The 115,343-nt window shown below is 59.1% G+C and carries 108 protein-coding genes (2 of these 108 cut by a window edge); 43 read left to right on the top strand and 65 right to left on the bottom strand.

Going from position 1 to position 115,343, the window contains the following annotated elements:
• Positions 1-826, top strand: partial view of a glutathione-dependent disulfide-bond oxidoreductase gene (yghU, locus tag Z947_RS0105380; protein WP_025043296.1) — the 3' portion only. It extends 47 nt beyond the left edge of the window; the window shows 826 of its 873 coding nt (coding positions 48-873); the start codon falls outside the window, past its left edge; it ends in the stop codon at positions 824-826.
• A 30-nt stretch (positions 827-856) separates the two neighbouring features.
• On the opposite strand, the gene Z947_RS0105375 is transcribed toward yghU, so the two are convergent.
• From Z947_RS0105375 to Z947_RS0105340, 8 genes are all read right to left on the bottom strand, one after another.
• The gene (locus Z947_RS0105375) at positions 857-2,521 is read right to left on the bottom strand and encodes an ABC transporter permease (protein ID WP_025043295.1); all 1,665 of its coding nucleotides are present in this window, start codon (positions 2,519-2,521) and stop codon (positions 857-859) included.
• A gap of 43 nt (positions 2,522-2,564) precedes the next feature.
• A complete protein-coding gene (locus Z947_RS0105370; protein ID WP_025043294.1) occupies positions 2,565-3,740 on the bottom strand; it encodes a phenylacetate--CoA ligase family protein in 1,176 nt (391 codons plus the stop codon).
• 82 nt (positions 3,741-3,822) lie between these two features.
• Entirely contained in the window at positions 3,823-4,659 is an 837-nt protein-coding gene (locus Z947_RS0105365) for an ABC transporter ATP-binding protein (RefSeq protein WP_025043293.1), read from the bottom strand.
• 71 nt (positions 4,660-4,730) lie between these two features.
• Positions 4,731-6,014: an ABC transporter substrate-binding protein gene (locus Z947_RS0105360; protein ID WP_025043292.1), complete on the bottom strand. Its 1,284-nt coding sequence runs from the start codon at positions 6,012-6,014 to the stop codon at positions 4,731-4,733.
• 97 nt (positions 6,015-6,111) lie between these two features.
• Positions 6,112-7,224: a branched-chain amino acid ABC transporter permease gene (locus Z947_RS0105355; RefSeq protein WP_025043291.1), complete on the bottom strand. Its 1,113-nt coding sequence runs from the start codon at positions 7,222-7,224 to the stop codon at positions 6,112-6,114.
• 75 nt (positions 7,225-7,299) lie between these two features.
• The gene (locus Z947_RS0105350) at positions 7,300-8,307 is read right to left on the bottom strand and encodes a branched-chain amino acid ABC transporter permease (RefSeq protein WP_025043290.1); all 1,008 of its coding nucleotides are present in this window, start codon (positions 8,305-8,307) and stop codon (positions 7,300-7,302) included.
• A 90-nt stretch (positions 8,308-8,397) separates the two neighbouring features.
• Positions 8,398-9,216, bottom strand: coding sequence for an ABC transporter ATP-binding protein (locus Z947_RS0105345; RefSeq protein ID WP_025043289.1), 819 nt, complete (start codon positions 9,214-9,216; stop codon positions 8,398-8,400).
• 67 nt (positions 9,217-9,283) lie between these two features.
• Complete coding sequence (locus Z947_RS0105340; RefSeq protein ID WP_025043288.1) at positions 9,284-11,254, bottom strand: AMP-binding protein; 1,971 nt, start codon at positions 11,252-11,254, stop codon at positions 9,284-9,286.
• A 206-nt stretch (positions 11,255-11,460) separates the two neighbouring features.
• Between Z947_RS0105340 and Z947_RS0105335 the strand changes: the two genes are divergently transcribed.
• Together Z947_RS0105335 and Z947_RS0105330 are read left to right on the top strand one after the other, a co-directional pair.
• Complete coding sequence (locus Z947_RS0105335) at positions 11,461-13,368, top strand: PAS-domain containing protein (RefSeq protein ID WP_025043287.1); 1,908 nt, start codon at positions 11,461-11,463, stop codon at positions 13,366-13,368.
• Positions 13,365-14,066, top strand: a complete 702-nt coding sequence (locus Z947_RS0105330) for a response regulator transcription factor (protein ID WP_025043286.1) — start codon at positions 13,365-13,367, stop codon at positions 14,064-14,066. The genes Z947_RS0105335 and Z947_RS0105330 overlap by 4 nt, the downstream gene beginning before the upstream one ends.
• A 147-nt stretch (positions 14,067-14,213) precedes the next feature.
• Here the strand turns inward: Z947_RS0105330 and fdhF are convergent, their stop codons facing one another.
• Complete coding sequence (gene fdhF / locus Z947_RS0105325) at positions 14,214-16,982, bottom strand: formate dehydrogenase subunit alpha (protein ID WP_025043285.1); 2,769 nt, start codon at positions 16,980-16,982, stop codon at positions 14,214-14,216.
• A 198-nt stretch (positions 16,983-17,180) separates the two neighbouring features.
• Here fdhF and Z947_RS0105320 point away from each other — a divergent pair, with 198 nt between their 5' ends.
• The 3 genes from Z947_RS0105320 to Z947_RS0105310 are packed head-to-tail and all read left to right on the top strand — an operon-like array spanning position 17,181 to position 19,559.
• The gene (locus Z947_RS0105320) at positions 17,181-17,834 is read left to right on the top strand and encodes a histidine phosphatase family protein (protein ID WP_025043284.1); all 654 of its coding nucleotides are present in this window, start codon (positions 17,181-17,183) and stop codon (positions 17,832-17,834) included.
• A 52-nt stretch (positions 17,835-17,886) separates the two neighbouring features.
• Positions 17,887-18,507 carry a glutathione S-transferase family protein gene (locus Z947_RS0105315; RefSeq protein WP_081781117.1) on the top strand — a complete coding sequence of 207 codons (621 nt, stop codon included), beginning with the start codon at positions 17,887-17,889 and terminating at the stop codon, positions 18,505-18,507.
• The gene (locus Z947_RS0105310) at positions 18,504-19,559 is read left to right on the top strand and encodes a saccharopine dehydrogenase (RefSeq protein WP_025043282.1); all 1,056 of its coding nucleotides are present in this window, start codon (positions 18,504-18,506) and stop codon (positions 19,557-19,559) included. Before Z947_RS0105315 ends, Z947_RS0105310 begins: the two co-directional genes overlap by 4 nt.
• Here Z947_RS0105310 and Z947_RS0105305 read toward each other — a convergent pair.
• From Z947_RS0105305 to Z947_RS0105245, 13 genes are all read right to left on the bottom strand, one after another.
• Positions 19,552-20,283: an SDR family NAD(P)-dependent oxidoreductase gene (locus Z947_RS0105305; RefSeq protein ID WP_025043281.1), complete on the bottom strand. Its 732-nt coding sequence runs from the start codon at positions 20,281-20,283 to the stop codon at positions 19,552-19,554. The genes Z947_RS0105310 and Z947_RS0105305 overlap by 8 nt on opposite strands.
• Before the next feature lie 31 nt (positions 20,284-20,314).
• On the bottom strand, positions 20,315-21,553 hold the full coding sequence (locus tag Z947_RS0105300; protein ID WP_025043280.1) for an MFS transporter: 1,239 nt from the start codon (positions 21,551-21,553) through the stop codon (positions 20,315-20,317).
• Positions 21,550-22,308: a DUF1365 domain-containing protein gene (locus Z947_RS0105295; protein ID WP_025043279.1), complete on the bottom strand. Its 759-nt coding sequence runs from the start codon at positions 22,306-22,308 to the stop codon at positions 21,550-21,552. The genes Z947_RS0105300 and Z947_RS0105295 overlap by 4 nt, the downstream gene beginning before the upstream one ends.
• Entirely contained in the window at positions 22,305-23,621 is a 1,317-nt protein-coding gene (locus tag Z947_RS0105290) for an NAD(P)/FAD-dependent oxidoreductase (protein ID WP_025043278.1), read from the bottom strand. Before Z947_RS0105290 ends, Z947_RS0105295 begins: the two co-directional genes overlap by 4 nt.
• 173 nt (positions 23,622-23,794) lie before the next feature.
• Positions 23,795-25,036 (bottom strand): DNA recombination protein RmuC, encoded by a 1,242-nt coding sequence (locus Z947_RS0105285; RefSeq protein WP_025043277.1) that lies wholly within the window; start codon positions 25,034-25,036, stop codon positions 23,795-23,797.
• The gene (gene mutL / locus Z947_RS0105280; RefSeq protein WP_025043276.1) at positions 25,033-26,868 is read right to left on the bottom strand and encodes a DNA mismatch repair endonuclease MutL; all 1,836 of its coding nucleotides are present in this window, start codon (positions 26,866-26,868) and stop codon (positions 25,033-25,035) included. The genes Z947_RS0105285 and mutL overlap by 4 nt, the downstream gene beginning before the upstream one ends.
• Before the next feature lie 97 nt (positions 26,869-26,965).
• Complete coding sequence (locus Z947_RS0105275; protein ID WP_025043275.1) at positions 26,966-28,189, bottom strand: urate hydroxylase PuuD; 1,224 nt, start codon at positions 28,187-28,189, stop codon at positions 26,966-26,968.
• Positions 28,190-28,297: 108 nt separating this feature from the next.
• Entirely contained in the window at positions 28,298-29,617 is a 1,320-nt protein-coding gene (locus tag Z947_RS0105270) for a uracil-xanthine permease family protein (RefSeq protein ID WP_025043274.1), read from the bottom strand.
• 48 nt (positions 29,618-29,665) lie between these two features.
• On the bottom strand, positions 29,666-30,154 hold the full coding sequence (locus Z947_RS0105265) for an ureidoglycolate lyase (protein ID WP_025043273.1): 489 nt from the start codon (positions 30,152-30,154) through the stop codon (positions 29,666-29,668).
• The gene (locus Z947_RS0105260; protein WP_025043272.1) at positions 30,151-30,960 is read right to left on the bottom strand and encodes a bifunctional allantoicase/(S)-ureidoglycine aminohydrolase; all 810 of its coding nucleotides are present in this window, start codon (positions 30,958-30,960) and stop codon (positions 30,151-30,153) included. The genes Z947_RS0105265 and Z947_RS0105260 overlap by 4 nt, the downstream gene beginning before the upstream one ends.
• Complete coding sequence (gene puuE / locus Z947_RS0105255; protein ID WP_025043271.1) at positions 30,957-32,372, bottom strand: allantoinase PuuE; 1,416 nt, start codon at positions 32,370-32,372, stop codon at positions 30,957-30,959. Before puuE ends, Z947_RS0105260 begins: the two co-directional genes overlap by 4 nt.
• A 138-nt stretch (positions 32,373-32,510) precedes the next feature.
• Positions 32,511-33,383: a LysM peptidoglycan-binding domain-containing protein gene (locus Z947_RS0105250; RefSeq protein WP_025043270.1), complete on the bottom strand. Its 873-nt coding sequence runs from the start codon at positions 33,381-33,383 to the stop codon at positions 32,511-32,513.
• A 1-nt stretch (position 33,384) separates the two neighbouring features.
• On the bottom strand, positions 33,385-34,005 hold the full coding sequence (locus Z947_RS0105245) for a rhodanese-like domain-containing protein (protein ID WP_037938714.1): 621 nt from the start codon (positions 34,003-34,005) through the stop codon (positions 33,385-33,387).
• Positions 34,006-34,251: 246 nt separating this feature from the next.
• On the opposite strand from Z947_RS0105245, the gene uraH reads away from it, so the two are divergent.
• From uraH to Z947_RS0105225, 3 genes are all read left to right on the top strand, one after another.
• A complete protein-coding gene (gene uraH, locus Z947_RS0105235) occupies positions 34,252-34,611 on the top strand; it encodes a hydroxyisourate hydrolase (RefSeq protein WP_025043268.1) in 360 nt (119 codons plus the stop codon).
• A gap of 92 nt (positions 34,612-34,703) precedes the next feature.
• Entirely contained in the window at positions 34,704-35,711 is a 1,008-nt protein-coding gene (gene deoC, locus Z947_RS0105230) for a deoxyribose-phosphate aldolase (protein WP_025043267.1), read from the top strand.
• A gap of 10 nt (positions 35,712-35,721) precedes the next feature.
• Positions 35,722-38,064 (top strand): aldehyde dehydrogenase family protein, encoded by a 2,343-nt coding sequence (locus Z947_RS0105225; protein WP_025043266.1) that lies wholly within the window; start codon positions 35,722-35,724, stop codon positions 38,062-38,064.
• Between the two features lie 158 nt (positions 38,065-38,222).
• Here Z947_RS0105225 and Z947_RS0105220 read toward each other — a convergent pair whose 3' ends face one another.
• From Z947_RS0105220 to Z947_RS0105195, 6 genes are all read right to left on the bottom strand, one after another.
• Positions 38,223-39,539, bottom strand: coding sequence for a M16 family metallopeptidase (locus Z947_RS0105220; RefSeq protein ID WP_025043265.1), 1,317 nt, complete (start codon positions 39,537-39,539; stop codon positions 38,223-38,225).
• Entirely contained in the window at positions 39,536-40,879 is a 1,344-nt protein-coding gene (locus tag Z947_RS0105215; RefSeq protein ID WP_025043264.1) for a M16 family metallopeptidase, read from the bottom strand. Before Z947_RS0105215 ends, Z947_RS0105220 begins: the two co-directional genes overlap by 4 nt.
• 116 nt (positions 40,880-40,995) lie before the next feature.
• The gene (locus tag Z947_RS0105210; RefSeq protein WP_025043263.1) at positions 40,996-41,499 is read right to left on the bottom strand and encodes a DUF3035 domain-containing protein; all 504 of its coding nucleotides are present in this window, start codon (positions 41,497-41,499) and stop codon (positions 40,996-40,998) included.
• A 51-nt stretch (positions 41,500-41,550) separates the two neighbouring features.
• A complete protein-coding gene (gene lspA / locus Z947_RS0105205; protein WP_025043262.1) occupies positions 41,551-42,060 on the bottom strand; it encodes a signal peptidase II in 510 nt (169 codons plus the stop codon).
• A gap of 11 nt (positions 42,061-42,071) precedes the next feature.
• On the bottom strand, positions 42,072-43,658 hold the full coding sequence (gene purH, locus Z947_RS0105200; protein WP_025043261.1) for a bifunctional phosphoribosylaminoimidazolecarboxamide formyltransferase/IMP cyclohydrolase: 1,587 nt from the start codon (positions 43,656-43,658) through the stop codon (positions 42,072-42,074).
• Between the two features lie 15 nt (positions 43,659-43,673).
• Positions 43,674-45,422, bottom strand: coding sequence for a heparinase II/III family protein (locus Z947_RS0105195; RefSeq protein WP_025043260.1), 1,749 nt, complete (start codon positions 45,420-45,422; stop codon positions 43,674-43,676).
• Between the two features lie 174 nt (positions 45,423-45,596).
• Between Z947_RS0105195 and Z947_RS0105190 the strand changes: the two genes are divergently transcribed.
• Positions 45,597-46,340: a phosphate/phosphite/phosphonate ABC transporter substrate-binding protein gene (locus Z947_RS0105190; RefSeq protein ID WP_025043259.1), complete on the top strand. Its 744-nt coding sequence runs from the start codon at positions 45,597-45,599 to the stop codon at positions 46,338-46,340.
• Here the strand turns inward: Z947_RS0105190 and Z947_RS0105185 are convergent.
• The gene (locus tag Z947_RS0105185) at positions 46,337-47,617 is read right to left on the bottom strand and encodes an RsmB/NOP family class I SAM-dependent RNA methyltransferase (RefSeq protein WP_025043258.1); all 1,281 of its coding nucleotides are present in this window, start codon (positions 47,615-47,617) and stop codon (positions 46,337-46,339) included. The genes Z947_RS0105190 and Z947_RS0105185 overlap by 4 nt on opposite strands.
• A gap of 129 nt (positions 47,618-47,746) precedes the next feature.
• Between Z947_RS0105185 and Z947_RS0105180 the strand changes: the two genes are divergently transcribed.
• On the top strand, positions 47,747-48,040 hold the full coding sequence (locus Z947_RS0105180; protein WP_025043257.1) for a DUF1674 domain-containing protein: 294 nt from the start codon (positions 47,747-47,749) through the stop codon (positions 48,038-48,040).
• Positions 48,041-48,070: 30 nt separating this feature from the next.
• Here the strand turns inward: Z947_RS0105180 and Z947_RS0105175 are convergent, their stop codons facing one another.
• Together Z947_RS0105175 and dapB are read right to left on the bottom strand one after the other, a co-directional pair.
• On the bottom strand, positions 48,071-48,427 hold the full coding sequence (locus tag Z947_RS0105175; protein ID WP_025043256.1) for a hypothetical protein: 357 nt from the start codon (positions 48,425-48,427) through the stop codon (positions 48,071-48,073).
• A 73-nt stretch (positions 48,428-48,500) separates the two neighbouring features.
• Complete coding sequence (dapB, locus tag Z947_RS0105170; protein WP_025043255.1) at positions 48,501-49,316, bottom strand: 4-hydroxy-tetrahydrodipicolinate reductase; 816 nt, start codon at positions 49,314-49,316, stop codon at positions 48,501-48,503.
• Positions 49,317-49,404: 88 nt separating this feature from the next.
• On the opposite strand from dapB, the gene rbfA reads away from it, so the two are divergent.
• From rbfA to rpsO, 6 genes are all read left to right on the top strand, one after another.
• Entirely contained in the window at positions 49,405-49,833 is a 429-nt protein-coding gene (gene rbfA / locus Z947_RS0105165) for a 30S ribosome-binding factor RbfA (RefSeq protein WP_025043254.1), read from the top strand.
• Entirely contained in the window at positions 49,830-50,570 is a 741-nt protein-coding gene (locus Z947_RS0105160) for a phosphodiester glycosidase family protein (RefSeq protein ID WP_025043253.1), read from the top strand. The genes rbfA and Z947_RS0105160 overlap by 4 nt, the downstream gene beginning before the upstream one ends.
• A gap of 67 nt (positions 50,571-50,637) precedes the next feature.
• Positions 50,638-51,543, top strand: a complete 906-nt coding sequence (gene truB, locus Z947_RS0105155) for a tRNA pseudouridine(55) synthase TruB (protein ID WP_025043252.1) — start codon at positions 50,638-50,640, stop codon at positions 51,541-51,543.
• Positions 51,544-51,547: 4 nt separating this feature from the next.
• Complete coding sequence (locus tag Z947_RS0105150) at positions 51,548-52,063, top strand: DUF1643 domain-containing protein (RefSeq protein ID WP_025043251.1); 516 nt, start codon at positions 51,548-51,550, stop codon at positions 52,061-52,063.
• Between the two features lie 113 nt (positions 52,064-52,176).
• Positions 52,177-53,133 (top strand): calcium-binding protein, encoded by a 957-nt coding sequence (locus Z947_RS0105145; RefSeq protein WP_025043250.1) that lies wholly within the window; start codon positions 52,177-52,179, stop codon positions 53,131-53,133.
• Between the two features lie 158 nt (positions 53,134-53,291).
• On the top strand, positions 53,292-53,561 hold the full coding sequence (gene rpsO / locus Z947_RS0105140; RefSeq protein WP_025043249.1) for a 30S ribosomal protein S15: 270 nt from the start codon (positions 53,292-53,294) through the stop codon (positions 53,559-53,561).
• Positions 53,562-53,624: 63 nt separating this feature from the next.
• Here rpsO and Z947_RS0105135 read toward each other — a convergent pair whose 3' ends face one another.
• Positions 53,625-55,019 (bottom strand): amidase family protein, encoded by a 1,395-nt coding sequence (locus Z947_RS0105135; protein ID WP_025043248.1) that lies wholly within the window; start codon positions 55,017-55,019, stop codon positions 53,625-53,627.
• A 100-nt stretch (positions 55,020-55,119) separates the two neighbouring features.
• Between Z947_RS0105135 and Z947_RS0105130 the strand changes: the two genes are divergently transcribed.
• Positions 55,120-56,235 (top strand): serine/threonine protein kinase, encoded by a 1,116-nt coding sequence (locus Z947_RS0105130; RefSeq protein ID WP_025043247.1) that lies wholly within the window; start codon positions 55,120-55,122, stop codon positions 56,233-56,235.
• Between the two features lie 69 nt (positions 56,236-56,304).
• Here Z947_RS0105130 and Z947_RS0105125 read toward each other — a convergent pair whose 3' ends face one another.
• Complete coding sequence (locus tag Z947_RS0105125; RefSeq protein ID WP_025043246.1) at positions 56,305-56,520, bottom strand: hypothetical protein; 216 nt, start codon at positions 56,518-56,520, stop codon at positions 56,305-56,307.
• 478 nt (positions 56,521-56,998) lie between these two features.
• On the opposite strand from Z947_RS0105125, the gene pnp reads away from it, so the two are divergent.
• The 3 genes from pnp (at position 56,999) to Z947_RS0105110 (ending at position 60,742) form a co-directional block, all read left to right on the top strand.
• Positions 56,999-59,131 (top strand): polyribonucleotide nucleotidyltransferase, encoded by a 2,133-nt coding sequence (pnp, locus tag Z947_RS0105120; protein ID WP_025043245.1) that lies wholly within the window; start codon positions 56,999-57,001, stop codon positions 59,129-59,131.
• A 171-nt stretch (positions 59,132-59,302) separates the two neighbouring features.
• On the top strand, positions 59,303-59,866 hold the full coding sequence (locus Z947_RS0105115; protein WP_037938712.1) for a L,D-transpeptidase: 564 nt from the start codon (positions 59,303-59,305) through the stop codon (positions 59,864-59,866).
• Between the two features lie 168 nt (positions 59,867-60,034).
• Positions 60,035-60,742, top strand: a complete 708-nt coding sequence (locus tag Z947_RS0105110) for a glycosyltransferase family 25 protein (protein ID WP_025043243.1) — start codon at positions 60,035-60,037, stop codon at positions 60,740-60,742.
• Here Z947_RS0105110 and Z947_RS0105105 read toward each other — a convergent pair.
• Positions 60,739-61,392 carry a peroxiredoxin gene (locus tag Z947_RS0105105; RefSeq protein ID WP_025043242.1) on the bottom strand — a complete coding sequence of 218 codons (654 nt, stop codon included), beginning with the start codon at positions 61,390-61,392 and terminating at the stop codon, positions 60,739-60,741. The genes Z947_RS0105110 and Z947_RS0105105 overlap by 4 nt on opposite strands.
• A gap of 149 nt (positions 61,393-61,541) precedes the next feature.
• Here Z947_RS0105105 and Z947_RS0105100 point away from each other — a divergent pair, with 149 nt between their 5' ends.
• Positions 61,542-62,969 (top strand): aldehyde dehydrogenase family protein, encoded by a 1,428-nt coding sequence (locus Z947_RS0105100; RefSeq protein WP_025043241.1) that lies wholly within the window; start codon positions 61,542-61,544, stop codon positions 62,967-62,969.
• Positions 62,970-63,065: 96 nt separating this feature from the next.
• On the opposite strand, the gene Z947_RS0105095 is transcribed toward Z947_RS0105100, so the two are convergent.
• From Z947_RS0105095 to Z947_RS0105055, 9 genes are all read right to left on the bottom strand, one after another.
• On the bottom strand, positions 63,066-63,713 hold the full coding sequence (locus Z947_RS0105095; RefSeq protein WP_025043240.1) for an RluA family pseudouridine synthase: 648 nt from the start codon (positions 63,711-63,713) through the stop codon (positions 63,066-63,068).
• A 30-nt stretch (positions 63,714-63,743) separates the two neighbouring features.
• Positions 63,744-64,670: an EamA family transporter RarD gene (rarD, locus tag Z947_RS0105090; RefSeq protein ID WP_037938711.1), complete on the bottom strand. Its 927-nt coding sequence runs from the start codon at positions 64,668-64,670 to the stop codon at positions 63,744-63,746.
• Between the two features lie 68 nt (positions 64,671-64,738).
• Complete coding sequence (locus tag Z947_RS0105085; protein WP_025043238.1) at positions 64,739-67,183, bottom strand: GcvT family protein; 2,445 nt, start codon at positions 67,181-67,183, stop codon at positions 64,739-64,741.
• Between the two features lie 88 nt (positions 67,184-67,271).
• Entirely contained in the window at positions 67,272-68,153 is an 882-nt protein-coding gene (locus Z947_RS0105080) for a homocysteine S-methyltransferase family protein (protein ID WP_025043237.1), read from the bottom strand.
• Positions 68,150-70,597, bottom strand: a complete 2,448-nt coding sequence (locus Z947_RS0105075; protein ID WP_025043236.1) for a GcvT family protein — start codon at positions 70,595-70,597, stop codon at positions 68,150-68,152. Before Z947_RS0105075 ends, Z947_RS0105080 begins: the two co-directional genes overlap by 4 nt.
• A gap of 13 nt (positions 70,598-70,610) precedes the next feature.
• The gene (locus tag Z947_RS0105070; protein WP_025043235.1) at positions 70,611-70,994 is read right to left on the bottom strand and encodes a GFA family protein; all 384 of its coding nucleotides are present in this window, start codon (positions 70,992-70,994) and stop codon (positions 70,611-70,613) included.
• Positions 70,995-71,027: 33 nt separating this feature from the next.
• Entirely contained in the window at positions 71,028-71,600 is a 573-nt protein-coding gene (locus Z947_RS0105065) for a helix-turn-helix domain-containing protein (RefSeq protein ID WP_025043234.1), read from the bottom strand.
• Between the two features lie 80 nt (positions 71,601-71,680).
• Positions 71,681-72,139 (bottom strand): GAF domain-containing protein, encoded by a 459-nt coding sequence (locus tag Z947_RS0105060; protein WP_025043233.1) that lies wholly within the window; start codon positions 72,137-72,139, stop codon positions 71,681-71,683.
• A 53-nt stretch (positions 72,140-72,192) separates the two neighbouring features.
• Positions 72,193-73,365, bottom strand: coding sequence for a thiolase family protein (locus tag Z947_RS0105055; RefSeq protein WP_025043232.1), 1,173 nt, complete (start codon positions 73,363-73,365; stop codon positions 72,193-72,195).
• An 88-nt stretch (positions 73,366-73,453) separates the two neighbouring features.
• Between Z947_RS0105055 and Z947_RS0105050 the strand changes: the two genes are divergently transcribed.
• Positions 73,454-73,792 (top strand): STAS domain-containing protein, encoded by a 339-nt coding sequence (locus Z947_RS0105050; protein ID WP_025043231.1) that lies wholly within the window; start codon positions 73,454-73,456, stop codon positions 73,790-73,792.
• The gene (locus Z947_RS0105045) at positions 73,776-74,267 is read left to right on the top strand and encodes an ATP-binding protein (RefSeq protein WP_025043230.1); all 492 of its coding nucleotides are present in this window, start codon (positions 73,776-73,778) and stop codon (positions 74,265-74,267) included. Before Z947_RS0105050 ends, Z947_RS0105045 begins: the two co-directional genes overlap by 17 nt.
• A 301-nt stretch (positions 74,268-74,568) precedes the next feature.
• Here Z947_RS0105045 and hspQ read toward each other — a convergent pair whose 3' ends face one another.
• A complete protein-coding gene (gene hspQ / locus Z947_RS0105040; RefSeq protein ID WP_025043229.1) occupies positions 74,569-74,895 on the bottom strand; it encodes a heat shock protein HspQ in 327 nt (108 codons plus the stop codon).
• An 84-nt stretch (positions 74,896-74,979) separates the two neighbouring features.
• Here hspQ and Z947_RS0105035 point away from each other — a divergent pair, with 84 nt between their 5' ends.
• Both Z947_RS0105035 and Z947_RS0105030 read left to right on the top strand, forming a co-directional pair.
• Positions 74,980-75,861 (top strand): AEC family transporter, encoded by an 882-nt coding sequence (locus tag Z947_RS0105035; RefSeq protein WP_025043228.1) that lies wholly within the window; start codon positions 74,980-74,982, stop codon positions 75,859-75,861.
• A gap of 74 nt (positions 75,862-75,935) precedes the next feature.
• Complete coding sequence (locus tag Z947_RS0105030; protein WP_025043227.1) at positions 75,936-76,520, top strand: transglycosylase SLT domain-containing protein; 585 nt, start codon at positions 75,936-75,938, stop codon at positions 76,518-76,520.
• Here the strand turns inward: Z947_RS0105030 and Z947_RS0105025 are convergent.
• The 5 genes from Z947_RS0105025 to Z947_RS0105005 all read right to left on the bottom strand — a co-directional run bounded on the left by Z947_RS0105025 (position 76,517) and on the right by Z947_RS0105005 (position 83,735).
• A complete protein-coding gene (locus tag Z947_RS0105025) occupies positions 76,517-77,122 on the bottom strand; it encodes a LolA family protein (RefSeq protein WP_025043226.1) in 606 nt (201 codons plus the stop codon). The genes Z947_RS0105030 and Z947_RS0105025 overlap by 4 nt on opposite strands.
• A 105-nt stretch (positions 77,123-77,227) precedes the next feature.
• A complete protein-coding gene (locus Z947_RS0105020) occupies positions 77,228-77,848 on the bottom strand; it encodes a hypothetical protein (RefSeq protein ID WP_025043225.1) in 621 nt (206 codons plus the stop codon).
• 311 nt (positions 77,849-78,159) lie between these two features.
• Positions 78,160-81,087 (bottom strand): DNA translocase FtsK, encoded by a 2,928-nt coding sequence (locus tag Z947_RS0105015; protein WP_025043224.1) that lies wholly within the window; start codon positions 81,085-81,087, stop codon positions 78,160-78,162.
• A gap of 16 nt (positions 81,088-81,103) precedes the next feature.
• Complete coding sequence (locus Z947_RS0105010) at positions 81,104-82,288, bottom strand: aminotransferase class I/II-fold pyridoxal phosphate-dependent enzyme (RefSeq protein ID WP_025043223.1); 1,185 nt, start codon at positions 82,286-82,288, stop codon at positions 81,104-81,106.
• 118 nt (positions 82,289-82,406) lie between these two features.
• Positions 82,407-83,735, bottom strand: coding sequence for an amidase (locus tag Z947_RS0105005; protein WP_025043222.1), 1,329 nt, complete (start codon positions 83,733-83,735; stop codon positions 82,407-82,409).
• 89 nt (positions 83,736-83,824) lie between these two features.
• Between Z947_RS0105005 and Z947_RS0105000 the strand changes: the two genes are divergently transcribed.
• Positions 83,825-85,051, top strand: coding sequence for an FAD-dependent oxidoreductase (locus Z947_RS0105000; protein WP_025043221.1), 1,227 nt, complete (start codon positions 83,825-83,827; stop codon positions 85,049-85,051).
• Here Z947_RS0105000 and Z947_RS0104995 read toward each other — a convergent pair.
• From Z947_RS0104995 to Z947_RS0104975, 5 genes are all read right to left on the bottom strand, one after another.
• On the bottom strand, positions 85,048-85,233 hold the full coding sequence (locus Z947_RS0104995) for a Trm112 family protein (protein ID WP_025043220.1): 186 nt from the start codon (positions 85,231-85,233) through the stop codon (positions 85,048-85,050). The two genes, Z947_RS0105000 and Z947_RS0104995, sit on opposite strands and share 4 nt — an antisense overlap.
• Positions 85,230-85,874, bottom strand: coding sequence for an LON peptidase substrate-binding domain-containing protein (locus Z947_RS0104990; protein ID WP_025043219.1), 645 nt, complete (start codon positions 85,872-85,874; stop codon positions 85,230-85,232). Before Z947_RS0104990 ends, Z947_RS0104995 begins: the two co-directional genes overlap by 4 nt.
• Positions 85,875-85,901: 27 nt before the next feature.
• Positions 85,902-86,813 carry a thioredoxin family protein gene (locus Z947_RS0104985; protein ID WP_025043218.1) on the bottom strand — a complete coding sequence of 304 codons (912 nt, stop codon included), beginning with the start codon at positions 86,811-86,813 and terminating at the stop codon, positions 85,902-85,904.
• 66 nt (positions 86,814-86,879) lie between these two features.
• The gene (locus Z947_RS0104980; RefSeq protein ID WP_025043217.1) at positions 86,880-87,668 is read right to left on the bottom strand and encodes an exodeoxyribonuclease III; all 789 of its coding nucleotides are present in this window, start codon (positions 87,666-87,668) and stop codon (positions 86,880-86,882) included.
• Positions 87,669-87,939: 271 nt separating this feature from the next.
• Entirely contained in the window at positions 87,940-88,626 is a 687-nt protein-coding gene (locus Z947_RS0104975) for a response regulator transcription factor (RefSeq protein ID WP_025043216.1), read from the bottom strand.
• 167 nt (positions 88,627-88,793) lie between these two features.
• Between Z947_RS0104975 and ribA the strand changes: the two genes are divergently transcribed.
• Together ribA and Z947_RS0104965 are read left to right on the top strand one after the other, a co-directional pair.
• Positions 88,794-89,882 (top strand): GTP cyclohydrolase II, encoded by a 1,089-nt coding sequence (ribA, locus tag Z947_RS0104970; protein WP_025043215.1) that lies wholly within the window; start codon positions 88,794-88,796, stop codon positions 89,880-89,882.
• A gap of 5 nt (positions 89,883-89,887) precedes the next feature.
• Entirely contained in the window at positions 89,888-90,385 is a 498-nt protein-coding gene (locus tag Z947_RS0104965; RefSeq protein ID WP_025043214.1) for a L,D-transpeptidase family protein, read from the top strand.
• An 8-nt stretch (positions 90,386-90,393) separates the two neighbouring features.
• Here the strand turns inward: Z947_RS0104965 and Z947_RS0104960 are convergent, their stop codons facing one another.
• The gene (locus Z947_RS0104960) at positions 90,394-91,047 is read right to left on the bottom strand and encodes a YggS family pyridoxal phosphate-dependent enzyme (RefSeq protein ID WP_025043213.1); all 654 of its coding nucleotides are present in this window, start codon (positions 91,045-91,047) and stop codon (positions 90,394-90,396) included.
• A 102-nt stretch (positions 91,048-91,149) separates the two neighbouring features.
• A complete protein-coding gene (locus Z947_RS0104955; RefSeq protein WP_025043212.1) occupies positions 91,150-92,037 on the bottom strand; it encodes a porin in 888 nt (295 codons plus the stop codon).
• Between the two features lie 289 nt (positions 92,038-92,326).
• On the opposite strand from Z947_RS0104955, the gene Z947_RS0104945 reads away from it, so the two are divergent.
• The 5 genes from Z947_RS0104945 to Z947_RS0104925 all read left to right on the top strand — a co-directional run bounded on the left by Z947_RS0104945 (position 92,327) and on the right by Z947_RS0104925 (position 97,566).
• Positions 92,327-92,827, top strand: a complete 501-nt coding sequence (locus Z947_RS0104945) for a DUF3576 domain-containing protein (RefSeq protein WP_025043210.1) — start codon at positions 92,327-92,329, stop codon at positions 92,825-92,827.
• A 102-nt stretch (positions 92,828-92,929) separates the two neighbouring features.
• Positions 92,930-95,491 carry a leucine--tRNA ligase gene (gene leuS / locus Z947_RS0104940; RefSeq protein ID WP_025043209.1) on the top strand — a complete coding sequence of 854 codons (2,562 nt, stop codon included), beginning with the start codon at positions 92,930-92,932 and terminating at the stop codon, positions 95,489-95,491.
• Positions 95,478-95,960: an LPS assembly lipoprotein LptE gene (gene lptE / locus Z947_RS0104935; RefSeq protein ID WP_025043208.1), complete on the top strand. Its 483-nt coding sequence runs from the start codon at positions 95,478-95,480 to the stop codon at positions 95,958-95,960. Before leuS ends, lptE begins: the two co-directional genes overlap by 14 nt.
• A complete protein-coding gene (gene holA, locus Z947_RS0104930) occupies positions 95,957-96,961 on the top strand; it encodes a DNA polymerase III subunit delta (RefSeq protein WP_025043207.1) in 1,005 nt (334 codons plus the stop codon). Before lptE ends, holA begins: the two co-directional genes overlap by 4 nt.
• 11 nt (positions 96,962-96,972) lie before the next feature.
• Positions 96,973-97,566 carry a glutathione S-transferase family protein gene (locus Z947_RS0104925; protein ID WP_025043206.1) on the top strand — a complete coding sequence of 198 codons (594 nt, stop codon included), beginning with the start codon at positions 96,973-96,975 and terminating at the stop codon, positions 97,564-97,566.
• Positions 97,567-97,576: 10 nt separating this feature from the next.
• On the opposite strand, the gene Z947_RS0104920 is transcribed toward Z947_RS0104925, so the two are convergent.
• The 4 genes from Z947_RS0104920 to Z947_RS0104900 form a co-directional block, all read right to left on the bottom strand.
• Complete coding sequence (locus Z947_RS0104920; protein WP_025043205.1) at positions 97,577-98,761, bottom strand: TIGR03862 family flavoprotein; 1,185 nt, start codon at positions 98,759-98,761, stop codon at positions 97,577-97,579.
• A complete protein-coding gene (locus tag Z947_RS0104915; protein WP_025043204.1) occupies positions 98,758-100,089 on the bottom strand; it encodes a mechanosensitive ion channel family protein in 1,332 nt (443 codons plus the stop codon). The genes Z947_RS0104920 and Z947_RS0104915 overlap by 4 nt, the downstream gene beginning before the upstream one ends.
• 260 nt (positions 100,090-100,349) lie before the next feature.
• Positions 100,350-100,961, bottom strand: a complete 612-nt coding sequence (locus Z947_RS0104905) for an enoyl-CoA hydratase/isomerase family protein (RefSeq protein WP_025043203.1) — start codon at positions 100,959-100,961, stop codon at positions 100,350-100,352.
• Entirely contained in the window at positions 100,958-101,707 is a 750-nt protein-coding gene (locus Z947_RS0104900) for an SDR family oxidoreductase (RefSeq protein WP_025043202.1), read from the bottom strand. Before Z947_RS0104900 ends, Z947_RS0104905 begins: the two co-directional genes overlap by 4 nt.
• A gap of 158 nt (positions 101,708-101,865) precedes the next feature.
• Between Z947_RS0104900 and Z947_RS0104895 the strand changes: the two genes are divergently transcribed.
• The 6 genes from Z947_RS0104895 (at position 101,866) to lpxK (ending at position 108,177) form a co-directional block, all read left to right on the top strand.
• Positions 101,866-103,398, top strand: coding sequence for a hypothetical protein (locus Z947_RS0104895; RefSeq protein ID WP_025043201.1), 1,533 nt, complete (start codon positions 101,866-101,868; stop codon positions 103,396-103,398).
• A gap of 134 nt (positions 103,399-103,532) precedes the next feature.
• On the top strand, positions 103,533-104,879 hold the full coding sequence (locus Z947_RS0104890) for a TldD/PmbA family protein (protein WP_025043200.1): 1,347 nt from the start codon (positions 103,533-103,535) through the stop codon (positions 104,877-104,879).
• Positions 104,866-105,642: a 3'(2'),5'-bisphosphate nucleotidase CysQ gene (locus tag Z947_RS0104885; RefSeq protein WP_025043199.1), complete on the top strand. Its 777-nt coding sequence runs from the start codon at positions 104,866-104,868 to the stop codon at positions 105,640-105,642. The genes Z947_RS0104890 and Z947_RS0104885 overlap by 14 nt, the downstream gene beginning before the upstream one ends.
• A 57-nt stretch (positions 105,643-105,699) precedes the next feature.
• Positions 105,700-105,942 (top strand): DUF4170 domain-containing protein, encoded by a 243-nt coding sequence (locus Z947_RS0104880; protein ID WP_025043198.1) that lies wholly within the window; start codon positions 105,700-105,702, stop codon positions 105,940-105,942.
• A gap of 7 nt (positions 105,943-105,949) precedes the next feature.
• Positions 105,950-107,188: a 3-deoxy-D-manno-octulosonic acid transferase gene (locus tag Z947_RS0104875; RefSeq protein ID WP_025043197.1), complete on the top strand. Its 1,239-nt coding sequence runs from the start codon at positions 105,950-105,952 to the stop codon at positions 107,186-107,188.
• The gene (gene lpxK, locus Z947_RS0104870) at positions 107,185-108,177 is read left to right on the top strand and encodes a tetraacyldisaccharide 4'-kinase (protein WP_037938708.1); all 993 of its coding nucleotides are present in this window, start codon (positions 107,185-107,187) and stop codon (positions 108,175-108,177) included. Before Z947_RS0104875 ends, lpxK begins: the two co-directional genes overlap by 4 nt.
• A 33-nt stretch (positions 108,178-108,210) precedes the next feature.
• Here lpxK and Z947_RS0104865 read toward each other — a convergent pair whose 3' ends face one another.
• From Z947_RS0104865 to Z947_RS0104855, 3 genes are read right to left on the bottom strand one after another with little or no spacing between them, the layout of a single operon-like run.
• A complete protein-coding gene (locus Z947_RS0104865) occupies positions 108,211-109,326 on the bottom strand; it encodes a CaiB/BaiF CoA transferase family protein (RefSeq protein ID WP_025043195.1) in 1,116 nt (371 codons plus the stop codon).
• Between the two features lie 8 nt (positions 109,327-109,334).
• The gene (locus tag Z947_RS0104860) at positions 109,335-110,015 is read right to left on the bottom strand and encodes a DsbA family protein (protein ID WP_025043194.1); all 681 of its coding nucleotides are present in this window, start codon (positions 110,013-110,015) and stop codon (positions 109,335-109,337) included.
• A 33-nt stretch (positions 110,016-110,048) separates the two neighbouring features.
• Positions 110,049-110,555, bottom strand: coding sequence for a DUF721 domain-containing protein (locus tag Z947_RS0104855; RefSeq protein WP_025043193.1), 507 nt, complete (start codon positions 110,553-110,555; stop codon positions 110,049-110,051).
• A 94-nt stretch (positions 110,556-110,649) separates the two neighbouring features.
• Between Z947_RS0104855 and mutY the strand changes: the two genes are divergently transcribed.
• From mutY to Z947_RS0104840, 3 genes are all read left to right on the top strand, one after another.
• Entirely contained in the window at positions 110,650-111,699 is a 1,050-nt protein-coding gene (mutY, locus tag Z947_RS0104850) for an A/G-specific adenine glycosylase (RefSeq protein WP_156026623.1), read from the top strand.
• A 76-nt stretch (positions 111,700-111,775) separates the two neighbouring features.
• Entirely contained in the window at positions 111,776-112,927 is a 1,152-nt protein-coding gene (locus Z947_RS0104845; RefSeq protein WP_025043191.1) for an alkane 1-monooxygenase, read from the top strand.
• Positions 112,928-112,990: 63 nt separating this feature from the next.
• Positions 112,991-113,413, top strand: coding sequence for a response regulator (locus Z947_RS0104840; protein WP_025043190.1), 423 nt, complete (start codon positions 112,991-112,993; stop codon positions 113,411-113,413).
• Between the two features lie 266 nt (positions 113,414-113,679).
• Here the strand turns inward: Z947_RS0104840 and Z947_RS0104835 are convergent, their stop codons facing one another.
• Together Z947_RS0104835 and Z947_RS0104830 are read right to left on the bottom strand one after the other, a co-directional pair.
• Positions 113,680-114,780, bottom strand: a complete 1,101-nt coding sequence (locus tag Z947_RS0104835) for a site-specific DNA-methyltransferase (protein WP_025043189.1) — start codon at positions 114,778-114,780, stop codon at positions 113,680-113,682.
• Between the two features lie 117 nt (positions 114,781-114,897).
• Positions 114,898-115,343, bottom strand: the 3' portion of a protein-coding gene (locus Z947_RS0104830; RefSeq protein ID WP_025043188.1) for a ribonuclease HII. It continues 160 nt past the right edge of the window; the window shows 446 of its 606 coding nt (coding positions 161-606); the start codon falls outside the window, past its right edge; it ends in the stop codon at positions 114,898-114,900.

Below are 115,343 nucleotides of genomic sequence, written 5' to 3'. Positions count from 1 at the left end.
CGGTGGCCGCTTTGCTTCCATCAACCGCCCCGTCGCTGGTCCTACATCCGAAAAAGACCTGCCCGTGGGCAAGCACCCGCTGCAACTCTACTCCCTCGCCACACCCAATGGCGTCAAAGTCACGGTCCTGCTCGAAGAGCTGCTGGCCGCCGGTCACACGGGCGCGGAGTATGACGCATGGATCATCAACATCATGGAAGGAGATCAATTCACCTCCGGTTTTGTTGGCGCGAATCCGAACTCCAAAATCCCTGCCATGATGGATCATTCCGGCGACAAACCGCAGCGCATCTTCGAATCTGCCTCCATCATGCTGCATCTGGCGGAAAAGTTCGGCGCCTTCATCCCGACCGATCCGGCACAGCGCACCGAAATGATGAGCTGGCTGTTCTGGCAAATGGGCAGCGCCCCTTATCTTGGTGGCGGTTTTGGCCACTTCTATGCTTACGCGCCGCATAAAGACGAATACGCCATCAACCGTTTCACCATGGAAACCAAACGCCAGCTTGACGTGCTGGACCGTCATCTGGCCGACAACGACTACTTCGCCGGTGATTATTCCATCGCGGATATGGCGATCTGGGCGTGGTACGGCCAGCTGGTTCTGGGCCGCCTTTATGACGCGGCTGAATTCCTTGACGTGACATCCTACAAGAACGTGATGCGTTGGGCCAAGGCGATTGATGCGCGCCCCGCCGTTACACGCGGCCGCATGGTCAACCGCGCCTTTGGTGATGATCTGTCGATGCAATTGCACGAACGCCACGATGCGTCGGATTTCGAGACCAAGACACAAGACAAGATCGAAGCTGCCAAAGACAGCTGAACCAGACGCCCCGGCATCCGTGTCGGGGCGTTACTTCCCGCGCCCGACCTGACGACAGATCAGAATCACCGGCAACAATCCCATCGCGACGATTACCAGGGACGGCACCGCCGCCCCGTCCAACCGCTCGTCGCTTGCCAGCCGATATGCTTGCACCGCCAATGTGTCAAAATTGAACGGCCGCATGATCAACGTCGCTGGCAGTTCCTTCATCACATCGACGAAAACGATCAGCAGCGCCGTCAGCAAAGACGGGGCCAAAATCGGCAGGTGCACACGGCGCAATGTGCCCACCGGTGTCTGCCCCAAGGACCGTGCAGCCGCGTCCATATTGGCATGCACCATCGCCTGCCCGCCCTCATACGCACCAAGCGCTGCCGCCAGAAACCGCACCATATAGGCCGCAATCAACAGCCAGATCGAACCGGTCACCAACAACCCTGTCGAAATATCAAAGGTACTGCGCATCCAGGCATCCAGCGCGTTGTCGAACATCGCGAAAGGTACCATCAGCCCGACGGCGATCACCCCGCCCGGCACCGCATATCCCAGCCGCGCGATATAACCGGTGCTGCGCGACACGCGACCGGGCCGCAGCCGCTGGAAAAAACCGACAGCAACCGCCGCACTTACCGTGACCACCGCCGCAATCCCCGCCAGTGTCAGCGAATTGCGAATGAACCCCAAATATCGCGGACTCAGCAGGTTCTGCTCTGACCCCAGCCCCATGCTGAACAGCACAAATACCGGCAATACCGCGCCGAACAACACCGGCACACCGCACAGCACCTGCGCAAAAATCGCGTTCCAGCCGGTCAGTTCAATCGGCGCCATCTGTTGCGCCTGCCGTGCGGGATCGTGGTATTTCGCACGCCCCCGTTGCATCCGCTCCAACATGGCGAGCAACAGCGCGAAACTCAGCAGACACAGTGCCAGCTGCGCCGCCCCCGTCCGGTCAAACAGGGAAAACCACGCGGTGTAGATCCCCGTGGCAAAGGTCTGCACGCCGAAATACGCCACCGTGCCGAAATCGGCGATGGTCTCCATCACCGCCAGCAACACGCCTGCGGCAATCGCCGGACGCGCCAGCGGCAGGCTGACCTTGAAAAATGCCGCCCAGGGGCTTTTACCCAAGGCGCGCGCAGCCAGAAACGTCGTGCCGCTTTGCTGCAAAAACGCCGCGCGGGCCAGCAGATAGACATAGGGGTACAGCACCAGCGTCAACATCAACGCCGCCCCGCCCAGCGACCGGATATCAGGGAACCAATAATCGCGCGGCCCCCAACCCATCACATCGCGCAGGGTGGTCTGCACGATGCCGGGATGGTCCAGCACATTTGTATAGGCATAGGCCAGCACATAGGCCGGAAAGGCCAGCGGCAGCACCAGCGCAACTTCCAGCAGCCGCGCCCCTGTAAACCGCGTCATCGTGACCAGCCACGCCGCCCCGACACCAATGCAAAACGTGCCCAGCGACACCAGCAAAACCAGCGCCAGCGTGGTACGGGTATACTCGCCCAACACCGTATCCACCAGATGGCGCACCGTATCGGTGCCCCCGCCAAAGGCCGCCAGCCCCACCGCAATCATCGGCAGCGCACAGACCGCAGCCGCAAAAATGGCGATCACCGACAGCCCGCGCAGCCCGTCGCGGGGTTTCGTAGGGCGCAATGCTGGCTCGGTGGTAGAGGTCATGCCTCTATTTCGATGATTTCAGTCAGGATTACCAGAGGGCGCGCTAGTCGTAGCTGCGCTGATCTTCGATCACCAACCCGTCCTTGGGCAAACTACCGGGTTCGACAATCACGATCTGCCCCTTCAGCTTCAGCAACTGCGCCACGGAATGCCCGTAAACTTCGGCATCGCCGCCGGCACTTTCGATATGCACGGTCATCACATCCTGTTCGCTGGCGCGGCTGGCCACAACGCGTGCCTTGGTAATTTCATCATGATGCGCGACCAATGCGGCCACCTGTTCGGGGCGCACAAACATGCCCTTGATCTTGGTGGTCTGATCCGCGCGGCCCATCCAGCCCTTGATGCGCCGGTTGGTACGCCCGCAGGGCGATGCGCCCGCCATGATCGCCGACAAATCCCCCGTCGCGAACCGGATCAACGGATAATCCGCATTCAACGTGGTGACGACAACCTCGCCCACCTCGCCTTCTGCCACCGGATTGCCCGTACCGGGGGTTACGATCTCTACGATCACACCCTCGTCCAGAATCATCCCCTCCATCGCAGCGCTCTCATACGCGATGTTGCCCACATCCGCCGTGGCATAACACTGCAAACAGGAAATCCCGCGATCGGTATAGTACTGGCGCAAAGACGGGAACAGCGCACCGCCGCCGACCGCCGCCTTGGTGATGCCCAGGCTCACGCCCATTTCGTCGGCTTTCTCAAGAATGATTTTCAGGTAATCGGGCGTACCTGCATAAGCCGTTGTGCCAATATCGCGTGCCGCTGTCACTTGCAGTTCGGTCTGGCCCACACCGGCGGGTAACACCTTGGCCCCGACCGCGCGCGCACCACTTTCAAACATATGGCCCGCAGGCGTCAGGTGATAGCCGAAACAGTTCTGCACAATATCATGCGCGTCCAGTCCTGCCGCATGCAGGAACCGCCCCATGCGAAACCAGTCGTGGCTGCTGCCGCCGGGTTCATAAATCGGCCCCGGTGATTGAAACACATGTGTGATGTTGCTCACGTTGATCCCGCCAAACGGCGGCTGCTCTTTTTGCAGCTTCGTCAGGTCGGATTTGCGCATCACCGGCAGCTGCGCCAGCCCTGCCAGATCGGCCACTGGGGCGTGGCCCACACGGGCCAGTTGCGCGTTCAACGCCTCCAGCTGGGCAGCCTCACGTGCATCCGCGCTGCGGGTCTCTAGGTCGTCAAAATAGGTCTCGGCCATGGCAAGTCTCTTCTCAGGTAAACGCAATCCGTTGGGGGGCCGTTGGATAGGCCGTAGGGCGGGGTTCACCCCGCCAGCCCGCTCAGGACAGCCAGCGCTTGCGCCGACGATAGGACCGCACATCGCGGAAGGATTTGCGCCCCTCATCCGACATGCCCAGATAGAATTCCTTAACATCCTGATTTTCACGCAGATCGGCGGCAGGGCCGTCCATCACGACGCGCCCGGATTCCAGAATGTAGCCGTAATGCGCAAAGCGCAGGGCCACATTGGTGTTCTGTTCCGCCAGCAAAAAGGTCACGCCTTCCTTTTCGTTGATCTCTTTCACGATGTTGAAAATCTGTTCGACCAATTGCGGGGCCAGACCCATGCTTGGTTCATCCAACAGGATCGTTTCGGGTTTGGACATCAACGCACGCCCCACGGCACACATCTGCTGTTCGCCGCCCGATGTATAACCGGCCTGTGATTTGCGCCGCTCGCGCAGGCGCGGGAAATAGTTGTAAACCATCTCGAGGTCGGCCGCGATTGCGCCCTTGCCGTCAGCGCGGGTATAGGCACCGGTCATCAGGTTTTCCTCGACCGTCAGGTGTTCAAAGCAATGACGCCCTTCCATCACCTGAACAACGCCTTGCTTCACCGTTTCGGCAGGATCCGCATGCGCAATGTCCAGTCCGCGATACTTGATCGACCCTTTGGTCACTTCACCGCGTTCGCTGGCCAACAGCCCCGAAATCGCCTTTAGCGTCGTGGTCTTGCCCGCGCCATTCCCGCCCAAAAGGGCCGTGATGCCCCCTTTGGGTACGTTCAGGCTGACGCCTTTCAACACAAGGATCACGTGGTTGTAGATCACTTCGATATTGTTGACCTCCAACACGTTATCGACCTGTGTCTCGGCGGCTTTTACGTCATCCAGCATCGGGCAAACCTTTGTTTGAAATTCTTGGTAGGCTCGGGCGCGACCAATGCCGCGCCCGAGCAAAAGCGCGCTTAGTTACAGCTGCTTTCGATGTTGTTTTCTGCCGCATATGCCGCAGAATCCTCAGCGATCAGCGGGCCGACCACATCTGCATCTGTTTCGGCAAAGTTGGAGATCAGCGACCATGTCTTGGACGATGCATCCCACTGCGTCACACCCACAAGGCCGTCACCGCCGTGGTTCGCACAGGACACGTCAAAGCTTGGACCAAAGTTCGGCAAGCCCAGTTCGGCCATCTTCGCTTCGGTGATCGACAGGGCTTCCATCCCGTCACGCATCTGCGCGGCGTTGATGTCTGCGACACCGTGGATTTCCTGCGCCGTTTTCACAGCTTCCGCTGCCAGCATCGCAGCATAGAGACCACGGTTATACAAAACCGTACCGATCTGATCGCCCGCACCGGCGGCATTGCCTGCGTCCACAACGTGCTTCTGGATGTCGTCAAACACGGGGAAATCAGACCCAACACCGTGGAACGTCAGCGCCTTGTACCCGTTCGCTGCGTCACCCGCTGCAAGAACATCGTTTTCAGAACCGGACCACCAGATGCCGATGAAGTTTTCCATCGGGAACCGAATGTTCGCCGCTTCCTGAACCGCAACCTGGTTCATCACGCCCCAGCCGTACATGATCACGTAATCAGGCTTGTCCCGACGGATTTGCAGCCACTGGGATTTCTGCTCCTGACCGGGGTGGTCGACCGGCACTTCCTTGAACTCGAAACCGTGCTTGGCGGACAGTTCCTGAAGCGTGCGGATCGGCTCCTTGCCGTAGGCAGAGTTGTGATAGACCAGCGCAACCTTCTTGCCCTTCAGGTCACCACCGTTTTCGCCCAGCAGATAGTTGATCGCGCCTGACGCACCGTCCCAATAGTTCGCAGGATAGTTGAACGTGTGGCTGAACGTGTCGCCGTTCTTGGCTGATGTCCGGCCATAACCCATCGTGTGCATCGGGATGCCATCAGCGGTGGTTTTGGGGATCAGCTGGTACGTGATACCGGTGGACAGCGGTTGATAGACAAGGCTGCCTTCGCCCTTGGTGGACTCGTAACACTCAACACCCTTCTCGGTGTTATAGCCGGTCTCGCATTCGATAACCTTGGTCATCACACCGCCAATGCCGCCATCACGGGCGTTCAGCATGGTGAAATAATCCGCATAGCCATCCGCAAACGGGATACCGCCCGCCGCATAAGGGCCTGTGCGATAGCTGAGTGACGGGAATACAAGATCCGCCATAACGGGGCTTGCTGCCATCATCGTCGCGACGGCCATTGTACCTAGTTTATATTTCATCGGTGTTTCCTCCCAGAATGTTATCCGATTTCCGTAGGGCGGGGTTCGCCCCGCCTTCACAACAGGATTTTCCCTGCCTTCTTTCATGTGCCTCACCCTAGTGCGGGAAAGGCCACAATCTCAATTTCTCTTTCGCCACACGCCACAGCTGCGCAATCCCGTGCGGTTCTGCGATCAGGAAGACAATGATCAACCCGCCCACAACAACCAGCTGCAAATGCGCCACGATATCTGTGGGCCAACCGAACCAGTCCACGCCAACAACCTTCAGCGCGACCGGCAACAGCACCAGAAACGCCGCCCCCGCGAAGGAGCCAAAGATGCTGCCAAGGCCGCCGATGATGATCATGAACAGAACAAGGAACGACTTGGTGATGCTAAACGCCTCACCCACTTCGACCGCACCCAGATAGACGGCAAAGAACAACGCGCCCGAAATCCCGATAAAGAAACTCGACACAGCAAAGGCCGTCAGTTTCGCTTTCAGCGGGTTCACCCCGATGATCTCGGCGGCGATGTCCATGTCACGGATCGCCATCCATTTACGCCCTGCTGCGCCGCGCGTCATGTTGCGGGCAATTACCGCGCTGACAATCGTGAAGAACAGACAGAACATATAAGTCGCCCAGGCCGGTGTGCTGGGTCCGGTGATCAACACCCCGAACAAATCGCGTTCCGGTGCCGAAATCTGACCCGAGGCGGAATAGTTGTAAAACCACGCCACGCGGTTGAACAACCACACCAGAAAGAACTGCGCCGCCAGTGTCGCCACCGCCAGATAGAACCCCTTGATCCGCAAGGACGGCAGACCGAACAACACCCCCACAAGCGCGGTCATCACCCCGCCCATGATCACAGAGAAAAAGATATTGAACTCCGGCAGCCGGAACAGCAATTCGCCGCCCCACCAGATGTCCACGCCGGTCATGAACTTGTAACAGCTATACGCCCCCACCGCCATAAACCCGCCTGTGCCAAGGCTAACCTGCCCGCAATAGCCCACCAGAATATTCAACCCCAAGGCCGCAATCGCGTAGATCAGGAAGGGCAACAACAGCGAGTTGGCCCAGTAGTCGTTGATCACGAACGGTACGATCACAATCGCGATGAACAACACCACGTAATAGCGATACCGGTCGAATTTGATCGGAAAGGTCTGTTGGTCGTCAGCATAGGTCGTGCTGAAATCGCCTGCTTCACGGTAGAACATCAGTTGCGCGCCCCTGCTTCATCTTGCCAAATTAACTCCGGTGTCTGGGGCTGGCCCCAGTCCGGCATCACGAAATCAAACACGCTCAATGATCTTCTCCCCGAACAAGCCCTGCGGACGGAACACCAAGAACAAAAGCGCCAGCATATAGGCAAACCAGTTCTCTGTCGCACCACCAAGGAACGGCGCACCGATCAGGAATTCAAACAGCTTCTCACCCACACCGATGATCAACCCGCCGACAATCGCACCGGGGATGGAGGTAAAGCCCCCCAGCATCAGCACCGGCAGCGCTTTCAGGGCGATCAGCGACAGCGAGAACTGCACACCCGATTTCGCGCCCCACATGATCCCTGCAACCAGCGCGACAAACCCCGCCAGCGACCAGACCAAGATCCAGATAAAGTTCAACGACACACCAACCGACAGCGCCGCCTGATGGTCATCCGCCACAGCCCGCATCGCGCGGCCCTGCTTGGTGTATTGCGCGAATATGATCAGTCCCGCCACCAGCACCGCCGCAACAATCGTCGCTACGATATCAAGGTTGTCGATGAAAAAGCCGTAGCCCAGCGCCTCATAGGTCGTGCCCTCAAGCCACATGTTCATACCCTGCGGCAAACAGGCCCCCTCGGCGGCACAGACGTTCAGCGCCTTCAGTTCAGACCCCCACATCAGATCCGCCACCCCTTCAAGGAAATAGGCCAGACCGATGGTCGCCATGAACAGGATGATCGGCTCCTGCCCGACCAGATGTTTGAACACGAACCGTTGCACCGCCCAGGCCAGCGCAATCATAACACCAACCGTCAGCGCAATCGCGAGGAAGGAATGCACATGCCAGCCAAAGTGGTGCACATCAGTCCCGAAAATCGCGTTGATCAGATGCGCAAACGGCACCTGGCCGTTCTGGATGCCCACCAGCGTCATCGCCGCAAAAAGCGCCATCACGCCCTGCGCATAGTTAAAAATGCCGGAGGCTTTGTAAATCAGCACAAAGCCGAGAGCCACAAGCGCATAAAGCACCCCGGCCATCAGCCCGTTGGCAAAAACCTCGATCGTAAAGGCGAGTTGTTCGTTCATTGGAATGCTCTCCGATATGCTGCGCTGCGGCGGTGCACAGGGGGTGCACAGGGGGTGCACGTCCGGTGCACGGCGGACTCCGGTCCAAAATCAGTCATGCGCAACCCCCAGATAGGCATCGATCACATCCTGATTTCCGCGCACCTCATCCGGTGTGCCGTCGCCGATCTTTTTGCCGTAATCCATCACAACCACACGGTCGGACAGGTCCATGACCACGCCCATATCATGTTCGATCAGCGCGATCGTCGTGCCGAATTCGTCGTTCACATCCAGAATAAAGCGGCTCATGTCCTCTTTTTCCTCGACGTTCATCCCCGCCATCGGTTCATCCAGCAACAGGATCGACGGCTCAGCCGCCAGTGCCCGCGCAAGTTCAACGCGCTTTTTCAAACCATAAGGCAAACGCGCCACCGGCGTCTTGCGAATGGCTTGAATTTCAAGAAAATCGATAATCTTTTCAGCGACTTCACGGTTCTCGACCTCTTCGGCCTCCGCCTTGCCCTTCCACAAAGACTGGGCAAACAAACCCGCCTTCATCTGGGTCAAACGGCCCGTCATCACGTTGTCCAGAACGCTCATCCCCTCGAAAAGGGCGATGTTCTGGAACGTGCGGGCGATCCCCTGTTGGGCCACCTCGAACGGCTTCATCGCGGGCCGGCGCGCGCCCTTGTACCAGACCTCGCCCTCCTGCGGGACATAGAACCCCGAGATGACGTTCAACATCGACGACTTACCCGCGCCGTTCGGCCCGATGATCGCGCGGATTTCGCCCTCACGAATATCAAAAGAGATATCCTTGATCGCCTCAACCCCCCCGAATCTCAGGGTAATATTCTTCATCTCCATCACAACAGGCCCAATGGTGCGCCCGTCCGCGGTGACATAGCTGTCAGCAGTATCTTTCACGCCGCCCCATCCTTCATCTTGCAAACTAAACTCAAGACCACCGCCGCAACCGGCACTACACCTGCACTCATTGCGCGGCCATCCGCTGCGCAACCGGCATCACCTTGGCGTCGCGCACTTCCAGCGTTGCCTTGATGCTGCCCTTGCGCCCGTCTTCATAGGTCACTTCCGTCTCGGTACTGATCGACTTCGATCCATCGTACAGCGCGGTAATGATATCATCATATTTCTCTTCAATAATCCGGCGGCGGACCTTGCGGGTGCGGGTCAGCTCCCCGTCATCCGCATCCAGTTCCTTGTGCAGGACCACAAACCGGTGGATCTGGCAGCCCGACAGCATCTCGTCTTGCGCGACGCTGGCGTTCACCTCTTCCACATGGCTCTGGATCGTATCCATCACCTGCGGATGGCGCGCCAGTTCCTGATAGGACGCATAACCGATGTTGTTGCGCTCCGCCCAGTTTCCGACCGCTGTTAAGTCGATGTTAATAAATGCTGTGCACTCATCCTTCCCATTGCCGAAAACCACAGCCTCCAGAATGTTCGGGAAGAATTTCAGCTTGTTTTCAACATACTTAGGCGCAAACAGCGATCCATCTGCCATTTGTCCCACGTCCTTTGCACGGTCGATAATGCGCAAATGGCCAGAGCTTTCTTCGATGAAACCCGCGTCCCCCGTGGCAACCCAGCCCTCGGCATCCTTGGTGTCTGCCGTGCTTTCGGGGTTCTTGTAGTACTCCACAAAGACGCCGGGCGAGCGATAGAAAACCTCGCCATTCTCGGCAATCTTCAGCTCCACACCGGGGCAGGTCACGCCAACCGTATCGCTGCGCACCTCCCCATCGGGTTGCGCCGTGATGAAAACGGTCGCTTCGGTCTGGCCATAAAGCTGCTTGAGGTTGATCCCGAGCGAGCGGTAAAAATCAAAAATCTCAGGCCCGATCGCCTCACCGGCGGTGTAGCCCACGCGCACTCGGCTAAAGCCCAATGTGTTCTTGAGCGGCCCATAGATGAACGCCTCGCCCAGCTTGTATTTGAACCGGTCCCACTGGCTGACGCTCTTGCCATCCAGAATATCCGGCCCGACCTTGCGGGCGTGGGCCATGAAGGTGTCGAACAGCCATTTTTTCATACGGCTGGCGTCTTCCATGCGGATCATCACATTGGTCAACTGCGTTTCGAACACGCGGGGTGGGGCGAAATAATAGGTCGGCCCGATTTCACGCAGATCCACATGCATGGTGTCCGCGGATTCAGGGCAATTCGTGCAGAACCCTGTCCACAGCGCCTGACCTACGGAAAAGATAAAATCGCCGACCCAAGCCATTGGCAGATATGCCAGAATTTCGTCGGTTTGACGCAGGTCATCAAACTCCGACGACGACTTGGCCGTTTCGATAATATTGCGGTTGGACAGCACTACACCCTTGGGCTTGCCGGTCGTACCGGAGGTATAAAGCATCACGCCGGTGCTATCATAATCCAGCTTCGCCTGACGCGCCTCCAGCTCCTTGATGTGCTTGTCACGCAGTTGCCGGCCGATTTCCTGCACATTGGAATACTGCTTCATCGCGCCGTGGTCGTATTTGCGCAAGCCCCGCGGATCGAGGTAAATCATCTGCTCGAACTCGGGCAGCTCTTCTTGCACTTCCAGAATTTTATCGACCTGTTCCTGATCCCCGACGATGGCAAAACGCGCCCCGCAGTGGTTCATCACATAAGCCATCTCTTCGGAGTTGGCGTCCTGATACAAGGGCACAGGCACCGCACCACACATCTCCGCCGCCATCATCGCCCAGTACAGATAGGGCCGGTTGCGCCCGATGATCGCAACAAAGTCGCCTTCGTTGATGCCCATCTCCATCAGGCCAAGCGCCAGCGCCTCGACCTCATCGCGGGTCTGGCTCCAGGTCCAGCTCTGCCAGATGCCGTATTCTTTCTCGCGATACGCCGGTGCGTTCGCAAATTGCGTTGCATTACGATGCAGTAGCGCCGGAACGGACCCAAGTCCGTCGGCGCGCGTCAGTGGCGTGGCCAAAGTTATTTCCTCCCTAACCTGCCGTTTTTGGCAGGGTCGATCGCTTTTTGCGATTCTCACACCCAACAGGATGATGGCTTCACCCTGAAGGTCAACTTTTTCCTGAATTTTTCGCAATCCTATCGAATTGTAACAGGGTGCCAAACACCGCCCGTTTCTCTTTGCACGCCCCCCCGAGGGTGCTAGCGATAAAGGCGGAGGACAGGATGCAGATTAGCGACGAACAAGCCAAAGCGATGACCAGCGCCGGGTTGAACCTGATCGCGCAGGCGCTGACAATCTATGATTCCGATCTGAAACTTGTCGTCTCGAACGCACCCTTCCAGCAGATGTTCAACCTGCCAGACCGGCTTGTCACCCCCGGTGCCCCGTTCGAAGACACCATCCACCATCTTGCCACACGCGGCGAATATGGACCGGTGGAAGATGTCGACAGTTTTGTCACCGAACGCACCGATCAGGCCCGCGCCTTCATCCCCCATTACATGGAACGCACCCGTGCCAACGGGCGCACGATCAGCGTCGAAGGGTCGCCATTGCCTCAGGGCGGTTGGGTCAGTGTCTATACCGATATCACCGCCACGAAACGGCAGGAAGAATTGCTCAGCGCCCGCTCCGACGCTCTGTCGGATCAGGTGCTGGCCCACACCGAACAGCTTGCCGCGACCAACCGTGAACTGGCCGCGATGATCACTACGCTGGAAGAAACACAACGCCAGCTTACCGCATCAGAGGCGCGTACCCGTCTGACCACCCAGATGATGCCGGCCCATATTGCGCATGTAGATGCACGCGGACACTACACGTTCTCCAACAACAGACTCTCCAGCGTCTTTGCCGGCCGCCCAAGTGATATCGTCGGATTGCACATCAGCGCGGCCCTCGGGGCCTCGGCCTATGACCGGATCAAACCGGCGCTCAGCGATGCCTTCGGGGGCATTTCGACCCTCAAAGAATTCACCGATGACACCTCGGCCCGCCGCATCCGCGTGGCCTTTACCCCTGATACGCTGGGCGGTGCCTATATTCTGTCGATGGATGTGACCGAGGAAACCCAAACCCGCGAGGCCCTGCAACAAACCCGCAAACGCGAGCTGGCCGCACAGATAATTTCCGGCCTCGCGCATGATTTCTCGAACCTGCTGACGATCATTCTGGGGATGCAATCGCGCATCTTGCGCCTGCCCGATGTGCCGCCACAGGCGCTGGAACTGGTCAACGGCACCCTTGCAGCGGCGCGGCGCGGCGGGACCCTGCTCAGTTCCATCGGCGATGTCACCGGCCCGCGGGCCCAGCGCCCCACAGCCACCGATCCGGCGGGCGTGCTTAGCGATCTTGCAACACTGGCACAACCGGCCCTGCCCGACGGCATGACCCTGACAATCAAAAACAACGCCCCCGATCAGGCTGTCCTGCTGGACAAGGGGCATGTGACCGACAGCCTGCTGAACCTGATCCTGAACGCCCGTGATGCCTGTGGCGCGACCGGCCAAATCACCGTCACCCAACAGGTCGTCAACGAAACATGGATTGAATGGACCGTGCAGGATACCGGCCCCGGCTTTTCGCCAAACGCCCTCGAGCGCGGCATCGATCCATTTTTCACCACCAAAGGCAGCGAAGGCGGCGGGCTGGGCCTGTCGATGGTTTACGACATGACCAAATCTGCCGGCGGTGATCTGCGCCTGCGCAACGGTGATACCGGTGCCCATGTCACCCTGCGCCTGCCGTATCGCGCGGCCCTGCCGGCCACCACCGGCCTTGCCCTTTTGGTCGAGGATGACGGCGATATCCGCGCCACCGTGCGCGATCTGCTGATGCATCTTGGCCATTCCGTCATCGAAGCCACCAGCGCAGACGAGGCCACCGCGCTGCTTGCCGATCTGCCCGACATCGCGATGATCCTCTCCGATATCCAACTGGTGGGCGAGGCTACCGGCCTTGACCTTGCCCAGCGCAACGCTGGCCGCGTGCCAATGCTGTTGATGACATCCCTCCCCCCCGACAACGCCCTGTTTCGCACCGGTCAACAACTTGCCCCCGTACTGCGCAAACCCTTCACCGCGGATGACCTCGCGGCGCTCATCACCCCAGCTTGCGAGGCCCCGCAATGACCCGACCCTTGGTGACTATCCTTGACGACGAACCCGAAATCCGCACTCTTCTGGCGGATGCACTCGAAGAGGCAGGGTTTGACACCCTCAGCTTCGGCCGCGCCCGCGCGTTCGAGGCGGCGCTGGCCAAACACACGCCCGATGTCTGCCTCGTCGATCTCAGCTTGCCCGACACCGACGGGTTAACACTGGTGCACCGCCTTGCCCTTGAACTGGGCGCGGTAGTGATCATCATCTCGGGCCGCGCCCAGGTGCAGGACCGTGTGACCGGCCTTGAACTGGGGGCCGATGATTACATCATCAAACCTTTCGACCCCTCCGAAGTTGTCGCCCGCATCCGTGCCCGCCTGCGCAGCCCCAAAACCGCAACCACCACCAGCAACACGGCAAGCTTCAACGGCTGGACCGCCTTTTTCGACCGTTACGTTCTATGCGATAGCCAAGGCACCGAAGTCCCCTTTTCCCACGCCGAAAGCGAAGTGCTGCGGTTGTTTCTGGAAAGCCCCAAACGCCTGATCAGCCGCACCCAAATGCAAGAAAGCCTTGGTGGTGCTGCCTCTGAATCCTTTGATCGCGCCATGGATGTGCGCATTTCGCGGCTGCGCACAAAACTGCGCGAAGACCCTAAAAACCCGCGCCTGATTAAAACGATCTACGGTGCCGGATATATCTTTCTGGGCGATGTCAGCTGGCAGTAGCCCGCGCTTCCTTGCGCGCCACCCGCCAAACAGGTTTCTTCTCTTTTTGGCCTTAAATGCTGTGGGGGGTCTGGGGGGCAACGCCCCCCTCAGCAAAATAAAATCAAGTGCGCCCCCTTGGGGGCGCTCAATCGGATCACTGGCGGATCACTCGGCCGCGACGCTTGTTTTTACCGCTTCCACCTTCACCGCAGAGAATTTGAATTCCGGTATCTTCCCGTAAGGGTCCACCGCCGGATTGGTCAATATATTCGCCGCCGCTTCAACATAGGCGAAGGGCAGGAACACCATATCAGGGCTGACCGCACGATCTTCACGCGCCATAATCTCGATGGACCCGCGTTTGGTCGTCAACCGCACAGCCTCCCCTGCCACGACACCCAATTTGCGCAAAGTACTGGGATGCAGGGAACAGTTCGCTTCCGGCTCCAATCCGTCCAAAACGGTCGAACGGCGCGTCATGGACCCTGTATGCCAATGCTCCAACTGGCGCCCCGTTGTCAGGATCATCGGATATTCTGCGTCCGGCACATCATCCGGCGCAATGATCGACGCTGGCGTAAACCGTGCCCGTCCGTCGGGGCGCGGGAAACCATCGGCAAACACAATCGCCTGCCCGGGGTCTGTCGGTGACAGCGACGGATAGGTCACCGCATTTTCATCTTCCAGACGGTCCCACGTGATGTTGTCCAGCGAGCGCATGTTCAGCTTCATCTCGGCAAACACATCCGCGGGCGAGGTGTACTCCCACCCCAAGCCCAGACGTTTCGCCAGCTCTACCTCAATCCACCAATCCTCGCGCGCGTCACCGGGGGACGACACGGCCGCGCGCCCCATCTGCACCTGACGGTTGGTATTGGTCACTGTGCCGGATTTCTCGGCAAAGGCGCTGGCCGGCAGGATCACATCCGCATAGTTCGCGGTTTCGGTGATGAAAATGTCCTGCACCACCAGATGCTCCAGTTTGGCCAGCGCATCACGCGCATGCTTCACGTCGGGGTCTGACATCGCGGGGTTTTCGCCCAGAACATACATGCCCTTGATGTCACCGTCATGCACCGCATCCATGATCTCGGTTACGGTCAGGCCTTTCTGGTTGGAAAAATCATCCGACTTCCAAACATCAGTAAAGGCCGAGCGCACGCCATCGTTCATCACCGATTGGTAATCCGGCAGGAACATCGGCATGAGCCCCGCATCGGACGCGCCTTGCACGTTGTTCTGCCCGCGCAACGGATGCAGTCCCGCACCCGAACGCCCGACCTGTCCGGTCATCAGCGCCAGTGAAATCAGGCACCGCGAATTATCCGTGCCATGGATATGCTGTGACACGCCCATGCCCCAGAAAATCATCGCCGCATTGGCCCCCGCAAAGGTGCGCGCCACATCGCGCAGGGTCTCTGCGTCGATGCCGCAAACCTCTGCCATTTTCTCGGGAGTGAAATCCTTCAGGTGTTCCTTCTCGGCCTCCCAGTTTTCTGTGTAGGCCTCGATATATTGTTTGTCGTACAGCTCTTCTTCGACGATCACATGCATGATTGCATTCAGCATGGACACATCGGTGCCGGGCCGGAACTGCAACATGTGACTTGAGAAACGCTTAAGCGCCTGACCGCGCGGATCCATTACGATCAACTTGCCACCGCGCTTGGTGAACTGTTTGAAATAGGTCGCCGCAACCGGGTGGTTCTCAATCGGGTTACAGCCGATCGCGATCGCCACATCGGCATTTTCGATCTCGTTGAACGTCGCTGTCACCGCGCCTGATCCGACGTTTTCCATCAGCGCCGCCACCGACGAGGCATGGCACAGCCGCGTGCAGTGATCGACGTTGTTATGCCCAAACCCCTGACGGATCATCTTTTGGAACAGATAGGCTTCCTCGTTCGTGCATTTCGCCGAGCCAAAGCCCGCGACCCCCGTGCCGCCAATGTCCTTCAACCCTTTGGCGGCAAAATCCAGCGCCTCGTCCCACGTGGCCTCGCGAAAGAACTCCTGCCAATTGGCCGGATCGACGTTTAACCCTTTGGCGGGTGCATCATCACGGCGGATCAGCGGTTTTGTCAGCCGGTGGTCGTGGTGGATGTAGTCGAACCCGAACCGCCCCTTGACGCAAAGCCGCCCCTCGTTCGCGGGGCCGTTGATGCCCTCGACGTATTTCACCTTATCGTCTTTGACCTTCAGGGAAATCTGGCAGCCGACCCCGCAGAACGGGCAAATGCTTTCGACCTCGCGATCAAAATCGGCGCTGTCGCCCACCTGATCCGCATCAACCACAGTGGAAGGCATCAACGCGCCTGTGGGACAGGCCTGCACACATTCGCCGCATGCCACACAGGAACTTTCGCCCATCGGGTCGGCCATATCGAAAGTTGGGTAACTGCCCTGCCCGCGCCCCGACATGCCGATCACGTCGTTCACCTGCACTTCGCGGCAGGCCCGCACACACAGCCCGCAAGAAATGCAAGCGTCCAGATTCACACTCATCGCCACATGGCTGTCGTCCAGCAGCGGAATGCGCCCCTCTTCCAACTTGGGGAACCGGCTTTCGCCGACATCATTCAACGCAACCATATCGTACAGATGGCTGGATTTGTCATGCGCCACATCCGCATCGGGCTGATCCGCCATCAGCAGTTCGACCACCATTTTGCGCGCCGATGTTGCGCGCGCGTTATTGGTGACCACCACCATGCCTTCGCTGGGTTCGCGGATGCAGGAAGCGGCCAGCGTCCGCTCGCCCTCGATCTCGACCATACAGGCGCGGCAGTTGCCGTCGGGGCGATATCCGGGGGCCGGTTTATGGCACAAATGCGGGATCACCAGGCCGCGCCCATTGGCAACTTCCCAAATGGTCAGACCGCTTTCTGCCTCAACGGTTTCGCCGTCGAGCGTGAATGTGATCTTGTCCGCCATGGTGCTTCTCCCAAACTGTTGCCTATTCTATAGCGATTTCGCAGCCCCCGCAGGAGTCCCAATCCCGACACCCTGCCCCAGTTTTACGCCAACCCGCGTTTCCGATAGGCGCGCGCCGCCCTTCATCTTGCCAATTAAACGCGCCCGCACTTTCAACCCGCGCGCGCCTCGCCTATCAAAGCCCCAAAGGAGCCGCCCATGTCCCACATCACCCTCATCCGCCACGGTCAGGCCAATTCCGGTGCCAAAGACGAACTCAGCTATGATCGCCTTAGCGCGCTTGGCCACGAACAGGCCGGATGGCTGGGCGGCTATCTGTCCGACAGCGCCACGCACCACACGCGACTTTATACCGGTACGCTGCGCCGCCACATCGAAACTGCGGATGGTATGCAAACGGGATTGGACGCCGTGCGCGATCCACGGCTGAACGAGCTTGAGTATTTCACCATGGCCAAGCTGCTGGAGGAACAACACGGCATAGATTTCCCCACCGAACAGGGGCAGTTCACCAGCCACCTGCCCACCGTCTTTGCCTATTGGAAAGACGGTAAGATCGAAGATACGCCGGAAACGTGGAACCAGTTCCACAGCCGCGTCAACGATGCGCTGCAAGAAATCGCCGCTGGCAATGGGCCTGCGCTGGTCGTGACCTCGGGCGGGTTGATCTCCATGGCGATGTCACAGGCGATGCATCTGGACATACCGGCCATGGCGCGTCTGGCCCTAGCGATCATGCATACATCCATGCACCGTCTGTTTCCGATTGGCGGGCATTGGTCGCCCGTCCTGTTCAACGCCGTCCCGCATCTGGAAACACCGGACCGGCGCGTCGCCCAGACCCACATCTGATCCCCATATTCTGCTTACCCGACCATACTCTGCTTACCCGAAAGGCCCGAACATGCTGAAACTCTATTATTTCCCTGGCACCATCTCGGTCGCTGTTGCCGTCACATTGCAAGAGGCAGGGCTGGAGTATGACCCCGTCAAAGTGGATTTCGCTGCAGCAGAACAAACCAAACCGGACTTCCTTGCGCTGAACCCCAAAGGTCGGGTGCCCGCACTTGTGACCGACAACGGCACGATCCTGACCGAAACCGGTGCCCTGCTGGATTACATCGCGGACCTGAAACCCGATGCCGGTCTGGTCCCGCAAGATGCAGAGGACGCGGCCCATATGCGCGCCGTCATGTACTACCTTGCCTCGACCATGCATGTGGCCCACGCCCATAAAATGCGCGGCAGCCGCTGGGCGGACCAGCAGTCCAGCTTTGATGATATGACCGCCAAAGTGCCCGAAACCATGACCGCCTGCGCGCAGTATGTCGAAACCGAATGCCTGCGCGGCGCATATGCGAACGGCGATTATCTGACGCTTGCCGATCCTTATCTTTTTGTTGTGTGTAACTGGCTGAAAGGCGACGGCGTGAACCTGTCCGACTTCCCGAAAATCAGCGCCTTTCTATCCCTCATGGAAAGCCGCGACAGCGTCAAAGCCGTGCGTGCGAAAGGCATCCTGTGACGCACCTGTGGGTCCGCGCCGAGCAGCGCGAGAATGAAACACGCGTCGGCATCACGCCAGAGGGTGTCACGGCGCTGATGGCGCAGGGCTTTGACGTGACGGTCGAGGCCTGCGGCACACGTGCCATCGAAACCGCCGCCTATGTCGCGACCGGCTGCGCCATCGCGCCGCAGTATTCATGGCCCACCGCCCCCGAAGATGCGATCATCTTTGGTCTCAAGGAACTGCCGGACGACGGCACGCCCCTGCCCCACACCCACATCATGTTCGGCCATGCCTTCAAGGGGCAGCTTTCCGGCCAGACCCTTCTGCGCCGGTTTCAGGCGGGCGGCGGCACCCTGCTGGATCTCGAATATCTGACCAATGACACAGGCCGGCGCGTGGCCGCCTTTGGCTATTGGGCCGGATTTGCAGGTGCCGCTGTTGCGCTGAAATCATGGGCTGCACAACAACGCGGGGCGCTGTGCGGACCCGTGACCCCCTACGCCAATGCCGAAGCGTTGAAATCCGATCTTTCCCGCGAAATGGCGGCAGCGGGGGCCGCGCCGACGGCGCTGATCATCGGGGCGCTGGGCCGTGTCGGCACCGGTGCGGCAGATCTGTGCAAGGCAATGAATGCCCCCGTCACCGGCTGGGACATGAAAGAAACCGCGCATGGTGGTCCCTTTCCCGAAATCCTGACCCATGACATTTTCCTGAACTGCATTTTGGCCGGTCCGCAAACCCCTGTGTTTGTCCCGAAATCCGCGCTGAACGCCCCCCGCACCCTTAGCGTCATCGGCGACATCGCCTGCGACCCCGACAGCGATTACAACCCTGTACCGGTCTATGACCGTGCAACAACGTGGGACGCGCCGGCGCTGCGGGTGTACGACGATCCGGTGATGGACGTCATGGCCATCGACAACCTGCCATCCATGTTACCATTGGAAAGCTCACAGGATTTCGCAGGCCAGCTTTTGCCAACGCTGATGCAATTGGGCGATGACCAAGACGGCGTTTGGGCCCGCGCGCGTGCGACCTATGCCAGCCACATGGACGCGCTTAGCTGAAGATGCGGTAATACAACCAGTCGGGCAAAAACTGACTGCCGCGAAACAGCAATGAAAACAGCCACGGAAAGCTTTTCTTGAAGCTATCCGTGTTCATATGTTCGAATACTTCGCGGGCGGCTTCATCCGGTTCCATCAGGAACGGCATTTTGAAATCATTCTTGTCGGTCAGCTGTGTCTTGATGAAACCGGGGTTCACAACCTGCACCTGAACGCCCGTCTTGCGCAAATCCGCGTGCATGGATTCCGCCAGTGACATGGTACCGGCCTTGGATGCGGTATAACCAATCGACCCTGGCAGACCGCGAAAGCCCGTCAGGCTTGACGTGATCACGATGTGGCCCGCATCGCGCGCCACCATTTCCGGCACCACCTGCCCCATGACACGCATCAAACCGGTAAAGTTGACGTCCGCCATCGCAACCGCCTGATCCGCGTTCCATTCCTTGGCCCCGAACGGCCAGTAAACGCCCGCCAGAAACACCACGCCGTCTACCGTGCCGACTGCATCCGCCGCCGCTTTGACACTGTCGTTATCGGCGACATCAATGGTCTGATAGCTGGCCTTGCCCGGCAGGGCGGCGGCCAGATCCGCCAGCTTGTCCTCGGAACGCGCGGACAGGATCACTTCGGCCCCTGCACGGCTGAGTTTTTGCGCCAATGCCGCGCCCAACCCGTCACTGGCCCCGACCAGCCAATAGCGTTTACCTTGCCACTCTTTCATCATTCCCCTTTCGGCCGCAGTTCTGCCGCCCTTATGCTTCGCTCTCGTCGCGCAGGGTTGCCAACAGCGCGATTGCCACCAGTTTCAACGCGCAGGGCACCGCCGCGTAAAACAGCACCAAAAGGCGCACCGCTTCGGGCGGGCTCGCCTGCGCACCGCTTTGCAGTCCTGCGCTTTCCAATGCTGGAAGTAGTGCGACAGCGGCAAATGCCAATGTGAATTTCGAAACGAAAGCCCAAAGCCCGAAACCTTCCGCCGCCGAAGGCGATATTTTCGCCAGCCGCGCGGCGAACATCGCGGGCAGCAGGGTCAGGTCCGCCCCCAGCACGGCCCCCGACGCGACACAGACCACCGCAAAAAGCGCCGCATCCCCCGGCCCCAAAAGGACCGCACCGCCAAAGGCAAAGATGCCCAGCACCATGGCCCCCAGCAACACAAGTTTGGGGCCAAACCGTTCGGCCAGCTTGCCCCACAGCGGGGCTGCCGCCGCCGCGGATAAAAAGAACAACAACAACAACGCCCCTTCCCAACCGGGGGCCTCCAGCGCGATCTCGACATAGAACAAAAACAAGGTCGAGCTGACCGCAACGGGGGCTGCATTGACCAATGCGATCAACAGTAGTTTTCGTGCAATCGGGTCTGCCAGCACGGGCCCGAAACCGGTAGAAGCCGCAACACCAACGCTGCCCCATTCGCCGCGCATTGCAAAAACCGATAGCGCAGCCAGAACCGCAAATCCCACCGCGAAACCGGCAAAGGGCGCGCCCATGAAAGCCCCCAAAGCCACCGGCGTCACGGATGCGACACAGACCCCCAGCAACGCACCGGTCTCGCGCCAGCGTGCCAAGGCCAGATGCCCCGATGCCCCCATACGATCCGCCTTAGCGACACCTTGGGCGTAAAAGCAGACGGTCAGAAAACTGAACCCCGAAAACACCAGTGTCAGCATGGCCGCGAACCACAAAACCGGCTGCACAGGCGGGGCAATCGCGAACAATCCGATCATTGCGCCGGCCATCATGCCAGCGCCGATGCCAACGGCCAAACCGCGCCTGTGCCGCAGCATTTCTGCCAGCTTGCCCAACACCGGATCCTGTACAACATCCAGCAAGCGCAGCCCGAACAGGACCGCGCCGAGTGCCGCCAAAGACACGCCATATTCGTCCACATAGAATTTGGGCGCATGGATGTAGATCGGCAAGCCCGCCGCCGACAGCAGCGCCGCAAACAACGCATAGGCCGACAGGTTTTGCGGTGTCTGCCCTGTCATCGGCTTACTTTAGACGGCGGCGGTTCGGGCCGGTTGCGAAACCCCGCGCCTTTCCACCACAGCTTGGCCGCTTGCCAATGGATCAGCGCCAGCACGCGGCGCGACCCGAAGGGGCGGCGCAGCATTGCTTTGAGAATACCAAAGTTACTCAACTGTTGGCGTTTCCCCGTCAGCGTCGCGATCAACCCGCCGTTGCCCGCCGTGTAGTCAATCCAGATGCCCACTTTTTCATCCGTGATATCGAAGCGAAACGTATAGCTGCCCTCGACCGGCTGAAACGGCGAGACATGGAAAATCTTGGTCGCGCTGATCTGGTCCGCCGCTTCGATCACTCGCTGGTCGGGATGGGCGCAGAGGTAGCAATGCCGGTCGCCATAGGTATTCGACACCTCGGCAATCACGGTGATCAACCCGCCGTCAGTGTTGCGACACAGCCAGAAACTGACTGGATTGAACACATGCCCCAAGATGCGCGGCTGTGCCAAAATCTCGATCTGTTCAACACCCGTAATCTGATGTTGCTCGAGCACCTGCCGGACCCATTTGGCCCCCATGCCCAGTTTCGGTTCCCCGCCATGATCCGTGTCCCGCAACGAGGCCACACCGCCCGTGTTGCGCCCGAACAGCGCGGGCGTCTGGACCTCGGCCTCTGCGTCACACAGCACATAGTCGATCGAATAGCGGAACGCGTTTTTCACAGCGCCCTTGCGCCCGTGAAAGGTCTGTCCCGCGATATGATCGACCGTTTTTGTCATTCCGCTGCAATCGGCAGGGCAGCCCGCCCTTCAATCGCGTCAACAACCGTCATTGCCGAGCGCAGTCCATCCTCGTGAAACCCGTGGCCCATCCATGCGCCGCAGAACCAAGTGCCGCGATTGCCATTCAGCGCCGCGATCTCTTTTTGCGCTGCCCAAGCGCCCATATCATAAACCGGATGGCGCAGCGTGACCTGATCATAGATCAATTCTTCGCGGATCGTGCGTTTCGTGTTGAGCGTGACAAAATGCGGATCATTTTCAGGGATCGGTTGGAGGGAGTTCATCCAGTAGGTCAGGTCAATCCGGTCCGACTGCGCATTCTTGTCTTCGGTATAAACCCAGGACGCCCATGTCTTGCGCCGCTTGGGCATAATGCTGGCGTCCGCGTGCAGAACAACATCATTGGGCTGGTATTTTACCGCGCCCAGCGCTTTGGCCTCAGCCGGATCCGCATCGGCCAACATCGCAAGACTGTCGTCAGAATGGGTGGCGAACACCACCTCGTCAAAAGCTTCCCAATCGCTGGCCCATGATTTCACCTCGACACCCATATCTGTGCGTCGCACCCCCTGCACCGCCGCGTTCAGGCGGACATCAACACCCTTGGCGCGCATTGCCGCCTCAAGCCGTTGCACATATTGCGTCGATCCGCCCTGCACCGTGTACCACTGATGCTGGCCGGAATAATCCAACAGCGCGTGGTTTTCGAGGAAACTCACCATAGCGTGGGCGGGAAAATCCATGATCTTTTGCGTCGGTGTTGACCAGATCGCGCCGGACAAAGGCGCCAGATAATAGTCGCGAAAATAGCGCCCCAACCCCAAAAGCTTGATAAATTCGGCAATCGTCAGCGACTGGTCCTGCGCCACACGCACCGCGTTTTTGTTAAACTTGACGATATCGCGCACCATCCGCAGGAAGGCGGGGTTCACTGCATTGCGCCGTTGCGCAAAGATCGTATCGACCGAGTGCAGCGCATATTCCAGCCGCCCGCCATCTATCGACGCGCCAAAGCTCATGTCGGATTTGATCACCGGCACGTCCAACTCTTTGAACAAGGCCGCCAGATGCGGGTAGTTCGCGTAGTTGAACACGATAAACCCTGTATCCACTGGCTGATCGCCGTTCTTGCCCGCGATAACCGTGCGCGCGTGCCCACCCAGCCTTTGGCCGCTTTCGATCAGCGTCACGTTGTGGGTGTCGGCCAGACGGTGCGCAGCACCCATGCCGGAAATGCCCGCGCCGATCACGGCAATCGAACGGCGGCGGCCTTGCGGCGAAAGGGCAGTGGTCGGTTTGTCAAATGGCATTGGGCGTCGAATCCTGTCTTGGCGCGTCTGCGGTCTGTCGTTGCGAAGCATCTAGTGCGGCGAAACCACGTTGCCAGCATGAAAAGAGTTGCAGATAAAATGAGGCGGTGTGCAATTTGTCCTGTTGCACCGGTCGGGGGCAGACCCCGTTGCGCCGTGTTCCTGCTTGGCGGTCAACGTTCGGGGTTAAGCAAGGGCACAACGGTGCGGGCTGTCTTGTCGTCGTCCAGTTCCTCAAAATCAAAATTATGCAGCCGCCCCGACCGTTTCGCGGCCTTTTCAGAGCTGACCAGAATTTCGTCCACATCTTTACGCGCCTGCCCGAAATGCCGGTCCAGATTGCCGACCCGTGTCACCAGCCGTTCGACATCCCCGTTAAGCAACCCCAGCTCCTTGCGGATCGCCCCCGCCTGTTCGCGCATCCGCGCGTCCTTCAAAATGGCGCGCATCGTGTTCAACGTCGCCATGCAGGTGGTCGGCGACACGATCCAAACCCGTTTTTCAAAACCGTAACGCGTGATTTCGCCAAAGTTCGCGTGCAACTCGGCATAGACCGCTTCGGACGGCAAAAACATCAACGCCCCTTCGGCGGTTTCCCCGTCGATGATGTATTTGGTCGCAATCGCATCAATGTGCACCTTGACCGCCACCCGCATCGCCCGCGCGGCTTCCTTTGCCTCGTGATCCGTGGTGGCGCGCCGCAGCGCCTCATAGGCTTCAAGCGGGAATTTACTGTCGATCACAATCGGGCCGGGCGGGTTTGGCAAGTGGATCAGACAATCGGGCCGTTTGCCATTCGACAGCGTCGATTGCATCGAATAGGCATCCGCCGGCAGCGCCTTGGACACGATGTCATGCAGCTGGATTTCCCCGAAACTGCCGCGCGTCTGCTTGTTGCTCAGGATATCCTGCAAGGACAGCACGTCACCGGACAGCTTGGTGATGTTGTCCTGCGCCTTGTCGATCGAGGCAAGACGTTCCTGCAACTGGGTCAGGCTGGTGGTGGTCTGCTTGGAATTGCCGTGCAGGGTTGCGTTCATCCGTTCCTGCATCTCGGCCAGCGCGCGTGCGGATTTCGCGGCATTATCCGCCAGCCGGTCCTGCATGTTCTGCTGCACATGGGCCAGCCGCGCCTCCATGCTCTGGATCAGCTGGGCCTGTGCGTTGGCTTGTGTGTCCGACACGGTCTGCAAACCGCCCTGCAGGCGTTCCTGTGCTGCGCCCAACTGCTGCACGTAACCGCCAAGCCCTTGTATTTGCTTGCCCAAAGGGGCCGCGATCCGTGCGGATCGGCCTGCGGCACGCACGGCCACAATCAGCAGGATCAGGATCAACAGCACCGCAGCACCCGCGATGAGGGCGGCCATGACAATTGGATCGTCCCAGGTGTAGGACTGGCCGTTGATCTGGATCATGTGCGCCCGAAAAGCCGTTCAATATCGGCCAGCTTAAGTTCTACATACGTGGGGCGGCCATGATTGCACTGCCCCGAATGCGGGGTTGCTTCCATCTCGCGCAACAGCGCGTTCATCTCTTCGCCCCGCATCCGCCGGCCCGACCGGATAGAGCCGTGACAGGCAATCCGGCTCAGGATCGCTTCGATCTTGGCTTGCAAAAGATTGCTGTCATTCTGATCGGCCAGTTCGTCCAGAATATCCAGCAGCAGGGCGCGCGCGTTTACCTCGCCCAGAATTGCCGGCGTTTCGCGCACCGCGATGGCACTGCCGCCAAAGGCTTCGATGCCCAGACCAAAGCGATACATTTCCACCGACAGATCCAACAAGCGTTCGCAATCCCCTGCGGACAACTCGACAATTTCAGGGATCAACAGCGCCTGCGCCGCGACGCCGTTCGCGGCCATCTGGTTCTTCAGTTTCTCATAGACCAGACGTTCGTGGGCGGCGTGTTGATCCACGATCACCATGCCATTGGCGGTTTGCGCGATGATGTAATTTTCATGCACCTGCCCGCGTGCGGTGCCCAGCGGGAAATCCTCATCCGCCGTTTGCACGACCTCTTCGGCAGGGGTTTCGACCCGCCCCCAGACACCAGCGGTTTCCGCAAACCCCGGTGCTTGTGCTTCAAACGCTGCCGTGCGCGCACCCAGTGACGGGCGATCCATCTGATAGACCCGCGCCCCCGTTGGTTCCGGTGTCATCGCGCCCAAAGTCGCCCCCGCCACCGTGGTCGACGCGCGGTGCCCCGCATTGGCCAAGGCATGGCGCAGCGCCGATACGATCAGCCCGCGCGCCAGCCCCGGATCGCGGAACCGCACTTCGGACTTTGCCGGGTGCACGTTCACATCGACGAGTGTCGGATCGCAGTCCAGAAACAGCGCCGCCGCCGGATGGCGGTCGCGCGACAGGAAATCGAAATAGGCCCCGCGCAGCGCCCCGACCAACAGCTTGTCACGCACCGGCCGCCCGTTGACGAACAGATACTGCGCCACCGCTGACCCACGTGAATAGGTCGGCAATGCCGCAAAACCCGTCAGGTGCAGCCCCTCACGTTCGGCATCAATTTGCAGGGCGTTATCGGCAAACTCGCGCCCCAACACCTGCGCCAACCGGCCATGAAGCGCGTCAAACAGATCGCCCTGTTCGGCCCCGACGCGAAACACATTGCGCCCCTCGCCGCCGCCCGACACATCGCGCAGCGTGAAGCTGACGAAAGGGTCCGCCATGGCCAACCGTTTGATCACATCGCCGATCGCCTGCGCCTCTGCGCGGTCGGTGCGCAGAAACTTGAGCCGCGCAGGCGTCGCGTAAAACAGATCGCGCAGGGTCACGACGGTACCGCCATTCAGCGCGGCAGGTTTCACCGCCCCTGTGTGCCCGCCGTTCACCGTGATTTCCGCGCCCTCGTGGCCCGCCGCGCGGCTGGTGATGGTCAAACGGCCAACAGCACCCAGCGACGGCAAGGCCTCTCCGCGAAAGCCAAAAGTATGTATATTCAACAGGTCCGAGCCGTCGATTTTCGAGGTCGCGTGGCGCGACAGGGCCAGCGGCAGATCATCGGGCGCAATGCCGCAGCCGTCATCGGTCACGCGGATCAGGGTTTTACCGCCATCGGCATATTCAACGGTGATCCGCTTGGCACCGGCATCAACGGCGTTTTCCACTAGTTCCTTCACGGCAGAGGCGGGGCGTTCAACAACCTCGCCTGCGGCAATCCGGTTGATCGCGGAATCGTCCAGTTGACGGATGATCGGCTGCGTATCGCTTATGTTGGGGTTTGGCTGGGACATGCCGCAATACCTAGCATGAGAGGCGCACAGACTGAACCCGATTCGGGCAACGTGGTGGACAAGAAGTCGGCCTTACCGTGCGGCAAGCCGATGGGTATCAGTCCGAGGTTGCCGCCCGATACCACGCAACAATCTCAGCCCGTTCGCTTTCCTGCATGTAGCTCAGGTTCGCGGGGGGCATGGCGTGGGTCAACCCCGCTTGCAGGTAAATCTGTTTGGCCGCCATGGCAATCTGATGTTCCGTTTCCAACCGTACCCCTTTGGGAGGCCAGTGCATCCCGTCCCAAACAGGTTCCGCCGCATGACACATGGAACAGCGACCCGTGACGATATTCTGCACGTTTTCAAACCCATCGGCCTGTGCGAACCGCAGGGCCGCGCCCCGTGCCTCAACCGGTTCATCAGCGCGGAACATGGGTGCCGTGGACAGCCACATGATGACGATGAACAGAATCGCCGTCACCAGCCATGTCCAGATTGGATCGCCTTTGCGCATGTGAATCGTATTAAAGTAATGCCGGATCGTGACGCCCATCAGAAACACCAGCGACGCGATGATCCAGTTCGCTTCGGACGCGAAGGCCAGCGGATAGTGGTTCGACAGCATTAGGAAAATCACCGGCAGCGTCAAATAGTTATTATGGGTGCTGCGCTGCTTGGCGATCTTACCGTATTTCGCATCCGGCGTGCGCCCTGCTTGCAGATCCGCCACGACGATACGCTGGTTGGGCATGATGGTGAAAAATACATTGCCCGACATGATCGTGGCCGTGAACGCGCCCAGATGCAGCAGGGCAGCGCGGCCCGAAAACACCGATGTGTAGAAATAGGCCATCGCGACAAGGATCACATAAAGGCCGATCATCAGGCGCGTGTTGTCATCACCGAATTTGCTTTTGCAGATAAAGTCATAAGCCAGCCAACCAAAGGCGAGCGACGCCAGCGAAATCAGAATGGCAGTGGGAATGCCGATGTCCGCCACCGCCGGATCAACAAGGTAAAATTCGGCACCAAAATAGTAGACGAGGATCAAGAGGGCAAAACCGGAAAGCCATGTTGAATAGCTTTCCCATTTGAACCAGACCAGATCGTCGGGCATTTGCGCGGGCGCGACGAGGTATTTCTGCACGTGATAGAACCCGCCGCCGTGAACCTGCCAGTCCTCGCCGTCCGCACCGCTTTTCAGGTTGCGGTCACGGTGCAACCCAAGGTCCAGCGCAATGAAATAGAACGACGATCCGATCCACGCGATGCCCACAATGACATGCACCCAGCGGACGGCAAATTCGATCCAGGAAGAAATGGCGGCAAGGTCGTACATGGGCGTGCTTTCTTGGGTGGGGCGTAACGGGGTGCTGTGGCGCAGCAGTATTTAAGGCCAAAAAGAGAGAGGACCGCGCGGGCAGACACCGGCGCGGTCCCGATTGGATCAGGTTTCCTGTGGCAGGACAAGGTTCAGGAAAATCGCCACGATTGCAGTTGGGGCCACAGCCGAGGTTGCCAGAATCTTGATGACACCGGGCAGGTATTGCACCGCCGTCGGCACGAGGTTCAGGCCAAGTCCCGCCGCCAGTGACACCGCGATGATCACCATGTTGCGGCGGTTCATCTCGACTTCGGACAGCATGTTCATGCCCGCGGCGGCCACCATGCCAAACATCACAATCACGCCGCCGCCCAAGACAGGCAGAGGCATTGAGGCAATGACAGCGCCGATTTTCGGCACCAAGCCGCAGAGGATCAGAACAATCGCGCCAATGGTCACCACATGGCGCGACATGATGCCGGTCATGCCAACGATGCCGACATTCTGGCTGAACGACGTGTTGGGCAAGCCACCAAAGACACCGGCAACCGCCGTCCCCAGACCGTCCGCATAGGTGGCACCGGCGATTTCTTCGCTGGTTGCCTCGCGTCCTGCACCGGCTTTGGTCGTGGCCGACGTATCGCCGACTGTTTCGATTGCGGAAACAATCGATACCAGCGTGACGGCGATCACCGCCCCCAGCGAGAATTCAAAACCGTAGGGAAAAGGCGTGATGCCGGTGATCCAGCTTGCCTTTGCCACCGGTGCAAAACTGACCATGCCGAAGGCCAGCGCGATCAGATATCCCACGATCAACCCGATCAGGATGGCGGCACTGCTGGTGGTGCCTTTGGTAAAGAACTTGAGCAAAAGCGCGACGATCACCACGCTGAGCGCCACGGTCCAATGCATCAGGGAGCCAAAGCTTTCCGCCTCCATCTGGAACGAAGCGGCCCCGCCTGCGGCGTATTTGATGGCCACGGGAATGAGGTACAGACCGATCGCAAGGATCACCAAACCGGTGATCAACGGCGGGAACAGCCAGCGCAACCGCCCGATCACAGCACCAAGACAAAAGTGGATAACGCCACCGATCAGACACGCGGTCAGCGCCACACCCAGCCCCTGAACCGCCGCGATCCCCGCCAGCACCCCGACAAAGGCAAAGCTGGTGCCTTGCATAATCGGCAGACGTGCGCCAATCGGGCCAATGCCCACAGTTTGCAACAAGGTCGCGATACCGGCAAACAACATCGCCATCTGGATCAGATACACCTGTTCCGCCCCGCCAAAGGCAAGCCCAGCCGCCCCTGCGACAATAATCGAGGGCGTCACGTTAGAGGCGAACATCGCCAAAACATGCTGGATGCCAAGCGGAACGGCCTGCGCGAGCGGTGGGGTCTGGTTCGGGTCGCTATAGGCACCCGTTGCGAGATTTGTCATATGTCATGTCCCTGTCGTTTTTATGTGCCTATTTTTAGGCTAGGACAGTTATGAGGTGACACGATACGGCGGGGCAAGCGAAACCTCTTCAAGGTTGGCAGTATTGCCAATGCGGTCCACCACAGCGAACAATCCGGGGGCAGATAGCGGCGTCAGCACACCGTGCCAGATGCCGCGGTGGAAATTGATCCCCTGATGCGGCGCGGTCATAAAGGCGCGCGGTGTGCCGGGTGTGCCGTTTTCATCCGCAGCAACGATCACCAGAAACGGATTTCCGGTCATTGGCAAAAACGCCTGTGATCCGTCGGGGTGGCGTTCGAGCAGCGTCAGCTCATAGGGCAAGCTGCGCGCCTCGGCGTTGAAAATGCTGATGCCCGCGCGCCCCTCGGGACCGAAATCCAGGTGCGCGCGGTCGTGGTGGCGCCCGCACAGCCCTGCATTGATGATCTTGTCCGGCGTGCCGGAAGCGTCCAGCACATCGCCGAACGGGGCAAACGCCGCTTCACTCAGCGGCTCGACCTTGATCTCACGGCTCATAGGGGCATGTGACGGTTCACGTCTTTATACAGCAGATAGCGAAACGGCTCATTTCCCGTGGTGATACAGGCCTGCGGACAGAACGCACGCAACCACATGAAATCACCGGGACCAACGGGCACCCAATCCTTGTTCAGCAGATAATCGGCGGAGCCTTGCAGCACATAAAGTCCGTGTTCCATCACATGGGTTTCCGCAAAGGGAATGCGCCCGCCGGGCTGGAAGGTCACGATGTTGACGTGCATATCGTGGCGCAGATCGGTCGGTTCGACAAAACGGGTCGTCGCCCAGACACCATCGCAATCGGGCATGACAACGGGGGCGTTTTCCTGATCGGAGGTCACAAAGGCTTCGGGCAGATCCACACCTTCCGCGCCGACATAACGTTTGCGCACCCAGTGGAATTCCGCCTTTGCGTCCCCATCATTCCAGATCGTCCAGACCGCATCCGGCGGGATATAGGCATAGCCGCCCGCGCCCATCACATGTTTCGCCCCGTCAATGTTCAGTGTCAGCGTGCCGGTTGCGACCAAAATCACAGATTGCGATTCCGGGTCGACTTCGGGCGCGTCCGACCCGCCGTTCGGGGCGAGCTCAACGGCATACTGCGAAAACGTCTCGGCAAATCCGCTGAGTGGACGGGCCAGCACCCACATGCGCATGCCTTTCCAACCGGGCAGAAAGCTGGTGACGATATCGCGCTGGGTATTGGCGGGGATCACCGCATAGGCAGGTGTGAAAACGGCGTGCCCTTCAGGGTTGGCCGATTGATCCGGCAGGCCGCCGGGCGGGAAAGCGTAACTCAAAACATATCCTCCAGCCGCAGACGCGCAATGCGTTCGACCTGTTTGCAAGCGGTGGTGAATTCCACCGGTGTTTCATTGGCGATGCGCTGCTCGAAGGCGCGCAGGATGCCGGCTTTGTCGTGATCCTTTACCGCGATGATAAAGGGGAACCCGTGCTTGGCGACATAGGCGGCATTCATCTCCGAGAATTGCGCCCGTTCTGCATCCGTCAGCGCATCAAGGCCCGCGCTGGCCTGTTCCGCCGTGCTTTCCGCCGTCAGCCGTTTTGCCGCCGCCAGTTTGCCGGCCAGATCGGGGTGCGCATTCAGCACGCCCAACCGTTCGCTGCGCGATGCCGAACGGAACATCCGGCACAACGCATTATGCAGCCCCGCCGCGCAGTCATGTGCGGGACCAAGTTCCAGCTCATAGGCGCGTTCGGCAATCCAAGGCGAATGTTCAAAGATGCCACCGAAGTGGGTGATAAAGTCGGGCTTCGAAAGGGCACTCGGGCTAAGACCCCGCGCGGCGGGGGGATGAGTGGCGCGCCAATGCTCTGCAATCTCGATCCGGCGCGGAGTCCAGACGCCCTCGAACCCCTGAATATATTCCACAAACCGTTTCAACGCTTGCACCCGTCCCGGCCGCCCGACAAGGCGGCAATGCAACCCGACCGACATCATCTTGGCCGCGCCCTCGACCCCCTCGGCGTACAGCGCATCAAAGGTATCGCGCAGATAGGCATAAAACTGGTCGCCCGAATTGAACCCCTGCGGCGTGGCGAACCGCATGTCGTTGCAATCCAGCGTGTAAGGAATGATCAACTGCGCGCGCCTGTCTGCGTCCATCCAATAGGGCAGATCGTCATCATATGTATCCGAAATATACGCGAACGCCTGCGTTTCCGCCGCCAACGCCACCGTGTTCACAGAGGTGCGCCCGCAGTACCAGCCGCGCGGTGCCTCGCCGGTCACTTCGGTGTGCAGGCGGATGGCCTCGGCCATATCGGCCGCCTCGGTCTTGGCATCATGGTCCTTGTAGTCGATCCATTTCAAGCCGTGGCTGGCAATTTCCCAACCGGCGTCCTGCATCGCCTCGACCTGTTCGGGGGCACGTGCCAATGCCGATGCCACGCCGTAAACCGTAGGGCGAATGCCCGCATTGGTGAACAACCGATGCAACCGCCAAAAACCGGCCCGCGCCCCGTAATCATAGATGGATTCCATGTTCCAGTGGCGCTGGCCCGGCCAGGGCGCGGCACCGACAATCTCCGACAGGAACGCTTCGGATGCGGCGTCGCCATGCAGGATACAATTTTCGCCACCCTCTTCATAATTCACGACAAATTGCACCGCGATGCGGGCGTTGTCCGGCCATGCGGCGTCCGGGGGCGTCGCACCATGGCCACGAAAATCTCTGGGGTAACGGGTCATCTTCACTGTCCTGATCTGGATGCGCTCACGTTGCACAAAAACGCACCCCTGCGCAATCCGCAGCCCCCAAACGCAAGCGGGCCGCCCCAAAGGGCGACCCGCTGCCAGACTGGCTGCTACAACTCTTGTTTTTTGTTTTTACTCTGGGATTATAAGTTGCTGGCCCGTCCGAAAGCCGTCTCCTGCTCGAAGGAGTTTCTGGTTGGCCTTGGTAATGCGGTGGTATTGGTTAGGGTGTCCGTAAAATTGCAGTGCAAGATAGGCAAGACTGTCGCCCCCCTGCACGATGTACACCCGTTCGCCATTGGCGATGTGGGTCTTGGCATCCGATGCTGCAAAGACGCGGCGGTTCATGTCATGGGCGGCTTTCGTCCCTTTGATCGAACCATCATCCATCAACGACGACTGGATCAAATCGAACAGCACCATATCCACATCGGCCGTGCCTTCGGCCGTGTTAAGTGACGCGGGTAGCGCGATCGTGTCTTTACGGATCGCGTCGCGCAGGACATCGCCCGTTGCCTTGCGCAACGCTTCGGCGGCGGGCGCGCTCAGGACCAACCGGCGCGGGCCTTCCTGATCCTGCTTGGTGATGCTGTATGCGCCGGCCAGTACTGCCGCGCGCAAGGTCTGAAACGCACCTGCGTCCATCACGGTTCTGGCGGCCGCTCTCGCCTCGTCAATACCATCTTGTGTCAGCAGGAACGCGACCTGTGCGGCGTCGCCACTCTGCCCTGCAACGGTCGACATCAAATCGGGCCCCTGCTGGCGGGTCACGGCGGTCATGCCCTCCGTTGGCGTTTGGGCGAATTTGAGCGTGCCCATCACGCCCAGAACAAAGGTCAGCAATGCAATGGCACTCACCGCCCACATCATCCCCGAAACCGGCAGTCCCGGCTGTGTCTGTGATGGCGTCGGGTTTTGCGTCTTGGTCTCGCGCTGGACCGACTGTGGAATGACATAATTGTCAAACGTCACATGCGGGGTCAGCGGATCGGCGGGCTTGTCCATATCACGACTGCCCTTGTTCGATGCTGAACCCAAGAACCGACCAAACCTGCATGCCACCACGATAATAGCGGATCATTTCCGGCGGATACCCCGCCTCAAGCAAATTGGCGACCAATTGACCGGCATCGTCGCTGCTGGGGCCGTTGTCATAGATCAGCAAGCTGCGCGCATCGCTAAAGTTGAACACATCTTCATAGCTGCGTGCGCCCAAGGCCAGCAGAATATCCTTGCGGTACGCATTCTGTGCCAACAGCGTATTGTGTGGCAGGCTGACGGTGCCCGGAATAAACCCTTTGGCGCGCTCTTCGGGGGCGCGGGCATCCACCATCAGGCCGCGACCGGCGGCAACCTGCGTAACCAGAAACTCCAGCACCTCGGCCTCGCCCAGCGTTTCGACCCCCTGCGCGATCTGCATCGGCGCAATACACGGTCCGCCGCAACTCGGGTCGGCGGAAACAAATGTCTGCGCGGCCTGCACCGCTTCGGGCGCATCCCGCGAGATCGTGATCTGCTCACCGTTGAAGAAAAACGAAGCCTTGGCCGGCGTCAAACGCTCTTGGGCGTGGCTCGCCGATGCGGTGATCATCAAAGCGGTGGCGACGTGCATCATCTGAATTGGCATATCATCCCCCCGAAAGAATACCGCATGTGGTGTATCGTTTTGGCAGAAACACACCTTTTCGTTATCGGCACCATATATGCAAAGGATGATTGACTCAGTCAAAGCAAAAACGAATCACTCAGGGGAAAAAGCCTGAATTTCTGTCATATGGCTGTAAAAACACGCTGCATTTCGCGCCATACGTGCATTGACCCTACCGCAAGGGCAGGTAAACGGTGAAACAGGCGCAAATAAAAGGAACGCTTCATGGCTGGTGGTTATCTGACGACACATGTTCTGGACACCGCGCGCGGCTTGCCCGCTGACGGTCTGGAAATCACCCTTTTTCGTATCGACGGCGACACACGGGTCGAACTGGCGCGGATGCAAACCAATGCGGACGGGCGCACCGACACCCCGATCCTGCCGGTGGATGCCTTTGCAACAGGCACATACGAGCTGACCTTCGCCGCAGGCGCGTATCTTGACCGTATCGGCACACCGCCAGAGGACCCCCGGTTTCTGGATCTGATCCCCATCCGCTTTGGCATTTCGGATGCCAGCGCTCATTATCATGTACCGCTGTTGCTGTCGCCCTTCGGCTATTCCACCTATCGCGGCTCCTGACCCCCACGTCAGCGGCTTCTGGGCCTGCCATCGCCTTGCCAAGACCACTGGCCCCGTGGCACCTTGGCGCTCTCACTGAACCGGAGACTCCCATGGCTGCCGCTTTGACACCCACACCCGATGCCACCACCCCGCAAACCCAATTGCCGCAGGTGACCGAACTGCGCAATCCGGGCATGCCGCTTGATCTGAACTGGGTGCTGGGCGCGCAGGCCAACACATCGGCGATTGAACGGCGCGCCGGTACCATCGGCGCACGGCGGTCTGTGAAAAAGGCACATCAGGCGGCGTGGCTGTTGCGGGCCGTGACCTGCATGGATCTGACCACCCTGTCGGGGGACGATACCGACCGGCGTGTTGCGCGGCTTTGTGCCAAAGCGCGACAGCCCGTGGCCCCAACCCTGCTGGATGCCTTGGGCATGGACCCGATCACAACCGGTGCCGTCTGTGTCTATCACGAAATGATCCCCGCCGCCGTTGCCGCTTTGGAAGGTACCAATATTCCCGTGGCCGCCGTTTCCACCGGCTTTCCGGCGGGGCTGTCCCCGTTCGAATTGCGCTTGCGCGAGATCGAGATGAGCGTCGCGGCAGGGGCCACCGAAATCGACATCGTCATCTCGCGCCGCCACGTGCTGTCCGGCAACTGGCAGGCGCTTTATGACGAGATGCAGGCGATGCGCGAAGCCTGCGGCGATGCACATGTGAAAGCGATCCTTGCGACCGGCGAACTCGGCTCGCTGCGCAATGTCGCGCGCGCCTCGCTGGTTTGCATGATGGCGGGGGCCGATTTCATCAAGACCTCTACCGGCAAGGAAAGCGTGAACGCGACCCTGCCTGTTTCGCTGGTGATGATCCGCGCGATCCGCGACTATTTCGATCACACCGGCATTCGCGTCGGTTACAAACCCGCTGGTGGCATTTCCAAAGCCAAGGATGCGGTGACCTATCTTGCCCTGATCAAGGAAGAGCTGGGCGACCGCTGGCTGCGCCCCGACCTGTTCCGCTTTGGCGCATCATCGCTGTTGAACGACATTGAACGCCAGTTGGAACATTACGTGACGGGCAATTATTCGGCGGGCTACCGTCATGCGACAAGTTAAGGGTGAAATGATGAGCGTCTCGGAGATTTTCGAAACCATGGACTATGGCAACGCCCCTGAATCCGCCGCCGAAGCGCTGGCGTGGCTGGTCGATCAAGGCAGCCGTTTCGGCCATTTTATCGACGGTGATTTCACCCCCCCCGCTGACGGGTTCGACAGCAAAAATCCCGCCACCGGCGAAGTATTGGCGACCCTCAGTCAGGCAACACAGGCCGATGTGGACGCCGCCGTCAAAGCGGCGCGCAAGGCGCAAAGCGGTTGGGCCGATCTGGGCGGGCATGGCCGTGCGAAATATCTCTATGCCCTCGCACGCCTGTTGCAAAAACACGCGCGGTTGTTCGCGGTGCTCGAGGTGCTCGACAATGGCAAACCGATCCGCGAGGCGCGTGACATCGACGTGCCCCTCGCGCAGCGGCATTTCTATTTTCACGCCGGTATGGCGCAGCTGATGGAAAGCGAACTGCCCGACGCCGAAGCCTTGGGCGTTTGTGGCCAGATCATTCCATGGAACTTCCCGCTGCTGATGCTCGCCTGGAAAATTGCGCCCGCATTGGCGATGGGCAATACCGTGGTGCTGAAACCTGCGGAGTATACCTCGCTGACCGCGCTGCTGTTTGCGGACATTTGCCGGCAGGCAGGTCTGCCCAAAGGCGTTGTAAACATCGTGACCGGTGACGGTGCCGTGGGCGAAATGATCGTGGCCGCCGATGTCGACAAAATCGCCTTTACCGGTTCCACCGCCGTGGGCCGACGCATCCGCGAAGCGACAGCGGGCAGCGGCAAGGCGTTGAGTTTGGAGCTGGGCGGTAAATCGCCCTATATCGTATTCGATGACGCCGATCTTGATTCAGCCGTCGAAGGGTTGGTCGACGCCATCTGGTTCAATCAGGGGCAAGTGTGCTGCGCCGGATCGCGGCTGTTGGTGCATGAACCGGTGGCCGACCGGTTTTACACCAAGTTGCGCGCGCGGATGGACAAGCTTCGCATCGGGTCGCCTTTGGATAAATCCATCGATGTGGGCGCGCTGGTCGATCCGGTACAACTGGATCGCGTCACGGCGTTGGTTGACGCGAACACAAGCGGCGAAACCCATGTGGCGACGGGCGCGATGCCTGATGAGGGCTGTTTTTACCCGCCAACGCTGGTCACCGGATTGAACCCGGCCGACACCCTGATGCAGGAAGAAATCTTTGGCCCCGTGCTGGTGTCCACCACCTTCCGCACCCCTGCGGAGGCTGTGCAACTGGCCAATAACACGCGCTACGGTCTGGCGGCGACGATCTGGTCCGAAAACGTCAACCTCGCGCTGGACATCGCGCCCAAACTTTCGGCTGGCATTGTCTGGGTTAACGGCACCAACATGATGGATGCGGCAGCGGGCTTCGGCGGCGTGCGCGAAAGCGGCTTTGGCCGCGAGGGCGGCTGGGAAGGATTGGCCGGATACACCCGCCCCAAAGGCAAAGCAAAAGCGTTGAAAGAAATCACTGCCTTTTCCGGCGAGGGCGGTCCCGTTGATGGCGTCGACCGCACCGCGAAACTTTATATTGGTGGCAAGCAGGCGCGCCCCGATGGCGGCTATTCCGCGCCGGTCTATGGCAAATCGGGCAAACTTTTGGGCCACGCCAGCATCGCGAACCGCAAGGATGTGCGCAACGCGGTTGAAGCGGCGCAAGCAGCCAAAGGATGGTCCAAGACCACAGGCCATCTGCGCGCCCAGATCCTGTATTACATCGCGGAAAATCTGGACGCGCGGGCGGATGAATTTGCGGCACGACTGGACGCCTTGCAGGGCGGCAAAGGCGGCGCGAAAGAAGTCGCGGCCAGTGTGAAACGTCTGTTCACCTATGCCGCTTGGGCCGACAAATATGACGGGCAGGTCCACGGCGTGCCCATACGCGGCGTCGCTTTGGCGATGAAAGAACCGGTTGGCGTGATCGGGGCGCTTTGCCCTGCCGAAGCCCCCTTGCTGGGGTTGATTTCGTGCATGGCCCCCGCAATTGCCATGGGCAACAGTGTGATCCTGTCCGCGTCCGAACCGTTCCCCTTGGCCGCCACCGACTTTGTGCAGGTGTTGGAAACATCTGACGTACCGGCGAGTGTGGTGAACATTCTGACCGGCCCCCAAACAGACGTGGCAGAGCCCTTGGCCCGCCATCTGGATGTGGACGCCGTCTGGAGCTTTGGCGCGGCGGAGCTTAGCCGCGTGGTGGAAACGGCATCGGCCGGAAACCTGAAACGCACTTGGGTGAACAACGGCAAGGCGCGCGACTGGATGGGGGCAGAGGGCGAAGGCCGGAGCTTCCTGCAAGCTGCAACCGAAGTTAAAAACGTCTGGGTGCCTTACGGCGAATAACACCCGCAGCCGGAGGTCAGCATTTTCAAAATGCTGACCTAAATCCTTGAAAGGATTTTGCGCCCGGTGCCAACGTCACACATCAAAACGGGCCGTCCCGATGGGGACAGCCCGTGTTTTTTGTTTCACACCAAACGGATAGCTTACCCGTTTACCTTTTATTCACTGGCGGTCGTCTCCAGCCCCTCGGGCTGGCCGACGACCACGAAATGCAGGTTCTCGGGGTCCAGCAATTCGCCTGCCACCCGTTTCACATCCGCCAGCGTCACCGCTTCGACTTTGTCATTGCGGGTCGGGATATAATCGATTGGCAACCCCAGCATCTGCATCCCCACAAGGATGTTTGCAATCGGCCCGTTGCCATCAAACCGCAGCGGGTAAGCGCCGGTGACATAGGTCTTGGCCGCGTCCAGTTCTTCCTGCGTCACACCGTTCTCGGCGGCCTTTGTCCATTCATCGCGGATCACATTTATGGCTTCGCTGATGCGGTCATTCGAGGAACTGACCGACCCCATGTAGACATCCGCCAGATCACGCGAGGCAAGGTAGGAATAGACACCATAGGTCAGCCCGCGCTTTTCGCGCACTTCGTTCATCAGGCGGCTTTCGAACGAGCCACCGCCCAGCACCTGATTAAGGATCAGCGCCGCGAAAAAGTCGGGATCGCTTTGGGAAATACCGTCGTGCCCGAAGACCGCGACCGATTGCGGTGTCGGGAAATCAACGACCGTGACGCCGGCAGGAATATCCACATCCGCGCGCGGCGGTTTCGGCGCACCGGTTTGCGGCAAGCCGCCCAGCAGATCATCCAGCAAGGTGCCCAGCGTTTCGGGCGTAATGTCCCCCACCGCGCCGACGTAGATCTGATCGAGCGCAAACACCGATTTATGCGCGGCCAGAATATCGTCACGGGTCAAAGCGGTGACGCTTTCGGTGGTGCCGTTTACCGGATGGGCATAGGGGTGATCGCCATAAGCGATCCCTGCAAATGTCCGGCTGGCGATGTCATTTGGATCTTTCTTGTCGGATTCAATGATCGACAACACCTGCCCGCGCACACGATCAATCGCATCCTGATCAAAGCGCGGTGTGTGAAGCGCCGCACGCAACAGGGCGATCGAGGCTTCGCGGTTCTCGGTCAGAAAACGCGCCGAGATAGACACGGAATCGCGCGAGGCATCAAAGCCGAGGCTGGTTGCAAGTTCTTCCTGCGCACGGCTGAAGTCGCGGGCATCCATGTCGCCCGCCCCTTCTTCCAGCAGACCGGTCATCAAATTGATCGCACCACGTTTTTCGGGGTCATCCAGGGACGCGCCCCCGCGAAAGCGGATTTCAAGTGCGACGAACGGAATAGAGGGTTCTTCAACCAGCCATGCGGTAATCCCGCCGGGGCTGGTGACGGATTGGATGTCGACCTCTGCACGCGCAGGCAAAGCCGCAATTAACGTGAGGGCAAGGGCGTAAAACAGTCTCATTGCGCGGCCTCCTCTTTCATAAGCCAGCCGGTGACGGATGCCCGCCGGTCGAACACTTTTTCGGCCACTTGCATGATGTCTTCAGCCGTGACCGCGTCCAGCACGTCAGGCCAGTTTTGTACATCCTCAACGGTCAACCCGATGGCAAGCGCCGAACCATAGCGGTTGGCAACACCTTCGGCATTGTCGCGGGCATAGATTTGTTCGGCGCGGATTTGCAGTTTGATCCGGTCAAGCTGTTCAGGATCGACACCGGTTTCCATAAAGCTGTCCATCGCCGCGTCCATCGCATCTTCTGCTTCTTGCAGGGTCACGCCAGCGGCAGGCACGACAACCAGGTCAAAGGCCGTGTCGTCCAACGTCGAGCCGCGGTAAAACGCCCCTGTATAGGTGGCGATTTGGGTGTCGAATTGCAGTTTTTCAGCCAGCAAGGACGTTGTCCCCCCGCCAAGGATTTCCGCCAGAATGGTCAATGCGGCCGCTTCTTCCTGTGCGCCCGGGTCCCGCTCAGGTGCCAGATAGGCGCGGCTGACATAGGGCTGCGCCACGCGGGCATCACGGAAAATCAGACGCCGTTCAGCGGTTTGCGGTGGTTCTTGCGTGCGCAGGCGTTCGGGCAGGTCGGGATTGGCGGGGATCACGCCGTAGTATTTCTCGGCCAGCGCGCGCACGTTGTCGGGATCAACATCGCCCGACACCACAAGGATCGCGTTGTTGGGGGAATAGTACAGCTCGTAAAACGCTAGCGCATCCTCCAGATCAAGCGTTTCCATCTCGTGACGCCAGCCGATCACCGGCGTGCCGTAACGGTGGTTCAGATATTGCGCGGCGTTCATCTGTTCGCTGAACAGGGCGCTGGGGTTGCTGTCCGTGCGCTGGTTGCGCTCTTCCAAAATCACATCGCGTTCGGTGCGGATGTTTTCAGGCGTCAGGCGGATGTTTTTCATCCGGTCACTTTCCATCTGCATCATCAGTTCCAGACGGTCCGCGGCGATGCGTTGGAAATAGGCGGTGTAATCATAACTGGTAAAGGCATTGTCGCGCCCGCCGTTGGCCGCAACGGTGGCGGAAAACTCGCCCGATTCCATCTTGTCGGTTGCTTTGAACAGCAGATGCTCAAGGAAATGCGCAACACCGGACGACCCTTTCGGTTCATCCGCAGATCCTGCGCGATACCAAACCATTTGCTGCACGGCAGGGGCGCGGTGGTCTTCGACAACAACAACGTCCATGCCGTTCTCAAGGGTGAAAAACGTCACCGCTTCGTTTTCGGCGGCATGCGCCATGAGCGGGGGCAGCGCAAATGCCAGTATTGCTGCAAGCGTCGGCAGTCGGAACATCACGGATCCTTTGATAAAACCATCTGCACAATGACCTACGCGACTGGGGCGTAGTTTCAAGGTAGATGACAAATTTGTAAGCTTTATGACCGTGCCCGCGCTGGCGCAGCCCCGGATTACTCGTCCGGTGCGTAGGACGGTGTGCGCGCACCGGCACGCCGCCAGCGGGAGGCTTCGCTGCTGGCATCGAGCGTTTCGCGGCGATAGGCCTGATTGTACCGGTCGACCTTGACGATACGGAACTGCGTGAAACGCGCCTTGCGCTTGCGGAACTGCGCGTCACTTTCGGCCAGATCGCCGCGGATATCAGGCGCAACGCCAAGCCGCGATGCGTGCTGTACCAGCGCGCCATCACTCGCCGGAATACCGGCATCCGCCGCTTCGGGGCGGCCGCCAAATGCGGTGATCCCCTCGTTCAGTGCAGAGCGGTCGGTCAGGTTGGCCTGTCCCGGTGTGGGCGGCGGCAGATCGCTATAGCTTGCAGGGGCTTCCAGCGGTTTGGCCGGTTGCAACATGAATTCGTTCGGCCCGTCCGACACATTTTGCAAATCGCGCAGACCCTTGTTGGCGCAGGCACCGAGGGCCAGCGGGATCAGGACAAGTAAAGCGATACGGCGCATGTGTCGTCTCCTAACGGGTGCCCTGTTCATACCTTGGTCGGGCGGGCAATGTCACTTGGGTTTTTTCGCGGTCGTCTTGGCGGTCTTTTTCGCTGTTTTGCGGCCATCATCGGCAAACAGGATCAACCCGATGGCACCGGCAAAGATAAAGACATCCGCGATGTTGTAAACAAAGGGGTTATTCCAGCCCGGCAAGGAGTTGTTCAGGAAGTCGAGCACATAGCCATAGACCAGCCGGTCCACCACATTGGCCAGCGCCCCGCCGATGAGCAAACCGGCGCTGATGCGTTCCTTGAGGCCGAATTTCCCCCGCCCGATCCAGACAAGCACCCCCGCGCAGATCGCGAGGGCAACACCGATCAGGATGTAACGGCTGGTGTCCGACCCGTCGCCGAACAGGCCGAAATTGATGCCGCGATTTTCACCGTAGCGAAAATTGACGTAGGGCGGCAGCACTTCGATTTCGCGCACCCGCCACAGTTCCCACAAATGGATCACCAGATATTTGCTGGCCTGATCTATCAGGAATGCCGCGAAGGCTGACCAAAAGAGGATGCGCATCGGAATCTGCCTTAGTGCCGGAAGTGGCGCATGTTGGTGAACACCATCGCAAGACCCGCCTCATCTGCGGCGGCAATCACTTCGTCATCGCGCATGGAACCGCCCGGCTGGATGAGCGCGGTTGCGCCGGCTTCGGCGGCGGTGATCAGACCATCAGCGAAGGGAAAGAAGGCGTCAGACGCCACAACCGAGCCTTGGGTCAAGGGTGCGGTCAGGCCCATCGCTTCGGCCATGTCCTGCGCTTTGCGTGCCGCGATGCGGGTTGAATCGACGCGGCTCATCTGGCCTGCGCCTACGCCCACGGTTGCGCCATCTTTGACGTAGATGATGGCGTTGGATTTCACGTGTTTCGCCACGGTCCATGCGAACAACAGATCGCTGAGTTCCTGTTCGGATGGCGCGCGTTTGGTCACGACTTTCAAATCATCGCGGGTGATCCGGCCCACGTCCTTGTCCTGTACCAGCCAGCCGCCGGACACCTGTCGCGCGGTCAATTGCGCCGTGTCAGGTGTGGCCAGACCGTTGGTGGTCAGCAGGCGCAGGTTCTTTTTCTTGGCAAAGATCGCCAGCGCATCGGCATCGGCATCCGGCGCGATGACCACTTCGGTAAAGATGCCGCTGATCGCTTCGGCGGTGGCGCCGTCCAGCGTTTGATTCAAGGCGATGATGCCCCCGAAAGCCGACGTGCGGTCACAGTCGAACGCGCGGGTGTAGGCTTCGATCATTGTCTCGCCGGTGCCCACGCCGCACGGGTTGGCGTGTTTGATGATCGCGCAGGCCGGACCCTGAGCGGGATCAAATTCGCTGACCAGTTCAAAGGCCGCATCGGTGTCGTTGATGTTGTTATAGGACAATTCCTTGCCCTGATGCTGTTTGGCCGTTGCCACGCCGGGGCGGTTCGATCCGTCGGTATAGAACGCCGCCTGCTGGTGCGGGTTTTCGCCATAGCGCAACGTTTGCGCCAATGTTCCGCCAAAGGTGCGACGGCGCGGTGTTTCGCCGACCTGCGCAGCCATCCAAGTGCTGACGGCGGTGTCATAAGCCGCCGTACGGGCATAAGCGGTCTGGGCCAGACGCTGACGCAGCGCATAGGTGGTCGCGCCCTTGTTGGCGTCCAGTTCCGCGATCACAGCGGCGTAATCTTCGGTATCGACGATGACGTTTACAAAGCCGTGGTTCTTGGCCGCGGAACGGATCATCGCGGGGCCACCGATGTCGATGTTTTCGATCACTGTCGCATAGTCCGCGCCCTTGGCCACGGTTTCTTCAAACGGGTACAGGTTCACCACCACCAGATCGATGCCGCCGATGTTATGCGCATCCATCGCTGCCACATGTTCATCGTTATCGCGCAGCGCCAGCAAACCGCCGTGCACCACCGGATGCAGTGTTTTCACACGGCCATCCATCATTTCGGGAAAGCCTGTGACCTCGGCCACGTCTTTCACATCCAGCCCCGCCTCGCGCAGCGCTTTTGCGGTGCCGCCAGTCGACAGCAATTCAACCCCGTGGCCGACCAATGCCTTGCCCAGTTCGACCAATCCGGTCTTGTCAGAAACAGAAAGCAGGGCGCGTTTGACGGGATACAGATCGGTCATGGGTGGGTCCTTTGGTCAGTCTTCGTTCAAATACGGCTCGTCCATCGACAAGTCTCGCACGCCAATCGCAGTTTCCTGCGCTTTGGACAAGGACCAGCGGACACGTGTGGCATAGGTAAAAGCGCTGCCAGAGAGCACAATTTGCTGCGCAGCGCGCGGTTTCAGCCGTGTGGTTTCGAGGTAAGCCCCCGGTTCAAGCGTCAGGTTATGGGTGCCATCATGGCGGAAAACCCATATTTCCCCGCTCTTTAGCGCCATAGAGATTGCAGCCCCCCCGAGGTCAACCGTGGCGTCCACATCCGGGTGCAGATGGAACCGGATGTCAAAGCGAAGCCCTTTCAATTTTCCTGCATCGAGAGCTGCGTCAAAACGACGTTTTTCAACATCTTCCAACGCCAGCAGCATATCTTCGCCCGCAAGGCCGCGCCCGTCAAAGGTCAGCTCAAGCGTGCGGGCATGGGTCAACCCGTGCGAAGTGACATATCCGTCATGACCACCCTGAAACTTGATGCCATCCGGTTGGGGCGACAATTCCACCGGCACATGGGTCGGCCCGCCGATCAGCGCCTCGACACCGGTTGCCGCGTCGGGATCCGCCAGACGGGCGCTGGAATAGCCGCCAAGGCACAATGTGGAATGCGACGGGGTGGCGCGGCCCGCGCGACGCCAGTCCAGCCCGAAGGATGCGCCGGACCCGCAATTCACCACCAAGGGACGCCGCCCCGAGGTCAGTTCGAACGCGAGGGTCGAGGCATGGGCGTTTGCACTGGCGGCACCGGTTGGCGGGGTGGCCGCGTCGATCACAATACTGGTGCGCCCGCCGGACAGACGCGCATACCCCATCGCCAACCCGTCCGGCTGCGCGGTTTTGATACGGCTCGCGGCAAGGGCGTGATCCAGCCAGCCCTCGGCCCCGCGCCCGCCACCATGAAACCGTGCCAGCCCTCCATCGGTATGGCGCAGGGAACGGAGGGTTGGCGCGATTCGCTCGATCGCGGCAAGGTGATCCTTGGGACAACTGCGCCCCGCGTCACTAAGCGCCGCAGCGGCCCAGGTCAGCAGGGTAAAGACGGCCAGCAATTCCTCGGGGTTGCGGGTGGGCAAGCCGCCCTGATCGTCAATCTGCACCGCGCATTCACGCGCCAACGCCTTGATCGCGGGGTCGGCCAAAGTTTCCTGACCCTCAAGCGAGAGGCCGGCATAGATCAGACCTGTAAGCGCCTCGAAACGCGGCAGGCCCGGTGCTGCCCCGCGCCAGCGACGCGACAGAAACTGGGTTTGTTGGACCAGCGAGCGATAGAACGCGTGGCTTTCGTCGGATTCCTGCCCGCGCAGCACAAACAATGCGTGGTTGATCCAGCGGATCAGCCGCCGCCCTGTCAAATCGGGGCTCCACCCTGGTCCGCGCCCTTTACCAAACTTGTCGATCCATCCCCAAAGCCAGCTTTGCGCGGCGTCACGTGCGGCTGCATCGCCTACCGCCGCAAGATCATCCAGCCATGAAAATCCTTGCAAATCAGCGGCATAACTCGCATCCGGCGGCGTGACGTCCCACAAGGAATGACCCGGTGCATTGATCAACGTGCCTGCGAAAAGGTAATTGCCTGCAATCAATTGCCGCCCACGCGCAAACGACCCGATCGTGCGCGGTTCAGGGGAAGACACGAAACCCTTGACGCTTGCGGTTGTGCGCGTGGCCAATGTGGCATGGACTGCATTCAACAGCCGCGCCTGACGCGCCTTGAGTGAGGTTAGGTTGAACATATTCCGACTGCCCTTGACGCTCTACTGGCGTTTGCCTGCACCATAGACCGCCAATAGGGGGGTGTCACCGTTTTTCAACCGGTGGCCGGTCAATCGGCAGGTTTGGTGGATTTGCCCCTGTTGCGCCCGCATCCCCTGCGATAACCAGCCATCAACGAGAATAAGGAACACCCGATGATTGCCAGCCTGATGATGTACGCCCGCCCCGAACTGGACGCGGAAAACACCGCATATTGGGCGGTACTGCGCGATTCATTCGGCGCGCGCGGCATCAACACGCCGGAAACGATGGACAACACCCGAGACGAATTCGAGGTGTGGCTGTCCCCTGATCTGGTTTTCAGCCAGACCTGCGGCCTGCCCTACCGCGCAACACTGGCGGAGCAGGTGACCCTGATCGGCACGGCGAACTACGCGTTAGAGGGGTGTCCGGCGGGATATTACAACAGCGTCGTTCTGGTGCGTGCCGATGATCCGCGCGAAAGGGTCGGCGAATTTGCTGACGCGCGGTTTGTTTTCAATCAGGATTGTTCGCAATCGGGATACGGGGCGGCCTATCTGTGGGCGCGCGATCACGGGTTCTGGTTTAGTGATCGCCAAGCGAGCGGCGCACATACGCAATCGGCCCGCATGGTCGCACAGGGCGAGGCCGACATTGCCGTTGTCGATGCGCAAACATGGCGGTTTATCCAGCGGTTTGACAGCTTTGCCAAGGATTTGCGGGTCATCGACAGAACCGTACCGACACCGGGACTTGCCTATATCTCGGCCAAGGGTGCGGATGCGGATCTGATGTTTGACGCAGTTGCGGAAGCGATCGAAAACCTTGATCCGGCACACCGAACATCCCTGTGCCTTGAAGGGATCGTCAAGGTGCCGCAGGCGGCCTATCTGGCCGTGGAAAACCCGCCGGTTTAGGCCTGGGCCGCCTTGCGCAGGCAGACGACGTAGAACCCGTCCATCCCGCCCAATTCGGACCAATAGTCAGGGCGCAGACGCAACCCGCCTTCGGAGGTCAGCCATTCCGGCTGGATGCCCGCGACCATCAGCGCGTCACGATCCACGCTCATATCGTCGTGGCGTTCCAGCGCTTCGTCCACCTGCACTTCGCCTTCGTCGGGCAGCAAGCTACAGGTGCAAAAAACCATACGCCCGCCGGGTTTCAGCAGTGACCATGCGTGGTCGATAAACGCGCCTTGCAGCTCGATCAGATCGCCGAATTCGGACCCGTCCTTGGCATAGGGCAAATCCGCGTGGCGGCGGATTGTGCCGGTGGCGGAGCAGGGTGCATCCAGCAGAATGGCATCAAACGTGCCTTTGACCGCGCGCACATCTTTGGTCAGGGTCTTGGCCTTTAACCCCACACGGGCAAGGTTTTCGCTGACCCGTTGCATGCGTGGCGACGAATCGTCCACCGCAGTGACATCTGCACCAGAGGCTGCGATTTGCATGGTTTTCCCACCGGGTGCGGCGCAAAGATCAAGGATCGTCTCGCCCGCTTGCGGTTTCAGGATCTGCACAGGGACCGCGGCCGCGGCGTCCTGCACCCACCAGTCACCGGAGGCAAAACCGGCCATGGTTGACACCTGCCCCGGGTTTGTAATGCGGATCGAGCCGGTCGGCAGCAAGGTGCCGCCCGTCGCTTCGGCCACTGCGGCAGCATCCGTTTTCGCCGTTAGATCCAACGGCGCACCGGCAAAATGGGCGATTTCCATCGCGGCCATTGCGTCTGCGCCCCAAGCCTCAGCCAAGGGGCCGCGCAGCCATTTCGGCAAACGCGGCGCGCGTAGGGCGTCCCAGGCGGCGGGGCCGTCGGCCGCGATCTTGCGCAGAACAGCGTTGGTCAGCCCCTTGAGATGGCTCAGTTTATTGTGTTGGCCAACCAGATTGACCATGGCGTTGACGACACCATGCGCGGCCCCGCCCTGACACAGCTCAACAGTGCCAACGCGCAGCACGTTCTGGATCGTCAGTACCGGTGGTTTCTTTAGATGTTTCTGCAACAGGCGATCCGCGCGTTCCAGACCGCGCAAAGTTTCCGTGGCCAGACGCTGGGCGCGGGCGCGGTCATCGGGGGAAAGCTTGTCCAGCACACCACTGGCTAGCAACTCCGACATCAGGCGGGGGTCTTCGCCTAGGATCTGGTCCAGCAGGTAGACGGCGCTGCGACGGGCTTGGACTCCGGTGTTTGACATCTGCTTGGTTCCTATCGGGCTAATCTGACCTATCCGAACCTCTGTGCTGTCGGGCCAATCTGGCCGATCACGCTTGTCCGCATTAAATTGCGACGTATATCAAAGGCAAGCTTGCCTCAAGAGGATGATATGACAGACCCTTTGACACAAAAGACACAGGGCGGCGACCCTGCCCCGCGCCCGATTCCCGATAATCCGGTGCCACCAACACCCACGCCCGGGCCGGATTTGCCCCCTGCCCCCAACCCGACACCTGCGCCAAAGCCCATTCCGCCCGCCGCGCAGCGTGCGCTGGCAGAAGCAGAAGAACGGCGCAAGAAGGCAGCAGCGATGGAACTGCCGCCAGAATTGGGCGGGCGCGACGGGCCAGAACCCGTGCGCTATGGGGATTGGGAGAAAAAAGGATTGGCCGTCGATTTTTAGAATCGCGGCACTTGTTAAGGCAGACCTTGGTTAGCGCAGGCTGAATTCCGCAGAATCGCCGCTGCCTTTGTCGGAGGTAAAGCGCATGCGGCTGCCGTCTGATTTGATTTCCTGACAGTTGTACCCCAAATCATCGCCCCCCCAGATCAGGGTGCGGCACAGAAATCCGTCTTTCCACGCCCATTCGCCACTGATTTCCCATGTGGCCCCTTTGCCAGTGATTTGCCCGTTCGACAAAACCTTTAGTTTGACCAAAGGCCGCGTCAGCGTTTTGCCATCGACCAAAGCGACAAATGCATCGCGGGAGGTTACCTGTTGCAGGTCGGCCAGCGCAGGGGATGCAAGACCTGCAAAAGCGGCGAAAACAGATAGGACTAAGGCTTTCATCGGGATTCTCCATCGGGTGACGTACGAATGAGTAACGTCACAAACCTTAAAAAGGTTTCATCCGCCCGAAAAATTAATCCGACAGGCCCAGCACATCCAGCATATCATATTGTCCGGCCGCACGGCCATGCCCCCAAAGCGCCGCCTTAAGCGCGCCCCGGGCAAAGACGCTGCGGTCCGATGCAACATGACGCAGGATGATCCGCTCACCAGCAGCGGCAAACATCACGTCGTGTTCACCGATAATGTCGCCGCCGCGAATGGCCGTGAACCCGATATCGCCGGATTTGCGCGCACCGGTGATGCCGTCACGCCCCCGATCGGACACATCGGCAAGTTTGACACCACGCCCCTCGGCAGCCGCTTCGCCCAACATCAGGGCCGTACCCGACGGCGCGTCGACCTTTTGATTGTGATGCGCTTCGATGATTTCGATGTCGTAATCCGTATCAAGGGCCGCAGCGACGCGTTTTGTCAGCTGTGTCAACAGGTTGACGCCAAGGCTCATGTTGCCGGCACGGATGATCGTGGCCTTTTCACCGTGGGGTGCAAGGGCGGCGATTTCATCCTCGGTCATGCCTGTGGTGCCGATAACATGCACGATGCCCGCCTGTGCGGCCAATGCGGCAAAGGCGATTGTCGCTTGCGGGGCTGTGAAATCAATCACGGCATCTGCATCAGCCAAAGCAGCGGCGGCATCGTCGGTCACTGTCACGCCCAGCGCACCGCCCCCCATCATTTCACCCACATCCTGCCCGACCCACGCATGGCCGGTCCGTTCGATTGCGCCGGTCAGTGCCATTTTATCGGAAGCATTTACCAACCCGATCAGGGTCTGCCCCATGCGGCCGGAGGCACCGGTGATTGCCACGGAAAGGGTCTGGGTCATAACATGCGCTCCTGCATCTGGATTTCGCCCCGTTTAGCGTGACCGCTGCCGCTTGGCAAAGACAATGGGAATGCTTAGGTAGGCGAATATGGGTAAGAATAATACATATGAGGGCCGCGGCCCGACACAACGCCAGCTGCGAGTTGGTGAAACGATCCGGCGGGCGCTGTCCGAGGTTCTGGCGCGCGGCGATGTCCACGACCCGGAACTGAACCGGATGTCGATCACGGTGGGGGAGGTGCGTTCGTCCTCTGACCTCAAGGTCGCGACAGCCTATGTGCTGCCACTGGGCGGCGAAGGAAAAGACGAGCTGTTGAAACTGCTGGCGCGCAACAAACACGAGATCCGCAAACAGGTCTCCAAGAAGTTGACGTTGAAGTTTTCCCCGGAACTGCGGTTTCAGCTGGATCAGACGTTTGACCAGATGGATGAAACCCGCCGGATGCTGGCGGATGCACGGGTGCGCCGCGACGCGGATGCGCCCGATGATGAACCAGACGCGGTTTCAGAGGGATGAAACTGCTGGCGGCATGGCTGGGGCTAACCCTGCTGGCGATGCCCGCCACGGGTGCCGAGTGCCGCAGCGAAACCTACCGCGACGATGCCTATACCATTTGCGAGGTCGATCTGACGGTCGAACGGCTTGAGCTGTTTTTGGCCGATGACGACGGCAAGGCCTTTGGCCATTTCGGCACGCTGGACAACGCGCTGAAGGAACAGGGGCTAAAGCTGGGCTTTGCGACCAACGCCGGCATGTATCATGATGATCGCCGCCCCGTCGGGCATTACGTGGAAAATGGTGTCGAGGTGCAGCGGGTGATCCCGAATGCAGGGCCGGGGAATTTCGGATTGCTGCCCAACGGGGTTTTGTGCCTGCGCGACGGGCGCGCCGATGTCATCGAAACCCTGACGTTTATTGAACAAGCGCCCGCGTGCCGGTCCGCCACGCAATCCGGTCCGATGTTGGTTATCGACGGTGCATTACACCCCCGGTTTCTGGTCGACAGCACATCGCGCTATATCCGCAACGGCGTTGGCACATCGCGCGACGGCACGCGTGCGGTTTTTGTCATATCGGACAGTGTGGTGACGTTTCATGCCTTTGGCTCGCTGTTTCGCGACCATCTGAAACTGCCCAATGCCCTGTATTTTGACGGCAATATTTCGCGGATGCGCGCGCCTGATCTGGGGCGCAGCGGCACCGGCTTTACCAGTCTGGGACCGATCATCGGCGTCGTCGAACCCGCACAATAGAATTCCCTCTGGGAAGTTGCGCGCCCGCACAGTATAGCGCGGGCCTGATTTGGACAAAGAGGGCATCATGGGACGCACACGCAAGGGACGCGACATTTCGGGCTGGCTGGTGGTGGATAAACCTGCGGGGCCCACGTCCACGGCCGTGGTCAACAAAGTACGCTGGGCGCTTGAGGCGAAAAAAGCGGGCCATGCCGGCACGCTTGATCCCGATGCCACCGGTGTTCTGGCGATTGCGCTGGGCGAGGCGACCAAAACGGTGCCCTATATTACCGATGCGCTGAAAGCATATGAGTTCACGGTGCGCCTTGGCGTGTCGACCAACACCGATGATGCCGAAGGCGAGGTTTTGAAAACCTCGGACCTGCGCCCCGATGACGAAGCGATCAAAGAGGCGCTGGCGGGTTTTATTGGCGACATCGAACAGGTGCCGCCGCAGTTTTCTGCCGTCAAGATTGACGGGGAGCGCGCCTATAAACGCGCCCGTGACGGCGAGGAAATGGAAATCGCGGCGCGGCCGTTGTTCGTGGAAAGCCTGTTGCTTATCGACCGGCCAGACGCCGATCATGTGACGCTTGAGATGGTGTGCGGCAAGGGCGGCTATGTCCGTTCGATCGCGCGGGATCTGGGGGCGGTGCTGGGGTGCTATGGCCATGTGCGCGAATTGCGCCGCATCTGGTCGGGACCGTTCGATGCCGGTGACGGGCTGACCATCGCGCAGATCGAAGAGATGGCGCGCACGCCTGAACTCGACACGCATTTGCTGCCGCTTGAACAGGGTTTGGTTGACCTGCCCGAGGTCAAGGCCACCGCCGAAGGGGCGGTCAAGCTGCGCAACGGCAACCCCGGCATGGTCATCGCCCATGACGTTGAATATGGCGATGAATGCTGGGCGTCCTTTGACGGGGTAGCGGTGGCTGTGGGCCGGTTCAAATCAGGTGAGTTGCATCCCAATCGGGTGTTCAACACCTAGGCTGATGATTACACGCAGCCATACCAAAGGCGACGCGCCCTCGACCGCAGTGTATTCGGATTGCGAAAGGTATCGCTATAGCCTGACGCGGGTGTGGGATGTCGCGCAGCCGAAGGTACTGTTTGTCATGCTCAACCCCTCGACCGCGACAGAAGTGCAGAACGATCCCACCGTTGAGCGCTGCGAACGGCGTGCACGGCATCTGGGGTTTGGCGGGTTTCGCGTCACCAACATCTTTGCATGGCGCGCCACTGATCCGCGTGACATGCGCGCCGCCGATGATCCGGTGGGGCCGGACAATGATGCAACCTTGCGCGAAGGCACCGCATGGGCGGATCAGATCATCGCCGCGTGGGGCGTTCATGGGGCCCATCGGGGGCGCGGGCCGCAGGTGGCGCAATTGCTACAAGCGCTGGACCGGCCGCTGTTCCATCTGGGGCTGTCAAAGGACGGTCACCCCAAGCATCCCTTGTATCTGCCCTATGCGCAACAGCCGGTTAAATGGGGTAAGGCCCTGTAAAACGAGCAGGAAACCTTAACCAGTTAACCCGTTTGCTTTTGACCTGACGGCCCTAATGTGGCTTTTATCCGGTGGCGGCAGTGGGCCGTTTTTTTGTATGGTTGGGTATCGTCATGTTGTGGTTGGCTGGTTTGATGGGTCTGATGGCGGTCAGCGCCGCCGCTTTTGTCGACATCAGCGATGACACCGACGAGACCGAGGAAACGCTGCCCGAACCTGCCAGTGACATCGAACGCGTGAACCTGATCCTTGGTTCGGCGCGGGATGAAAACATCAATGGCAGTGACGCGGATGACCGCATCAGCGCAGGCGACGGTCAAGATCTGGTGTCCGGTGGTGATGGCGACGACGAACTGCGCGGCGACGCAGGCAACGACACGTTGATCGGGCAGGCCGGCAATGACAGCCTGATCGGGTCCGACGGCGACGATGATCTGCACGGCGGCGCGTTTAACGACACGCTGACCGGACAGAATGACGATGATTTTCTTTCCGGCGGTGCGGGCGATGATGCGCTGAACGGGTCGGACGGGGATGACCGGTTGTCCGGCGGGGACGGCGATGATGCGATATCGGGTGGGTTGGGCAATGACGCGCTGCGCGGTGATGCAGGCGAGGACACGCTGTTTGGCGGCGCAGGTGATGACACGTTAAGTGGGGTTGCAGGCGACCCTGACGCAATGACCCCGCAGGATATCGACGGGCTGGACTATCTGAACGGTGGTGGCGGCGATGATGTGATCATCGTGGGTCAGGGCGATGTGCTGCACGGTGGCACCGGCGGTGATCAATTTGTGCTGGGAGGATGGGCCGACACGGGCGACAGCGCCGAAATCATTGATTTTGAACCGCAGGACGACTCCCTGTTGTTCATCTGGGATGACAGCGGTTCAGCAGTCGATGCACCGGATGTCACGGTCGCGCCGGACCCCGACAATGAGGGCCAGCTGCAGGTCTGGATGGGCGATCAGATGGTGGCGCAGGTCAGCGGCCAGACCCAACTGACGGTAGCGGATATTGCGCTGATCCCGCTCAGTTCGGCTTTGGCGATGAACCTAGTTGCGACGTAAGCGCTGATCGCCCTTGCAAATAGGCTTTGCCATCTGCCCCGATCTTTCCTATACGCCACCGTCGCCTGTTGATTCCTTCAACGGGCACACCTCCATGGGCCTGTGCTGGACGACATCCCGGCCTGCGCCATAACTCTAGCCTCTGAAAGGAGACCCCGATGTCGATTACACCTGAAGAAAAAGCACGGTTGATGAAAGAATTCGGCACCAAAGAGGGCGACACCGGTTCCCCCGAGGTGCAGGTTGCAGTTCTGAGCTCGCGCATTGCGACGCTGACAGAGCACTTCAAGACCCACAAAAAAGACAACCACGGTCGCCGTGGTCTGCTCAAGATGGTTGCGACACGTCGTAAGCTGCTGGATTACACCAAAAGCAAGGACGAAGCACGCTATCAGGACCTGATCAAGCGTCTGGGCCTGCGCCGCTAAGCGCCTGCCACATCGTTAAGTTACAGAAAACCGCGCCTGCATCAGGCGCGGTTTTTTGTTGTGTCATGCGGGTGTGACCACGTTGATCGTCGGGCTGCGCTGTTCGATCGCTTCTGCCGCGTCCAGCATGATGTCTTCGCGGTAGCGCGCGCTGATCAACTGGGCCCCCAGCGGGGTGTGGCCCGCCTCGCCGCTGCCGAAACCGGTGAAAACAGACATCCCCGGCAACCCCATCAGGGGCAGCCCCACCTGCGTCAACTGCGCCTCAAGACAGCGGGCAAAATCGTCGAGGTCAAGCAGATCGGGAAAAGGCGGTTCTGACGAGACAGGGCAGATCAGCACGGGGTATTGCGCCAGAAACATTTCCCATTCGCGCAAAAAGCCGACGCGCGCTTGCAGCGCATCCAGCACCTCGTTCAGGTCGGGCAAGGCGGTGATCTTGTGCATTTCCGCCAGCACGTGCAGCGCATCAGGGTCGGCTTCCTGCGCGAACATCGCCTTGGCCCCGCGCTCCATCTCTGCAAGCCAAAGCTGCGCTTGCAAACGGGCGGGGGCACGAAAGGGCGGGCTGTCCACCTCGGTCACGTCCCATCCTGCATCAATCAGCCGCTCGGCCGCGCGGCGCAGGGATTGCTCCACCAAGGGGTGCGTGTTCAGCCCTTCGGGATTCACGCAGAGTGCCGCACGGCGGGGGTATGCCGCACCCTTCATCGGGGCGGGTACGTGCCAGGGGTCTTGTAGATCGGGCTGTGCCATCACATCCAAGGTCAGCCGCAAATCCGCAACAGAACGTGCATGCGGGCCAGACACGGCCATCAACTGCGCACCGATATGACGGTCCGGCGCAGAAGCGTTGCGCGCCGCGACACGCCCCAAGGTCGGGCGGATGCCCTGTAGCCCGCAGGCATAGGCAGGATAGCGGATCGACCCGCCGATGTCGGTGCCATGACCCATTGCCCCGATCCCCGCCGCCGTGGCCGCAGCCGCACCGCCAGACGATCCGCCGGGTGTGATCGCGGGATTGTGGGGATTTTTCGTGTGCCCATGCAGGGAATTGCGTGTGAACCAGCGCAATGAAAACGCGGGCGTGTTGGTGCGCCCGACAATGACCGCCCCCGCGCGGCGCAGGTTGGCAACGACGGGGCTATCTGTGGTGGCAATCAGGTCTTTCTGGATTTGCAAACCGTTGGTCGTGGCAAAGCCGGTCTGGTCAACGTTTTCCTTTGTCGTGACAGGCACCCCCGCCATCGGCCCTAATGTTGCGCCGGCGGCACGGGCGCGGTCCACCTCATCCGCCGCTTGCAGCGCCTCTTCGTCATTGCGCGCCACAACCGCGTTGATCGCAGGGTTCACGGCGTCCATCCGCGCAAGGACCGCCTGTGTGACTTCGCGCGCGGTCACATCGCCGGCTTTGACAGCTTTGGCGATTTGCGTTGCACTGCGTTCGAACAATTCCATAGACCCCTCCGTTTCAGTTCAGACTGGCACGAACGACTTGTCTTGCACAGTTGCAACTTTGCTTTTACCCCTTTCGAAGTTTTGAAATCGGGAGACCAAGATGCAGAAGACAGTGGTGAACAGCTGGAACGAATGGGACCCGCTGAAACATGTGATCGTCGGTCGCGCCGATGATTGTCATATCCCACCAGAAGAACCTGCGCTGGATGCCAAGGTCCCTGAGGACAGCGACATGCGTGGCCAGTGGGGACGCCGCCCGCAAGAAACCATCGATCGTGCGAACGAACTGTTGGATAATTTTGCAGGCATGCTGGAAAAGCGCGGCGTGCGGGTGGATCGGCCAACTTCGATTGACCATTCCCTGCCCGCTACGACGCCCGATTTTCATACAGAAAGCCAGTTCGGTTGCATGCCGCCGCGCGATGTATTGCTGACCGTGGGGTCAGAGATGCTTGAGGCGACGATGTCCTATCGCTGCCGGTGGTTCGAATACCTGAATTACCGCCCGCTGATGCAGCAGTATTTTGATGAAGACCCGAATTTCCGGCACGAATCCGCGCCCAAGCCGCGGCTGACGGATGCCGATTATCATCCCGATTACCTCTCCGAGAAGATTGGCGACGCCAAGCGGCTGGAATGGGCGGCCAAGAAGTTCTTTGTCACCACCGAAGAAGAGCCGTTGTTTGATGCGGCGGATGTGCTGCGCTTTGGCCGTGATCTGGTGGTACAGCACGGGTTTACGACGAACCTTAAGGGGATCGAATGGCTGCGCCGTCACTTCCCCGATCACCGCGTGCATACGGTGAACTTTCCCGGCGATCCCTATCCGATCCACATTGATGCGACCTTTACACCGCTGCGTCCCGGTCTGATCCTGAACAACCCGCAGCGACGCTTACCCGAAGACCAGCGCGGGATGTTTGAGGCGAACGGTTGGGAGATCGTCGATGCCGCCCAGCCCGCCCATAACACGCCGCCGCCGCTGTGTTATTCATCGACGTGGCTGAGCATGAATGTGCTGGTGCTGGACCCGAAAACCGTATGTGTTGAAAAGTCCGAGGTCTATCAAGCCGAGCAGATGGACAAGCTGGGCATGGAAGTGGTCGAGGTCGAGCTGCGCGATGCCTATGCGTTCGGCGGCGGGCTGCACTGCTGCACGGCGGATGTGCACCGTGAAGGGGTTTGTGAGGATTATTTCCCGAGCCTGTCAGCCTGAAACCAGTGATGTCCATCCTCGCAGCAGTGTTCTGCGGGGATGGCAGGATGTACGCTCAGGCGTTTGTGTTCAGACAGGCATGTTGTCGAAAAAGTCTACTGACGTGTCCTGCTCATAAGACGCCTGAAAACTTCGCCTCGTGCGCGGCATTGGCTCAACATTTGTGTCAAGGCGGCCAGCAATCTGCTGAAACTTTGAGGCCAGCCTCATCCGCTCATCCGGCGGAGCCGCTTCAAACGCGCGTTCCAACTGCTCAATCTGTCGTTCCAAATCATGCGTCGTCATCGTTGCATCCTCCCAGCTGCGATTCCCGTTATAGTAACATTTTGTCGCCCGCCTGTGGTTAATGATAGGTAAACTTAGCCGGATCGGCCATTTGTTGCTCTTGCTGTCTGGGATTGGATAGACGCTGCACGAAAATAAGGCATAGCTTGTAAAAAAGGGCCACTTCGCGATCTGGAAGAGACGTGCAGCGGCACAAAAAGAGCTGTCGCATTGCCTTTAAAGATTTTTACAAGTCTCGATAAAAACATGCCTGAGTATCGTACCGACGCATTGCGCTCCATCAGGGGACGACGTGAAACGGATTTGCGCAAAACGGGCCGTTTTTACCAACCCTTCCCCTCTCCCCCAAACTCCTGTACACGCGCGACATCTGAAAGCCGGCGCCCGGACTCCAGCGCCGACCAAATAAGATACCGGAGTCAGAGGCAATTCGGCCTCTATGCAAATGGCCCGACGTGGGCCAACACAGGAAACGTAGATGTTTAACGTAACGAAAAAATCGATGGAGTGGGGCGAAGAGACGCTGACACTCGAAACCGGCAAGGTTGCCCGTCAGGCGGACGGTTCTGTCATTGCGACACTGGGCGAAACCAGCGTCATGGCAAACGTGACTTTTGCACGGGCACAAAAGCCGGGTCAGGACTTCTTTCCCCTGACCGTGCACTACAACGAGAAATACTACGCTGCGGGTAAAATCCCCGGCGGCTTTTTCAAGCGCGAAGCGCGTCCGACTGAAAAAGAAACACTGACAAGCCGTCTGATCGACCGTCCGATCCGCCCGCTGTTCGTTCCCGGCTTCAAAAACGAAGTTCTGGTGATGTGTACAGTTCTGTCGCACGATCTGGTTAACGACCCCGACATGGTTGCGATGATCGCTGCCTCTGCCGCGCTGACCATTTCCGGCGCGCCGTTCATGGGCCCGATTGCGGCATGCCGCGTGGGTTATGAGGGTGGCGAATACATCCTGAACCCTGAAATCGACGACATGCAGAACCTGCGTATGAACCCCGATCAGCGTTTGGATCTGGTTGTTGCCGGCACCAAAGACGCCGTGATGATGGTTGAATCCGAAGCTTACGAGCTGACCGAAGAGGAAATGCTGGGCGCGGTTAAGTTTGCGCATGACAGCATCCAGCCCGTCATCGACCTGATCATTGATCTGGCCGAATCCGCTGCGAAAGAGCCGTTTGATTTCCAGCCTGTTGATTATTCCGCGCTGTCCGCAGCCGTGAAGAAAGCCGGCGAGAAAGAAATGCGCGCCGCGTTTGCGATTGCGGACAAGCAAGAGCGTACAACAGCTGTGGCTGAAGCCCGCGAGCTGATCAAATCCAAGCTGTCCGAGGACGAGCTGGCTGACGGCAACCTTGGTTCCGCGATGAAGGGCCTTGAGGCGTCTATCCTGCGCGGCGATGTGGTGAAAACCGGCAAGCGCATCGACGGTCGTAAAACGGACGAGATCCGCGATATCGTATCCGAGACAGGCGTTCTGCCACGGACCCACGGTTCGGCCTTGTTCACCCGTGGTGAAACACAGGGTCTGGTTGTGACCACACTGGGCACCGGTGACGACGAGCAATTCATTGACGCGCTGCACGGCAACTTCAAATCCAACTTCCTGCTGCACTATAACTTCCCTCCCTACTCGGTTGGTGAAGTTGGTCGCGTGGGCCCTCCAGGCCGTCGTGAAATCGGTCACGGCAAGCTGGCGTGGCGTGCGTTGCAGGCAGTTCTGCCAGCACCAACTGATTTCCCATACACCGTGCGCGTTGTGTCAGAGATCACTGAATCAAACGGTTCGTCTTCAATGGCGTCCGTCTGTGGTGGTTCCTTGTCCATGATGGACGCGGGCGTTCCGTTGAAATCAGCCGTTGCCGGTGTTGCGATGGGTCTGATCATGGAAGAAGACGGGTCATATGCGATCCTGTCCGACATCCTTGGTGACGAAGACCACCTTGGCGACATGGACTTTAAGGTTGCCGGTACAGAAACAGGCATCACGTCCTTGCAGATGGACATCAAGATCGCGGGCATCACGCCAGAGATCATGGAAAAAGCATTGGCTCAGGCCAAAGCAGGCCGTCTTCATATCCTTGGCGAGATGAACAAAGCGCTGTCCGGTGCCGCTGAATTCTCCGAGCACGCACCACGTATCGAGACCATGCAGATCCCGACGGATAAAATCCGCGAAGTGATCGGTTCCGGCGGTAAAGTCATCCGCGAGATCGTCGAAGTGTCCGGCGCGAAGGTCGACATCAACGACGAAGGCATCATCAAGATTGCAAGCCCGAACGGCGAAGCGATCAAGAAAGCCTACGACATGATCCACTCGATCGTGGCCGAGCCAGAAGAAGGCATGATTTACACCGGTACCGTCGTGAAAATCGTCGACTTCGGTGCCTTCGTGAACTTCTTTGGCAAGCGCGACGGTCTGGTGCACGTGTCCCAGATCGAAAACCGCCGCCTGAACCACCCTTCAGATGTTCTGAAAGAAGGTCAGGAAGTGAAAGTGAAGCTTTTGGGCTTTGACGACCGCGGTAAGGTGCGCCTGTCGATGAAAGTTGTCGATCAGGAAACCGGCGAAGAAGTTAAGGAAGAGAAAGCGGAAGATTGATCCGCTGATCTTTTGAAGTTTGAAAGGCCCCGGTGCAAACGCCGGGGCCTTTTTTATGACGGGCTTTACCCGACCGGTCCAAGGCCCTAACATTGCCTTAAAGTGTTTTTAACAAATATTTCAGGTATTGAAGCTCCACCGCGTGGGGCAACGCAGAGGAAGAGCAACATCATGGCGCAGCTGAACAGACGTGGTTTTCTGGCGACCGGCATGGCAACCCTATGCGCAGGTCCGGCATTTGCCGCGACAATTGAGCCTTATGAAATACCGGAAAAACACCGCGCGCGGGTGGTTCAGCTGGAAAACGGCTTCGCAGCCGGCGAAATCCATGTCGATCCCAGCCGGTTCGCGCTTTACTGGACATTGGAAGACGGGCAAGCGATCCGTTATCCAGTGGCAATCGGTCTGCCCGGCCAATATTACGACGGTGCCTTCACGGTCGGTCGCAAGGCAGAATGGCCCAGCTGGACCCCGACCCAACGGATGATTCGACGCAACCCTGAATTCTTTGCAGAATTTGCCGGCGGTGTCCCCGGCGGGCCGGATAACCCACTTGGGTCACGCGCTATCTACCTCTACAACGGGGCGCGCGACAGCCTGCTGCGCATTCACGGTACCACGCAGCCGTGGCTGGTAGAAACGGCCACCTCCAGCGGCTGTGTACGCATGATCAACGCGCATGTCGAAGACCTGTATGAACGTGTTGAAAAAGGCACGCCGGTCTTTTTGCGTTGAGCGCGTTCCCGACCGAATATCTGCGATGAAAGCCGGGTGCCCCATATTGCAGCGGCGGCGGAAATATCAGGTAGCAGACGGTCCGCAGGAATGGTTAACTTTCGATACCAGAGCAGAAATGCGCGAACCGAGGTTTGACTGGTCGAAAAATACAGATATGACCGCTGCATGAGGTCGCTCATCATTCACTTGTCCAGTGCCGGAGGTCGTACTGAGAACGTGTCCCGCTTGCTGCGGGATCTCCCCTCTGCCGAGGTCGTGGAAGCCGTCGACGGGAATGACCCTGCGGTGCCTGCACAGATCAAGCAGGTGGCGGGCACCCTGCATCATCCGCCCTACCCCTTCAGCCTGAACGCCGCCGAGGTGGGATGTTTCATGAGCCATCGCTTATGCTGGCAGATGATTGCCGATGGTGATGCGCCTTACGCACTGATTGCCGAGGATGATCTGGCGATTGATCCTGTGCCTTTCGCCAATGCCATGAAACTGGTGGCAGGATATGCCGATGAAGACAGCTATATCCGCCTGCCCGCAAAACCGCGCGAACGCGTGGTCGGTGCCATCGCCTATGAGGGGGATGCGGCCCTGTTCGTGCCGCGCACCATCGGTTTGCAACTGGTTTGCCAGATTGTCGGACGTCGCGCCGCGCGCCGGTTACTGGCCGCAAGCGAAGTGATTGACCGCCCCGTCGACACCACCCTGCAAATGCATTGGGTGACCGGCCAGAAAGTGCATGCGATCATGCCCAGCGGTGTGTCCGAGGTCGCCGGTCCCAGCACCATCCAGCGAAAAACCCGCACCAGCGATGTGCTGATGCGGGAAATGCGGCGTGCGCGGTATCGCGCACAAATCAAGCGTCGGCCGCAAAAGGCTTAGCCCGGGGCTTTGGTCTTGCGCAGGTAGGGCAATACTGTTTCGAAATCGCCGAACTTTGCCTTGGCATCCGCATCCGATAGGGTCGCAGGGATGATCACGTCATCGCCCACATTCCAGTTCGCCGGTGTCGCCACGCCATTGCCTGTCGACATCTGCAACCCGTCCAGCGCGCGCAGCACTTCGGCAAAGTTGCGGCCCACTGTCATGGGATAGGTCATCGACAGCTTTAGCTGCTTGTCTGGCCCGATGATGAACACGGAACGCACTGTGGCGCTGTCTGCGGGCGTGCGGCCATCAGGAAGATACGCATCGGCAGGCAACATGTCGAAAGCTTTGGACACTTCCAGACCGCCATCGGCGATAATTGGAAAACCGGCGGTGGTGCCTGCGACTTTTTCGATGTCGCCTTTCCATTTCTTGTGGTCCTCGACCCCGTCAACGCTGACGCCGATCACTTTCGTGCCGCGCTTTTCCCATTCATCGGCCAGCTGCGCGACAGCCCCGAATTCGGTGGTGCAAACCGGTGTGAAATCTTTGGGGTGCGAAAACAGAATGGCCCAGCTGTCGCCGACAAACTCATGCAGCGAGAATGTGCCTTGGTCTGTTTCAACCGTCAAATCGGGGATCGTGTCGTTGATGCGCAAGCCCATGGTGGCCTCCTTTTGGATGGGAATTATCTTGCATATGTAGTGATTAATCTGTCGTGTACCAGCCCCTTGCGGCGGCCGCTGCGGGGTGACACAGTGGCGCGAATTCGGGCCGATCCCATCGGGATGCCCCCCTCAGGAGGAGTTCCACCATGTTGGAAAAACGTGATTTCTATATCAACGGTGCGTGGGTTTCACCCGCCGCTGCCAACGACTTTGCCGTCATAGACCCGTCTACCGAAGAACAATGCGCGGTCATCTCACTGGGCGGTCAGGCCGATACGGATGCCGCCGTTTCCGCCGCACGCACTGCATTTGACAGCTGGTCGCAAACCTCGCGCGAAGAACGCATGGCGCTGCTGGAAAAACTGGCTGCGGTTTATGACGCGCGGCAAGAAGAAATGGCGCAAGCCATGTCGATGGAAATGGGCGCGCCAATCGCATTGAGCCGCGCACAGCAAGTCGGTGCAGGCAGCTGGCACATCGGCGGTTTCCTTAAAGCGTTCAAGGACTTCTCCTTTGAGAAAGACTTCACCGCGACCGAGAAAACCCTGCTGGAACCTATTGGCGTTTGCGCGCTGATCACGCCGTGGAACTGGCCGATGAACCAAATCATCCTCAAGGCGATCCCGGCGATCGCCACCGGCTGTACCGTCATCCTGAAGCCATCCGAAGTGGCCCCCCTGTCGGGTCACTTGTTCGCAGAGTTCATGCACGAAGCGGGCTTTCCTGCGGGCGTATTCAACATGTTGAACGGTGACGGTCCGGGCGTTGGGTCGCAATTGTCCAGCCACCCCGATGTGGACATGGTCAGCTTTACCGGCTCCACCCGGGCGGGCATCGCGATCTCCAAGGCCGCGGCTGACACGCTCAAGCGTGTATCGCTGGAACTGGGCGGCAAGGGCGCGAATATCATCTTCGCCGATGCGAACCCCAAAGCAGCCAAGCAGGGCGCGATCCGCTGTTTCCGCAACTCCGGCCAGTCCTGTAACGCACCGACACGGATGCTGGTGCACAAATCCCGCTACGATGAAGCTGTCGAAATGGCGGCGGATGTGGCCAACAACACCCATGTCGGACCCGCGTCCGAAGAGGGTAAACACATCGGGCCGGTTGTCTCTGAGGTGCAGTTCAACAAGATCCAGGGCCTGATCGAAAAGGGCATGGCAGAAGCGCGCATGGTCGCGGGCGGTTTGGGCCGGCCTGACGGGTTGAACCGCGGCTATTATGTCAAACCGACTGTCTTTGCCGATGTCACCAACGACATGACAATTGCGCAGGAAGAAATCTTTGGCCCTGTGCTGTCGATCATCCCGTTCGAGACCGAAGAAGAAGCGGTCGCCATCGCCAATGACACGCCTTACGGGCTGACCAACTATGTCCAGACCGAAGACGATGAATTGCGCCGCCGCGTTGCGCGCCGGTTGCGCTCCGGCATGGTCGAAACCAACGGTGTCGGCTTTGCACAGGGCTCACCATTCGGGGGCTACAAACAATCCGGCAACGGTCGCGAAGGCGGCGCGTTCGGGTTGGAAGAATTCCTTGAGGTGAAGGCCGTGTCCGGTTGGGCGGCCGAGTAAACTTTTCGCGTCATAGAACGACAAAAAGGGCCGCTTTCGGGCGGCCCTTTTCATGTCTGGTGGTGGGGTGTGCCCCTTTAACTCAATCTCGGCCTGTCAAAACGGTGCTTTGGCGCGAACTTTCACGGACCGCCCACCCTGCGGGTGATTGAAACGCAACTCTTCGGAATGCAGCATCAGGCGTGGGAAATCCAAAGCGGGGCCTTTGGCGTAAAACGGATCCCCCAGAATCGGATGGCCGATGGCCAGCATGTGCACCCGAAGCTGATGGCTGCGGCCTGTTCTGGGGTGCAGACGGATGCGGGAGGTGACACCATCATCCTTAATCCGCTTCCATTCGGTTTGCGCCGGTTTGCCTGTTTCGTGACAGACCATTTGCAGCGGGCGATTGGGCCAGTCCACAATCAGCGGCAAATCAATCTCGCCGGATTTTTCCTGTGGTACGCCCCAAACCCGCGCCACATAGGTTTTGCGCGTCATCCGTTTCTCGAATTGCAAACCCAGATGACGTTGCGCGTAAGGCGTCATCGCGAAAATCATCACCCCCGAGGTGTCGCGGTCCAGCCGGTGCACCAGCAACGCTTGCGGGAAAACCGCCTGAATGCGGCTCATCAGGCAATCGGCCAGATGCGGTCCTTTGCCCGGCACGCTCAGCAGGCCGGCCGGTTTATCGACCAGCAAAACTTCGGCATCTTCGTGCAGGACAACCAGCGGGTCTTGCGGGGGGGCGTAATGTGTATCCATGGCGTGTCGTCACAGATGCGCGGCAGGTTTTCAACCCACGTCTGCACGCGCCTGTCGCATCTGGCGCAGCATCGAGGTGGTATAGATGATCAGCGCAAGCCAGATCATCGGGAACGCAATCATGCGCGCCCTGCCAAACGGTTCGTCGAACACAAATACAGCCACCAGAAAAATCATGGTCGGGGCGATGTATTGCAGCACGCCAATGGTCGACAGCCGCAGCAGTTTCGCGCCGTTGGCATAGATCATCAACGGCACGGCGGTAACAAGACCACAACCAATCAGCAGCCAACTGTCGCGGTCAAAGTCGAGGGAAAAGTGGGATTGGCCGGTGGAAGTGAGGTAGGCAAAATAGCCCAATGCGGGGATCAGCAGGATCAGCACCTCAAGCAGAAAGCCCTGATTGGGTCCGATGGGCAGGCTTTTTTTGGCAAGCGCATAGAACCCCCAAGACAGGGTGAGCGCCAAAGCGACCCATGGCACCTGCCCCGCTTCCACGGCAATCACGAGAACCGCAAGGGCAGCGAGTGCAATGGCGACCATCTGGGCGCGGTTGGGGCGTTCGCCCAGGAACACAGCCGCCAGAAAGACGCTGAACAAGGGGTTGATGTAATATCCCAAAGAAGCCGCCAGCGCGTTGCCGGTCGCGATTGCATAGACATAGATGCCCCAGTTGATCGAAATCAGCGCGGCGGTGACACAGCCCATGGCCAGCATACGCGGGCTGCGCAGCGCCTCACGCAGGGCGTCGGTTCGGCGCAGGATGATCAGCACAACGGCAGCGATGGGCAAGGACCACAGGATGCGATGTGTGACCACTTCGGCGGGCGAAATATGCGACAGCAGCTTCATATAGAGCGGCAGAAACCCCCACATCACATAGGCCGTCAGCGCAAAGGCCAGCCCTTGCGGCGTGTCTTCGTTGGCCTTGGGGGGCAGACTGTCAGGGTTGCGCATCGGGGGTCTCCGTTTGCCCAAGGAGGTAGGGCAAAGCGGCGGCCCCCGAAAGGGTTAGATTGTACCTGTTACACTTTCACCCGTTCGGATTTTGCGTCGTACATCGGTTTCAGCGATGCTTCGGCTTTGACGCGCACGCCGGCCACGTCGATTTCAAAGGATGATGCCAATACATCTGCCGCGCTTTCGCCTTTGCACGGCACATAACCCAGCCCCATCGCCCCGCCCAATGCATGACCATAAGCACCGGAGGACAGGTAGCCGACGATCTCGCCGTTCCGTACGATCGGTTCGTTGTGATACAGCAGCGGTTCGGGATCGGTCAGTTTGAACTGGAGCATACGCGCGTTCAGGCCCTGTTCCTGCTTATCCAGCACGGCGGCGCGCCCAATAAAGTCGGGCTTGTCCTTTTTCACGGCAAAGCCAAGGCCCGCTTCCATCACATGATCCTCGGCAGTGATGTCATGGCCGAAATGGCGGAACCCTTTTTCGATGCGGCAGGTGTCCATCATATGCATGCCACACAGCTTGAGGTTCATATCCGCGCCCGCCTCTGCCAGCGTTTCGAAGACGTGGCCGCACATGTCTGACGGGACATAGATTTCCCACCCCAGTTCGCCCACATAGGTCACGCGATGTGCGCGGGCGACAGCCATACCGATTTCGATCTCTTGCGCCGTGCCAAAGGGGTTGGTCGCATTCGAGAAATCATTGGGAGAAACGAGGTTAAGCAATTCGCGCGACCGTGGGCCCATGATCGCCAGCACCCCTTCGCCAGCGGTCACGTCGGTGATCACCACATTAAAATCGCCTTTGTTGCGCATCATCCATGTCTGGTCCGCCAGTCGCGTGGCGGCAGGGGTCACGACCAGATAGGCGGTATCGGTCAGGCGGGTCACCGTCACGTCCGCCTCGATCCCGCCCCTTTCATTCAGGAACTGGGTATAAACGATCTTGCCGTTCGGCACCGAATAATCGCCACCGCCGACATAGTTCAGGAAGGCCTCGGCGTCCGGTCCTTCGACACGGATCTTGCCGAAAGACGTCATGTCGTACATGCCGACATTTTCGCGCACGGCCATATGTTCATCGCGGATGTTGTCAAAGAAATTCTGCCGTTGCCAGCTGTATTCATAAGCCGCGTTTTGCCCGTCGCGGGCGAACCAGTTGGCGCGTTCCCAACCGGCAAGTTCGCCCATCACCGCACCCCGCTCAAGCAGGTGGTGATGAAACGGCGTGCGCCGGATACCCCGCGCCGTCGCCTTTTGGCGATAGGGGAAATGATCGGCATACAGCAGGCCCAGCGTTTCTTTGGACCGCTCGGCAAGATAGGTTTTATTGCCCTGAAACGGCTGCATGCGATTGATGTCCACATCACCCAGATCAAAAGGTTTCGCGCCATCTTCCATCCACTGCGCCAGCGCCATGCCCGCCCCGCCCGCCGACTGGATACCGATAGAGTTGAAACCGGCGGCGACCCAGACATTGTCCATCTCTGGTGCAAGGCCAAGGTGGTAGGCATCATCGGGGGTAAAGGATTCAGGACCGTTAAAGAAGGTATGAATGCCCGCGTCGGCCAGCATCGGCAAACGTTCTACTGCCGCTTCGAGAATGGGTTCGAAGTGGTCGAAATCTTCGGGCAGTTGGTCAAACTCGAAATCGGCGGGGATACCGTCAAGCGCCCATGGCTTTGCCAGCGGTTCGAACGCGCCAAGCAGCATTTTGCCGGCGTCTTCTTTGTAATAGGCGCATTCGTCGGGCACGCGCAGGACGGGCAGTTGTTTCAACCCTGCGATCGCTTCGGTCACGATATAGAAATGCTCGCAGGCTTGCAGGGGGACGTTGGTGTTCAGCATCCGCCCGACCTCATGCCCCCACATGCCACCGCAGTTCACCACATGATCGCAAGTGATGTGGCCGGTTTCGCTCCCCTGCTCCCAGTCAACACCGGTGATGCGCCGCCCCTCACGGGTCACGCCGGTGGCTTTGGTCCGCTCGATCACCTGCGCCCCGCGTTGACGCGCACCCTTGGCCAAGGCCAGTGCGATGTTCGCAGGATCGCCCTGCCCGTCCTTGTCGAGGTATACCGCGCCGGTCACCCCTTCGATATTCAGATGCTCGTATTTCTCAAGCACTTCTTTCGGGCTGATCTCTTCTACATCCACACCGAAAGCACGGGCCATGCCCGCCTGACGGTAGATTTCTTCGCGCCGCTCGTCCGTCAGCGCAACGGTGATCGAACCACAGCGTTTGAAGCCGGTGGCGACACCTGTTTCATCCTCCAGATTGCCGTAAAGCTCCTGTGAATATTTCGCCAGCTTGGTCATATTCGCGGTCGCGCGCAGCTGGGCAATCAACCCCGCCGCATGCCACGTCGTGCCCGAGGTCAGCTGTTTGCGTTCCAGCAGAACCACATCTTTCCACCCCAGTTTTGTCAGGTGATAGGCAACAGAACACCCGATGACGCCACCACCGATGATGACAACGCGGGCATGGGACGGAACGTTAGACATTTAGCTGATCCTTTAGACGTCGCACCGGTGGTGCGCAAAATGATATCCACCCTCAGGTGCGCAAAAATGGTGTCGCGGGGCGGGAGTTCTAGACAATGGTGTGCCCTGCGGCTTTTAGCCGGCGGGCGATTTCGGCGATATGCGCGGGGGATACTTCGCAACAGCCGCCAATGATTGTGGCCCCCTGGTCAACCCAGGCCATCGCGTGATCGGCATAAGCATCGGGGGTGAAATCATTGCGCAGGGTCAATGCATCAACCGTTGGCTTGGCTTCCAGAAAACCCTCAGTGATCTGTTCAAACCCGTTGGCATAAGCACCGTACGGAATGCCCGCTTGCGCCAGAATATCAAGCGCGGGCAGGATCGCCTCCGGGGCGGAACAGTTGACCAGCACCGCGGCGGCACCAGCTTGGGCATAGGGCAGAATGGCCGACAAAGGTTCGCCCGAACGCAGTTTGGTGCCGTCACGGTCATCCACACTGACGGCCAGCCAGACCGGTTTGTCGCCCGCAGCAGCCCCGCGCAGCACGCTTTCGGCATGGGTGACCGACACCACGGTTTCGCACAGCAACATGTCGCAGGCGGGCGCAATCATCTGTGCAATCTCTGCGTAAATCGGCGCACCGGTGTCCGCGTCGGGATGCAGGTCAGGGCGATAAGAGGCGGCGATGGGGCCGATGGCCCCCGCAATACGCGCCGAGCCACTGGTGCGCGCCTCGGCGATGGCCATTGTCAGCAGGTCGGCAAAGCGATCCGCCACATCGGTGTCAACCAACCGGTCGCGATGGATGGCATAGGTGTTCGTCGTGGCAATGGTTGCCCCGGCTTGCGTGAAATCACGGTGGACTTCGCTGACCAGCCCAGGGTGTTCCAGCATCACTTGGGTAGACCAAAGAGGCGTGGGCCGGTCGCCGGCGCGGTGGATCAATTCCTGCCCCATGCCGCCATCCAGCAGGGTGATATCGCTCATGCACGGATCCTTTCGTTTTCAGGGTCCCAAAGGGGTTGGTCGGGCTGCACGGTCGCTTTGCACATCTTGCCGAAGATGTTGATCTCAACTTCGGTACCGGCCACCGCCAGATCGGCACGAATGGTGCCGAGCGCCACGGATTTATTGATGCGGTAGCCCCAATCCCCGCTGGTGGTTTCGCCCACGACCTCGCCTTGGTGCCACACGGTCGACATATAGGGCGCGTCCTGATCGCCCGCATCAACTGTCATCGTGACGAAACGTTTCTTGCTGCCGGCCTGCTTTTCCGCCTGCAACGCAGCCTTGCCCGGAAAATCCTGCTGCTTGTCGAACTTGATAAACCTGTCCAACCCTGCCTCGATCAGGGAATAGTCGGTGGACAGATCGCCCTTCCACGCGCGATAGCCCTTTTCGATGCGCATGGAATTCAGGGCAAACATCCCGAAGGGTTTTGCGCCCGCACCCGTCACTGCGTCGTAAAGCGCAGGAATTTCCGCGTTCGCGGCATGGATTTCCCATCCCAGTTCACCGGCAAAAGAAACCCGCGCCAAGGCGCAGTCCGTACCGGCAACTTTTGCAGGCTGGGTTGAAAGCCAGGAAGCACCCAGATCTGCTTGGGTATCCAGCGCTTCGAACAGCTCGCGTGATTTGGGACCCGTGACAATCAATGTCGAGTATTCGGTCGTATGATCGGTCAGGCTAAGCCCGTTGGGGAGATTTTTCTTAAGCAGTTCGAAGTCGTGCCATTGCGCAAGCGCGGCGGTGATTAGGGTAAAGCTATCCTCCCCGTGGCGCATCACCGACATCTCCGTCAGGATACGACCGCGGCTGTCGGGGAAATAGGCAAGGTTCATGCGTCCGACTTTGGGCAAGGCGCCGGAAATGCGCCCGCGAAGCCATTCGGCCGCCCCCTCACCGGACAGATTAAAGCGTGAGAAACCGGGCAGATCCAGCACACCGACGCCATCGCGCACGGCCTCGACTTCTTCCTTTACGCGGATCGACCAAGGGCCGTTACGGTCCCATGTCTGGGTCGCCTCTTCGGAGGTGTCATCGCCGTCTTTCGCAAACCAGTTGGCGCGTTCCCAGCCGTTGTAGGCCCCCATCTGCCCGCCTGCCGCGATGATCTTGTCATGCACGGGCGACAGTTTCTTGTCGCGTCCGGCAGGCCATGCGTGGTGCGGGAAGTGCATGGCGTATTCGTGTCCGTAGGTTTCCAGCGCCTTGGCAAGGCAGTGATCGTGGTCGGTGTAATCGGTGTAGCGGCGCGGATCGACGGCCCACATGTCCAGTTCGGTTTCACCGTGCATGATCCATTCCGACAGGACTTTGCCAGCCCCGCCGCCCTGCGCGATGCCGAAGGTAAACGAATGACCTTCGAACGCGTTCTTCACACCCGGCATCGGGCCGATCATCGGCAGGCCGTCGGGGGCGTATGGAATGGGGCCGTTGATATTTCGGCCGACACCCGCTGTGCCAAGCGCCGGCACACGTTCCATCGCGTCCTCGATATAGAATTCGAGGCGTTCCAGATCGTCGGGATAAAGCTGGAAACTGAAATCTTCAGGCATCGGATCGTCTGGTTTGACCCAGGCTGCCTGACAGTTGCGCTCATAGGGGCCGAGGTTCAGGCCGTATTTATCCTGACGCAAGTAATAGCTGACATCCACGTCGCGGATCATCGGCATTTTATGCCCTTTTTCCTTGGTCCATGCCTCAAGCTCGGCGATTGGCTCTGTCAGGAAGTACTGGTGCGACATGGTCACCATTGGCACGGTACGCCCGCCAAAGGGTTTGAACATTTCGCCCACCCGCTGGGCATAATAACCCGCACAGTTGACCACGAATTCGCAGCGGATCTCGCCTTTTTCGGTTTTAACGATCCACTCGTCGCCATCGCGGTCTACACCTGTCACAGGGCAGAACCGTTCAATCCGCCCGCCCGCTTCGCGCGCGCCTTTTGCCAACGCTTGGGTCAGCTGTGCCGGATCGATATCACCATCAAGCGGGTCCCAAAGACCGCCTGCAAGGGAATGTGTTTCCATAAACGGGTTGTGCTCTTTAAGTTCGGCCGGCGTGCAGATGTCCATTTGCAAACCCTGATAGCGCCCCATCGAGGCGACCTTTTCGAATTCCTGCATCCGCTCTTTGGTATGGGCCAGACGGATCGCACCTGTCACGTGGTAGTTCATCGGATAGTCAACGTCTTCGCCCAGCGTCCGGTACATGGCCGCCGAGTAGCGCTGCATGTTCATCACCGCCCATGAACCTGCAAAGTTTGGAACGTTACCCGCCGCGTGCCACGTGGAGCCCGCCGTCAGTTCGTTTTTCTCGACCAGAACGCAGTCTTTCCAGCCCGCTTTGGCGAGGTGGTAAAGCGTTGATGTGCCGACGACGCCGCCGCCGATGATGACCACACGGGCCGTTGTTGGGAAATCTGCCATTGTGAATGCTCCGTTATTGGTCTTGCTGCGGCAGGCCGTCAGCGATGGTGTAATAGTCGCGCTTGTCAGCGACGAAGATATGCTTTTCGGTTGCGATGCCCGTGGGCGCGTCAAGGGTGCCGGACATGACCGAAGTCGCGCCGTTGTCCCCGTCATGCCGCCAGAACAGGGAAGAGCCGCAGATGTTGCAGAACCCGCGCGCAGCTTCGGGGCTGGACTGGTACCACTGCAGGGTGTCGTCCTTGATGATGCGTAACCGTTCGGCGGAAACTTGGGTGGCCGATACGTAGTGCCCGCTGGTTTTGCGGCACTGAATACAGTGGCAAGCGACGGAATTGCGCAACGGTCCAACAAGTTCGAAGGTCACACCGCCACAAAGGCAACTTCCTTTGATCATTTGTGATCCTTTCTGGCGGGTTGCATGGTTCATTCAATACACTGGCGGCGCGATGACCCAGATGGCCACCGCAGGTGCACCAAAGGGGTTGGCCCAGCGAAACGCCTCGCCGCGGATGCGGAAACTGTCACCGGGGTTGATCAAGTGGGTCACACCCGCAATCTCGACCTCCAACTGGCCTGACAGCACATAACCGACCTCTTGTGTGGGGCGTGTCACCGGTTCTTTGATGCGGCTGTGCGGAGCAAAAGTGGAGTGCACCATTTCAAAATCATCGGTCAGGTCGGGGGACAAAAGTTCCTCGACCAATCCTGCGACCTGAGATCCGATGGTCCGGCGGGACCCTTTGCGCACGACAAATCCCGCCTCATGCGCCGGTGCGGCAGTGTGGCGAAACAGCATGGATACCGAAACATCCAGCTTGGCCGCAATGTCCCGCAGATCCGTGATCGAAGGATCGGAAATATCGCGTTCGACCTGACTGAGCCAGCCCACCGACCGGCCCAGCGTTTCCGCCAGATCCGCGAGCGTCAGGCCGCGCGACTTGCGCAGCGCTCTAAGGTCGGCACCAAGCGTTTTTGGCGTGTCTGGCAAACTATGGTGCATTGCGATTCCGTGAAAAAATGCCTCTGCTTTTCACGTAACAACAGGTTCGTGAAAAAATCCAGAATTATTTCACGGAATCGCTATTTTGCTTGAGCGAAGACGCGCTGCAATATTTCCGTCAACGCCGTCGCGTCCAAGGTGTCAAAGGCATCCGGTTGGTTGCTGTCGATGTCGAACACCCCGATCAGGCTGCCCGCCCCGTCGAAAACCGGCAGCACCAGTTCCGAGCGTGTGGACGATGCGCAGGCGATATGTCCGGGAAAGGCATCGACATCCGCAACCAGCTGGACCTCGCCCGTGCGCGCCGCCGCGCCACAGACGCCGCGCGCGAACGGGATCACCAGACAGCCGTGGCCCCCTTGGTAAGGCCCGATCTTGAGCAGTTCCGGTGCGACAACGCGGTAAAACCCCGTCCAGTCGAACCGGTCGTCGGCATGGTGCACCTCACAAGCGACAGTCGCCATGAGGGCCACAGCGTCTGTTTCACCCTCGGTCAGCGACGCGATGGACTTGGCAAGGGTATCGTAATCCACTTTCATAGGACGGCTCCCTGGGGCTGGTTGCGGACAGTATATAAGGCCAAAAAGAGGGGCTAGACGCGTTCAATCGCAATGGCTGTGCCTTCGCCGCCGCCGATGCAGATGGCCGCAATGCCACGTTTCAGACCGCGTTTCTCCAGCGCGTTAAGCAAGGTCACCATGATACGGGCACCGGATGCACCGATGGGATGGCCCAGGGCACAAGCCCCGCCGTTGACGTTTACGATGGCGTGATCAAGACCCATCTCATGCATGAAAGCCATGGGGACAACCGCAAAGGCTTCGTTCACTTCCCACAGGTCGACGTCGTCTTTGCTCCAACCGATTTGTTCCAGCAGCTTTTGCGCGGCAGGCACGGGTGCGGTGGTAAAAAGACCCGGTGCCTGCGCGTGGCTGGCATGTCCAAGGATACGCGCACGGATGTTCATGCCTTGCGCGTTTGCGGCATCCTCAGAGGCAAGCACAAGGGCGGCGGCACCGTCCGAGATGGAGGAAGAATTGGCTGCCGTTACTGTGCCCCCTTCGCGAAACGCCGGTTTCAGCTGCGGGATTTTGTCGGGACGGGCATTGGCGGGCTGTTCGTCTGTGTTTACCGTCACATTGCCCTTGCGCGTTTTCATTTCGACGCTGGCGATTTCATCGGCAAACGCACCGTTTGATTGCGCCTCTAGCGCGCGCGACAGAGAAGCCAGCGCATATTCATCCTGCTTTTCGCGTGTAAACTGGAAGGTTTCGGCGCAATCTTCGGCAAAAGTGCCCATCAGGCGGCCCTTGTCATAAGCATCTTCCAAGCCGTCAAGAAACATGTGATCGACCACTGCAGCGTGGCCCAGACGTGCGCCGCCGCGCATTTTCGGCAGGACATATGGTGCGCTGGTCATGCTTTCCATGCCGCCCGCGACCATCACATCTGTATGGCCCAATGCAATCTGGTCAAAACCGATCATCGCCGCTTTCATGCCCGATCCGCACATTTTGTTCAGCGTTGTGGCGGGCACCTCTTCGCCCAGACCTGCAGCGAAACCCGCCTGACGTGCCGGTGCCTGACCCTGTCCGGCAGGCAGAACACACCCCATCAATACTTCTTGCACCGTGGCAGTTTTGGCGTTGTCCAGTGCAGCCTTGATCGCATGCCCCCCAAGCGCAGAGGCGCTAAGACCGTCAAAGGCACCTTGAAAGCCGCCCATCGGCGTGCGGGCCGCTCCGGCAATAACAACGTTCTTCATTTCCGTCTCCTTTGGTGCAGTTGCTCATCAGTTGGTAAGAAATTGAGCCTAAGTATTTTTCTGTCGGTCAGGTATGGGGCATTTTTTTATGGAACTACAGATCAAAACAGAAGCCGGTGTTTGTATTGTCAGCATCGGTGAAGACCGGATTGATGCAGCCGTCGCGCTGGATTTCAAAGAGGCGGTGCGCCTGGGAACTCAGGCCGCGCCTGCAGAGGTCGTGCTGGACCTTACCCAAGTTCGGTTTATCGATTCCAGTGGTTTGGGCGCGATCGTCGCAACGATGAAACATCTTGCCCCCGAACGCCGACTTGTTCTGGCGGGCTTAACGCCCCCGGTTGAAAAGGTTTTCCGCCTGACACGGATGGATTCGGTTTTCGAAATACACCTCACACTTGAGGAAGCTTTGCGTGCGCATTGTGAATGAAACGAGTCGAAGTACTCAAAAGATCAAGCCTGCCGACCTGTTGCCCCCTTTTGAAGTAAAGGTCACCAGCGGCCCCCGCGCCGTGCGCGCCGCCTTGCAGGGGGTGTTCGACCAGTTGGCGCCTCTGTCGCTTGATGTGGAAGAAACCAGCACGGTCGAACTGGTGCTCGCCGAAGCGTTGAACAACATTGTCGAACACGCATATCCAGCACCTGATGCCGACGGCCCGATACATCTGCAGCTGCGGCATTGCGCCGACGGGCTGCATGTTCGGCTGTCAGATCGGGGACGGGCCATGAAGGATGACAGGCTTCCTAAGGGGCACCGTGAACGCGTTGATTGTAACATTGCCGATCTACCCGAGGGAGGGTTTGGCTGGTTTCTGATTAAGGATCTGTCGAGAGATGTCAGATATACACGCAGTGACGGACAGAACCGGCTAAGCCTTCGGATTGCTGTCGGCTTTCCGCAATGATGCGGTAGGCTCACGCCTGTCGCAACAACAGGGAATGCGGGGCTTTTCCCCCAGGAAAGAAACATTTTGACGATAATGGGCGGCGCCGCATTACCGCCCTGAAATATCCCGAAATCGCCGTGATCCGATCACAAAGCGGCCATCGTCGAAGGGCATAGATGAGCTTGTAGCTGCATATGGCTTCCCTCGGCATCACGCTTAATAGCCCCCACCCAGTGCGCGGTGCCGAGGCACTATTCCCCAGACATTTCACGCCATCAAACGGACGAATAGCGCGCGCCAATTCTAGCGCGCAAGAACGTCAGTTCAGTTGGAAATGCAGCGGATAGGCACCATCGGTAAACGGGCCAAAAAGGTCAGGGATATCAGGGTGTTCTACAGGTTCACCGGAATAATCTGCGACCAGATTTTGTTCTGACACATACGCCACATAGTAGCTTTGGTCATTTTCAGCCAGCAGATGATAATACGGCTGGTCCTTGACCGGACGGCTTTCCTCTGGGATCGCCTCGTACCATTCGTCAGTATTGGCAAATTCAGGGTCCACGTCAAAAATCACCCCGCGAAAGGGGTGTTTCTTGTGCCGGACAACTTGGCCCAGATGATATTTTGCGCGTGTGCGTAGCATAACTTGCAGCCCCTACCGTTCGTTAGTAACGGGTTCAAGGGGCTTTTGTCCAATCACGTCACACAATTTAAAGGAAACAGTCTGTTGACCCTCATTTTCACCGTGCTGGAAATTGTGGCACCTGTCTTTCTTTTGGCCGGTATCGGGTTTGCCTGGGTCAAGCTAGGCTTTGAGTACCGACTTGAATTTGTCACCCGACTGGCGATGACATTGGCCGTGCCCTGCCTGATCTTCACTGCACTGGTAAATACCACACTTGATCCGGCTGCGTTGACCACGCTGACATTGGCCAGCCTTGTCGCTTACGTGGCGGTTTCGGCTGTTGTGCTGGCCCTGATTTGGGCGTTGCGGTTGAACCAACGCACGTTTTCCGCGCCGCTTATATTCGGCAATACCGGCAACATTGGCCTGCCGCTGGCCTTGTTTGCCTTTGGCGAAGTCGGGCTGGAATATGCCGTTGTTGTGTTCGCCGTCATGGCAATCCTGTCGTTTACTTTTGGCATCTGGCTGGTCGCCGGTGCCGGATCTTTCGGCAAGGTTCTAAAGGAGCCACTGGTCTGGGCAACGGTCGGCGGGGCGCTGTTTTTATGGCAGGGCTGGGAACTGCCCACCTTTGTTGACAACACCATGGGGTTGATCGGGCAGATGGCGATTCCGCTGATGTTGATCACACTCGGGGTTGCCATGGCGCGGCTGTCGCCCAGCGGGATCGGGCGGGCCATTGTCCTGTCAGCCCTAAAGCTGGTCATTTGCGTCGGGGGAGCATGGCTTGCTGCCGGCCTCTTTGGCTTGGACAAGACCGCATTTGGCATCCTAGTCCTGCAAGTCGCCACACCGGTTGCGGTCACATCCTACATGCTGGCGGCGAAATACGGGGCGGATGCAGATTCCGTTGCAGGGCTTGTTGTGGTGTCGACATTGATGTCTATCGGCGCATTGCCGCTGCTTTTGGCTGTTTTGTTGTGAAAAATGTGATGTGACGCCGACGAAAAATCGGCTAAACTGCTGTCAAAATAAAATAAACGAAAAGCGAGAGGCACATGAGCAGAACCCTTCGCGCCCTGATACTTGTGTTGCTGGTTGGATCCTGCGGCGGTGGACAGTCGTCTGCGCCGCGTGATCTGGACAATGCCTGCAACCTCCTCAGAGAGCGCCCGCAATACCTGAAAGCATTCCGCAAAGTGGAACGTAAGTGGGGTGTTCCCATGCACGTCATGATGGCCACGATTCATCAGGAAAGCAAATTCATCGCCGATGCACGTACGCCGTTTCGCTATGTTGCGGGGGTGATACCGATGGGCCGCCAATCCAGCGCCTACGGCTATTCGCAAGCTTTGGACGCCACGTGGGACGAGTATCGAGCGGATCAAAACCGCCGCTCGGCCAAGCGGAACCGGATCAATGACGCCACCGATTTTATGGGCTGGTATATGAACCAGACCCGTGATCGCAACGGCGTGTCACTGTCGGATGCGCGCAACCAGTACCTAGCCTACCACGAGGGCCACACCGGTTTTCGCAAACAGACCTACAATCGCAAGTCATGGCTTGTCGGCGTTGCGGGCAAGGTGGATGCCCGCTCGCAAATGTATCGCGCGCAACTGTCGGCGTGCCGCCTGCGTTAACGGTTGCCGGTACTGCCGGGGCTGCCGACGTTGAACAGGCTGTTGGGCAGGCTACCGCCCTTTTGCAGATCACCGAGGACGACGGTGGTCTGCGACCCGTTCCCGTCATTGATCACCCACTGACGCAATTCAACCGGATTGCCGGTGAATTTCAGCTGGATATTGCCGTACTGCGGGTTTTCGGGGTCTTGGGCTTTGACCACTGTTGCGGTGCCGTCAAAGCTGTGTCCGGTAACCATATTGGCCTTACCTAAATCCACATTGCGCGCCAGAATGATCGACAAAGGGGTGCGCGCCAACGGGTAGCTTTCGGCGGGCTGGTTCGATTTCTTGTCAAAGATCACAACCGTGTTGCTGCCCGCAATCACCAGCGCAGTTTCGGGCGGGTTGTATTCGAAACGCACCTTGCCGGGTCGTTTGATATAGATCGTGCCAGTGCTGATCGAACCGTCATCATTGATCTGGGTGAATTCGCCCTTGGCTGTCTGAAGCTTGTTCAAATACGCCGAGATGTCATTTAACGGCAGTTTTTGTGCCGCAGCTGCCAACGGAAGAGCAAGCGCCAACCCAAGAGAAAGAACGGCGGTGGAAAGAATACGCATAATGGTTACCTGTTTGCCTGTGTTGGATAAGACATAGGGCGTTGGGCGGTGATATGCGATATCACGCGGCGGTTTATTGCTAACGGCCGGCGATTTTTCCTTTATTTATGTGGGCTTGGCTTTCAGCTTCATCACCTGTTTACGCAGCAACTCCGCTTCTTTGACCTCTCTTTTCATCTCTTTCCAAACTTTCCTGAGCATTCGCTGCGCCTTGACCGCCCCGTCTTTCGCACCGGTAACATCGGTGATCCACGAGAAAAGCGCCCGCAGCACGCTTTGGAACGTGCCGATCACGCCAAAGACCGTGCCAAGGATATCAAGCTGCTGGATCAGGTTTGTGATGAAAGCAAAGACTTGTTTGATCATACGGACGTAGCGCGTGAACAGTTTTTTCAGCGTCGGGATAACCTCGTTCGGATCAGCGGCCTTTTTGATCTTGGCGATGATACGGCGGCCCAAAAGCAATGCGGTTCTTAACAACACGGGGATGTTTGTGATCAAACCCTCTACCGTTTGAGCGGCGTTGATTACCCTATCGACAACCGATTTACCGATGATCGCTGCAATCTCTTTTGCGACATTCGCAACAAGCCGCGTAAAACTGACCATGTTTTTAAGATGCGCCGAGACTTTTTTGAAAACGACTTTCCAAAGCTTGTGCAATCGCTCTTGATATTTCTCTGTCGCGTCCAGAAATTTCTTGGTCGGGTCATTATCTTCGGCCATGCGTGTTTTCCTTTTCAGGCTGCCGTCAGGGCCGTGATTGAACTGCAAGTTCGGGGACGTAAAAACAGTCCACCGCAGAGTATTCGCAGAAAAGCCCGACCGTCCGGCAAATGAAATTGTGCTAAAATAGCGTTCAAGAATTAGTTTTATGGCCCGCGAAATAGGAGCCCATGCGGGGATGCTACCCGATCTGACGCGTATCGGTCCAGACTTTTGCAAATACGGACCTTCCTCAACAGCCCACAAAAAAACCGCCGGGGGATGTGCCCGGCGGTGATTGTGTGCATCAACAGGTCGGAAGGAGGTAAGCCTTAGCCCTGTTCCGGCACAAGTATTTCGCGTTTGCCCACATGATTGGCCGGAGAAACAAGACCCTGCTCCTCCATCTGCTCCACCAGTCGTGCGGCTTTGTTATATCCAATCGCCAGTTTGCGCTGGATATAGGACGTCGAACATTTGCGATCCTTGATCACAATCGCAACGGCAGTGTCATACAGCGCATCTTCGCCATCGGTATTGCCGCCCAGACCAAGCACCGCATCAATGCTGGCCTCGTTGTCATCACTTGGCCCGTCGACAACACCACCGACGTAATCCGGTTCGCCGAATTGCTTGAGGTGGTTCACGATTTCCTCGACCTCTTCGTCGCTGACGAACGGACCGTGGCAGCGGGTAATCTTGGCACCGCCCGCCATATACAGCATGTCACCCATGCCCAGCAGCTGTTCGGCCCCCATCTCGCCCAGGATCGTGCGGCTGTCGATTTTCGACGTTACCTGAAACGAGATACGCGTGGGGAAGTTCGCTTTGATCGTGCCGGTGATAACGTCCACGGAGGGACGCTGTGTCGCCATGATCAGGTGGATGCCTGACGCACGCGCCATCTGTGCCAGACGCTGGATGCAAGCTTCGATCTCTTTGCCCGCAACCATCATCAGGTCCGCCATTTCGTCAACGATCACGACGATATAGGGCAGCGCCTCTGGTGTGTTCTCTTCTGTCTCGAAAATAGGCTCGCCAGTGTCATCGTCAAAACCGGTTTGAACCGTGCGGCTGAACATCTCACCTTTGGCCAGCGCATCGCGCACGCGGCCGTTGTAGCCTTCGATGTTGCGCACGCCCATCTTCGACATCTTGCGATAGCGTTCTTCCATTTCGCCCACGGTCCACTTGAGCGCGACAACCGCCTTTTTCGGGTCGGTCACAACGGGGGACAGCAGGTGCGGAATGCCGTCATAAACAGACAGTTCCAGCATCTTGGGGTCAATCATGATCAGGCGGCATTCTTCCGGCGTCAGCTTGTAGAGCAGCGACAGGATCATCGTGTTGATCGCCACAGATTTACCGGAGCCAGTGGTACCCGCAATCAAGAGGTGAGGCATCTTGGCAAGGTTCGCGACAACGGGATCACCGCCAATGTCCTTGCCCAAGGCAAGCGGCAGGCGCATGTTGCTGTCGCCGAAATCGCGGGCTGACAGGATTTCGCGCAGGACAACTTTTTCGCGGTTCTCGTTCGGCAGTTCGATACCGATAACGGAGCGGCCCGGCACAGTGGACACACGCGCAGAGAGCGCCGCCATTGAACGCGCGATATCGTCAGCAAGGCCAATCACGCGGCTGGCCTTAAGACCCGGGGCAGGCTCAAGTTCGTACATCGTGACAACGGGGCCGGGACGGACGGCGACGATCTCGCCCTTCACGCCGTAATCATCAAGCACGCTTTCCAGCATCCGCGCATTTTCCTCAAGCGCCTCGTCGGAAAGGTGCAGACGTTGCACGTCTTCGGGGTTTTCCAACAGGTTCAAGGGCGGCAGTTCGAAACCGGGGTGGGTGTCTTCAAAGCTCAGCGCCGGTTGCGCTTCGGCAATGGCCTGTTTTGACGGTGGGGTCGGTTTACGCACGGGTTGCTGCACAACCTTGCGCGGTTCGGGGACCGGAATGGGCGGCACGACAGGCGCGGCGGCTTCCTGAAGCGGCAAAGGTTCTACCACGGGATCTGCCACGTCGATTTCCGGCGCGGCGGCTGGCATCGCGGCGGCCGCAGGCGTCGGGGCCACGGGGATCGGCGCCGACGGGGCGACGGTGTTAATCGACAGACGGGGTTCAACGCGGCTGGCCGGTGCGGTCAACGGCGGTTCCGGCGGCAGTTGGCTGCGCGGCGTTGTGTCTAGCAACAAGGCATCAGGACCACGCCCGCGTCCTTTGGTCAGCGGTGCCGTAACAGGCGTATGCACAGCCGTCGCCGTGCGCACGCGGTTCTTGATCACATCGGCGATCTTGGACTTGATCCGCTCTTCGCCCGGCCCTTCATCAACCACGGCGTCACTATAGCTTTCGACCAGTTCCTGCTCCGGCATGGGTTCGGGCCGTTTGATGAGCGCAGGCATGCGCGCCAACAAGCCCGTTTTCGGCTCCGGTGCTTCTTCCGCATACATCGGTTCGGGGTATACTTCGGGTGCGGGTGGTGCATTGAATGCGGGTTGGTTGGCCTGCCATTCGGCAAGCTCCTCGGCTTCAACCCGGCGCTGTTCGCGGCGTTCGGCCTGACGGGCCTGCAAGGTCTGTGCTGCATGGACGGCACCACTTGCCCCGCGTCCGATCAGGTTCATGAACATCGCATAGGCCATGATCACACCGACCAGAAGGAACCGCGCCAGACGTTGCAATTCAACCTTGGTGAACCCCAGGACAAACGCACCAAGCGCCAGGATCGCAACGCCCATCAGCAGGGACATCAGTTTGACTGTAAATGACGATCCGATGGGCAAGATCGTCAGGATCGCGCCCATGACCGTATCGCCGAACAAGCCACCCAACCCAAAGCTATGGGTTTGCAGCCACTCGGCACCCGGTGCCAACGTCGCGGCATAAATCGCGCCCAAGGCCACAGCAATCGGCGCAAAGATCAACCGGCCCACGGCACGGTCCTGTCCCCAGTGCAACGCAAACCGCGCGCCCCAGAACAGCAGCACAATCGCCACGCCCCATGCACCCCAGCCGACAATCATGAACAGCGGCGCAGCAATTGACGCGCCCATCCGGCCCATCCAGTTCTGGACAGGCGCATCGGTGGAGACCATCCAGTTGGGATCATCCGGCGTATAGCTGAAAATCATCATTGCGGCCATCACACCGAACAACGTCAGGACCAGCCCCAGCAATTCCTTGCCACGTTTTTCGATGGCTTCTGCCATGTTGCTGTCCAGCAATGGATCGCGTCCGCGTGTCTGATAAGCCATGCTTCGTCCCTTGTTCTTAATCGGCATAAAGGCAGTCGCGGATCAATTGCAGCCCGCGCTCTGTCTCGTCCTTGGGGGCCACGAGGGCCACCCGTATATACTTGTTACCGGGGTTTTCCCCATCCACAGTTTGGGCCAGATAGCCCCCCGGCAAAACCTTAACACCGGTTTCACGCCACAGCTTCAACGCTGCCTCTTCGTCATTCTCGACCGGCAACCACAGGAAAAATCCGGCCTCTGGGCTGACATATCCGGCCACGTTGCCAAAGATGCGGTCCGCAATTTCGAATTTCTCTTGGTACAGTGCGCGGCTTTCGATCACATGCGCCTCGTCATCCCAAACGGCCGCGGCGGCCTGTTGCATGGGCAATGGCAAAGGTGCGCCGGCATAGTTGCGCAACTGTTTGATCTCGCGCATCGCATCCGCGCCGGTGGCCACAAAACCCGCACGCAAGCCCGGCAGGTTTGAACGCTTGCTCAGCGAATGGAAGATCACGACACGGTTGCGATCGGTGCCAAGTTCATTGGCGACCTGCAAGGCGCCAACGGGCGGTGTATCGCGATAAATCTCTGAATAACACTCGTCCGCGAAAATCCTGAAGTCGTATTTTTCGGCCAGTTTGATCAACGCCGTCCAATAGGCGCGGTCCGCCACAGCGCCCTGCGGGTTGGCCGGGGAACAGATATAGGCGGCAGTGGTGCGCTTCAGTGTCTCCTCGGGAAGGCTGTGAAAATCCGGCAGATGTCCGGTTTCGCTGGTCGCGTTCACCATGATCGGGTCACATGCGCCGGAAATCGCAGCAATCATATAGACCTGATAAAACGGGTTCGGCATCAGGATCGCCGGCTTCTCACCGTTTTTGGTTTCGGGACACAGCGCGATAACTGCGTTATACAGCCCTTCGCGCGTCCCGTTCAGCGCCATCACCTCGGTTTCGGCGTCCATCGCAACGCCGTACCGCCGCTTTATCCATGCCGCGATGGCGCTTTTAAGTTCGGGCGAACCGTCGTTGGGCGGATAGCTGTTAAAACCGGCAGCGTTTTTCGTGATCACGTCAGTGACCCAAGCCGGAAACGCATGTTTCGGCTCGCCTATGGTCATCTGGATCAGCGGCCCGCCACCCTCATGCGCATCCAAAAGGGCGCGCAGGCGTGGCCAAGCATGAGCCGGAAGGTTCGAAAACCGCTCGGGGTAAAACATCTACAACTGCCTCGGTTCGGGATCATTATCGCCCCGTTACCGTCAAAGTACCCAAGCCCCCGCGTGGCGTCCAGAAAAACCGGAACGCTAACAGGGGTTTGTGGCATTTAGGCCAAAGTCAGCGCAGCGCCTCTTCGGCAGCGGCCCCGAACCTAAGCAGCAGTTCTTCCATATCTGGTGGGCAACACAGCATCAGACCACAAGAGGGCGTGTCTGTGGGCAGGGTTAAGGCGCTAAGCCCCAAAAGATTGCCGATACGCGTGTTGCGCAACGCCAACAGGTTTTCTGCCAGATAATACGCATGGTCCTCTTCGAGCCTCGTCAAATTCGGCGGCAGGATCGGTGCCGTTGGCATCAAAACCGCGTCATATCCGGCCACAGCCGCATCATATCCCGCCCGCAGCGCATCAAGCTTGGCGCAGGCGGCGACGTAATCTGCGCCCGAATGCCCCATTCCAAGACGGAAACGTGCGAGAATTTCGTGATACATGGCATCAGGGTTCGCCTCGATCACCTCGCGCCACAGCCCGTAAGCCTCTGTTGTGAATAGGCATCCGGCAAGGTCCATTGCTTCGCCGACCTCTGGCACTTCGATCTCTTCGATGATCGCGCCCGCCTCGCGCAGCTTGCCAATGGCGGTTTCAAAAGCCGCGCGCGGGGCGTCGCGCAGATCTTCCATGGCGACGTTGTTTAGAATGGCAAACCGCCGTCCTTCCAACCCTGCCTGACGCAGATCCGGTGCTGCGCCGCCCTCAAGCGCGGCAAGCAACAGCCCCGCATCCTCAACAGACCTGCACAGCGGGCCAATCGTGTCGAATTTCATGGCCAGCGGCACAACCCCTTCCAGCATCAACCGCCCAGAAGTGGTTTTCAGCCCGACCAGATCATTCCACGCGGCCGGAATGCGCACCGACCCGCCGGTATCCGATCCGATGGCCGCGGCGGCCAGATTAAACGCAACCGATGCCGCAGCCCCCGACGATGACCCGCCGGACACCGCATCCGCGTCATTGACGCAGGGCGGGGTTGCTGTGCTGGGGTTATGGCCCAGCCCTGAAAACGCCAGTTCGCTCATGTGGGTTTTGCCCAGACAGACCAGACCGGCCGCCGTTGCATTTGCCAAGACAACCGCGTCGCGGTCCGGCACGCGCCCTTCCAGCAGCTTCGATCCGGCTTCGGTGCCTGTGCCCGCCGTATCGAACAGGTCCTTCCACGAAATCGGCACACCGTCCAAAGGCGACAACCGGTTGCCGGAAACCGCACGGTTCGCCGCGGCCGTTGCTTCGGCCAGCGCGCGTTCTGCGGTCACCCGCGCATAGATGCGGTCGCGCAGGGGATGTGCGTCAATCGCGTCCAGATAGGTTTGTGTCAGGGTAACCGGATCAATTTCGCCCGCGCCAATCCCGCGCCCCAAATCCGCTGCGGTCATTGTCAGCCAGTCTTGCATGGCGCGTCCCCTTTTGCCTCATGTTCCCGGCGAAACTAGCGACGCTTGCGCACATGGACAATCCCCGGCGGCTCACCATATTGAAGGGTATGGAATTTGACACAGATATCGCGATCATCGGCGGCGGGCTGAATGGCACAACGCTTGCACTTGCTCTGGCGCAGGCGGGTCAACGGGTCACCCTGATTGATGCGCAACTGGCCGCACTGCGCGAGGATCCCGAATTTGACGGGCGCTCTTATGCTTTGGCCCTGACATCCACCCGGCTGCTGGATGCGGTTGGCGTTTGGGACGGCGTGGCCGAAAACGCCCAGCCGATGTTGGAGATCAAGGTTACAGACGGGCGTGCAGGCGACGGGCCATCCCCGATGTTCATGCATTTCGACCACGCGGAGATCGAAGAAGGCCCCATGGGGTTTATGGTCGAGGACCGGTATCTGCGTCAGGCGCTACAGGCGGCTGTTTCGGGAACCGACGCGATCACTGTGCTGGACGGTGAAACCGTTGTGGCACAAGAGGCCCGCATGAATGGCGTCACCCTGACGCTTGGGTCCGGCGAAACATTGCAGGCGCGGCTTGCTGTTGGCGCGGACGGGCGCAACACCGGCACAGGGGAACGCGCCGGGATCAAGCGGATTGGTTGGGCCTACGGGCAGACGGCGCTGGTCTGTGCGATCGAACACAGCTTGCCGCATCACGGCGTCGCGCATCAGTTCTTTATGCCCCCCGGACCGCTGGCAATTCTTCCGCTGACCGGCAACCGGTCCTCTATCGTATGGAGTGAAACCGACGCGGCGGCCAAGGCCATCCATGCCCTCTCCGACGACGCCTATCTTGACGTTCTGCGCCCTCGGTTCGGCAGTTTTCTGGGCGATTTCAAACTGGCGGGCAAACGCTATACCTACCCTTTAGGCCTGTCTTTGGCCCATGACATGGTTGCGCCACGTGTGGCGTTGGTGGGGGACGCGGCGCATGGTGTGCACCCTATCGCAGGGCAGGGATTGAACGCGGGGTTGCGCGACATTGCGGCCCTCGCAGAAGTCATCGCAGATGCCGCAAGGCGGGGCGAAGATGTAGGGTCGGACGCGGCATTGGCGCGCTATCAGGAATGGCGCCGGTTTGACAACACCACCTTGGCACTGGCCACGGACAGCTTTAACCGGCTGTTTTCCAACGATAACCCGCTGATCCGTATGGCACGTGATATCGGGATGGCCGCCGTCACCGCCCTGCCCGGTTTGCGGCGTGGTTTTATCCGCGAGGCGGCAGGGCTGACCGGCGATTTGCCACGGCTGATGCAGGGTAAACCGCTTTAATCCAGCACCCGCGCTTCGTCGACCAGCATCACGGGGATGCCGTTACGGATGGGATAGGCAAGACCGGCGGTTTTGGAGATCAGCTCCTGCCGTTCAGCATCATAGCTCAGCGTGGTCTGGCTGCGCGGGCAAATCAGCGCTTCCAGCATACGACGGTCAAATTTCACACTTGTGTCGCTCATTGCATCACTCCTTCGTCCAAACCGCCCCGCAGCGCGTATTCAATCAGCGTCACCAATGTTTCGCGGCGGGTCACAAGAGAGGGGGCCTCAAGCAGGGCCTGTTTATCTTCGGGATCCAGTTCCAGCATCATCGACAGGGAATTGATCAACAATTCGTCCTCGGCTTCTTTCATGGTGTCCCAATCAGCCGACAGCCCCTGCGCATCAAAGTAGCGGCCCAGCAGATCAAGAAAGTTCTCGCGGTTAAATCCGGCGTCTTCCTCATCCCGTCCCAAGTCGCGTTCGAACCCGTCCCAACTGACATCGCATTTGCGGTAGGGGCTGAACCCCTCGACTTCGTTCACGACACGAAACCGCGACATACCGCCCAGCGTGATCATATATCGCCCGTCCTCCGTTTCGGAAAACTGGGTGATGCGACCGGCACAACCGATGGTCTGCAATCCGGTGCCGTCGCGCCCGGACACCTCGTTGGGCTGGATCATTCCAATCAGCCGTTCATCGGTTTTCAAGGCGTCTTCGACCATCTGCAAATACCGTGGTTCAAAGATGTGCAACGGCAATCGCGCGCGGGGCAGCAGCAGTGCGCCGCCCAACGGGAAGATCGAAATTGTGTCTGGCAGGTCTGTGTTCTTGTTCATATCAAGGGACCTAGCGCGGGGTGCCCATCAGGCAAATATCAATGAGCTAAGCTTGCGCCTGCCGTTCAAAACAATCGGATCCTCAGGCTTGAGGGCGTCGAAGACTGTGAACAGCTGGGCTTTGGCAGCGCCCTCGTTCCACTCGCGATCCTGCTTGAACAGTTCCAACAGGTGATCCACCGCGCCCTGCGCATCGCCATTGGCATAAAGCGCCTGTGCCAGATCAAACCGCGCTTGCAGATCATCCGGTGCCGCCTCTACCGCCGCAGTCAACTCGGCCACAGGCCCCGCATCCGCTGCTTGGCGGGCCAACAGAAGTTGTGCGTGGGCCGCTTCCAGTTCGGGGGCTTTCGAAATCTCGATCGGGGCACCGTTCAACAGGGCCTCTGCCTGATCCAGTTCGCCCATCGCGATCAGCGCACGCACCTGTCCGCCGTAAGCTTTCGCATTGTTGGGGTCTTCGCCCAACACCGCCGCAAAGGTCTGTACCGCATCCTCGAACGCGCCTTCGCCCAGCATTTCCTCTGCTGCGTCAACCGCCGCATTCAGCCCGTCGTCTGGCGCTTCGCCGCCGGACGCTTTGATCACACGGTCGATGAAATCCTTGATCTCGGACGCTGGTACCGCACCTTGAAACCCGTCAACCGGCTGACCTTTGTAAAAGGCGTAAACAGTCGGCAACGACTGGATTTGCAGCTGACCCATGATCATCTGCGCCTCGTCGGCATTGACCTTGACCATCTTGACCGCGCCTTTGGCAGCTTTCACCGCCTCTTCCAACTGCGGACCAAGGGTTCTGCATGGGCCACACCATGGTGCCCAGAAATCAACGATGATCGGCGTATGCTGCGAGGCATCCACCACATCGGCCATAAAGCTGGCTTCGTCGCTGTCCTTGATCAGGTCGTCGTCCGTCACACCGGTTAGGTTCAGTTCCATGTCTTATTCCTCGCTTGGTCGCGTTTGAGGGTATATGGGCGCTTTGCCGCCGGAATCAAAGGCCAATCAAAGATCAAACGTGGCAAAGACCGGCGCGTGATCACTGGGTTGCTCCCAACCGCGCACCGCACGGCCGATGTGGCTCGAATGCGCAGCATTTGAAATGTCGGGTGTAGCCCAGATATGATCAAGCCGGCGGCCTTTGTCCGCGGTGTCCCAATCGCGCGCGCGGTAGGACCACCATGAATATAATTTGCCTTCGGGAATGTCCTGACGGGTCACATCGACCCACTTGCCCGCGTCCTGGGTTGCACCAAGGGCTTCGACCTCGACAGGCGTGTGGCTGACAACTTTCAACAACTTTTTGTGGTCCCAAACGTCATCTTCACGCGGGGCGATGTTCAAATCCCCCACAAGGATTGATTTTTCAGGTGCTTCTGCGTGGAACCAGTCGCGCATCTCGGCAAGGTAATCCATTTTCTGACCGAATTTTTCGTTGATGGCGCGGTCGGGTTTGTCGCCGCCTGCTGGCACATAAAAGTTGTGGATCGTCGTGCCGTTTTCCAGCTGCGCGGCAACGTGGCGGGCGTGACCGAGCTGTGCAAAATCCTTGTCGCCCACATCCTGCAGCGGCAATTTTGACAGGATCGCAACGCCGTTATAGCCCTTTTGCCCCCGTGCAACCATATGCGCGTAACCGGCAGCCTTGAACCCTTCGAGGGGGATCTTGTCGACGGGACTTTTGCATTCTTGCAGGCACAGAACATCCGGCCCGTGTTCGGCCAGCATCCGCAAAACCAGCGGCTCGCGCAGGCGGACTGAATTGATGTTCCATGTGGCAAGCGTGAAAGGCATGCGTATCTCCGGCAAATTGATTTGGGTCGACTTTACCTTGTGCCAACGCCCGCCGCCACGAAGAAAGGCATCGTTTTTTGGTCAGCAAACCGGAAGGGTCAGAACCGGCCCGCGTCATCAAAAAAAATGGCCGGACACTGAGGTCCGGCCAAGTTTAACAGGCAGGGATGTGTCATTGCCCGGACACAAACTTCGGGATCAGTACGGAGCGGAAACTCATGAAAAAAGCGCTCCGTCTGACCAACCGTCGATCGGGAAATTGGTTCCCGACTTAGGTCATTAATCTGTAGCCACCCGATTCGGTGACCAGCAGACGGGCATTAGAGGGATCAGGCTCGATCTTTTGGCGCAGACGATAGATATGGGTTTCCAACGTATGTGTCGTGACACCGGCATTATATCCCCAGACCTCGTGCAGCAGCACATCACGTGGCACCACACCGTCGGTCGAACGATAGAGAAACTTCAGGATATTGGTTTCTTTCTCGGTCAGGCGGACCTTTTTATCGTCTTCGGTGATCAACATCTTCATCGACGGTTTGAACGTATAGGGCCCCAGCTGGAAAATCGCATCTTCGGATTGTTCATGCTGGCGCAGTTGTGCACGGATGCGTGCCAATAAAACGGGAAACTTGAACGGTTTGGAGACATAATCATTCGCGCCCGCATCAAGACCCAGAATGGTATCGGCGTCGCCATCATGACCGGTCAGCATCATGATCGGGCTTTTCACCCCCTGTTTGCGCATCAAACGGCACAATTCGCGGCCATCGGTGTCGGGCAGCCCCACGTCCAGAATGACCAGATCGTAAAGCGCTTCTTTAGCGCGGGCCATGGCATCGCTCCCGTTGCCTGCCTCGAAAACATCGAAGTCCTCTGTCATGATCAGCTGCTCGCTGAGCGCTTCGCGCAGGTCCTCGTCATCATCCACCAGCAGGATTTTCTTGAGCTGTGCCATCGGTCGTCTCCTTGTCCGTTCTAATAGAGATGTATCCGCAAGCGCCATTGGACAAGGTTTGACGCCGCGGTTTCACAGGCGCGTGTACGAAACAGGTTGAAATGTTTCATTTCCCGCCGCACTGACATAGATATCCTGCAAACAGTTCGTAAAGTTGTAACACCGTCATGAGCCTTGCGCCCGATATAACAGAACAACTTGCCCGCGCCCGCGCCGATTTGCGCATGGGCGTGCCGGTGGTGATGACCGGCCCAACCTCTGCCGTTGTGATCGCTGCAGAGACGTTATCGGCAGAGCGTCTGGCGGATATTCAGGCCTTGGACGGGCAGCCGGTTCTGACCATCACCGCACGGCGGGCAGAAACGTTGAAGGCGCGGGTTTATGACGGTGATCTTGCGCGGCTCGTCCTGCCGGCGGATGCGAATTTGGCATGGATACACAGTATCGCCGATCCTGCGGATGATTTGCGCACCCCGATGAAGGGGCCGTTTTCCTGCGACCGCGAGGGCGATGCTGTCTTGCATCGCACCGCGCTGAGCCTGGCCAAAACCGCACGTTTGCTGCCGGCCGTTCTGGTGCTTGAGATCGCCGACAGCTTCAAATTTGCCGCAGAGCACGGGCTGACACGGATCAATCTGGAAAGCGCCTCTGCCGCGCTGTCGACGCGCAGTCCGTTGCATCCGGTTGTTCACGCCCGCCTGCCGATTGAAGCATCCGAAGCAGGCCGGTTGCACATTTACCGCCCCGAAGACGGCGGCGAAGAACATTACGCCATCGAGGTCGGTCGCCCCGACCGCAGCAAACCGGTGCTCGCGCGATTGCACTCCGCCTGTTTTACCGGTGATGTTCTGGGCAGTCTGAAATGCGATTGCGGTCCGCAGTTGCGCGGCGCGCTGGCCCAGATGGGGGCAGAAGGCCAAGGGGTTTTACTCTACCTCAATCAGGAAGGGCGCGGCATTGGTCTGGCCAATAAAATGCGGGCCTATTCGCTGCAAGATCAAGGATTTGATACCGTGGAGGCCAACCACCGGTTGGGCTTTGAGGATGACGAACGCGATTTCCGGCTGGGCTCTGATATTCTGGCGTCCATGGGTTTTTCATCGGTGCGCTTGCTGACGAACAATCCGCGCAAGGTCGAAATGATGGAGGCGAGCGGCATCAAAGTGGCCGAACGCGTGCCGCTGCGTGTCGGCGAAAACGCTTTTAACACCGCGTATCTGGCGACCAAGGCGGCCAAATCGGGGCATCTTTTGTGACGCGAATGGCGGGTCTGCACGATATGGTACTGACCCCGACGGGTTTGCGTTTTGGCGGGCAAACCTATCCCTGCACCATCGGCAAGGGCGGCGTAAGCAGTACAAAACGCGAGGGGGACGGGGCCACACCGCGGGGCACTCACCGTATTGTGGGCATGCTGTTTCGTCCCGACAGGATCACCCAACCTGTCGACTGGGCTGTGCCCATTGGTCCGGGTGATTTGTGGTCTGATGACCCAACGGAGCGCGCCTATAACACGTTGGTGCGTGCGCCCTATCCGCACAGCCACGAGGCCCTACGCCGCGCTGATCCCTTGTATGATCTTGTCCTGCTCACCGATTGGAACTGGCCCGATGCGGTTGCGGGGCGCGGTTCGGCTATTTTCATCCACCAGTGGCGGCGTGCGGGTTATCCCACCGAAGGGTGTATCGCTCTCAGCCGGACCAATCTGCACGCCATTGCCCGCAGAATTACCCGAAATACACGGCTGGTCATCCCGTAGGGCGGGGTTCACCCCGCCACACGCTCGCCAAAAATCGCGGAGCCCACGCGCACATGCGTCGCACCAAGGGCAATCGCGCGTTCAAAGTCACTGCTCATTCCCATCGACAGGCCCGCTACACCGTTGCGGGCCGCGATCTTGGCCAACAACGCGAAATGCAGGCTCGGTTCTTCGTTGACGGGTGGAATGCACATCAGCCCTTTGACGGGCAGGTCCATCGCAAGACATTCGGCAATAAACGAATCTGCATCGGCGGGCATGATCCCCGCTTTTTGGTCTTCCTCACCCGTATTCACCTGCACAAACAGTTCAGGGCAGCGGCCCACTTCCTGCGCAAGGCGGGCAAGTGTTTTGGCCAGTTTCGGACGATCAACAGAATGGATGGCGTCAAACAGTTCGATGGCCTGCCGCGCCTTGTTCGTTTGCAACGGTCCGATCAGATGTAGATCAACCTTGCCAAACCGTTCGCGGAAATCGGGCCATTTACCCGCAGCTTCCTGCACCTTGTTTTCGCCGAAACACCGGTGGCCCTCGGTCAACACCGCCTCTACCCGCGCATTCGGCTGGACTTTGCTGACGGCGATCAAAGACACCGAACCGGCAGGACGGCCTGCGGCAGCTTCGGCGGATGTAATGCTGTTTTGAATGTCGTGCAGGCTCATGCGTGTTGTCCCCTGTGGTTAAGCGGGGAATACCATCAGCATGGCGCAAAAGAAAAGGGGCAGGCCAAAGGCCCACCCCAAATCGTTTGGTTGTTGTTCAACTTAGAAGTTGAAGCGAACACCCAGATCGGCGCGTGTGTCGCCGTTCAAACGCTTCGCAACACCACCGCGCAGGGATGTACCGCCGCCCAGGTCGTGGTTGAAGTCAACACCGTAGCCTGTGTCGGAACCGTAGTCCGCGTCAGCAACGTAAACTTCAACGTTTGTTGCTGCGCCTACGTCAAAACGACCGGCCAGAACGATGTGATCGCCATCTGTGCCGTTGTCTGCGTATGCCAGTGTAACGTTTGCTGGGCCGATGTTGCCGCCAACAGATGCTGCGAACTCAGTGTCCGCTGCGTTGTCGGAGTCCTGTGCACCCAAAGCAACTGTCCAACCGGAGAACGTGTACGCAACGTGTGCTGCGATACGGTCGGATGTGTCAGAAGCAGAAACGTGTACGGACAGGTCGCCTGCGGAGTACATTACTTCAACACCGTTGGAACCAGCTGCGCCGCTACCACCGGAAGAGTACGCGTCGCCGCGGAAGTTGTAGGCTGTGTAGTCATAGCCCAAACCGGTCAGACCCAGGTCGATTGGGTACATGCCAGGCATGAATTCCAGAGCGCCGAAGATGTTACCAACACCGACTTCAAGACCACCGGAACGTGCGAAGAAACGAACGCCGTTGATGCCTGTACCGGCAGGGGAGCCAGCGTTGTCTGTGTTGTTCTGCTGGATGCGAGCACGTGCACCGAATGTGACGCCTGCGTCAGATTCTGCTGTTGCGTCGATCTGCAGGCGGAAACGTGAAGTCACGTCTGTGGAGTCGCCAGCGGCTGTGTCGTTATAGATGATACCAAAGCGACCGTAGCCGCCGAAAGTAACGTCTGCTGCTGCAACGCCGGCGGTCGCAACCAGAGCTGTTGTAGCGAAGAGAACTTTTTTCATGAGTTTACCCTCGGTTTATAATTCACATGCCCAAGCCGGGGAATCCGGAAAGGGTATGCAGGGTGTTTGCCCCCGATGGCCCTTGATTGGCAAGAAGCCTGAAACGCTTCGGGGCATTGCCCTGATCAATGGTGCAGCTTTGCCACAGTTTTGCCACCTGCCCCCCGCATCTGACGCCCCGCATCGGCCCAAGACTGCGGTTTACATAGGGAATCGCCCACATACATATGCCTTGCTCACGCGGCAGAGCTTGGATAGACCATTGCAAAACAGGCAAAGGATCGCTGGCATGGCCCGTACCACCATATGCAGAATCGCCCTTATTACTGTCCTCGCGGCGTCGCTTGGTGGCTGTGGTGCCCTGCGCTCGTTGGGGGGCGGCAGCCAACAGCCATCGGCAAGTGCGAATAACCCGAATATCCCGGGCAACATCGAAACCGACACCAGCAATACCATCTGGTCGATCTTCAACAGCAAGACGGGCGACAATACGATCGCCGTCAACAAATACCTCTGGTCTGCTTCTTTGGAAGTGTTGTCCTTCCTGCCTGTTCAATCTGTTGACCCTTTCACCGGCGTCATCGTCACCGGCTATGGTACGCCCCCCGGCGGCGGCAAAGCCTACCGCGCAACTGTGCTGGTTGATGATCCGGCACTTGATGCCCGTTCCCTGAATGTCGCATTGCAAACCCGTGGCGGCCGCGCCGTCAGCAAGGCAACCGCACGCGCTGTCGAAGACGCCATCCTAAGCCGCGCGCGCGAACTGCGCATCGCAGATAACAAGTTCTGAGCCCATACCCATTCACGCTATTTCACGCCGGGCCCTGTCGATACACAGCCCGGCGTTTTCCATTCTACAGGGTCGCAAGCCCCCTTCGTAAAGGTCCAAACAATGTCCCAATACACCCCTGCCGAGATCGAAGCCCGCTGGCAGCAAGCCTGGGAAAACGATGCAATCTTCAAGGCGGTGCGCACAGCCGACAAGCCCAAGTACTATGTGCTGGAGATGTTCCCCTATCCGTCGGGCCGCATCCACATGGGCCATGTGCGCAACTATACGATGGGTGATGTGATCGCGCGCTACAAGATCGCAACAGGTCACAACGTACTGCACCCGATGGGCTGGGACGCTTTTGGGATGCCTGCAGAAAATGCTGCGATGGCGATTGGCGGTCACCCCAAGGATTGGACCTACGGCAATATCGCCGAGATGAAAAAACAGATGAAACCGCTGGGTCTTTCCATCGACTGGACCCGCGAATTTGCCACCTGTGATCCTGAATATTACGGACAGCAGCAGGCCTTGTTCATTGATTTCCTTGCCGAAGGTCTGGTGTATCGCAAGAACGCCATCGTGAACTGGGATCCGGTGGATATGACCGTGCTGGCAAACGAACAGGTCGAGGCGGGGCGCGGCTGGCGTTCGGGCGCTTTGGTCGAACGGCGCGAGCTGACGCAGTGGTTCTTTAAAATCTCCGAACATTCCGAAGAACTGCTTGATGCACTCGATTCGCTGGATAACTGGCCCGCCAAGGTCAAGCTGATGCAGGCAAACTGGATCGGCAAATCACGCGGGTTGCAATTTGCCTTCTCAACCGTTGACGCACCCGAAGGATATGACCGGATCGAGGTTTACACAACCCGACCCGACACCTTGCTCGGAGCGTCCTTTGTCGGCATCTCGCCGGATCATCCGCTGGCCAAACTGCTTGAAAAAGAGAACCCCGACCTTGCCGCCTTCTGCGCCGAGTGTCGCAAGGGCGGCACCACGGAAGAAGCCATCGAAACAGCAGAAAAGCTGGGCTTCGACACCGGCATCACCGTGCGCCATCCCTTTGATACCGCACATGAATTGCCCGTGTACATCGCCAACTTCATCCTTATGGATTACGGCACCGGCGCGATTTTCGGCTGCCCTGCGCATGACCCGCGCGACTTTGAATTCGCAACAAAATACGGGCTGCCGATCATCTCGACCTATCTGCCCAGCGAAGAAAGCGACGAGACACTGGCCGAGGCATACGTGCCCGCCAAAACCGACAAGGTATTCTACAACCGCGGTTTCGCGGGCGCGCAATGGCAAACCGGAAACGAAGCCATCGATGCGGCAATCGCGTTCTGCGAGGAAAATGGCGTTGGCCAAGGCGTGACCAAATTCCGCCTGCGTGATTGGGGGCTTTCGCGCCAACGCTATTGGGGCTGCCCGATCCCTGTTGTGCATTGCGATGCCTGCGGCGTCGTGCCCGAAAAGAAAGAAAACCTGCCGATCGAGCTGCCCTATGACGTGAACTTTGACACCCCCGGCAACCCGCTTGACCGACACCCCACATGGCGCGACTGCGCCTGCCCGTCCTGCGGCAAGCCGGCCAACCGCGAAACCGACACGATGGATACCTTTGTCGATTCGTCATGGTATTTCGCCCGTTTCACCGCGCCGGACGCGGAAACGCCAACCAATATGGAAGACGCGAAATACTGGATGAACGTCGATCAGTACATCGGCGGCATCGAGCATGCGATTCTGCACCTGCTGTATTCACGCTTCTTCGCCCGCGCGATGCAGATCACCGGACATTTGCCGGAATCAGCGATTGAACCGTTTGACGCATTGTTCACCCAAGGGATGGTGACCCACGCGATTTATCAAACGCCCAATCCGGACGGACGCCCGACGTATCATTACCCCGAAGCCGTTGATCTGCGCGACGGTAAGGCGTTTCTCAAGGAAACCGACAGCGAGGTGGAAATCATCCCCTCTGCCAAAATGTCGAAATCCAAAAACAACGTCGTCGACCCGCTGAGCATCATCTCGAACTATGGCGCGGATACCGCGCGTTGGTTCGTGCTGTCCGATTCGCCCCCCGAACGGGACGTCGAATGGACCGCCTCGGGTGCCGAAGCCGCGTTCAAACACCTGAACCGCGTGTGGAACATCTGCGACCGTATCGGTGCGATGAGCCCCGATTCCAAAGGAGAGGGTGACGAAGAGCTGCTGCGCGCCATGCATAAAACAATCCACGATGTAACAATGGGTGTGGAATCCTTTGGCTTTAACGCTGCCATCGCCAAGCTCTACGCCTTCACCGCCACTTTGCAGAAATCCAAGGCCGGCCACAGCGCACAGCGCGAGGCGATTATGACACTGGCACAGCTGATGTCGCCGATGACGCCGCATCTGGCCGAAGATATCTGGGCGCATCAAGGCGGCGAGGGCCTGATTGTTACCGCGCCATGGCCGCAAGCCGACGAGAAAATGCTGGTGGATGATACCGTCACGCTGCCGATCCAGATCAACGGCAAGCGCCGTGCGGAAATCAGCGTACCGGCGGATATGTCAAAAGAAGAGGTTGAAAAAATCGCCCTCGCCCATGAAGCTGTGATCCGAACCCTTGATGGTGCGACACCCAAAAAGGTGATCGTCGTGCCCGGACGGATTGTGAATGTTGTCGCTTAACCGCCGCTTTATGCTCCTTGCCCCGCTGGCCCTTGCGGCCTGCGGGTTCGAACCTGTCTACGGCCCCGGCGGTTCAGGCACCGCCCTGCAAAACCGCGTCGCTGTCGACCCCCCCGGCAGTCAGGACAGTTATCTTCTGGTGCGCGGGTTGGAAACGCGGCTGGGCCGCAGCACCGATCCCGCCTTTGCCCTTTCGATGGTCATCAATACCTCAGAAGCGCAGCTGGCCATTGACCGCGAAGGCGACACAGGCCGGTTCAACCGGATTGCCAGCGTGCAATACAGCCTGCGCAGTCTGGCGAACGGTCAAATCCTGACCTCGGGCAAGGTTGAGAACTTTGTCGGGTATTCCGCGACCGGCACCACGGTTGAAACCTTGGCGGGCGAACAGGCCGCACAAGAGCGGTTGATGAATATCATGGCCGACCAGATCGTCAGTCGCCTCTATGCGGCCGATATTCCCGCATGAAACTCAGCCCGCGCGACGCAAACGCCTATTTCAAAAAGCCGGACAGGGACAAGACCGGCCTGTTGATCTTTGGCAGTGACGCCATGCGCGTGGCCTTGAAACGGCAGGAATTCCTCAAGGCGCTGCTGGGTCCACAAGCCGAAGAAGAAATGCGCCTGACCCGCATCCCTGCCGCCGAGCTGCGCCGCGAACCTGCAATGCTGCTGGACGCGATCAAAGCCATCGGGTTTTTCCCCGGTCCGCGCGCGGCTTTTGTCGAAGACGCCAACGATAATATCGCCAAAATCTTGCTCGACACGTTGAAAGACTGGCAGCAGGGCGATGCCCAGATTGTTGTGACCGGCGGCGACCTCAAGAAAACGTCGAAGGTGCGCAAGGCGTTCGAGGCCCATCCAAACGCCTATGCCGCCGCGATCTACGACAACCCGCCCGACCGAGGCGAGATCGAACGGATGTTGGCGGATGCCAAATTGACGCCTGACAATGACGCCATGGCAAGTTTGGTCGATCTGGCCCGCGCCATTGATCCGGGCGATTTTCGCCAGACGCTGGAAAAGCTGTCGCTGTACAAGCTTAACGACTCCAGCCCGCTTGGCGCGGATGACATTGCCGCTTGCGCCCCCACCTCGACCGAGGCGGATGTAGATGACATCCTGCATGTGGTTGCCGAAGCGCGCGCGCGCGATATCGGACCGGTGATGAGCAAACTGCAAGCCCAGGGGGTCACCGCCGTCACCCTGACCATCATGGCAACCCGCCACTTCCGCACGCTCTACCGGATCGCGGCCAACCCCGGTGCGCCGGTTTACGGTGTACGCGACCGTGACCGCGTCACGCGCCAATCCAACAGCTGGGGCGCGGCCAAACTGGAAACCGCCCTAAGCGTGCTGACCGATACCGATCTTACGCTGCGCTCTGCGGGGCAGAACGCGCCTGCCATCGCGCTGGTCGAACGTGCCTTTATCCGCCTTGCCATGCTGGGTGCCCAGAAAAACCGTTGAAAGGAAATCCCATGTATACTGTTGTTGGTGCCACGAAATCCCGCGCTTTTCGCGTTATTTGGATGCTTGAGGAACTGGGCGAAAGCTATACCCAGATTGATGCAGGCCCACGGTCCCCCGAGGCGAAAGAATATAATCCCACGGGTAAAATCCCTGCGTTGCTGGACGGCGACGAGGTGCTGACCGACAGCGTTGCGATCATGACTTATCTGGGGGACAAACACGGCAAGCTGACCGCCCCCGCCGGTACCATCGCCCGCGCGCGTCAGGACGCGATGACTTTTTGGTTGATCGATGAATTTGACGCGATTCTTTGGGCAGCGGCGAAACACAGCTTTGTCTTTCCCGAAGAGCAGCGCGTGCCAGAGGTCAAAGACAGCCTGAAGGCCGAATTCACCCGCGCGGCTGACCTGCTGGCACGGCGTTTGCAGGGGCCGTTCCTGTTGGGCGACCAGATGACCCACGCTGACATTCTGGCGGTGCATTGCATCAACTGGTCAATTGGCGCGGGGTTTCCGCGGGTTAACGACGAGCTGGGCCAATGGGCCGCCGCCATGCGCCACCGCGATGCGTTCAAGGCCGCACAGGCCAAGCAGCCCGCGTAAGGCGCGGCGGTTACTCCGCCGACGCGGCCCATTCAACCGCGTGTTGCCCTGCCCAACGCCCAGTCGCAAGACAGGCTGAAATCAGGTAGCCGCCGGTCGGCGCTTCCCAATCCAGCATTTCACCGGCGGCAAAAACGCCGGGGAGATCGCGCAACATCAGCCCCGCATCCATCGCTGCAAATTTGATGCCACCGGCGGTCGAAATTGCCTCATCCATCGGGCGCAGGCCTGCGTTTTTGATCGGCAGCGCCTTTAACAGCCGCGCCGTTGCCCGCAACCGGTCCGGCAAGGGGCGCGCCATTTCCTGCACCAACGCAATCTGCGCAGGCGTCAGCCGCAAAGTTTTGCGAAGGTGGTTGGACAAGCTGGCCTTGCCCCGTGGTGCCTGCAATTTGGTGGTGACTTCCGGCACGGTCATATCGGGCAGCAGGTCAAGAAACAGGTCATGCCCTTCGCGCACGCCGCGCGACACGGAATAGATACCGCCACCCTCAAGCCCCTGCGCGGACAACGTCGCCTCGCCACGTGAATGATAGGGACCGGCCTGCCAAGCGACACCTTTCAACGGTGTGCCCAGATGTTTCGTCATGTGATCCGACCACGGCACCTGAACGCCCGCGTTAGAGCCGGCAAAGGGGGCAAGCGCCACACCTTTTTGTGCCAGCACATCGGCCCATTTACCGGTTGCACCCAACCGCGACCAGCTGGCACCGCCCATCGCCAGAACGGTCACGTCCGGCGTCAATGTCTGCTCCCCTGCCGGTGTTTCATACGCCAGCGCCGTACCGTTCCATCCCTGCCACAACCAGCGCGTATTGACGTTGACGCCCAGATCACCCAGCCGCCCCATCCATGCGCGCAGCAACGGCGAGGCCTTCATCGCCTTGGGAAACACCCGACCCGTCGAACCGGTGAAAACCTCTTGCTGCAAACCGCGCGCCCAGTCTTGCACTGCTTCGGCGTTAAAGCTTTCGATCATTGGTGTCAGCGGGCTGCGGGCCTCGGCAAAGGACTCCATAAAGGGCACGAAAGGCTCGTCCTTGGTCAGGTTCAATCCCGACTTCCCCGCCATCAGGAACTTGCGCCCGACCGACGGTTTTCCCTCGCAAATCGTCACGCGCATGCCCGCCTGTGCCATGACTTCAGCAGCCATTAACCCCGCAGGGCCGGCACCAATCACCACAGCATGTTTCATGCATCCACCTTCGGCAATCCGCCCTTAATCTCGACCACACGTTGCGGATAGGGAATTTCGATGCCTGCGTCTTTCAGCGCGTTCCAGATCAGGAACAATACGTCAGAGGTGTATTTATTCGGCCCGTCATCCAACCCGTTGACCCAGAACTCCACAGCAAAATCAATGCCGTTGTCGCCAAACCCGCGCAGTTCGCAGTCTGGGGGATAAGGCAGATCCAGCACTTCGGGGTGCTTTGCCACGGCCGCTTCGATCAGAGGCGGGACAAGGTTGATGTCCGTATCATAGCTGACGGAAAACGGCGCTTCATACCGGTTGGCAGAGCCGCTGTCGGAATAATTGACCACCCGTGTCGTGATGAAATCCTCGTTCGGCACAACAATCCAGCGCCCGTCGAAGGTTTCCAGAATAGCGGCGCGGGCCATCATCTTGACGATCTTGCCCTGCTCGCCCCCGTCCAGTTCCACGTAATCGCCAACCGTTGCCTGCCCTTCGACCAGCAGGATCACACCGGAGATAAAGTTCGATGCGATCTTTTGCAGGCCGAAACCAAGACCAACACCAATCGCCCCCCCTAAAACGGCCAAAGCGCTGAGGTTGATGCCCATGATGTTCATCAGCAACAGGAACGCGATTGCAAAGATCGAGAATTCGGCGGTCTTGATCAGCAACTGGCGGATCGACGGGCGCATTTCCTCGTTTTTGGTGATCAGCGCGGTTGTTTGTGTATTCGACCACTGCCCCAGCCAGAACAGCAACGAACCCGCGATCAATCCACGCACCAGCGTCATCAGCGAAAAGCGGATGTTACCAACGCCGACAACCGTATCGGTCAGCGCGGTACTGGCGACATCCAGCAACCCAAGCGCATAGATCGCCATGATCGGCAAAAGGATATAGCGGCCCAGCAAATTAAGGAACGAATCCTTGATGATGTCGCGCACCAGCGCGCGGGCCGCAAGAAACAGGAACAGACGTTTGCCAAAGGCAATCACCGCACCGGAATCAAACAGCGATCGCACGATGCCTTCGCCGATGCCCGTCAGCGCATAAGCGAGCAGCGGCGAAATCAGCGCCAGATAGGGCAGGACGAACCGACGCGGGGTGGAAAAGATGTTCTCTTTTTCCTTGGGATCGATCAGTTGCGCCAAAGCGGGCCGCAACCGGCGCGCGATCACCCCCGCAAGGAACCACGCCAGAACGAGAAGCGCGAATTGCGACCAAGCGGCGGGGCTTAACAGCCAACTCATCGCCAATTCCCAACCCTGTAGGGCGTACCCGTAGGCCTGTTGCACAATTTCCGGTTGGGAAGAGAGATCAAACTGCATGGTATCGCCTTGTTTTACGGGCCAGTCGCGCCCTGCTCTTGCCCGCGTTGGGGGCAAGGTTCAAGTTTTTTGCGGAAATCAGGCCGATTTGCCTTAGCGTCCGCAAGCTTTATCGCGGCACAGCCCCCCCTTGTCTTGACAGGACCGGCCCCAACACAGACGGTGCCCGAAAACAAAACGAGGCACCTCATGCGTATCTTTCTGACACTTTCCGCCCTGCTGACCCTTGCCGCCTGCGACGTGCCTTTTGTGCCGCTGATCTAAAGGCTGCACATCCGTTTGATTTCTGCGGCAATGTCCGGTTTGGCTGCCACGGTCAGGGCGCAAAGATCGCCTGCGTGATCCAGCATCTCGCTGCCCTCAACGATCCGGTCGATCAGACCAAAGGCAAGCGCTTCGGTCGCGTCGATCTTTTGCCCGCCCATCAGGATCAGTTTGGTCCGCGACGGGCCGATCAACGCAGCCATGCGTTTGGGATCAGAAGGTTGCGGTAGGAAGCCCAGCTTCATCACCGGATAGAAAAACTTGGCCGTTGGCACCGCAATACGCAGATCACAGGCCAGCACCATGCCCATCGCGCCGCCCGCAAGCGTGCCGTTCAGTGCGGCAATGCTGAGCCCCGGCAAGGCGGCAATAGCCCCCGACAGGCGTTCCCAGACATCCGATGTCGCCAGCCCTGCAACCGCTTCCTCCAGATCCGCGCCCGCGCTGAACACCTTGCCCTGACCTGTCAAAATCACGGCGCGGGCGGTGCTGGCGCTTTCCATGATCTCGGCCAGTTCGGTCAACATGGCATGGGTCAGCGAATTGGCCTTGTCCGGCCGGTTGATCGTGACCGTCCAGATTTCCGCGTCTTTTTGCAGCTCGATCATGACAAACCAACCGCGCGGCGGATGCCTTCATCGCGCAGCGATATTTCCTCGCCCGCGTATTCATCCGCCTCGGCGCTACACATCCACAACAGGCATTTGGCGGGCCAGTCCGCAGGAATATGATCTTCCCACGCCAGTTTGCTGACCGGATTGATGCCCGACGCCTTGATCTCGCGCTGCATCTGCGTGGCAACCGTTCCGGGCGACAGGCCAATCGCGCGGATGCCATGCGCAGCTTCTTCCAGATGGACACATTTTGTCAGCATATGCACCGCCGCCTTGGAGGCGCAATAATGGCTCCACGCCTCGACAGCGCCATGCGCAGCACCGGATGAAATGGTCAGGATCGAACCACCGCCCTTGCCCTTCATCACCGGCAGTGCGGCACGCATTCCGTTGAACACACCCTTAAGATTGATGTCGATCACCTGCCCCCATGCGTCAGGGTCAGCCTCGGACAGATGCGAAACCGGTTCGATCACCCCCGCGTTGTTGATCAGCACGTCCAGACCGCCAAAGCGCTGCACCGTTGCTTCGACGGCGGCGGCCATGTCGGCATAGCTCGCAACGTCGCAAGGGATCGCGATGGCCGCCTCGCCAATTTCTGCGACCAGTTCGTTTAACGCCGCCTCTGACCGTGCCAGCAAGGCCACATTCGCACCCGCTTTGGCGAAAATCCGTGCGGCTTCGGCCCCGATCCCACGGCTTGCGCCGGTAATCATCACAGTCTTGTTTTGCATCTCCATGGTGCGGCATTCCCTCTGTGGCTTTTCGTGGTTTTTTGCATTTCCCTTGCCGCATGTGGTAATCTTCCGCCGATGATTGGTCCACCCCCGACCAGACGGCTTGACCTTGTCCGGCCTATGACAGACTTTGCGCAAACTTTGCCTAAAAGGAATTTCCCATGTCCCGTTTCACGCCGATTGCATTTGGCCTGGCCTTGCCGTTTTCCCTTGTTACACAAGCCGCTTGGGCTGATCTGACACCGCAGGACGTCTGGGGCGACTGGCGGTCCTATATGGAAGGTATGGGGTATGAAATCGCCGCGACCGAAACGGCGAAGGGCGACGACCTGACGGTCAGCGACATCACGTTCAGTTTCGCGCTGCCCGATACCGACGGGGCGCTGTCGATGGCGCTGGGAACGATAGATTTCAACCAGAACCGCGATGGCACCGTCGCGATTGTCCTGCCCGATAGCGTGCCGTTCACCATGTCCGGCACCGACAGCGCAGCGGGCGGCGCGCCCTTTACCATGACGATGAACTTCTCCCAGACCGGCCATGCCATCAAGGCCAGCGGCACTCCCGACGCGATGACCTATCTTTATACCGCGCAAAGCTTCGCGATGGACATGACCCGCATGATGGTGGGCGACAAGGAACTGACCGCTCAGGACGCACGGATCAACTTTGCCGGCACGAATCTCAGCAGCACAACAAGCATGACGATCGGTGACATGCGCGGCTATGACCAAAGCGGCAGTATCGACGACCTCAGCTTTGACGTGTTTGTTAAAGATTCCGAGAAAGAGAACGCGCAAGGCGCAATCAAAGGCACAATGGGCGGCATAACCTTTGCCGGGCAGGGTGAAATCCCGCTTGAGATCGCACAGGGTGCCGACATGGCCGCGATGATGGCCGGTGGTTTCGATGTGACGGGCAACTTGGGATACTCATCGGGCCGTTCCGAATTTGACATCAAGGACCCCGAGAATGGCAATTATGTGATGAACACCTCGTCAGCGGGCGGCGATTTCGCGTTCAAGATGGGCGCGGACGGGCTGGCCTATGACGTGGCTCAACGCGACCTTGCCGTGGCCGTCACGATGGAAATGATGCCTTTCCCCTTCGAAATCAAAATGGCCGAAACCGGCTTCAACCTTGCCACGCCCGTCAGCAAATCGGACGATCCGCAGGATTTCTCCTTGGGGCTGACACTCGGCGATTTCACCATGTCGGATATCATCTGGGGTATGTTTGACCCTGCGGCCACATTGCCGCGCGATCCGGCAACTGTTGTACTGGATTTGACGGGCAAGGTGAAATTGCTGGTCGACTGGATGAACCCTGACGCCGCGGCCCAGCTCACAGGATCGCCCGGCGAGGTAAAACAGCTTAACCTTGCGAAATTGCTGGTCGATGCCGTTGGTGCCAAGCTGGAAGGCACGGGCGACATCACCTTTGATGGTGCCGCAGGTGGCATGGTGCCCGGTGTCGGCAATCCTGTGGGGGATGTGAACATCGCGCTCGCGGGCGGCAATGCCTTGCTGGACAAACTGGTTGCGATGGGCCTGCTGCCGCAGGATCAAGCGATGGGTGCGCGTATGATGATGGGCTTGTTCGCCGTGCCCGGTGACGCGCCCGATACGCTGAAATCCAAGATCGAATTCACCCCCGAAGGACAAATCATGGCAAACGGCCAGCGCCTGCGCTAAGCGGCGCAAATGCCGTAAAACTTCGCATTAGATCTAAGGGCGCGGCATATGCTGCGCCCTTTATACATGCTTCCCTTGTCCTTTGAGGGGACGCAGGTTACCTCCTTACCCAACCCGAACCGGAGCTTTCGTTTATGTCACAGCCCTTGGATACGCTGACCAAATCGCTTTTGCAGGCCGCCACCAAAGCCGGTGCCGACAGCGCCGAGGCAAAGGCTGTTCAGGCGACATCGCTTTCTGTCGACGTGCGCGGTGGTGCCTTGGAACAGGCCGAACGTTCGGAAGGGATCGACATTGGTTTGCGGGTCTTTGTTGGCCAGCGGGCCGCCGTTGTGTCGGCCTCTGACATCTCCGCGCGCACGATCGATGAAATGGCCGTGCGGGCCGTTGCCATGGCGCGTGAAGCCCCCGAAGACCCTTACGCCGGCCTTGCTGCGCCTGATCAACTTGCTCAGTCGTGGGACATTGACGCGCTTGAACTTTACGACCCCACGCCCGAACCCTCGCCGGAAATGCTGCAAGAAGACGCAGCGCGTGCCGAAGCTGCGGCCCTTGCCATCAAGGGCGTGACGCAGGTGCAATCGGCCAGCGCCGGTTACGGGGCGCAAGAGGTATTCACCGCCATGACCAACGGTTTCGAAGGCGGGTATTCCCGCACCGACCGCGGGTTGTCCTGCGTTGCCATCGCGGGCACCGGCACGGGGATGGAACGCGATTATGACGGTGACGGGCGTATTTTCCAAAGCGACATGCGCAGCGCCGAAGACATCGGGCAATCCGCCGGCAACCGCGCGGTAGAACGACTGGACGCGCGCAAGCCCCCAACCGGGGCCTATCCGGTGTTGTTTGACGAACGCATTTCCTCCAGTCTGATCGGTCATCTGCTATCTGCGGTCAGTGGTGGCGCAGTGGCCCGTGGCGCGTCCTTCCTGCGGGACGCTATGGGGCAAGCCGTGTTGCCCGACCACCTGTCGCTCATTGAAGACCCCCATCGCCCGCGCACCAGCGGGTCGCGCCCCTTTGATGCCGAAGGACTAGCGACACGCAAACGGTTGATTGTAGAAAATGGCATTTTGCAAGGCTGGACGCTGGATCTGGCCAATGCGCGCAAGCTGGGGATGGACCCGACAGCAAACGCCGCGCGCAGCACCTCCTCCGGTCCCGGCCCGACAAATTGGAACGTGGCGCTGACGCAGGGCGAACAGACCCGCGCAGAACTGATCCGCGACATGGGCACCGGCCTGCTGGTCACGTCGATGATCGGATCGACCATCAATCCCAATACGGGCGATTATTCGCGCGGTGCGGCAGGTTTCTGGGTCGAAAATGGCGAAATCACCCATACGATTAACGAATGCACCATCGCCGGCAATCTGCGCGACATGTTGCGTGTGATGATCCCGGCCAATGACGCACGCACGCACCTCAGTCGGGTTGTGCCATCGCTACTGGTCGAAGGAATGACACTTGCCGGCGCATGATCTGCCCCTTTTGATCGACGCCGCCCGCATGGCGGGACGTGTGGCGACCAGCTTTACCGGTCCGACAGCACAACGCTGGGACAAGGCGGATGGCGCAGGCCCGGTAACCGAAGCCGATCTCGCCGTTAACGCGCAACTGCTGTCGACCCTGCGTCTGGCGCGGCCAGATTATGGCTGGCTGTCGGAGGAAACCGAAGACAACACCGACCGTTTGTCGCAGGACCGCGTGTTCATCGTTGACCCAATCGACGGCACCCGCAGTTTTGTCGAAGGCTCCAACACATGGGCGCATTCCATCGCCGTTGCCGAACACGGGGTGATCACAGCAGCGGTTGTTTACCTGCCGCTAAGGAACAAGCTTTATGCAGCGGCCAAAGGTCAGGGGGCGACCTGCAACGGGCTGCCGATTGCGGCCTCCGCGCAGACCGCCCTTGGTCAATCTACCGTGCTTGTCGCCAAGCCAGCCTTGCTGGGAGAACACTGGAAAACCAACAACCGCCCCGACTTCAAACACAGCTTCCGTCCCTCGTTGGCCTATCGCCTTGCGCTGGTCGGGGAAGGCCGGTTCGAAGCCATGATCACCCTGCGCCAAAGCTGGGAATGGGACATCGCTGCAGGCGCGCTGATCATCGGCGAAGCGGGGGGCGTGGCGCTTGACCGGACAGGTGCCGCATTGCAATTCAACAACGCCGATCCGCGCCTGAATGGCGTGGTGGCCGGGGGCACGCCGGCGTGCGCAGCCCTGATCGACGCACTTGCGTGACAACATTCATCTGGGTACGCAACTATAGCGCCTGCCCGTATCAACAAGGATTCTGACATGACCCAACGCTTGCACCTCGTCTTTGGCGGTGAACTGGTAAACCCCAGCGAAAACACATTCAAGAACGTCGATGACATCCATGTTGTCGGCATTTTCCCCAATTACGCCAGCGCCTTTGATGCCTGGAAGAACGAAGCGCAGCGGACGGTGGACAACGCACATATGCGTTATTTCATCGCGCACCTGCACCGCCTTCGCGACGAAGAAGCCGCCGCGTCTTCGACCGAAGAACTGGGCTAACCTTATTATGGCGCGGTCGTCACTGGGGCTGACGGCGTACCGTGCGTTGTCACGGCGCGCGCCCGAACCGCCCAAAGTCGCCCCCCCGCGCCTGCGGCCCGAGGGCGAACTGGTGTGGATACATGCGGGCGAGCCGAACAATCTGCTTGCGGTGCAGGATTTTGCCCTGCGCCTGATCAACGCCCGCGCGGGCCTGCATGTTCTGATTACGCTGCCGGAACTGGAAACTGTGCAGCGCCCCGCACCCGTCCGCCCCGACAACACCTTGATCCAGATCGCAGCCCCCGGTGAACACCCCGACGCCGTCCGCGCCTTTCTGGACCATTGGCGGCCGGACAGTTGCATCTGGGTCTGGGGCGGTTTGCGGCCGAACCTTGTACTTGACGCGGCCGAGCGCAACGTCCCCCTGTTCTTGATCGACGCAGACACGCGCGGCTTTGATGCCCGTCGGGATCGGTGGTTACCCGCATTGACGCGACGGGTACTGTCGAAATTTGCCGCCGTCTTTGCGCGCTCTGCGGTTGATCACAAACGGTTAAATAATCTGGATGTCCCTGCCAAAAAGCTTGGCCAGATTGGACCGCTCCTTGCCGGTGGGCAAGTTTTGCCTTGCGTGGAAAGTGACCTGACCGATCTGTCTGCGGCCATGGGTGGGCGTCCTGCGTGGTTTGCAGCCGGCGTTTCGGACAAGGAAATCGGGATCGTGCTGGGGGCACATAAACAGGCGCTGCGGCTTTCGCACCGCTTGTTGTTGATCCTGCAACCCGAAGACCCGGCCAAGGCCGCCACGGTCCTGCACCAAGCGGCCAGCCGCAACATCACGACGGCGCAATGGGACGACGGCCAGTTCCCGGATGACACCACACAATTGCTGGTTTCGGCAGACGCCGGTGAGCGCGGGCTGTTCTTTCGGTTGGCACCTGTGTCCTTTCTGGGCGGCACTTTGGTGCAGGGAAACCACAGCTGCGATCCGCTCGAGGCGGCGTCGTTGGGTTCCGCGATCCTGTATGGCCCGCGCTTGCGCCAGTTCATGCCTTCCTATTCCCGCCTCGCGGCTGCGGGCGCGGCACGTATCGTCAATGACGTGAATGCCTTGGGCACCGCCGTGTCACGGCTGATCGCACCGGATCAGGCGGCCGCGATGGCGCATGCCGGTTGGGATGTGATCAGCCAAGGGGCGGAGCTGACGGACCGCATCATCGACCTTGTGCAAGACACACTGGACAAGGAGTTGAGCCGCACATGATCCGCCCCCCCGCCTTTTGGCACCTGCCCGAACCGGATTGGCGCGCGGCGCTGTTGCGCCCGTTGGGTGCCCTATATGCACATGCTACCGCGCGGCGACTGGCGCGGGGCGCACCCCAGCGGATGTCGGTACCGGTAATCTGCATCGGCAACATCAATGCGGGGGGCACGGGCAAGACCCCGACGGTCATGGCCGTGGTCGACCATCTGCGCGGGCTGTTTCACGAACCGCATATCGTGTCGCGGGGTTATGGCGGCACCTTGGAAGGACCCGTGCGGGTCGATCCGGCACGCCACAAGGCCGCCGATGTGGGCGATGAACCGCTGCTACTTGCTGCCTTTGCCGAAGTCTGGGTCGCCAAGGACCGCGCAGCAGGGGCCAAAGCAGCGCAGGCGGCCGGTGCCAGCGTGATCGTATTGGATGACGGGTTTCAGAACCCCGCGTTGGCCTATGATATTTCGGTGGTTGTGGTTGATGCGGCCAAAGGGTTCGGCAACGGATTGTGCCTGCCCGCGGGCCCGCTACGCGAACCGGCCAGCGTGGGATTGGCCCGCGCCGACATTGTGCTGTCCATCGGTGATGAGGGCGCGCAAAATGCATTCGCTGACACAGATCTACCCGAGGGATTGCCGCATGTGCAGGCCAAATTGGTACCGCTGCAAACCGGTATGGACTGGACAGACAGCACCGTGTTGGCCTTTGCGGGCATCGGCCACCCCGAAAAATTTTTTGGGACCCTGCGCGAATTGGGCGCAAAGATTGTGCATGCCGAGGGGTTGGATGATCACCAGCCGCTGACCACCGCGCTCATGACACGTCTGGAAGCCGATGCCGCCGCTCGCGGTGCGCAGCTTGTCACGACCGAAAAAGATGCCGTGCGCCTGCCGGCCAGTTTCCGCAGCAAGGTCATCACCTTGCCGGTGCGTCTTGAACTGGCCGACAGCAACGCGCTCTTTGATGCTTTGGCAGGGCTACCCAAACCGGCGTAGCCCGGAAACTTTCAAAGAAAACGCCCCCTTGCCTCAGTTGTCCTCGCCCAGTTTCGGGGCGGGGCGGTGCAGCGCCAGTTCCGCATCGGAAAAACGGAACGGCGAGCGCAAACCCGGTACGCCGTCCAGTTCAATCTGCATGCCGCGTGCCACCACTTGCGGATCGGCCATCACATCATCAAGGTTGTTGATCGGCCCCGCAGGCACGTTATGCGCCTCGCAGGCCGCCAGCAGATCGTCGCGGGTACGCTGTGATGTTGCCCCCTCAATCCGACGGTTCATTTCCGGTCTGTTCGCCACGCGATCCGCGTTTTTGGCGTATTCGGGGGCCGTTGCCATGTCATCCAGCCCCAGCAAACGACATAGCCGCTGATACTGTCCGTCATTTCCGGTGGCGATGATGATATGCCCGTCCGATGTCTCGAACACTTCGTAAGGTGTGAGGTTGGGATGCGCGTTGCCCATGCGGGTCGGCGCGACGCCGGTGGTCAGGTAATTCATTGCCTGATTGCCCATAATCGCCACCGCGCAATCCAGCAGCGCCATGTCGATATGCTGCCCGCGCCCCGTTTGATTGCGCTGGTGCACAGCCGCCAGAATCGCAGTGGTCGCATAGATGCCGGTAAAGACATCCGTGATTGCCATACCGGATTTCTGCGGTTGGCGATCGGGTTCACCGGTAATCGACATCAGACCCGACATGCCCTGAATGATGAAATCATACCCCGCGCGGTGGGCATAGGGCCCGGTGTGGCCAAACCCCGTGATGGAACAATAGATGAGCTTGGGGAATTCTTCGCGCAGGCTGTCGTAATCCAACCCGTATTTGGCGAGACCACCGGTTTTGAAATTCTCGATCACGATGTCCGCATCGCGCAGCAGGTCCTTCAGCTGCGCTTGTCCTTCGTCGGTGCGAAAATCAATAGTTACGCTGGCTTTGCCGCGGTTTGTCGAGTGGAAATAGGACGCCGAAACATCCTCGTCCCGTGTGACAAAGGGCGGTCCCCACTGGCGTGTATCATCGCCAGCGGGGCTTTCTACTTTGATGACCTCACAGCCGAGATCGGACAGGGTTTGCCCCGCCCATGGGCCGGCCAGAACACGCGCCATCTCGACGACTTTTAAACCAGCAAGCGGGCCCGCGTTCATCGTGCTCATCAGCTTTCCAGTTCTGCTTCGATCAGGGCTTTCATGTCGCCGTAGGCCATGTTCGACTGCTTGGTGCCATTGATCAGAAAGCTGGGCGTTGATGTGATGTCATCGCGGTTCTTGTTTTCCTCGAACCATGCGACCAGTGTCTGTGCTTTGTCGGCGTCTTGCAGGCAGGCTTCGATCGTTTCGTTGTCCATGCCGGCCAAACGCGCAATCTTGCGCAACTCATTCACAATCGCCGCCGGTTCACCAGCGCGGGCCCAGTTGGACTGGCCCTTATAGATCAAGTCGGTGATGCCAAAGAATTTCTCCTGACCGCCGCAGCGCGCGATCATCGACGCCCACAGCCCCGGACGGTCGAAATACACTTCGCGGTAGATGAATTTGATCTTTCCCGTGTCGATAAAATCAGCCTTGAGCTGTTTGAAAGGGCCACTGTGGAACGCCGCACAATGGGGACAGGTGAAAGAGGCATATTCAACAACTGTCACTTCGGCATCCGGATTGCCAAGCACCATGTCGCTGATGCCGGAGGTGTCAAAATCACCCGACGAGGTCTGCGCATTGGCGGCACCGGGCAGATTGGTCAAATCAGTCGCATTACGCCCGCCCATGTTGCTGGTCAGCGCCCAGCCCCCAAGGCCAAGCAGGGCAAAACCACCAAGTATCATATTTCTGCGTTGCATCATGTCGTTCCTTTATTGGCCTTCGCTGCTTTTTCAGCGGTTTGTCTTGTTCAATATGTTCTCGCCCAGACGTGCAAGAGCATCGCGCAACCCATCATCCGAAACCGGTTGTGCCGCCGCTGCTGCCAATTGACGCAAGGCCGGATCAGCCGCAGGTTTCGCCTCCGGTTTCTTGTGGTCAAATGCGACCTTGCCGTCGGCAAAACCGGTTGCTGCCGTTTGGGTAATGCGCACGCGGGCAATGGCGTTATAGCCGTAAACCGCGTTTACCTTGGCGCGCAGCTGTTCCTTTTGCATCTCGAGCATCGGCGCATTTGCCCCGTTGGTCAGCAAGGTCAGCGTCGCGCCCATGCCGCCACGGCTGTACCCGATCTCGACCGGTCGGGCGATGGCGGCAATATCCTGTCCTGCGATTTCATTCCATTGGGTCAACAGCCGGGACTGCGCAAAACCACGCGTTTCGGACGCACGCCGGATCTGTCCCGACAGCAAGCTGTCGGTGCGTTTGAACCCTTTTGTACTCGTGCGCCGTGGCGGCATGGTAATGTTCCCTTTGGGTGCTATCTATACAATAGTCTCTCAGCCCTCCAGCACCAACCAATGCAAGCGACGGAAGCCATAAATATTGCGTGATATGCCTGATACCGACGCCCTGCCCCGTGTTTTACTTGATTGGTACGACGTGCACGCCCGCGATATGCCATGGCGCGTGGGGCCGGGGCAGCGCAAGGCGGGGGTTTCCCCCGATCCTTACCGAATCTGGATGAGCGAAATCATGCTGCAACAGACCACTGTTGTGACCGTGCGCGACTATTTCCAACGGTTTGTCGCGCGCTGGCCCACGGTGCGGGATCTGGCGGCAGCGCAGGATGCGGATGTGATGGGGGAATGGGCCGGTCTTGGCTATTATGCGCGCGCGCGCAACCTGCTGAAATGTGCCCGCGCGGTGGTGGACGAACACAATGGCGTGTTTCCTGCGGATCACGCGGCCTTGCTGAAACTGCCTGGCATCGGGCCCTATACGGCGGCGGCAGTATCGTCGATTGCCTTTGATCTGCGCCATACGGTGCTGGACGGCAATGTCGAACGGGTGATGGCGCGTCTTTACGACATTCACATCCCTTTGCCCGCAGCCAAACCGGAACTGATGGCGCGCGCGGATGCCCTAACGCCGTCCGACAGGCCCGGCGATTATGCACAAGCGGTGATGGATCTGGGCGCGACGATCTGTTCGCCAAAATCACCCGCCTGCGGCATTTGCCCTTGGCGCGATCCCTGTGCCGCACGGGCGGCAGGAACCCAAGGCGAACTGCCGAAAAAGACGCCAAAGAAGCCCAAACCAGTGCGCCACGGCACCGTTTATCTGGCCCAGCGCGCTGATGGTGCGTGGTTATTGGAAACACGGCCCGAGAAAGGGCTGCTGGGCGGGATGCTAGGCTGGCCCGGTTCGCCGTGGGTGGACACCAGCGAACCCTTGCCGCACGGCACCCCACCACTTGATACGGATTGGCAGACCCTTGCGGGCGAGGTGCGCCATACCTTTACGCATTTCCATCTGATCCTGACAGTAAAACACGCGATGGTGCCACAAGATACCGCCGGTGACTTTGTCACACCCGACCAGTTCCGTCCATCTGACTTACCGACTGTTATGCGAAAAGCGTTCGATTTGTCGCAGAGCTGACCGAATGTCGCCACTTTGAACCCCTAGCAATCTGCGGTATACGCAGGTCACCGTGCGCCTTCAAAGGTCATTGCCCATGACAAACCAATACCCCGACATTCCCCGCAACGAAATGCGGCGCCTGTCGCGGGCCTTGCCGTTCTGGATGTCGCTCGGGTTGATCCCGCTGGCATGGTTCTGTGCATTTTTCGGCGGCTGGACCATCGCCTTGCTGCCATTGGTCACGTGGTTTCTGTTTTCTCTATTGGACGCGGTGCTGGGGCTGAACCTTGATAACGCCGATCTTGAAGCAACCGACGACGATCTTTACTGGTATCGACTGATCACACTGATCTGGGTGCCCGCTCAATTCCTCACGGTATTCGGCCTGATCTGGTATGTGCCGCAGGCCGATCATCTGGGGGTGTTCGAACGGGTTGCGTTGTTCTTTGGTGTGGGCGTGATCACAGGTACCATCGGTATTAACTATAGCCATGAATTGATGCACCAGAAGAACCGGCTTGAACGTTTTCTGGCAGATGTGTTGCTGGCGATGGTGCTTTATTCGCACTTCCGCTCCGAACATCTGCTGGTGCATCACCGCTATGTCGCCACACCGCGCGATCCGGTGACGGCGCGCTATAACGAAGGTTTCCACCGGTTTTATCCCCGCGTGCTGCGCCAGTCGTTTCATTCTGCCTTCAAGGCCGAGGCCGATATGCTGGCCCGCAAACACCTACCCTGGCACGATTTTGGCAACCCTTTCTGGAAATACTGGGGCCTGCAAACCGGCTTTCTCGCCCTTGCGGTGCTGCTTGGCGGTTGGGCTGGCGTGTTGTTGTTTCTGCTGCAGGCGGGTGTTGCGATCTGGCAGCTTGAGCTGGTCAACTACATCGAACACTACGGGCTGACCCGCAAACATCTAGGCGGGGGTAAATATGAACACGTCAAACCACATCATTCGTGGAACGCCGCACATAAGGCGTCGAACTGGCTGTTGATCAACCTGCAACGCCATTCGGATCACCACTATAAACCCGACCGCCGTTTTCCGGTGTTGCAAAACTATGATGCGGATGAGGCGCCGCAACTGCCCTTTGGCTATCCCGTCATGACGATGGCCGCGATGATCCCCCCGCTGTGGCGGCGCATCATGAACCCACGTGTGCGCCAATGGCGCCGTATGTATTACCCCGAGATTTCCGATTGGGGCGCATACAACGCGCGCCAGACACCGATGCCGCGCTGACGCTCATCTAATCTTAATGCTTCCGTGGCACCCCTTATTCAACATCTTGAAAGGGGTCCTGTCATGCAATCGAACATTACGCAGCTCTCAAAGTACCGACTCCACCAAACCTGTCTCATCATTGAAGACAGCGAATTCGACCGCCGAAAACTTACTCGGGTTATGAACAAGTCACGCCATCCGTTCCATATCGAGGTGGCTGCAACATTGAAATCAGCGCGGCGCGCGATGGAAAAAGGGCCGGTGTCTTTAATCCTGCTCGACAACAACCTGCCTGACGGGTTGGGGGCCGACTTTGCGCTGGAGCTGGCCCATGACCCGAATTTTGCGGAGATTCCGGTGATCATCGTCAGTGACTGGCCTTCGCCCTTTATGTGGGAAAAGGCATCCACTGCCGGCGTGGCTTATGTGTTGAGCAAAACAGAATTCGACGGCCGTTATGTTCATGCGGTGCTGGAGGGGAAAAAGGAAAAACTGCTGAATTAAAGGTGGACTTTAGGGGTCAACAACAGTGCTGAACGGCCCCCGCGCGACCTGCCCTTTCCCCAGTCAGAACAAAAAAAGGCCCCGCCACAAGGGCGGGGCTAAGGTGAGTGCCATTCTAGGCAACCTTCATGAGGAAGGCCGCAGGCACCGGCGGTGTTCTAAAGTGTTTCCGGTTTTCCCATGACCAAGTCATCCTTGGCGGGCCCGTGCGGCCAAACAGGCCGACAAGACAGGTTTTGCATAACGCTTACCGGAAACGACAATTCTCAGTTGGCCATTTCGGCCCGTATCTGCTGGCGCAGAAGGTCAATCGGCACACGTTTGCCGTCCTTCTTGAAACACCAGTAGGTCCATCCGTTGCAGCTTGGCGCTTTTTCATAAGCGGCACCAACCTGATGGATTGATCCTTTGACGTCAGAACCGATCAGCGTGCCGTCTGCACGGACCTTCGCTTTGTGACGCCCGTTCAGGGAATACAGCTCTTCGCCCGGACGCAGCATGCCCCGTTCCACAAGCTGGCCAAAGGGCACACGTGGCTCTGCGCGTTTCGATGTCGTGGTTTGCAGCGCTTCGCGGTCAAACTTGCGCACCTTGCTCAGACGTTTCAACGCAACCTTGCGATAAGCTTCTTCGCGTTCGATCCCGATGAAATCACGGCCCAACATTTTCGCGACAGCACCGGTGGTGCCCGTGCCAAAGAACGGATCAAGGATCACATCGCCGGGATTGGATGAGCCGACCAGAATGCGGTGCAGCAAGCTTTCGGGCTTTTGCGTCGGATGCGCTTTCTCGCCCTCTTCATTCTTCAACCGTTCGTGGCCGGTGCAGATCGGCAGCACCCAATCGCTGCGCATCTGGATACCTTCGTTGAGGGCTTTCAACGCCTCATAGTTAAAGGTGTATTTGGAATTCTCGTCCTTACCGGCCCAGATCATTGTCTCATGGGCATTGGTAAAGCGCTTGCCGCGAAAGTTCGGCATCGGGTTGGACTTGCGCCAGACCACATCGTTCAGGATCCAGAAACCGGCATCTTGCAGCGCAGCACCCACACGGAAGATGTTGTGATAGCTGCCAATAACCCAGATCGCGCCATTGGGTTTCAACAGGCGACGGGCCGCTTTCAACCACGCGCGGGTAAATTCATCATAGACCTTAAAGCTGGCAAACTGGTCCCATTCATCGTCAACCGCGTCTACCTTGGAATTGTCGGGGCGCATCAGATCGCCACGCAATTGCAGGTTATAAGGCGGGTCCGCAAAGATCAGGTCAACCGACTCTGCCGGAAGCGCATTCATCGCCTCGATACAGTCGCCATCAAGGATCGTGTTCAATGGAAGCACCGCGGTGCTTTTTTCAATCGTCTTCATCAATTTTCTGCCTCTGGTCCCCGGCACATTTTGTGCTCGTTTGTTGAGATCAGGATGAGTCAAAGACGATTCGCGGTCAATTTGTTTTTTGAATCAAAAGGTTAAGAAAATTGGTTGCTACAACATCTTGTGTATGGGTTTGAACGAACGTCTATGGTGTGGGGTTACCCCAAGTTCTTGAAGCGCCTCTATGTGTCTTTTTGATCCATATCCCATGTTCGTTTCCCACCCATAACCAGGGTGCTGTTGCGCAAGGGACAACATGACACAATCTCGACAAATTTTAGCCATAATTGAGGCAGCCGAAATGCTTTGCGAACGGCTGTCGCCCTTGATGATTGTCTGCGCCGGCAGAACCAGATCGCGGGGCAGCATGTTGCCATCGACCAGAACATAGTCCGCTGGCGTTTTAAGCCCCTCAAGCGCGCGCATCATCGCCAGATGGCTGGCCCGCAGAATATTGATCCCGTCAATTTCCTCGACCGTCGCATGGGCGATGCTAACCTCGGCCACTTCCATGATTTCGTCATAAAGACGTTCGCGGGCCTTTTTGGTCAGCTTCT

Origin of the sequence: Sulfitobacter geojensis, assembly GCF_000622325.1 — a bacterium.
In the GTDB taxonomy this organism is placed as follows: Bacteria; Pseudomonadota; Alphaproteobacteria; order Rhodobacterales; family Rhodobacteraceae; genus Sulfitobacter; species Sulfitobacter geojensis.
The sequence above is the reverse complement of the archived record's forward strand: the minus strand, read 5'-3'. Positions and strand labels throughout refer to the sequence as shown.

Bases quoted from the DNA above. Each gene is read 5' to 3' on its own strand.
- Z947_RS0105375 (WP_025043295.1), bottom strand. From the start codon at position 2,521: ATGACCTCTACCACCGAGCCAGCATTGCGCCCTACGAAACCCCGCGAC.
- Z947_RS0105370 (WP_025043294.1), bottom strand. From the start codon at position 3,740: ATGGCCGAGACCTATTTTGACGACCTAGAGACCCGCAGCGCGGATGCA.
- Z947_RS0105365 (WP_025043293.1), bottom strand. From the start codon at position 4,659: ATGCTGGATGACGTAAAAGCCGCCGAGACACAGGTCGATAACGTGTTG.
- Z947_RS0105360 (WP_025043292.1), bottom strand. From the start codon at position 6,014: ATGAAATATAAACTAGGTACAATGGCCGTCGCGACGATGATGGCAGCA.
- Z947_RS0105355 (WP_025043291.1), bottom strand. From the start codon at position 7,224: ATGTTCTACCGTGAAGCAGGCGATTTCAGCACGACCTATGCTGACGAC.
- Z947_RS0105350 (WP_025043290.1), bottom strand. From the start codon at position 8,307: ATGAACGAACAACTCGCCTTTACGATCGAGGTTTTTGCCAACGGGCTG.
- Z947_RS0105335 (WP_025043287.1), top strand. From the start codon at position 11,461: ATGCAGATTAGCGACGAACAAGCCAAAGCGATGACCAGCGCCGGGTTG.
- Z947_RS0105330 (WP_025043286.1), top strand. From the start codon at position 13,365: ATGACCCGACCCTTGGTGACTATCCTTGACGACGAACCCGAAATCCGC.
- fdhF (WP_025043285.1), bottom strand. From the start codon at position 16,982: ATGGCGGACAAGATCACATTCACGCTCGACGGCGAAACCGTTGAGGCA.
- Z947_RS0105320 (WP_025043284.1), top strand. From the start codon at position 17,181: ATGTCCCACATCACCCTCATCCGCCACGGTCAGGCCAATTCCGGTGCC.
- Z947_RS0105315 (WP_081781117.1), top strand. From the start codon at position 17,887: ATGCTGAAACTCTATTATTTCCCTGGCACCATCTCGGTCGCTGTTGCC.
- Z947_RS0105305 (WP_025043281.1), bottom strand. From the start codon at position 20,283: ATGAAAGAGTGGCAAGGTAAACGCTATTGGCTGGTCGGGGCCAGTGAC.
- Z947_RS0105300 (WP_025043280.1), bottom strand. From the start codon at position 21,553: ATGACAGGGCAGACACCGCAAAACCTGTCGGCCTATGCGTTGTTTGCG.
- Z947_RS0105295 (WP_025043279.1), bottom strand. From the start codon at position 22,308: ATGACAAAAACGGTCGATCATATCGCGGGACAGACCTTTCACGGGCGC.
- Z947_RS0105290 (WP_025043278.1), bottom strand. From the start codon at position 23,621: ATGCCATTTGACAAACCGACCACTGCCCTTTCGCCGCAAGGCCGCCGC.
- Z947_RS0105285 (WP_025043277.1), bottom strand. From the start codon at position 25,036: ATGATCCAGATCAACGGCCAGTCCTACACCTGGGACGATCCAATTGTC.
- mutL (WP_025043276.1), bottom strand. From the start codon at position 26,868: ATGTCCCAGCCAAACCCCAACATAAGCGATACGCAGCCGATCATCCGT.
- Z947_RS0105275 (WP_025043275.1), bottom strand. From the start codon at position 28,189: ATGTACGACCTTGCCGCCATTTCTTCCTGGATCGAATTTGCCGTCCGC.
- Z947_RS0105270 (WP_025043274.1), bottom strand. From the start codon at position 29,617: ATGACAAATCTCGCAACGGGTGCCTATAGCGACCCGAACCAGACCCCA.
- Z947_RS0105265 (WP_025043273.1), bottom strand. From the start codon at position 30,154: ATGAGCCGTGAGATCAAGGTCGAGCCGCTGAGTGAAGCGGCGTTTGCC.
- puuE (WP_025043271.1), bottom strand. From the start codon at position 32,372: ATGACCCGTTACCCCAGAGATTTTCGTGGCCATGGTGCGACGCCCCCG.
- Z947_RS0105250 (WP_025043270.1), bottom strand. From the start codon at position 33,383: ATGGACAAGCCCGCCGATCCGCTGACCCCGCATGTGACGTTTGACAAT.
- Z947_RS0105245 (WP_037938714.1), bottom strand. From the start codon at position 34,005: ATGCCAATTCAGATGATGCACGTCGCCACCGCTTTGATGATCACCGCA.
- uraH (WP_025043268.1), top strand. From the start codon at position 34,252: ATGGCTGGTGGTTATCTGACGACACATGTTCTGGACACCGCGCGCGGC.
- deoC (WP_025043267.1), top strand. From the start codon at position 34,704: ATGGCTGCCGCTTTGACACCCACACCCGATGCCACCACCCCGCAAACC.
- Z947_RS0105225 (WP_025043266.1), top strand. From the start codon at position 35,722: ATGAGCGTCTCGGAGATTTTCGAAACCATGGACTATGGCAACGCCCCT.
- Z947_RS0105220 (WP_025043265.1), bottom strand. From the start codon at position 39,539: ATGAGACTGTTTTACGCCCTTGCCCTCACGTTAATTGCGGCTTTGCCT.
- Z947_RS0105215 (WP_025043264.1), bottom strand. From the start codon at position 40,879: ATGTTCCGACTGCCGACGCTTGCAGCAATACTGGCATTTGCGCTGCCC.
- Z947_RS0105210 (WP_025043263.1), bottom strand. From the start codon at position 41,499: ATGCGCCGTATCGCTTTACTTGTCCTGATCCCGCTGGCCCTCGGTGCC.
- lspA (WP_025043262.1), bottom strand. From the start codon at position 42,060: ATGCGCATCCTCTTTTGGTCAGCCTTCGCGGCATTCCTGATAGATCAG.
- purH (WP_025043261.1), bottom strand. From the start codon at position 43,658: ATGACCGATCTGTATCCCGTCAAACGCGCCCTGCTTTCTGTTTCTGAC.
- Z947_RS0105195 (WP_025043260.1), bottom strand. From the start codon at position 45,422: ATGTTCAACCTAACCTCACTCAAGGCGCGTCAGGCGCGGCTGTTGAAT.
- Z947_RS0105190 (WP_025043259.1), top strand. From the start codon at position 45,597: ATGATTGCCAGCCTGATGATGTACGCCCGCCCCGAACTGGACGCGGAA.
- Z947_RS0105185 (WP_025043258.1), bottom strand. From the start codon at position 47,617: ATGTCAAACACCGGAGTCCAAGCCCGTCGCAGCGCCGTCTACCTGCTG.
- Z947_RS0105180 (WP_025043257.1), top strand. From the start codon at position 47,747: ATGACAGACCCTTTGACACAAAAGACACAGGGCGGCGACCCTGCCCCG.
- Z947_RS0105175 (WP_025043256.1), bottom strand. From the start codon at position 48,427: ATGAAAGCCTTAGTCCTATCTGTTTTCGCCGCTTTTGCAGGTCTTGCA.
- dapB (WP_025043255.1), bottom strand. From the start codon at position 49,316: ATGACCCAGACCCTTTCCGTGGCAATCACCGGTGCCTCCGGCCGCATG.
- rbfA (WP_025043254.1), top strand. From the start codon at position 49,405: ATGGGTAAGAATAATACATATGAGGGCCGCGGCCCGACACAACGCCAG.
- Z947_RS0105160 (WP_025043253.1), top strand. From the start codon at position 49,830: ATGAAACTGCTGGCGGCATGGCTGGGGCTAACCCTGCTGGCGATGCCC.
- truB (WP_025043252.1), top strand. From the start codon at position 50,638: ATGGGACGCACACGCAAGGGACGCGACATTTCGGGCTGGCTGGTGGTG.
- Z947_RS0105150 (WP_025043251.1), top strand. From the start codon at position 51,548: ATGATTACACGCAGCCATACCAAAGGCGACGCGCCCTCGACCGCAGTG.
- Z947_RS0105145 (WP_025043250.1), top strand. From the start codon at position 52,177: ATGTTGTGGTTGGCTGGTTTGATGGGTCTGATGGCGGTCAGCGCCGCC.
- rpsO (WP_025043249.1), top strand. From the start codon at position 53,292: ATGTCGATTACACCTGAAGAAAAAGCACGGTTGATGAAAGAATTCGGC.
- Z947_RS0105135 (WP_025043248.1), bottom strand. From the start codon at position 55,019: ATGGAATTGTTCGAACGCAGTGCAACGCAAATCGCCAAAGCTGTCAAA.
- Z947_RS0105130 (WP_025043247.1), top strand. From the start codon at position 55,120: ATGCAGAAGACAGTGGTGAACAGCTGGAACGAATGGGACCCGCTGAAA.
- Z947_RS0105125 (WP_025043246.1), bottom strand. From the start codon at position 56,520: ATGACGACGCATGATTTGGAACGACAGATTGAGCAGTTGGAACGCGCG.
- pnp (WP_025043245.1), top strand. From the start codon at position 56,999: ATGTTTAACGTAACGAAAAAATCGATGGAGTGGGGCGAAGAGACGCTG.
- Z947_RS0105115 (WP_037938712.1), top strand. From the start codon at position 59,303: ATGGCGCAGCTGAACAGACGTGGTTTTCTGGCGACCGGCATGGCAACC.
- Z947_RS0105110 (WP_025043243.1), top strand. From the start codon at position 60,035: ATGAGGTCGCTCATCATTCACTTGTCCAGTGCCGGAGGTCGTACTGAG.
- Z947_RS0105105 (WP_025043242.1), bottom strand. From the start codon at position 61,392: ATGGGCTTGCGCATCAACGACACGATCCCCGATTTGACGGTTGAAACA.
- Z947_RS0105100 (WP_025043241.1), top strand. From the start codon at position 61,542: ATGTTGGAAAAACGTGATTTCTATATCAACGGTGCGTGGGTTTCACCC.
- Z947_RS0105095 (WP_025043240.1), bottom strand. From the start codon at position 63,713: ATGGATACACATTACGCCCCCCCGCAAGACCCGCTGGTTGTCCTGCAC.
- rarD (WP_037938711.1), bottom strand. From the start codon at position 64,670: ATGCGCAACCCTGACAGTCTGCCCCCCAAGGCCAACGAAGACACGCCG.
- Z947_RS0105085 (WP_025043238.1), bottom strand. From the start codon at position 67,183: ATGTCTAACGTTCCGTCCCATGCCCGCGTTGTCATCATCGGTGGTGGC.
- Z947_RS0105080 (WP_025043237.1), bottom strand. From the start codon at position 68,153: ATGAGCGATATCACCCTGCTGGATGGCGGCATGGGGCAGGAATTGATC.
- Z947_RS0105075 (WP_025043236.1), bottom strand. From the start codon at position 70,597: ATGGCAGATTTCCCAACAACGGCCCGTGTGGTCATCATCGGCGGCGGC.
- Z947_RS0105070 (WP_025043235.1), bottom strand. From the start codon at position 70,994: ATGATCAAAGGAAGTTGCCTTTGTGGCGGTGTGACCTTCGAACTTGTT.
- Z947_RS0105065 (WP_025043234.1), bottom strand. From the start codon at position 71,600: ATGCACCATAGTTTGCCAGACACGCCAAAAACGCTTGGTGCCGACCTT.
- Z947_RS0105060 (WP_025043233.1), bottom strand. From the start codon at position 72,139: ATGAAAGTGGATTACGATACCCTTGCCAAGTCCATCGCGTCGCTGACC.
- Z947_RS0105055 (WP_025043232.1), bottom strand. From the start codon at position 73,365: ATGAAGAACGTTGTTATTGCCGGAGCGGCCCGCACGCCGATGGGCGGC.
- Z947_RS0105050 (WP_025043231.1), top strand. From the start codon at position 73,454: ATGGAACTACAGATCAAAACAGAAGCCGGTGTTTGTATTGTCAGCATC.
- hspQ (WP_025043229.1), bottom strand. From the start codon at position 74,895: ATGCTACGCACACGCGCAAAATATCATCTGGGCCAAGTTGTCCGGCAC.
- Z947_RS0105030 (WP_025043227.1), top strand. From the start codon at position 75,936: ATGAGCAGAACCCTTCGCGCCCTGATACTTGTGTTGCTGGTTGGATCC.
- Z947_RS0105025 (WP_025043226.1), bottom strand. From the start codon at position 77,122: ATGCGTATTCTTTCCACCGCCGTTCTTTCTCTTGGGTTGGCGCTTGCT.
- Z947_RS0105020 (WP_025043225.1), bottom strand. From the start codon at position 77,848: ATGGCCGAAGATAATGACCCGACCAAGAAATTTCTGGACGCGACAGAG.
- Z947_RS0105015 (WP_025043224.1), bottom strand. From the start codon at position 81,087: ATGGCTTATCAGACACGCGGACGCGATCCATTGCTGGACAGCAACATG.
- Z947_RS0105010 (WP_025043223.1), bottom strand. From the start codon at position 82,288: ATGTTTTACCCCGAGCGGTTTTCGAACCTTCCGGCTCATGCTTGGCCA.
- Z947_RS0105005 (WP_025043222.1), bottom strand. From the start codon at position 83,735: ATGCAAGACTGGCTGACAATGACCGCAGCGGATTTGGGGCGCGGGATT.
- Z947_RS0105000 (WP_025043221.1), top strand. From the start codon at position 83,825: ATGGAATTTGACACAGATATCGCGATCATCGGCGGCGGGCTGAATGGC.
- Z947_RS0104995 (WP_025043220.1), bottom strand. From the start codon at position 85,233: ATGAGCGACACAAGTGTGAAATTTGACCGTCGTATGCTGGAAGCGCTG.
- Z947_RS0104990 (WP_025043219.1), bottom strand. From the start codon at position 85,874: ATGAACAAGAACACAGACCTGCCAGACACAATTTCGATCTTCCCGTTG.
- Z947_RS0104985 (WP_025043218.1), bottom strand. From the start codon at position 86,813: ATGGAACTGAACCTAACCGGTGTGACGGACGACGACCTGATCAAGGAC.
- Z947_RS0104980 (WP_025043217.1), bottom strand. From the start codon at position 87,668: ATGCCTTTCACGCTTGCCACATGGAACATCAATTCAGTCCGCCTGCGC.
- Z947_RS0104975 (WP_025043216.1), bottom strand. From the start codon at position 88,626: ATGGCACAGCTCAAGAAAATCCTGCTGGTGGATGATGACGAGGACCTG.
- ribA (WP_025043215.1), top strand. From the start codon at position 88,794: ATGAGCCTTGCGCCCGATATAACAGAACAACTTGCCCGCGCCCGCGCC.
- Z947_RS0104965 (WP_025043214.1), top strand. From the start codon at position 89,888: ATGGCGGGTCTGCACGATATGGTACTGACCCCGACGGGTTTGCGTTTT.
- Z947_RS0104960 (WP_025043213.1), bottom strand. From the start codon at position 91,047: ATGAGCCTGCACGACATTCAAAACAGCATTACATCCGCCGAAGCTGCC.
- Z947_RS0104955 (WP_025043212.1), bottom strand. From the start codon at position 92,037: ATGAAAAAAGTTCTCTTCGCTACAACAGCTCTGGTTGCGACCGCCGGC.
- Z947_RS0104945 (WP_025043210.1), top strand. From the start codon at position 92,327: ATGGCCCGTACCACCATATGCAGAATCGCCCTTATTACTGTCCTCGCG.
- leuS (WP_025043209.1), top strand. From the start codon at position 92,930: ATGTCCCAATACACCCCTGCCGAGATCGAAGCCCGCTGGCAGCAAGCC.
- lptE (WP_025043208.1), top strand. From the start codon at position 95,478: ATGTTGTCGCTTAACCGCCGCTTTATGCTCCTTGCCCCGCTGGCCCTT.
- holA (WP_025043207.1), top strand. From the start codon at position 95,957: ATGAAACTCAGCCCGCGCGACGCAAACGCCTATTTCAAAAAGCCGGAC.
- Z947_RS0104925 (WP_025043206.1), top strand. From the start codon at position 96,973: ATGTATACTGTTGTTGGTGCCACGAAATCCCGCGCTTTTCGCGTTATT.
- Z947_RS0104920 (WP_025043205.1), bottom strand. From the start codon at position 98,761: ATGAAACATGCTGTGGTGATTGGTGCCGGCCCTGCGGGGTTAATGGCT.
- Z947_RS0104915 (WP_025043204.1), bottom strand. From the start codon at position 100,089: ATGCAGTTTGATCTCTCTTCCCAACCGGAAATTGTGCAACAGGCCTAC.
- Z947_RS0104905 (WP_025043203.1), bottom strand. From the start codon at position 100,961: ATGATCGAGCTGCAAAAAGACGCGGAAATCTGGACGGTCACGATCAAC.
- Z947_RS0104900 (WP_025043202.1), bottom strand. From the start codon at position 101,707: ATGGAGATGCAAAACAAGACTGTGATGATTACCGGCGCAAGCCGTGGG.
- Z947_RS0104895 (WP_025043201.1), top strand. From the start codon at position 101,866: ATGTCCCGTTTCACGCCGATTGCATTTGGCCTGGCCTTGCCGTTTTCC.
- Z947_RS0104890 (WP_025043200.1), top strand. From the start codon at position 103,533: ATGTCACAGCCCTTGGATACGCTGACCAAATCGCTTTTGCAGGCCGCC.
- Z947_RS0104880 (WP_025043198.1), top strand. From the start codon at position 105,700: ATGACCCAACGCTTGCACCTCGTCTTTGGCGGTGAACTGGTAAACCCC.
- Z947_RS0104875 (WP_025043197.1), top strand. From the start codon at position 105,950: ATGGCGCGGTCGTCACTGGGGCTGACGGCGTACCGTGCGTTGTCACGG.
- lpxK (WP_037938708.1), top strand. From the start codon at position 107,185: ATGATCCGCCCCCCCGCCTTTTGGCACCTGCCCGAACCGGATTGGCGC.
- Z947_RS0104865 (WP_025043195.1), bottom strand. From the start codon at position 109,326: ATGAACGCGGGCCCGCTTGCTGGTTTAAAAGTCGTCGAGATGGCGCGT.
- Z947_RS0104860 (WP_025043194.1), bottom strand. From the start codon at position 110,015: ATGCAACGCAGAAATATGATACTTGGTGGTTTTGCCCTGCTTGGCCTT.
- Z947_RS0104855 (WP_025043193.1), bottom strand. From the start codon at position 110,555: ATGCCGCCACGGCGCACGAGTACAAAAGGGTTCAAACGCACCGACAGC.
- mutY (WP_156026623.1), top strand. From the start codon at position 110,650: ATGCCTGATACCGACGCCCTGCCCCGTGTTTTACTTGATTGGTACGAC.
- Z947_RS0104845 (WP_025043191.1), top strand. From the start codon at position 111,776: ATGACAAACCAATACCCCGACATTCCCCGCAACGAAATGCGGCGCCTG.
- Z947_RS0104840 (WP_025043190.1), top strand. From the start codon at position 112,991: ATGCAATCGAACATTACGCAGCTCTCAAAGTACCGACTCCACCAAACC.
- Z947_RS0104835 (WP_025043189.1), bottom strand. From the start codon at position 114,780: ATGAAGACGATTGAAAAAAGCACCGCGGTGCTTCCATTGAACACGATC.